Genomic DNA, 115,343 nt, shown 5'->3' on the forward strand with positions numbered 1-115,343 from the left:
AGCAAAGAGGATGCAGGATAATCGAAGATTGACCCCGCACCCTCCGTTGGTTATTTACTGAGCAGCTTCTCGGCTTTCGCCTGAGCGTCCTTCAACCCGTCTTCGACCGACTTGCTTCCGAAATTAATCTCGACGAGCGATTCGAGAACCGCATCGTTCACGGAGCCAAGCTTCGGCGTGTCCGGCATGTACTTGACGTCCTTCATGACACCCGCGTATCCCGAGCGGTACGGCATCGCCTTATAATCCGCCGATTCCAGTACGGACGGTTCAGAAGGAACGTGACCTGCCTTCGCCCACATTGCGCCGTTGTCGGTAAGCCACTTGGCGAATTTAACCGCGGCGAGCTCTTTGTCGTGGTTGTCTTGCTTCGGCACGAAGATCGTATGCGAGTCGCCCCAAGCGGCCGGCTGACTGAACAATTGCGGGAACGGAACGGCTGCGAAGTCAAGCGAAGCTTCCGATTCGAAGTTGCCCGTTGCCCAGACGCCGGTGAACGTAACGGCGGCTTTCGAGGTCTTGAAGATATCGTAGCTGTTGTCGCCGATGTCAGGCAGAGCAAGACCATCGTCGATCCAGGACTTGATGAGAGCCATCGCCTTTTGCCCTTCCGGCGTGTTGATCGTCGCTTTACCGTCGTTGATATAGGTTCCGCCTTGTTGAGCGACGAGCGCGTACCAGATCCAGAACGTGAAGATGTTGTTGCTGCCGATAATCAACGGCGACACGTCGGACGGAAGCGTTCCCTTCAGCGTCTTCAGCATCTGCGTGAAGCCCTCTGCTCCCGGCTCCATCTTGATCGTGCCGTCATCGTTAAGCAGTCCCGCGTCCTTCAGGTATTTCTTGTTGTAATACATGACAACGGCGTGAGTATCCAGCGGCACGGCAACGTGCTGGCCGTCGCGAATAACCGAGTTCTGTTGGTTCTCTCCGTACGCGGACCAATCCAGGCCCGCTTCCTTGGCAAGCTCGTCAAGCGGCTCTACCATGCCGGTCGGAATCAGCTCGGCCAGGTGGGACACGTGCGTAACAGCCACGTCCGGAGCGGACTTCGCCGCGAGCGAGGCGACGAGCTTCGGATAATAGTTGTCCCAGTTGTTGTTCATGAAGTTCACTTTGATCTCGCTCTGGGACTCGTTGAACTTCTTGACCATTGCCTCCATGTATTCCCCATCCGAACCGCTGAACGGAACCCAGTAATTGAGCTCGATCGCTTTGCCGCCTGTCGACGTGTCTTTGGATGCGGAGGCTTCTCCCCCGGATTGTGAAGCGTTTTCATTTTTGGGCTGCGCATTGTTCCCGTTCGAGCAACCTGCCAGAACCAAGCTTGAAACGAGCGCAAGACTCAACAGCCGGAAAGACGTTTTCTTCATGCTTTTGCTTCCCCCTAAAGTGATGAGTTTGATGATTACATGATTTATATTACATCTATTTATGTTTTATATCAATATATTTTGTAATAAAAAAATGAGTTCATAACAATATTTATGGTTATAACCTGCCTAGGGATGAAAAAAAAAGAAAAACAGGGGCGTTTTTCTTTTTTTCAGAACCTATTTTCTTGTAAGAATGCCGTTCCGCTACGCGCTCCGATCACGTTGTCACCCATTGCTGTATCTCAGGTTAAGGTTGATGCCCTGCCTGTAATTGCCGAAGTTCTGGCCGAACAAATTCAAGCCGCCCGCGTTGACCGCGTCGTCCTTCACTCCGATTCGGAGAGAAATAAACGGCTTGTCGTTCAGATTCAGATCGGCGATGGACACTTCGGAGATCTTCACGCCATCCAGGAAAGTTCCGTTGGCGTTCGATTTCCACTGCTTCAGAAGCCCGTATTGGGTAAAATTCGTACTCCACCATTCCGGCGTATTGAACCCTCGGGTGCCTCCGAAATCGCCCGGGGAGGTCCACATGCCGATATCGACGCCGTTCACCCATAGCGTAATATCCGACGGCCAGTCCAGCTTGTAATAAGGAGCCTCCGAGCAGATCTCCGCGCTGAATTCGATCTCCGTTGCCCGCGCCCCGTAAGGGATCCGGTTGGGGAATCGATATTCCACGTAACCTTTCCGGAAGTACAGCAATTGCGCTTCCCTGCGGCCCGGCTCGTAGAAGGAACGCGGGTCGTCCTGCATGCCGATATAATCGAGGTCTCCGACCAGGCCGCAGCTCGGTTCCGCTTGGCAATCGACGTATTCGCCGATAGGCATCTCGATCGCGATCAGGTTCTTGTCCTTGACCTCCTCTTCCGTAGACAGATCTATGACAATTCGATCGTAATTCTTGGAATTGATCTTCTGCGTTCCCCTTCCGGGAACCAATTCCGTGATGATCAAATTTACGTCTTCCAGCTTCTTTACGTTAACCGCCGTCGTGGAGAACGGCAGCCCGAGCTTCTCGGATAGTTCGTTTACGTTATGCGGGCCCGTACTGAGGATCTTCAAAATATTCATGCGGTGTTCGTTGCCGATTACTTTGCTGATCTCGACCGCTTCGTCCATCGTCAGCTGCAAAACTTTAATGGTGAACACCTCCGGTTTTATTACAACTTTTTATGTACTATTACTATAACGCAATCTATCTACCTTGTCATCCCGCGGCGGAGGAAGCTAAGTTTTCGTCAAATTCTAGCGTTTTTCTATTTACTTCCACTATCTACCTTTGGATAATGGACGGAGACTTATTCTTTATCTCGTTCGAGAGGGTGGCTTTGATGGCAAGCATCAAAAGAATGGCGGCATGCTTAGCGATTCTGTCCATATTCATTAGCAGTACTTCGTATGCGGAAACCGTTCCCGCGGTCAATGAAGACGGTTGGGACACCTTCTACCGGCTTCAGCCTGCCGATATGAGCGGCAACCCCGCCAGCCGGCTGTTTCAATGGGCGATCAGCGCCAATATTATCGAAGGCTATCCTGACGGAACGGTAAAGCCGGACCAACCCGTTACGGAAGCGGAGTTTCTGAAGATGCTCTATCGGGGATTCGGAATCGCTATCCCTACGCAGATCTACCCTCCGGGCTATCAGGCGACCGAGGATTGGTCGGACGCCCCTTACCGAATGGCAAAGCTGTTTAATCACCCCGCGCTTGGCCTTTCGAATTCTAAGCTGAGGACAACCCCTATTACGCGGCAGCATGCGGCCGAGATCATCAGCGCAGCGCAAGGCGTTCATTATACCGGCGATAAGGCGGTCGCCTACATCGTCGGCAATCGCATGGCAATCGGCAGTCCGCTAACAACGGATGATTTTCACCCGAATGAGACATTCACAAGAACCGAAGCGGTTCAATGGATTCGTCATCTTACTATCCGTGGCATGATGGAGATCAAGAGTCGTCCCGCAGAACCTTCGGATACCAGCCTTCTTCCGAAATTGCCTCTTGCGGCCGCCGAGGAGGTATCGTTTTTCAGCGCAGTGCCCCTGACGGCTAGTGACTTCGATTTGGTCGGGCCTTCCTCTTCTCCCAAAGTAGAGTTCGGGGCACCAAAGAGTGCCATCGATCAACGGTTTCTAGCGACCGATGAACTCGATGTATTCGACATGAATGATTATGGTCTATTCGCTGCCCATTTCAACGATGACGGACGGCTCGATAGCTGGCGCGTCGAACAAGTAATAGAAGATCCGACAGAGCCGACGACGGCTGGGCCTTTGTTAGGAACGAACAAGGGGATAGTTCCAGGGGACAGTACCTTATTCGACATCTTCCAGCAATACGGAACCTATGGGTACATTGGGAATGGCATCGTTAATTACTTATACGAGAGGACGAACGATGGTTCCTACCGCCCTCTCCCCTCCATCTCATACTTTTCACAGCTGGAGAACCCCGAAGAGGTATACTTGTTATCATTCATTGTTGATAAGAAGACTCTAAAAGTAACCTTTATCCTGGCTGCCGGGGCTCCGTATGCTTATTCTGGAGGCTTGTAAGAAAAGCGGGTCAGGGGGGTCGAATGACCATCCCACTTTGAGGCGATGACCATGGATCAAAGACGAGCTTCGCGGCAAGAGAATCCTTATTCCCGAGAATCCAGTCTCGAACTTCCTGTTCAACGACACGAGGTCCGGGCTGATCTGGCTGGTTATCCGGCTGTATCTGGGATATGCATGGCTTGACGCAGGCTGGCATAAGCTTACGAACGAGAACTGGGTCGGAAGCCATGCGGGAAGGGGAGCGTGGGATGAAAGCCGTTATCTGTACCAAGTACGGACCGCCGGAGGTTCTTCAACTAAGGGAAATACCGAAGCCTGCGCCGAAGAAAGACGAGGTCTGCATTCGAATTTGCGCTACGGCCGTAACGGCAAGCGATATCGTCATTCGAAGCTCTCGCCTGCCGCTTCGATTCTGGCTGCCTATGCGCCTGGCTCTTGGCCTAACCAAGCCGCGAAAGCCCGTCATCGGCATGGTGCTGGCCGGAGTCGTCGAGTCCATCGGGCAAGGCATCACGCGTTTTCAAGTCGGGGATCCGGTCTATGGGGTTACCGGATTCGGGCTTGGCGCCTATGCCGAGTACACCTGCATGAAGGAGACGGACTCGATGTATGGATGCCTGGCGCATAAGCCGAGGCAGATCGGGTATGAAGAAGCGACGGCAGCCGCCTATGGCGGGCTGCTCGCGCTTCAGCGCATAGAAGAGGGCAACCTCCAGCCCGGGCACAAGGTGGTCATCTACGGGGCGTCGGGAACGAGCGGCACGATTGCCGTGCAGCTGGCCAAAGCTCGCGGCGCCGAAGTTACCGCGATATGCAGCACGCGTCACCTGGCCTTCGTTGAATCGCTTGGAGCCGACCGGGTAATCGACTATATGGATGAGAATGCCTCTCCTACGGCCGAACGGTATGATCTCATGCTGGATACGGCCGGAAAGGCCAAATCCTCGAAATTGAAAGAGGCCTGCCGGAAGGCGCTCCGCGGTAACGGCAAATTCATCTCCATCGATGACGGTAAGCTGGAGCTGAGCTCCCGCCGCCTGAACGCCATCGCTGAGCTCATCGATGCGGGCAAGATCAAACCGATCGTCGACCGCGTCTATCCGCTCGAACGCATCGCGGAGGCGCATGCTTACGTGGAGTCGGGACATAAGCGCGGAGGAGTGGCCGTGACGATCGAGATGGGATCATGACGCCGCCGAGATAGTCCGGTTACCTAGCATGTGATAGCAAAGGGTTGTGATAGACTGCTTCCAGCAGCTGTCACAACCCTTTTTTTAACCCTATCTAATTAACTCCAAAGCACGTATTGAAAGTATTTTTCTGGAATTACGCAACCGGAATCGTACTTGAAACATCTTACATAGGGGAAGGAGGAAGCTTTCTGGATATCGTTATGGGCTTGAGAGAGAAAGACGAAGCTGCGCTTCGAGCGTTAATGGAGCGGTACGGCAACCAATTAATGCGTACGGCTTACCTGCTGGTCAAAGATAAACAGGCTGCGGAAGAAGCCGTCATGGATACGTTCATCCAAGCTTACCGCAAGATCGGCCAACTCCGGGATCCCGACCGTCTTGAGAGCTGGCTCCTGCGAATCGTCGTGAACCGATGCCGGATGAGAATGCGGACCTGGAGCTGGAGCCGAATACTGCCTTTTCCTCGAGTAGAGCAATGGATCGTGGAGGAAGAGCCGGGGCCGGAGGAACTCTTGATCGACGCATGGCGCAACGAGAAGCTAAGCGAGGCGCTGCTGAAGCTTGATTACAACTATCGCGAGGCCCTCGTTCTTTACTATTACAACGGACTAACCGTGGCCGAGATCGCGGAACAAACAAGCAGCAACGAGAACACGGTGAAAGCCAGGCTCAAGAGAGGCAGAGCGAAGTTAAAACGGATGCTGGAGAAACAGGAGGATGGGAATGAGACCGGAGCAAGAATTTATTAGAAAAAAGCTGGATGAGGAGCTCGGCGACCTGCATTTTCTCAAGAGCGCGGAAGTGCTGGAGCGGACCCATCCCCGTTCCTGGCGGGCGAAGCTGCGGGCGATATGGAATTACGAGCTCGAACTGCCGCTTATTCCGATAAGCGCCAGCTTGGCCGTGCTGTTGGCGATCCTATTCGTCGTTCCGTTTAAAGGGGATGTGTACAAGGGAGAACGGAGAGGCGATTCTCCGCATGCCGATAGACAGCTCGTGGAAGCAGGAGGCAATACCTACTGGAAGGACGATTACGAGAAGGCGGTGGAGGACGTTGAGATTAAAGATCAAAGTTAAGCACCTCTTCGCGATTGCCGTCGCCTTGTGCGCGTCCGTCCTTTTTCTTCAGGCATTCGTCATGCCCAGAATCGAGATTGCGATGGCCAAGAAGCATTTCGAGCAAGGGACGCCAGACGGCAAAGAGGAACTGATTCGGGTTCTGGACGCTTCGTCCGGGAACGATAAATGGGCGCTCATCCGGGATTACATGATCGAGAACGGCTCGGACTTGAGCTTGATAAGATTCGACGTCATCGCGGGAGACGGTACGTACCAATCGTCCACTACAACATCGTTTCCGAATGCGCCCCGCTGGACCGGAGAAGAGAAAATCAAGTACTTGGAGGCTTATATCGAAGGCGGTCCGATCGATGGCTATTACGTTAGAGCGGCGAAGCAGCTGGCCTACGAATATGTTACCCGAAGCCGGACCGAGGACGCGGTCCGCGTGTTGGAGCGGACGGAACAGAAGCTTCCGGGCCATGTCGAGGACCAGGGAAGAGAGCTAAAACTGGCCCGCGCGAGAATCTATGCCGATGCCGGCCAATTAGACGCGGCGGAACGCCTGCTGACGGAATTGAGCGGAACGCCGCAGCCGAGAAACACATATCTCAACGGCAATATCGCGGCGCTCCAAGCCCGGATTACGGCTCAGCGCCAGGAGTCGGCTTCAAGCGTATCCGGAGCCGTTACGAGAAGCGACGGCACGCCCATGGCGGGCATCGGGGTGTACTTGCGAAGCAGCCGGGATGTCTACCATAGCCTGATCGAAAGCGAGCCTTACCAGACACTGACCGATTCGGAAGGGAAGTTTGCGTTCAAAGGCGTCGCTCCCGGAAGCTACGCGCTCTACATCGGCCTGAACTTCGAGCAGATCGACGGTTGGACGCTGCCGGCAAGCCATGACGAGGAGTGGATCGACCTTCGGGGAGGAGAGCATCTGACCCGGAACATGACCTTGCAGAGGCTGATCCAATTGCGTTCCCCCGTGGACCAGCAGGTCATTACCGGCAAGACGGTCACATTCGAGTGGGAGCCGGTCGAAGGAGCCGCTTATTACACCTTAAACGGGACTTTTCCCATCGAGAACGGAACCGTGGGGCACACCATCAAGGATCATATCCGGAGCCATTCCATCGAACTGCCCATCGAGACGCTCTACAGCGTTGTAAGCGGCTATTCGTATAAGAAATTCGGCGACAAGCAAATTCCGGATCCCTCCAACCTGCTCGGATACGCCGATCCGTCCAGCCGGTTCTCCTGGAGCGTGGAAGCCCGCGATGCCGACGGGAAATTATTGACGCGGAGCGACGGTTACCGGCTCAACGAGCAGACGATGGGTCCTCTTCCTTTCTTCTACTTGAAGGAGCACACGCTTACCGAACCCGACCGGCTGCTGCTGGAAGGCCGCACGGATGAAGCCTTGCAAGAGTACAAAGCGAATTATGAACGAAACGGGCAAGACTCCCATAGTCTTCGGATGATCGTCAAACTTCTGGAGATTAGCGCCTTTATCGATAAGAGGCCGCTGGACGCGGCTTCCTTGCCATACCTCGTGAAGCTGGCGAACACCGATCCGACGGGAAACGCGTTGCCTTCCTTGATCAGCTACTATGGAAGCATCGGAGAGTGGGCCCAAGCCGACCGATACTACGGCATGCTGAACGAAGCCCGGCAAGGAAAAGTGGAGAGTTACCCTCAGGCCCAATACGGCAGGCTGCTGCTGAAGCAAGGAAGAGTTCGCGAGGGCGAGGAGCAGCTTCGGCAAGCGCAGGCGAACGATCCCTCGAATCGATTTATCGGCGATTATATCGCAAGCGTCATTTATTTGTCCGCGGCCTTGGATAAGGCCGAAGAGCTCGCGCTTTTGTATCCGGAACGCTCTTATTATGATTCGAGCAACCCGGATTGGAGCAAGCTTGTTCGCGGTTTGAAGGAAGAAAGCGAGGATTCGAATGACAAGACCTACTTTGATGCGCTTAAAGAAGCGCTGCTAGTGTGCTTCAGCGAAGATAAGAAGCGAATAGAGGACTGGATGTCGGAGGCGAAATTCCCGGCTATGAAGGCATTCATCTCGGCCGTGTCCGATGTGGATTGAGCCTTGCCTCTTACCCTTCGAGAGTTTCCGATTCTTCCTATCCCGAACCGGAGCCCCTTCCCTATAATGAACTCAATTCCTGTTGGAAGGATTAAATCATAATCCGGGAGGCGTTCATATGGGTAAGAAGCTTGTGGTATTAGGCTGCGGGAATGTCGGCAGCGACGTGGCCCGGTATTTGGCTGCGGAGGGCGCGGCAGAAGAGATCTTGGTAGCGGATTATAACTTGGATGCAGCCGAGGCGCTTGCCAAGGAGATCGGCGCGAAGGCGGTTAAGTTCAATGCAACGGATCCCGAGAGCGTGCGGGAGACGATCAGCGGCGCCGATGTCGTGTTCAACGGCGTAGGCCCTTTCCACCGCTTCGCTCTGCCGATTATCGAGCAAGCGATTGCCGCAGGGGTCCATTACGTGGATATCAATGACGATTTCGACGTCGCCATGGCGCTGGTGAGCACGGATAAGTACGATCAAGCGGCCAAGGAGGCGGGAGTCACCGTCTTATTCGGAGCAGGGTCTACTCCGGGTCTTACCAACATCCTGGCAAGATGGGGAGCGGACCAGTTGGATAAGGCGGAGGCTGTTCATGTCTCCTGGGGATGCTCGTTTGCTCCCGCCATGTCATCGGCTGTCATCGATCATTTGTTCCACTGCCTGACCGGTGACGTTCCCCAGTTTATCGATGGCAAGCATGTCGATATTCCGGCTTGGAGCGGAGAGCGGATCATCGAGCTTCAGCCTCCGTTCGGAACCTATACGTATTCCTTCTCCGGGCACGCGGAATCCGTTACGCTGCCGAAGTATCTGCCGGGCTTGCGCCATGCGACCACTAGGTCCACCTTCTTCCAGGAGGAAGGCAACGAGCTCTATAAGAAGCTCATTGCGCTTGGCTTGGCCGATACCGAGGTCATTCCGAAGCTCGGCATCTCGCCGCGCACCTTCCTGGCGCATTACATGAGCACGCCGGCAGCCGCCGAGGCATTGGCCGTCGATTACGGCACGGACACGCTCGGAGCGGTGTTCCGCGTAGACGTCGAAGGCGAGCTCAACGGCTGCCGAACTCAAATCATCTATGAGATTCATATTGTGGATTTCGGCAAGGATCCCACTTCGACGTGCGCAGCCAACGCCGTTCTGGATATTCTGTCGGGCAAGGTCACGCAGGCGGGAGTCTATGCGCCGGAGGCCATTATCGACCCAGAGCCATTCGTTACGAAGGTCATGAGCAAGCTCGGGGCAAATCTGCATCGCAAAATGGTTCAGCTCGACACCATTAAAGCTTAATCACGGACGAGAGTCCTCTTAGGAGAAAAGGTTGGTTTCGGAGTCGCCGCCGGCGAGGAAGAAAACCAGCCTTTTTGGCATTCTCGCCCCTTTTTCCAGCCTCTTAGCCCCTTAGCTCTGTGTTATTGGTGAGATTAACTAACATGAGAACTCCGTATTTACGGGGGTGTTCCGAATTATCCTATTTCCAACCTCAAAAAGTCCTTATAATACGTAAATAAATATGACATAATTGACAAACGGGGAGAGAATAGCCATGGAGTCCTTAAAAAGAACGTTGAGCTTCCGGGATCTGATCGTGTTCGGCCTCATTGCAATGAATCCGATGGCAAGCTTGTCGATGTACGGTTTATCGGCTTTCCGATCGGAGGGCAATCCCATCCTGTCGTATATTATCGCCTTTGTAGCGGTGCTGTTCACGGCGATGTCGTTCGGCAAGATGGCGGGTCTGTTCCCTTCTTCGGGCTCCAGCTACACCTTCGCGTCCAAAGGGATCCATCCGACAGCCGGCTTCTATGCGGGGTGGACGATGCTTCTGGACTATGTGCTGATTCCGGGAGGATGCTTGCTGGGCGCTTCTCTTTACCTGCATGTCCTCATTCCGGCCGTGCCGTTATGGGCCTGGATTCTTCTCGTGAACGTAATCGTGCTGCTGGCCAATTACTTCGGAGTGCAGGTAGCAGCGAAGTTCAATACGATCATGACGGTTTATCTGCTGTTCGCTATCGCCGCTTTCTTGGGGGCCGCAATCTATTACATCGTCACGAATGAAGCGTTAATCTTGTTCGACACGAAGGCCGTTTACAATTCGGATACCTTCGGCGTCGCCCCCGTCATTAGCGGAGCCGCACTGGCGATCATGTGTTATTTCGGATTTGACGCGATGACGACATTGTCCGAGGAGACTAACACGCCCCCTAAGAAAATCGGCAAAGCCATTCTGATCGCCATTTCGCTTCTGACCGTTCTGTTCCTTGCGACGACCTACGTATCCTCTCTCGTCATTCCGGATTATACCTCGATCTCGGATCCCGAGACGGCCATCTCCGATGTCATTCTGACCGTAGGCGGCCAAGCGCTGCAGCTGATCATTTTGGTCGGCATGATCGTATCGTACGTCGGCCTCTCCGTCGCGGTTCAATCGTCCGCAAGCCGTCTTCTGTATGCCAAAGGCAGAGACAACATTCTTCCCCGCAAGTTCTTCGGCTATCTCCATCCGAAGACCAAAACGCCTACCCGCTCGATTCTGCTGTTAAGCTTGACGTCGATTCTGCTGCCGCTATCGTCCAACTTGCTGCTGTTGACGGAATTGTCTTCCTTCGGCGGTCTGTGCGGTTTCGTCCTGGTCAATCTGGCGGTAATCGTACATGCGGTCAAGAGCAAGCAGCGCTCGGGCTGGCTTCGCCATTATCTGTTGCCCAGCTTGGGATTCATCGTTACGTTGTACATCTTGTTCGGATTGAGCGATCTCGCGAAAATCGTAGGGTTCGGCTGGATTATCGTCGGAACGGTTGTCTACTTGGCTTCGAGAAAATTTGGCGGCGTTCGGGAGCATCATCCCATGGAGCCTGCGGCTCTTGCCGATTGAACGGTCTGCAGGGACTAAAAGGACATCATTAAGTCAACGGTGGGGGAATGTCTATGAATTCACGCGGCAATAAGAGTTTATATAAACCCCGTCAGCCCGATTTCGAGCAGAAATATTGTACCCAAAGCTATGTCGTAGGCGAGGACGACCTCTTGTACGGCAAAATATTGGAGATCTATCAGTATAAGGCCGACAAGCTCGAAGATACGGTGACCGTGCTGCCGGACGGCTGCTTCGAGATGGTGTTCTATTTCTTCGCCGATCATATCGAGTCGCATCTGGTCATCGGTCAATCCGAGATCGAGTATGTCCCTATAAAGGAGTGCATGTCCGGGTTCGGCATACGCTTTATCCCGGGATGGTTGGGGCACGTGCATAACGCGCCCTTAACCAGAACGGTCGATATCAGGGAGAATCTCAAATATATCAGCTGTTCGGAAGTCTTTAAGGATTTCGATCGGTTCTATCGCGAGATCGTGTCGACCGGATCGTTCGAGAGAAGGATTGAGGCTTGCAGAAGTTATTTTGGAACAACGGAGAGGCTGGAGGATAGCCCTTCCGAACTGGCAAGGCAAGCCTGTTTGTACTTGATGAATCGGAACGGCAACTCCAGCGTCGGCGAGCTGGAACGTTATCTCGGCTATAGCTCCCGATACATTCGGAAGATCTTCGACGAATACGTTGGATTCTCGCCGAAGACCTTAAATGAAATCATCCGGTTCCAGTACTCTTTCTACCATTACTATACGAATCCCGGCAGATCGTTAAGCGATCTGGCGTGCGAGTTCGGATACTACGATCTCTCCCATATGAATCGGTCGTATCTGAAGCTGGCTAAGCAGCTGCCCAAGCATTTATACCGGAAGGTGTTCTTAGAAAGAACCGTTTAGGTCCGGCAACTGCGGATCACGTCTAGCGCGGAAGACGCCGTTGCGATTGCCGATAGGCCTTCGTCGTCATGCCCTCCCACTGTCATTACGCCAATGGCTGTCGAGATCATCTCGACAGCCTTCTTTCTTTTTATGAGGCAGTCGAAGACTAGGACGCCGATGGTGGTCGCCTTCACTGTGGATTCGCCTAACGACTCGGGCTTGCCTGTTCGTTATCTGGATCGAATTCTGCTAATTAGCCAATGAACGAATGACTGTTTTTTACTATTGCTTTTCATACCGAAATCACATATGATTGCCTCATTATTGATAACCGTTATCATTCTTCGTTGGAGTGAAATCCTATGACTTTGCTGGAAACCTCGTATGGGGCTAAGGTTACCGTGGTGAATGTAGACATGGTTCATGATCTGGTAAGACGGCGTCTTGCCGATCTTGGCGTTTCGAGAGGCTCGGTTATCTCGCTGCGCAAAACCATGCCCTTCGGAGGTCCATGTACGATAGAAATAAAGGGGCAATGGATTGCGATTCGCCGCAAGGATGCAGGCCGGATCGTGGTGGAAGCCGTATGCTGACGGTTGCGTTAGCCGGGAATCCCAATACCGGCAAGACCTCGCTCTTTAATATGTTGACCGATTCCTACGAATATGTAGGCAATTGGGCCGGCGTTACGATCGAGAAAAAGGTTGGCGTTCTGAGCAATAAAAGAGGACAGCTGGTCGACCTTCCCGGCATCTACTCCCTCAGTCCGTTGTCGCGGGACGAAGCGGTGACGACGCTTTACCTATTAGAAGAAACGCCTTCCTTGCTGTTGAACGTCATCGACGCTTCTCAGATGGAGAGAAACCTCCACTTAACGATTCAACTGCTGGAATACGGTAGACCGGTCGTCTTGGCGCTAAACATGGTAGACGTGGCCAAGAATCGCGGACTCGACATCGATGCCCGGCAGTTGTCGCAGCAGATCGGCATTCCGGTTCTGCCTGTCATTGCCCGCTCGGGGCAGGGGTGCGATGCGCTAATGCAATCCGCGGTAGATCGCGGCGGCAGCGAGTCGGAATTCAGCCCTCGTCGGTTCGATTATGGACCGGTGCTCGAGCAGGCCATCTCCAAGTTGGAAGCGAAGCTTCCCGCGGAGCTGGAGCCCAAACGATGGCTTGCGCTGCAATTGCTCGAAGGCAATATTCCGGTGCTTCAGAAGCTGCGCCAGCATGTCGATCCCCTGTGGCTGCAAGCCTTCTACGATGAGACGGAAGCTCTTGTCCGAGAGCATTCCGGCGGGAAAAGGCTGTCCGAGTACATTCGAGACAAACGTATCGCTCTCATCGATAGCTGGCTGCAGAACTCCGTTCGGGAGACCAAGTCTTCTAGCGTTACCCTGTCGGAGCGCATCGATGCGATTGTCATGAACAGATTCCTCGGCATCCCGGTATTTCTGGCTTTCATGTATTTTACATTCAAGCTTACCTTCGATTGGTTCGGAACGCCGGTATCCGACAAGCTGGACGCGCTGCTCAATGGAGCTATCCGAGACGGCGTGGAGTCTTTGTTGAATAGCGCCGGTGCCGTACCTTTCATCAAGGACGTCATTCTGGACGGAATCATCGCAGGAGTTGGCGGCGTTCTCGTCTTCGTTCCGCAGATCTTTATGCTGTTCCTCCTTATCTCGTTTATCGAGGATTCGGGGTATATGGCGCGTATCGCGACCGTTATGGACCGATTGCTGGAAGGCGTCGGGCTGAACGGCAAAGCCTTTATCCCGATGATCATCGGCTTCGGCTGCAACGTTCCGGGCATTATGGCCGCGCGAACGATCGAACAGCCCAAAGAGCGGCTTCTTACCATTCTGCTGACGCCATTGATGTCCTGTTCGGCCCGATTATCCGTCTACAGCCTATTCGTAGGAACATTCTTTAAATCGCATCAAGCGCTAATCGTACTTTCCCTCTATATTCTTGGCGTCGTGGTTGCGCTTCTTCTGGCGAAGCTCTTCTCCTACACTCTGGCCAAAGAAGAAGAATCGATGTTTATCGTCGAGATGCCGCCCTACCGGGTGCCGCAATGGCGGACGCTTATTCGCAGCACTTGGGAGAAGGGCAAAGGATTCGTGCGCAAAGCGGGGACGTTCATATTCGGAGGTTCCGTCATCATCTGGCTGCTCGGCCACTCCGGAACCCAGGGCTGGGACGTTCCTATGAACGAAAGCTTCCTTCAGGCGATCGGTTCCTTGCTGGCTCACTTGATGGAGCCTCTGGGCTTCGGCAACTGGCAGGCGGGCTCGGCGCTCCTTACGGGATTCCTAGCCAAAGAAGTGGTCGTGTCGACGATGGGGATTATATACGCCGCGCCGACCGACGCAGGTCTTGAAGGGGCGATCACGCAATTCTTCACCCCGCTTCAGGCTTACAGCTTCATGGTATTCATTCTCTTGTACGTGCCTTGTCTCGCAACGGTCGGCGTGATTCGCAACGAGACGAGATCCGCCAAGTGGACTTGGTTCTCTATCGGATATGCATTGATTGTCGCTTATATCCTATCGTTCCTTATTTACCGCGGGGGACTTCTGCTAGGCTTCCATTGACATCCGATAGGGGGAGTATCCATGATCTTCAGCATTATTGTCGGCATTGCTATCTTCGGTTATGCCGGTTGGACCTTATCTCGTTATTATCGCAAGACGCGGCAGGGCAAATGCGCCGCTTGCTCCCTTCAACCCTCATGCCAATCGGCCTGCTCCGATATGACGGGGCAACAGGCGCATAAGTAAAAGAAAAAGGCTGGAAGGCTCGGTTAACCGGGCCCTTCCAGCCTTCTTCGTTACTGCAGGGAGATCTCGAATTTAGAGCCGGCGTCTCCGACGAAGACAACGGAGCCGTTAGCGGGAAGTTCAACCTTGTTCTGGTCGCCGCTGATTACACTAAAGTAGACGCATAATCCCTGCTCGTTGTAGACGGCGAAGGAGCCGTTAACTGGCGTCTTCACCTTTACGGTCTTGCCCGCATCCTTGTCGCTTACCGTATACCATTTGGCATAACCGCTCGATGGGATCGTAGCCGCCGACTTCTTGGCGACGTACAGGGGCTTCAAGAAGTCCTCGCCGACAAAGATGCTTCCTGCCGCATCCAAGTATTCGATCCCATCCTGAGTATAGAAGGTATAATTGACGATATCCCTGCCGGAGAGCCCCGGAACCTGCACTCCGGAGGCAGCCGTATTCGAGCCCGTGATCGACTTATCCAATACATACCCGGGCAATTGCTTGGACAGGCTCAACTGCAAAGTCGGTCCCAGCAGGTAAGCCAGCGAGGTATCCTTCTCATTAAGCGCATAGTACTTCTTGCCGTCGCGCAGCTTCCAAGCCGCTGCGGTCTCTGCCGGCAGATCTCGGGGCTGGAGCTTCTCCGCGGAATACAGAGACAAAGCCGTCTGCCCCAGACCCGGCAGCGAAGCGTACTGGCGCGTCCACAAGTAGGTGCGGCCGTTCTCCTCCGTCACGAAGCTGATCTTCGTCTTCCCGTCCGCGCTCAGGAACGTACCGTCCGCCGAGTACTCGTATTTCTCGGCCGGATAATCCGGCGCTTGCTCCGTAGACAAGGACAGTTCTCCGAGTTTGCTAATCTCGACCTTCATCGTTTGGTTGCTTGCCCCATAGATTCCCGCATATTGCAGCACGGACTCCGGCATATCCGCCTTGACCGGCTTGCCATACGACTTCTCCGGCTTGAATTCGGCAATCTTCCCTTTCTCCTTCAGCGCATGAAGCAGCATCTCGTTCGCCAGAAGCTGGTCGACCGTGCTCGAGCCTCCGGAAGAGACGACGGCGACCGCCATATCCTGCTCCGGAAGCACGACGAGCGAGGAGTGATACAGAATCGTATCCCCGCCTTTGGTCAGCGCCTGGATGCCGTATTCGCCGAACGGATACAGATCGACGCTGTCCCAGCCCAGGCCGTACCCGATCGAATTGTCCGCTTCGCCGGGCCACAACGGCGTCTTGTACTCCTTCTGCTCCATGGCATCAGCCGATTTGGCGGATAAGATTCCTTCTGCCTGCCCCGTGAACAGTTGCGAGAATCGAACCAAATCTTCCGCAGTGGAATAGATTCCTCCCGTTCCGATGACGTTGCCCGTCTCGTTCGGAAGCTGTCCTTGGTAAGCGGGGTAATAGATCCCCGCCATCCCCGACGCGTTGGGCGAATCCTGCGGAGTCTTCGTATCGGACATTCCAAGCGGTTCCGTCATGTATTTATGAATATAGCCGGTAAAATCCATGCCGCTGACTCTCTCTACCAGAATCTCGGCGAGCGTGAATCCGTCATTGCAATAAACCGAATAAGCGCCCGGGTCGGCCTTCAACGTCTGGTTGGCCAGCTGCTTCAGCAGCGTATCGTGAGCGTAAGAATCGTTGTCTTCGAATAGGAAAGCGTTCGTAAGCGACGAGCCGTTCAGGCCGGAGGAGTGATTGAGCAGCATGCGCGGCGTAATCTTCTTGTAGCGTTCGTCCTTCATCGTGAACTCGGGGATATAGTTCACGACCGGCGCGTCCAGGTCGACCTTCCCCTGATCGACCAGCTGCATGACGGCAGCCGTCGTGAACATCTTGCTGGTCGAGCCGATGCCGTACATCGTATCCGCCGTGAGCGGCTTCTGCCCCTTCTCGTCGTTTATGCCGGAATGGCCGGAGACGACGATCTCCCCATGATCGATAAGAGCGTACTGCACGCTGTACGTGCCGTAGGATTTCGTGAGGAGCTCGGCCTTCTCCGCCGAAGCCTTCCGGGTCTCCTCGTAGGCGGCCGAGCCTCCGTCCGAAGCCGTTGCCATCGCTGCCGTCGGCGCGAGCATCGTCAGAGCAAGCGTCGCCGCCGGAATCCATAATCTTGTTCTCATTGGAACCTCCTTGGCATTATGGGCATTCTATTCATTCCTTAATAGAATACGTAATGCTATGGAAGCGGTCTCCTATTTTCATCTTTCTTTAGGGAATATTTAGGCTTCCTGAGAACTGCGAATAAAAAAAAACGGCCCGCCGTGGACCGGTTCTACTCTTCCCCGCTACACTCGTCACGCCCGATTCAGGCGCTCGAGCAATTCCGCGTCTAGCTTTATAGAAAGCGCTCCGAGATTCTCCTCCAGTTGCGCCAGATCGCTAACCGCGACCAAGGGAAGAACCCTCGGTACGTTCTGAAGCATCCAGGCCAGTACAACCTGGTTCGGCGTTGCTCCTATTTCTCTGGCTGCTTGCCTGATGGTCTGCAATCGAACCCATTGCTCCTCGCTACGGTAAGCCTCTGGGATTTCGGCATCTTCTCTTCCATATAATCCACCGAGCAGCGGCGAGAATGCGAGCATGGTAAAATCATCATTTTTTTTACAATACTCGAGCAGGTCATCATCCGCGCTCACCTGAATTCCGAAATCCGCATCGATTCCAGGCCGCAAATACGTATAGCGCTGCTGGATGCAGCTATAGGATGCCAAGCCTCTTGCGGCACTAATCTCTTTAGCCTCAAGGAGCCGAGAGAAGCGATAATTGCTGCACCCCAGCGCCCTTACTTTGCCCTGTTTGATAAGCCGGTCAAAGGCTTCTAGGGTTTCCTCAAGCGGAGTATCGGTATCGTCGATATGCGCGTATAGCAAATCTACATAATCGGTTCCAAGACGAAGCAAGCTTTCATCGACCGCTTTCTCAATCGCTTGACGGCTCAAGCCTTCGATTTGATCGAAGCCGCCGCCCGGAATCGTCGGTTTCGCGCCAACCTTGGTGGCTACAATAAGCTCGCTTCTATTCTTGCTTACTCTCATCCATTCGCCGAGCAGAGACTCGCTCTCGCCGCCGATGCAGCCCTCGTTCCAGAAAGCATAGTTGTTGGCGGTATCCAAGAAGTTCCCTCCGGCTTCCTTATAACGATCCAGCAGCCGGAATGATGTCCTCTTATCCGTCCGGGATCCGAAGTTAAGGCATCCTAATGAAAAATCGCTTACCCGGAGTCCTGTCGCTCCTAATGAATGTCGCTGCATTTTCTACCCCCCTCTTTCTTGATTTTCTCCGTTGACTTCGGCTTCCCAGGAGCGGTAGTAGTCGATCTTGTCCCGAAGCAGGTCCAGAGTCTGCTGAATCGTTTGAGCCTGTTCCAGCAGCATCCGTTCATGATTCTCCAGCAGCGCCCTGCGTTGAGAGATGCCTGCATCGCCTAACCGCATCATCGCGGCGAATTGCTGCATCTGCGCGATCGGCATGCCCGTGTTCCGAAGCCTGGCGAGCAGCACGATCCATTCAAAATCGTTCTTCCGATAAAGCCGATGCCCGTTCTTGGCTCTGGGGATTGGATCCATGAGTCCGATCCGCTCGTAATAACGCAGCGTATGCGCGCTAAGGCCGGTTCTCTCGGCCGCCTGCTGAACGGTCAGCTCTTGCGCTTGGTCTTTCATTGCTCTCCCCTCCCCTACGAATTCATTCTATAAGTTTGAGCGCGCTCTAAGTCAACAAGACGCTCTTACATCGATTGATCCATTCGCGCGCTGCCTCTCCGTTTCATTTTGTTCCAGCCTACCGGGGAACCTCTGACCGCCGCGAAGATCGACTTGAGGATGACGTACGTCATTAGCTGGCGATACACGATCCGTTGCAAGAAGAGCCATAGGAGCGGCTTTGGATTCTCCTTCTCGAGCCGGAACGCGTAATAAGCGACGGATAGATCCAAGAGGAAGAACGCGAGATAGAAGGCCGTCGCGATCCGGGATCCGCCCGAGAACAAGGAGAACACGAACAAGAGATCAATGAGCGGAGACAGCACCGAATACACATACTGGAACAGCCACATGTTGGGCATTCCGATGAACCCGAGCGCCGGATGCTTCGGATTGAACATCGCTCCCCGATGCTTCCATAAGCATTGCAGAGTGCCGTACGTCCACCGGTAACGCTGCTTCGCGAAGCTCTGCACGTCCTCCGGAGCTTCGGTATAGGCAAGGGCCCGTTCCTCATAATGGATCTTGTACCCGCTTCGGAGCAGCGATAACGTCAGGTCGGCGTCTTCGGCCAGCGTGTCTTCGCTGTAGTACCCGGCGTCTTCGACGGCGGATTTGCGCCATGCGCCGATGGCTCCCGGAACGACCGCTATGCAATTCAGCTTGTCGAATGCCCTGCGTTCCAAGTTGAATCCCGTCACATACTCAATATGCTGCCAGATCGTAAGCAGATTGCCCGTGTTGCCGATCTTCACGTTCCCGGATACCGCGGCGACGCGCTCGTCTTGGAAGCGGCAGACCAAACGCGTAATCGAGTCGCTCGCGATCAAAGTATCGGCATCGAAGGCAATCACGATCTCCCCGTTCGCTTGCCGGTATCCGGTATTCACCGCGGAAGCCTTGCCCCCGTTGGGCTTCGTGATCAATCGCACGTCCGAACGCTCTCCGAACCGCTCCAGCACCGCTCTCGCCGTCTCGTCCGTCGAGCCGTCGTCCACGACGATCACTTCGTAATTCGGATAATCGCTTAAGAGAATGGATTCGATCGTGTTGCAGATGACCTTCTGCTCGTTGTAGGCGGCGATCACCACGCTGACCGGCGGGGCGTAATCGGCGTTGACTCTCCCGGAAGACCGATCACGCTTATGCCGCAAGGACAGCCAGAACAGCATCGCCACCCTAAGCATGCCGATCGCGATGGCTGCATAGAAGAGGTCCCTTAAGCCCAGGTTCCATCCCTTAAGCCATTGGAAGACGGCCCGGTCATACTGCAAGAGAGGCAAATCTGCATCGGAGACCGGCGGCATCGTCTCCGCGCGGGTTTTGCCGATCAACGCGCTAAGCGTCGTAAACGAATACCCTTGCCGTTGGAGCTGTTCGATGATTCGCGGCAGCGCCTCGACGGTCTGCGACCGGTCTCCGCCCGCATCATGAAGGAGGATGACGTTGCCTTCGTGCAACCGGGACATGACGCGATCGACGATGGCATCCGTCGACGGCCTCTGCCAATCTTCGGGGTCGATCAGCTCGCCGGCCATCGTGTAGCCCATCTGCTGCGCCCGCAGGATCGGAAGCAGCTCGGACGGCGTCGAAGGTTCTGCGTCCGCCACGTAGGGAGGTCGGAAGAACGTCGCGGAATGGCCCGTTATCTCTTGGATCAGGCGCTGCGTCGCGTTCAATTCCAGACGGGTTCTCGTCGGCGAGATGGCGGCCACGTCGGGATGAGTGAACGTATGGTTGCCCAGCTCGTGGCCTTCCTTATAAATCCGCTTGATCAGTCCGGGATACGCCTCGGCGTTCTCCCCGACGACGAAGAACGAGGCCTTGATCTTGTATTTGTTCAGAATATCGAGAATCTCCGGCGTATAGCGCCCGCTCGGTCCATCGTCGAATGTAAGCGCGACTTGCTTGCTCTTGATCTTACCGTATCGTTCGACCTCGAAGGGCGTAGGAATCGACTCGTAAGTCTCGTTGTCGATATAGCCGTCCTCATCCGTCTCTACCGATCGCTTGCCTTCGTTCGACGTGGATGCAATACGCAGGATTTCCCCCTCTCCGCTGTAATGCACGGGAGAAGGATTATACAGTACCGATAAGTCGCTTGCGGACGGAGATGGCTTGCCCAGCAAGCTCCATATCCCCGGGTCTTCGGACCCCAGACGCCATAACGCCACGCCCCGAAACCCGTTCTCTTGAACGATTTTCAGCTGATTATAGAAGGTCGCGGCATCCAGGAACCAGACGATATGGGAATCCTCGCCGTCTTGGTAACGAATATAGGGATTGTCGCCTTCATCGTCCCAATAGACCGGCAGCTTCGATTGCTCGGCCAGCTCCATGAGATCCCCGAAGGTTAGATTATCCGCCGGCTGCTTGCTGTTCGCGATCCAATCGTACCCGTAGTTGCCCATGCTCACGACCATCTTGCCCGGGGGAATGTCGAGTTGATTAAGCGATTGCTCGAACCAATTGCTGGAGGCGATCGGACCCGGGTCGCCGGTCTCGGAGTGCTCGTCGTACATCATCACGATAAGGCGATCGGCGACTTGCGCCAACGCGCCGTAGTCGAACGCATCATCGTCCGCGGGCACATCCTGGGTCACCTGCAGTCCGTCTGCATGGAACGCCTGGGTAAGCGATTGAACGAATGCCGTAAGCAAGTCTTGGTCGTCCGGCTCGACAGCTTCGAAGTCGAGATTGATGCCGCTCTCGCCGTACTTGGTTACAAGGGCGTGGAGGCTGCGGATAAGCTCCTGCTGCTTCTCGGGCGATTGCAGCAGACGGTGGACGGCTTCCTCGTCCCAATGATCATCCGTATAGTTGCTGATCAACGGCTGAACGGCCAGATTCCGGCGGTCCGCCAGCTTCAGCACGTCTGGGTCGGTCTCGTCGCTGATCGTCAGATCGGAGTTCATATGAAGCCATTCGGGAAGAAGAGTCGTCAGCTCCCTGCTGTATTGAAGCAACGACTGCTTGCTGTTCTCGTCCCAATTCACGTAGAAGCCGTAGACTTCTTGTTTGCCCGGACTCGACGAAGCGCTCAATCGGTCAAGATGATGCCGACGGTATCCCACCTGAAAGGTAGGATGCTTCTGGTCTTCGTCTTTTAACTGCTGGATCAACTCGTTCTCGCTCAATTGCTTCTCCATGGAGCTGTGCGGGGAATGAGGCTGCTTGAGTCCCAGATCCGGCAGCAGCGGAACGGAATCGAGGCTCGCGCAGAAGACGGCCACGATGGCAAGAGCGACTCCAATGGTCAGGACGCCGAGACGGCGGAGGAGAACCCACCTTCTTCCGAACTCGTCCTTGAACACATAATTTTTGCTTTGGACTCTGCGTTTGCGCGGGAGATTAAAGAGAAGCATGAAGAAGGGAAAAGCCAGGGTAGCGAGCAGAAGGCCGCTGATGACGCTGCCGGCCCAATACGATCCGCTCCCCGTCGTCCATAAGGCGGCGTTGCGTATCGTCAAGTCGGGTACGGCGGCCAGATAGGCATCGTGCGCGGCCAACCGATGGCCAAGGGAGAACGTAAGCAAGTGCAGATAGGGAAGGAGGAAAGTTACCGATAGGCCGAGGACAAGAGCCGGCAGGCTCATGCGAAGCATGATCGAGAGCGCCAACAATAGGGCGAACCGAAAGCCGGCGATCGGCAGCATGCCGACGAACAGGCCGATCGAGCCGGCCGTCGCTCCGCGAAGCTTACCAAAGGGGGCGAATAGAGATAAGGCCAATCTGTCCGCAAGCCGGTTTATCATGAGGCACGCCCCTGCATAGATAATAGAAAGGTCTGCGAATTCAATATAGCATATCTTTCCAGCAGGTCTCAAATGGGCATGAATCTATTGATTGACCCATATCCGAAGGGGACCCAAAGATGCCCATCCCGATTGAATAGCCGCCCTTAGATCTGTACCTTGTTCATATCCTACCACCGGGATTCCCGGAAATTCCTGAGAGACGACCTGAGGAATATCCGACCACAATCCAACAAGATCGCCGTTTGAGAAAACATTGGATATCCCTACGACGCCGGCGCCCAAAGCTGCTATAAAACCGCCCACGACACCCTTTTTCTCGCATATGTAGATGTTAACGTCTCGATGTTCCAAGAGACTGGATTTAATCACGTTGCCTGAACCATGGGCGAGAGTCCAATCGGATAAATCGCCGTCTGTTCGAACCTGGCTCCATCCGGGTGGAATGGACTTCAAATCAGCCAAAGGCGCATGATAGATCCATTCGGCTTCGAATAGGATCCCTAATCCAAGACTCGACAAGTCAAGATTAGCAAAGCTATCCTTCACGGATGCCGTTTCCTTGTTACTAAGCATCTCCGCTATCTCTTCTACCGTTGCATTGTTGCTTGATGTAATGATATCGGGGTAATAGGCCGGCGCTTTCGACGTTGTCCGCCACGCACTTCCCGTCGATCTCCCAACAATACCGTGCGTTTCACAGACGATCTCACACCAACGGATATTATTAAATACAGCCGCAGCAACCTTCTCCACGATTGAAGTTCCTCCTATTCTAGAGCACGCTCGATTCGCTTATCCGGCACGAACCAGATCACGGCAACAAGCACGAAGAAGAAGCCGGATAGCCAGTGGCTCACGAATGCGGTCAAGGCAGCGACTAAATAGAGCAACGGAGAGATTTTCCCCTTCCAGTCCTTGCCCATCCCTTGAACAAAAGAGGACTCGTTGGAATGCTGGCTAAGAATCCCGCGTTGAAGCAACCAGTACGAGAAGGCCGCAAGCAGCAGGATAATGCCGTACAGCGCCATTGGCACGGCTGCAAAATGGCTCTCTCCCATCCAAGCCGTCGTGAACGGCACAAGGGAAAGCCAGAACAGAAGAAGCAAGTTGAGCCACATCAAACGCCCGTTCATCGCGCGAACCATATGCAGGAGATGGTGATGATTGTTCCAGTAGATGCCGATGTAGACGAAACTGAATATGTAACTAAGGATCTTAGGGCCAAGCGCGCTTAGCGCGTGCCAGTTATGGTCGTCCGGTACTTTAAACTCCAGAACCATGATCGTAATGATAATCGCCAGTACGCCATCGCTGAAGGCTTCCATCCGGTTTGCTCTCAGAGCGCTTCACCTTTTTCCCGCTTCGCGTTTTTTTATCCTATTATACCATTTCTTTATTATGGTTATTTCATGCTATAATTTCCTCAATTTTCTAATTTGGAGAGGGACTGAGCCATTATGGATCAGAAAATAAGAGAGGCAATAGTCAAGGGAGAAACTTCGCTCGGCATCGAATTCGGATCTACTCGGATCAAAGCCGTCTTGATCGATCGCCAGTTCGAAACCATCGGTTCCAGCAGCTATGAGTGGGAGAATCAGTTGATCGACGGTTATTGGACCTACGATCTCGAAGAGATGGTTAACGGGATGCAAGAAACTTATCGCCAATTGAAGCAGGAGATCGAGAGAAAGTATGGCGTCACCTTGCAGAGAATCGGATCCATCGGATGTTCGGCCATGATGCAGGGCTATATTGCTCTAGACCGCGCAGGTAAGCCGTTGGTTCCATTCCGTACATGGCGCAATGCCACAACGGGTGAAGCCGCGTCGGAGCTGACGGAGAAATTCCGGTATAAAATCCCCCAACGCTGGAGCATCGCCCATTTGTATCAAGCGATTCTGAACGATGAAGAGCATGTCGCTTACATCGATTATATGACGACCTTATCGGGTTACATTCATTGGCTGTTGACGGGCAGCAAGGCTCTTGGCATAGGAGATGCCTCCGGCATGTTCCCGATCGATCCCACTGCGCGGCAATATAACGAAGATATGATAAAGAAGTTTGGCGGTTTAATCGCAGGCAAAGCCTACCCTTGGAGTCTGGAAGATATCTTGCCTAAAGTTCAAGCTGCAGGCGAACAAGCTGGATATCTCACAGAAGCCGGTGCCCGACTGTTGGATCCATCAGGCAGCCTGCAAGCAGGCATTCCGCTTTGTCCTCCGGAAGGCGATGCCGGAACGGGCATGGTCGCAACGAATAGCGTAGAGAAGCGTACCGGCAACATCTCCGTAGGCACGTCGATTTTTGCGATGTTTGTCATGGAGCAAGATTTGTCCGCGGTGTACCCCGAGATTGACATCGTGTCTACGCCTGACGGCAGCCCTGTCGCCATGGTTCTCGCTAATAACTGCTCCAGCGATATCAATGCATGGCTCGGCTTATTCCGCGAATTTTATGAAGCAATGGGGCATAAGCCCGATAGGAACCAGTTATTCAGTATCCTGTTCAACAAAGCGCTGGAAGCAGACGCCGATGGCGGCGGCTTGCTCAGCTACGGCTACTATTCAGGCGAGAATATTACGGGGCTTGCTAAGGGTCGTCCGCTCTTCGTTCGCTCTCCGGAAAGCCGCTTTAATCTGGCTAACTTCATGAGGGTACATCTGTTTACCGCGTTTGCGGCGCTTAGGCTCGGGATGGATATCTTGACACAGAAGGAGCAGGTAACGATTGATCGTATTCTGGCGCATGGCGGCTTGTTCAAGACGCCGCTCGTCGGTCAAAAAATGTGCGCCGCGGCATTGAATGTTCCTGTCTCGGTCCTCTCTACGGCAGGCGAGGGCGGCCCATGGGGGATGGCCATTCTGGCATCCTATATGCTTAATAAGGAGCAGCACGAGGGGTTGGCCGATTATCTCGCCGCCAAAGTGTTCCATGAGGCGCAAGGGCAGGAGGTTTACCCCGAAAGCGCGGATGTGAATGGCTTTGCTTTGTTTATGGAGCGTTATACGGAGGGGCTAGCAATCGAGCAAGCAGCGGTCGATCATCTTGTGGAGAACGGGAAAACAAGAGAGGGCAGCGTGACAATATCCCAAAAGGCGGAATGGTAGTGGAGCAAAGATTATTACGGCCGTTACACGAAGGGCCGTGGTTGCGCACCATTAGGGTGAGCATCACGGCCTTCCATCTGAGCTGAACGAGAAAGTGCTTTAACCCAAGAAAGCGATAGAACGTTTTACCTTTTGGGCGAAGGCAATAGGATTATCGATCGACTCCCAGTGAATATACATAAGACGCGGATTCTTGAACAACCAGTGATTGTGGAGGGCCGTTACCTTGACCCCATTTTTACGAAGGTTCGATACCAATCCATTAATCGACGACCCCCCGCCCAGTTACCTCCCCGTTGTCCATTCGAACATCCGGCTATCCAGTCCTTCTTGAGGCACTCCTTCCCCTTGCCAGAAATATTGCGGATAAAAATGCTCTTCCAGCTCTATAGCAAAAGTCGAATCCCGGATTGGCTTATCCTTATCATTATTCTCGCCTGCTTCTATAAGAAGCACCGAGGTCTTGCTATCCGGGTCGCTTAGCTTTCGATGATAATACGGTCCAGCTTGAGATTAACCGGATTTGCGAGCGTATCCCCAACTGGGCATTTGTTCTCCAGGAATCGCACAAATTGTTCAACCTGATCTCTCGGCGAATCCGTCTTGATTCGGAATGTATACCGAATATCGGAATAGCCAGGACGTACCTCAGACTTATCGAAGAAGCCATCCAGGTCAATATCGCCTTCTACCTCTACGAAGAAGTCCTTAAGGTTCACGCCGAACTTAGGTGCATACACTCTGGCCACGATAGACTGACAGGCCCCCAACGAGGCCAGCAAAGCTTCGACCGGATTCATACCGGTATCGGTGCCGCCCAAGCTCTTAGGCTCGTCGATGACAAACCCAAAGTTCCGGGAGGATACCTTCACTTGAACTCCGTCTTGCAAATGCGCAGATGCTTTAAAGGTTTGGAGACTGGCCATTTTAAAAGCCTCCTTCTGATGGGTTCGTTGATATCCAATGATATAAATCATACTTTTCCGCTATGATTATATTAAATTGAAAGCGAAATACTGTCAACCCTTAAATTGCCAAATTACCATCTCTGGAAACGGAGGATAGGTTCCATTATTCGGAAGCCGAAGTGATCTCGCTCTCGGCCAGCGAGAACCATGTCGTCGACGTGCATAGACCAGGACAATGACCTCCGCCACATAAAAAATACAGAGCGACGGAGGATTCCTCCACGCTCTGTATTTAAGGCCAATATCGCTCCGACTGTCGGATGCCGCGCTTTTTACGCCTGCTGGTTAACCAATACCTTTTCTTCGGAAGGGAGGCTTTCATTCCAAACCTCTTCCACGATTCGGACTACGTTGCCGGAAGGATCGGCAAGGATCGCCTGCATCCGTTCCCGCTCGTCCTCCCGCACCTCCACGACTTGTTCTCCGCCGTCTCTCAACGCCTGCACCATTCCGTTAAAATCATCCACCGCCAACGAAACCCCGTACTGCTCCTCTTGCAGCTCGGCCTCGATTCTCAATCGCTTCCCATCCTTGATCTCGACCAGCATGATCGTCTGACCGGAAGGGAGTCTATGGAATTCATATTGCCCCGGCTTTTCCAGAACAGTTCCGAAGTACTTGATATACCAATCGCTAGACGACTTTAAATCCGCGACCGGGATATAGACGGTGTCGATGCCGTCGGGGGAAGCGTTCTCGAATCCGATAAATCCGCCCCACAGATTTAGCCTATTGCCGTCGGGATCGTAAGCCTTGAAGTTATAGCCGCACTCATCTAGGCATTCACCCGCATCCCACCCGCTTGCCGCGAGTCGATGATGCCTTCCGCGTACGTCGGCCGTCTTGATCGTACAGGGGAACATCTCATACCCTTCCTTGTTATAAAAGTTCATATTCGCATGCCGACTTGTGCGCACCAGCTGAATCCACTGACCTCTACCGACCATGATTCGTGCCTGTTGGTTGTCGGCTCCATGATGCACTTGGGTAAATCCAAGCCTCCCATACCACTCGACAGCCTGTTCGAGCTTGCTTACCGGCAAGCTTAGCATTTCAATACGGACATGCATGGATACTCCCCCTCTATTGGATGTTATTACGTATAATAAACGTCGTTACGCAGCCGAATCTTACAGCTCATTACGATTGTTCCGTGCTAATTCTGAATAAATTGCCGTTAGGGTCGCTTAGTAAGAAAACAATGCGGTTGTCGCGCAGGGAAATTCGTTGAACCCGAATCCCTTCCCCTAAGAGGTCGATATACGCCTGGCGGATCCGCTTCGGGCTGCGCTGCCGGAACGCATGCAGAAGCTGCTCGAACAAGGCGCCCTGTTGGAATCTATCGGATTTTTGTTTGCGGTTGGATGATTCGATCGATTCCTCGGTCGAAGCCCATTTCTCTAATGTTTTTCTCGCTCGATGCAGAGTGACGAGGATCGCATTCTCCGTACCGGCAATGAACCCCGTCACTTCCTTGGCCGTATAATCGAACACATCCATCAAGAGCAGCACCACGACTTGCTTGGCAGGCAGCCGTTCGACCAGAAGCTCCAGCAATTCGCGCGTGTCATACCGCTGCGAATATTCCGGGACATCGCGGGCGTCATCGATCGGCTGTTCCGAGACCCGCTTCTTACGCTGCCTGTCCACCCACAAATGATGAGCGATTCGAAAGATGAACGCATTGGAGATGGCCGTATCCGGATTTTCCCGTTTGAGCCTCACCAGTCGAATCAGGGTCTCCTGGGCCAAATCCTCGGCATCCCATTCCGAACCGGCAATACGCTGGCAATACCGGATCGTTTTCTTGCGAAGCTCGTCCAAATCGTCTTCCGACATCCAACATCGCTGCTTCCCTCAATTAATTCCAAATCTGTATGATAGAATTCGACGATAAAAGATCGGATTCCTCTAACCCTCCGATGCGATCTAGTCGATTTGCTTATTGCGTACCGTGTAGAAGGAAAATGTAGAAAATTGTAGAATATATGGTCGTGTGATACATTTTTAGCCTATACCTATTTGCTAAGGAGACATGCAATGAAAATCCATGGAATCGAGAATATGGATAGAAGCAGCCTTGAACGCGAGTTGCAGCAAGGCGGGAAATTCGTGATCTACACATATTGCTTTTCTATCTTAGTAATGACGTTTAAGCGCGGTTCAAACATCTACTTTATTAGATATAACGAGAGTTCCGTCGCTAAAGGGTTACCGTTCACGCTTCTTAGCGCTGTTCTAGGATGGTGGGGAATTCCGTGGGGACCGATCTATACAATCGGAGCATTGGTAAGCAATCTACGAGGAGGAAAAGATGTCACAAAAGAAGTAGTGGCTTCGTTTGCTGGTGAGGTAGCTTAGTATTTTATAGGCAAGGGCGGGATGACTTGGTCGCATTCAAACTGAACGATCAGGTTACCTATCGCAAAAATCCCCCTTCTACTCTGGATCGGAAGTTCACCTATGTGAGCTGACCCGATCCTTTTTATGTTTGTGGATAAAATTTGGAAAAAATGCAACATTGTCATAAGCCGAATCGTCTATTATGCCGCAAACAAGAAACACAATAGAAATACTTCTGTAATATTATTGTAACATTAATCAATTTTATGGGGGCGTTCCAGATGAGAAGAAGGATGAGCTTGCTGTTCGTACTCTTGCTTGGGGTTCTAGTCGCAGGCTGCAGTGCCAATAACGATAACGAATCATCGGACGATTGGGCTCCGGATGCGCCGTCCGCGGTAGAGTCGAAAGCGGAAGACCCGATAGCAATGGCCCCTCAACCCTCCGTCCCTTCGGATATGTTCTTCCAGGATTACGGGACGAACCCCTATGTTTCTACAGAAGAAGATAAGCTGTCTACGTTCGCGATGGATGTCGATACGGGCTCTTACACCTTGGCCAAAAGCTATATTCAGAACGGGAACCTGCCGCCTCAGGAAGCGATCCGTCTGGAGGAATTCATTAATTACTTCGACTTGAACGATGCGCCCCCTAAGAACGATACGTTCGCCATCCATGTCGACGCCGGCCCCTCTCCGTTCGGAACAGAGGGCACCCAGCTCGTCCGAATTGGAATCAAAGGCAAGGAGATCGGATCGGAGGAACGGAAAAGAGCGAATCTAACGTTCGTTATCGATGTGTCGGGCTCTATGAACCAAGACGACCGGATCGGATTGGTCAAGCGAAGCCTAGCGCTTCTGGTCAATCAGTTGAAGGACGATGATCGGATCGGCATTGTCGTGTACGGCTCGAAGGCCCGTACGGTTCTGGAACCTACTGCGGTCGAAGAGGAGGAGGTTATTCTGAAAGCCATCGATGAGCTTCAGATCGAAGGCTCGACGAATGCGGAAGCAGGACTGCTGTTAGGTTACAAATTGGCCAGCAAAACCTACGACAAAGAAGCGATTAACCGCGTTATCCTGTGCTCCGACGGCGTGGCCAATGTAGGCGAGACCGATTCGGAGGGCATTCTCCGCACGATCGAGGATTACGCCGGACAGAACCTTTACCTCAGCACCTTCGGCTTCGGCATGGACAATTATAACGATGTGCTCATGGAGCAATTGGCGGACAAGGGCAATGGAGCCTACGCCTATATTGACGACATCGATGAAGCGAAGAAGATTTTCCAAGAGCAGTTGACCGGGACTCTGCAAACGATTGCCAAGGACGCCAAGATCCAAGTCGAATTCGACCCCGCGCAAGTCAAGGGCTATCGTCTCCTGGGCTATGAGAACCGGGCAATCGCGGATGAGGATTTCCGCAATAACCACGTCGACGGCGGGGAAGTGGGGGCCGGCCATTCCGTAACCGCGCTATATGAGATTCAATTGAAGGACAACGCCTCCAAGCATTGGGGCACGGTTACGATTCGTTACAAAGACGTGGACAATAACAACAGATCGCGGGAGTCGGAAGCATCGATCGGTCCTTCCGGAGAGCTGTCCGACAAAACCTTGTTTATTGCCGCTGTCGCCGAATTCGCCAAGATCATGAAGGACAGCGAAGGCGTCGGGACGAGCCGGATTCAGAAGGTGCTCCAGATGGCGGAGAAGCATGCCTCCAGCGAGCAGCAAGAAGAGTTCGGCGAATTGATCAAGAGGTTCATGGAGATTAGCAAGAAATAAAATAAGGGTTTGGTGAAATACTCTTTATGGAAAATACGGGAGGTGAACGATAACGTGAGCACGAAAACCAAGAAAGACAAAAACAACCCCAAGAGCAGCCCATCACGATCGAACGATCCGAGCGATCAAGGAAGACCTAATGTGCAGAAATAGTCGTAAACAAACCCGGTCAACTTGACCGGGTTTGTATCTTGGTTGAAGCTAGGATAAGGTTCCGTACAGGTACCGATCCAGGAATGGGTTACGGAACTTTCCTGTCGGATCGCAGCTAACGGAGAGACGTTGAAATTCGAGGCGTTTCTCATAGAGCGACGTTAACCGCTCAGGCGCCATGGTGAACAGCTTGCCCCAGTGCGGGCGCGCCTCATAGGGCTCGAGAGCGGCTTCGATGAGCGGCAGCACACCCTCAACCGCCTCCGAGTTCGGCTTCCATGTAAAATGAATTCCGACGGAATCCCGGTTGTGGCTGGGGCTCATCCATAGCGAATCGGCGGCAATGGTGCGCACCTCCGAAATATAGAGCAGCGGAGCGATATGCTCCCGCAGTTTATAAATCGCCTCTAACGCAGCGTAGGCATGGCTTCGCGGCACAAAGTACTCGCTTTGCAGCTCCTCCCCCGCGCTCGGAGTAAACTCCATTCGAAAATGAGGCAGACGCTCGTGCCAGGGCCCTCTTTTCCCCAGCTGCTCGCTGCACGGCTCCGCGGATATGCCCGGTACGGGATGCAGCGGCACAGCAGCCCTCGTCGCCCCGTAGAAATCTTCCCCGGCGAATGGTTCATCCTCACCGGCAAGACTTTTTAACCACACCTGATTGAAGCGATCGCTTGTCCAATCGGTAAATAAGCTGACGCTATACGCACTCGAGAAAATAACGTCAAAATGGCGTTCCAGCCTGGATAGAGCGAGATTCTCGAACAACCGCTGGCTGATGTCAAAGCTCGGCACGATGTCCAGCGTCAGCTTCGACACGACGCCCAGGGCCCCGAGATGGACGATGGCTCCCTCTGCCTCCGGCTGTTCGCCGCGCGTATAGACGACCGCTTCTCCTCTCGAAGTAACGATCTCAACGGAGCGTACGGCGGTAGCGAGATTGCCGTTCCGGTCTCCCGAGCCATGCGTCCCCGTTGCGCAAGCGCCGGCAACCGTAATGTGGGGAAGAGAGGCCAGATTGTGCAGAGCATAATGGTTCGCATGCAGATAGCCAGCCAATTCTCCGTACCGGATGCCTCCCTCCACCGTAACGGTCCCGCGGGAACGGTCAAGCTCCAATACTTGATTCATCTTCTTCAATGAAACCAAGCTGCCGGGCGTGTCGGCAATGCTGTTGAACGAATGCCGCGAACCAAGCGCTCTGACTTTCTCGCGTTTTGCTACCCATTCCTGGAGCTGCTCCATCCTCTCAGGCTCGAACAGCTCCGCGGCGCTATATCGGTAATTCCCCGCCCAGTTGCGTTCCTCTCCCATTGTCCTCTTCGCTCCATTCTGCGTTGTGCTTTGTGCCGCGGCATCCCGCTCGCCGGGCTCTATAATTCATTTCGCTTACTACTCCCTTACTCCTCTTCCGCCACATTAGGATTTTTACACAACAGTTTTTGTTATTTTATGGTTGACAAACCGACGGGCGGTACGTAAACTAAAAACAACAAGACCGACCGTCGGTCTGTAATTTCAAGCCTGAATTTACAGCCTCGGAGGAAGCTAATTTACCAAAATAAAGAGGAGCGAATACACAATGACTCAACAACAATGGGATTGGATCGGATATGGCGTCTGGGCACTTATTATCTGGATGACGCTGAAGCAATTTATGCAGACGAGGAAGGAGTTTACCGGAAGCGGACGTCGAATTCTGCTCGGGGATTGGCTCTTGCTCGCGCCGCTGCCGTGGATCTTCTACTGCATGGGAAGCCGCGCCACAACCGGGCAAGTGTTATGGATGATCGGTATAGGCGTTGGGTTAGCCATTCCTTACATTTTGACTACCAAATTCCAGATGGTTAATGGGCGCATCTTTTTTAAGACAAACTATCTGTTCTACGCCATTCTGATCGGCTTTCCGTATATCCGTTACTTGATTCGCGATAAGGTGTTCCATGCTTACCCCATTCTTACCGCAGACCACCGCCCGGACATCGAACTGATGCTCGCCATGTACATTGCCGCTCTTGTTCTGTTCACTTTCCTGTGGCGAGCCTATATGTTTATCAGCTACAGACAAATAAAGAAGAAACACGAAGCTTCGCCGGCGGCCTTCCTGCAAGGACCCCAATACGCGCAGCCAGTCGCTGCCAAGGAGAGATCCCAATGAGCAAGCTGAGCAAAAGAACGATCGCCGTACTCGCTGTTCTCAGCGTAACCTTCATCATTTTCGGCTATGCCTTCCTTCAATACGGGATATTCGGCGCCAAGCAGGCCGCGCTCGTCGACTTCAAGCTGAAGAACCCCGATTTTCATTATCGCCCATGGGTTTATATTCTCTACACGCATATCATTACCGGTTGCATAGCGCTTGGCATCGGCTTGTACCAGCTTCTTCGCAGGCCGCAAGGGGCCAAGCGAACGTCTCTGCACAGAATGCTTGGAAAGCTATACGCCTACTCCATCCTTATCAGCGCCATCGTGAACATCTACTTATCGCTCTACGCGAGCGGCGGGTGGTTGGCCAGAACCGCCTTTTTCACGCTTGATTTCCTATGGATTCTTACGACCTTTAAAGCCGTCCAGTTTGCCCGCCGCAAACAGCTCGAATCGCATATCCGATGGATGTACCGCAGCTATGCTTTAACCTTCGCCGGAGTGAGCCTGCGAATCGTATTGCCTCTCTCGATGATGGTCTCGGAATTCGAACCTGCCTACCGGTTCTCGGCATGGTCATGCTGGATGGTCAACTTGATTGTCGCGGAATGGATTGTCTATCGCAGAAGACGCGGCAGCCGAGGAACTCATAATCCCTCTTTGCCCCAACCGACCGTTGGTATACAATGATAGAATAGAAAGGGGAGGTGCTGATGATGACGCCTGATTTGAATCCTCCTAGCTCAAGCTTTCAGCTTATCTTGGATACGGCAGAGCAGCTGATCCGGGAGAAAGGCTGCAACAAAACGACGCTGCAGGATATTATGGATCGATCGGGCCTGTCCAAAGGCGCGATCTACCATTATGTGTCCGGGAAAGACGAGTTGTTCGGTCGCATTCTCATCTCAAAAATGGAGAAAATCAACGAAAACTTCCATACGGCGGTAACCCATGCGGCAAGCGGCGACGCTTCATCCCCGATTCAGATGATCGTCGGCAGAATGATGATCAATACGGACAATGAATCCGTAACGAATAAAATTTTCACCTATCTGCTCAGCCAAAGCGAGAATCCGAAGATCGCCAAGATCCTGACCGAATTGTACGAATACACCCATCAGCTTTCGATTCAATGGATTCAGCGCGGACAGCAGGCGGGAGCCATTCCGTCGCATATTGACGCCGTCAAGCTGTCGACACTGTTTAACATCTTCACCTACGGGCTGCGCACCCATCGCATAATCGTCCAAGACGAAGAGAAGTTCGGCTTCGACGATATTTTTAACGTGATTTTTAAATCGCTGCAATGAGCCGGTTGCGTATCCCCTCCAGTCTCATCGCTACGATTCTGTTCAATGGATTCGCTCCCTACTTGATCTACCTGCTGCTCAAGAACAATACTTCGGGGCTGACTGCCCTTCTGGTTGCAATGAGCGTCCCCCTGGCGGAACAGCTCTATTATTGGATGAGAAATAAAAGGGTGGACAGCTTCGGCCTGCTGATGGTCGGGGCTTTCGTACTCGGGGTCGGGCTTGCACTGGTCGGCGGAGACGAGCGCATGGTGCTGCTCCGCGAATCGTTTGTGACTGTCTCGATCGGCTGCGTGTTCCTGTTCTCGCTGCTGCTCGAAAAGCCTCTGATCTACAGCCTTTCCCTCCGGTTTGTCCCGGCAGCAAACGAGGAATCGCTGAAGGAGAAATGGCAAATCCCCTATTTCCGTAAAATGTGCCGCCTCATCACCGCGATGTGGGCAGCGATGCTGATTAGCGAATCGGCCATTCGCGTCTGGTTGATCTATCAGGTGGATACGGCTGCCTTCCTGCTCTTGTCTAATGTGCTGTTCTATAGCTTTATTGGGGCGGCAATCTTATGCAGCATCCTAATGCGAAGAAGGCTGTTGCGAAGGATACAGGGGTAACCCTCATTTCGCGCATGAAAAAATACAGAGCAACGGGAATCAATCAACCGTGCTCTGTACTCAGATCGCGAATATGCGGCGGTATCTCTTAATGCCCTATCATAACGGGAGCATTGGCTTGATCCGAAGCCGCGTCGTCATCTTTCACGGCTTTAGGCCTCCGAAGCAGAATGGCCAACAAGGCGCCGGCCACTGCGATGCATCCGGCGACGAAGAACGTATCTCCGAAAGCCGAGACGAGCGAGACGGCTGCATCGCCTTTGGTGGCGGCCATATGATCCTCGATTCGCGTACCCATATAACTTGCCAATCCCGCAACCGCGAACGAAACCACGACCTGCTGGGCGGCCGACGTAAGCGGCGTTACCCGGCCGACGAGCCGACGCGGCGCTACTTTCAAGATGTGCGTATTCACCGGCATCATGGACAGTCCCATGCCTGCGCCCATGATCATCGTCGCCGTGATCACGTATCCGGCGCCCGAATCCGCTTGGATCTGCGACATATAGAACAGTCCTGCCGCAACGAGGGCGATCCCGACCGTGGATACGATGCGGGCGCCGAATCTGTCGAACAGCCTACCGCCGATCGGCATGAACAGTCCCGTCATCGCGACTTGCGGCAGGATCATGAACCCGGTTTTTAGCGGCTCGTAATGGAAGACCTGCTGCATGTACATCGGCACGAACAAGAAAGACCCGAACAATCCCATGGTCATTAACCAAGACGCGACGATTCCGATCGTGAAGTCCGCGGACTTGAATACCCGAAGCTCCAGCAATGGTTGTTTATGGAGAAACTCAACGATAATAAACAACACCAACGCGACGATACCAACGATTAGGCTGACGATCGTATTCGTAGAACCCCAATCCTTGCCGCCTTCGCTTACCGCGTAAGATAACGTAGCGAACGCGATCGGCGCAAGCAGCATCCCCCAGAAGTCGAGCGTCGGCACGGTTTTGCGTTCCACTTTCGGCAGGTATTTAAGGCCGACTAGGATCGCGATGATGCCGATAGGCAGATTGATAAGGAAGATCCAGTGCCAGGTCGCGTATTCCAGCAAATAACCGCCCAATACCGGTCCGAGCGCAGGTCCGAGCATCATCGGTATGCCGAGCATTCCCATAACTGCGCCTTGTTTGTTAGGAGGAGCGAGCTTGAAAATAATCGCCATCCCGATCGGCTGCACCATGCCGCCGCCGATCCCCTGAATAACGCGATAGATAATCAGCTGTTCAGGCGTAGCGGCAAACGAACAAAGAATGGAGCCTGCCGTGAACAAAAAAATCGTAATCAGAAAAACCCGCTTGGCGCCGAATCGATCGGTCAGCCAGCCGGCCAATGGAATAACCGCGGACAGCGCCAGCGTATAAGCCGTGATCGACCATTGCATCGTATTGACGGTGGACTTGAAATCGTCCATCAAAGTCGGCAGCGCGATGTTCATTACCGTGCTGTCGAGGATGACCATGATCATGCCGACGACGATCGCCATAAGAGGCCCCATGATCGCTTTCATTGAGAACGGAGCGTCCTCCGCTGTTGCAACTGCATTTGAATGGCTAGACAACTTTTCCCCTCATTTCGCTTAATCTTTTACCACAAAATGGTACTGTTTTTATTGCACGATTGCAATCGTTCTAGAGGATGATTTATCTTCCATAAAACAGGAAAGACGCGCCCTCGCGGACGCCTCCCGATGATTACTTCGATTCTTCGACGTACTTTTTGAAGCTGTTCATTATCGCTTGCCAGCCTGCCTGCTGAAACTCCACGGGGTGGGTGCTTTCGGCGTCGAAAGTCTCGATGACCGTCGTTGCGTTTCCTTGATCAACGAAAGCAATATCGACTTTCCTTCCATCGCCCATGGTGTAGGAAATCGCCTCATGCTGCTTCACGATGTCATAAGTGCCGCCGAAATCAAAGCCCATGCTGCCGTCCTTCGCTTCCATCCTTGTCGTAAACTTGCCGCCGACCCGAAGATCGTTCTCCGCCCTTGGCGAGTGCCAATCCTCCGACGCCTGATTCCACTTGGTGATGTGATTCGGCTCGTTCCAATAGGTCCACACTTTGTCTACGGGAGCTTGAATGACGGCCTGCACGGTTACTTTCGTTTGGTTTGTCGTTTCCATTGTTATCGACACCTCTCCGATTGGTTGAAAATTTCGCTTCTCAACTATATAGACGAAATCCGCTTGCCCTATTCATCGGTGGATTCGTTCCGGAAGCCCCAATCGGGCAAATAATTTCGTATTGATGAAGTTTTGCACATGGAACACTTGCTTATCTTTGACCTCAATCACGTGGATGCCCCATGGAACCAAGACGGATGCCTCGCTGCTCGGCACATACTGCGCCAAGGCAGGATAACCGCCATTCACCGTAACAGGCAAGAACTTCGACCCCACGCAATGCCAACGCGTAAGCGCAAAGAACTTGGACAAATCTTCTTGACCGCGTATCCACATGGCGAATGGCGGCATAGACATGCAGCCTTCCTCATGGAACAATGCGACAAGCGCGTTGATATCGAACTGTTCGAACGCTTCCACATAACGAGAGAGTAGATCGGGATCCGGCCCTTCGCCCATCCTGCTGAATTCGTCGGAACGAAGCTGCGTTCGGTCCAACGTCTCCCTGGCTCTTTGCAACGCGCTGTTCACCGCTGCCGGCGACATCCCTAACGTCTCCGCGATCTGTTTGGATGGCCATTCGAATACATCCTTCAAGATGAGAACCGCCCGTTGGCGCGGAGGCAAGGCTTGCAAGAGCGCAATAAAGCAAAGCTGAAGAGTGTCTTTGCGAACAAGAGCCTCCTCCGGATTGTCTCCGAAGTCGGGAGAAGGCCAAATCCAGGTGGAGTCGGGCAACGTCTCGGTGGGTGCAAGGATGGAGACCGCCGGATCGGATAGATCAACGGGAAGCGTTCGGCGCTTGGCTTGTCTCAATTTGTCCAAGCATAGGTTCGACGCGATTCGGTAGACCCATGTTTTGATCGAAGAATCGTTCCTGAACGAGCTCCAGCTTTGCCATGCCCGAATGAAAGTTTCCTGAACCGTATCGTCCGCATCATCGATAGATCCTAGCATTCGATAACAGAACGACGTTAGCCCCGGCCTAAAGCTCTCTACTATCTCACTATCAAAAGCGGTCTCGTTCATCTTGGCCTCCTGTTAACGATCCTTAAGGTGAAGGAAGAGAAATGGCTATGAGTTGTGTCGGGCTTATTCGCGCATACCGCTTCATAATTTGGAAACCATTGCGACTAATTCCATTTTACCACGTCTAACTATTAAAATATTGCAGATGGAGGCGCCAATCATGAGCGTCAGAAGGCACGGTCGTTTAATCATCGCCGCACTGTTCCTCGCTGGCTGCGAGGCAAGGAACGAAGCCGTCTCCGTCCTATCGTCCGCCTCCCCCGAACCAACGGAGACCACCATCGCTGTGATGCCCCTGCCGACGCCGACGACTGCTCCATCGACACCGGAGCCATCTGCAGCGCCTTTCCCCGCTTCCGCAATTCCTTACGCTCTCGAGGACGTCAAGTCTATCTCATTGAACCGCTTATCCGATGGCGAGCCGATCGCGCATGAGGGTAAACTCGAAGAGCAACTATTATACGATCTCGAGCGGATCCGCACGTCTCAGAACGAAGAAAGCGAATGGACACCCGCGCCCCCATCCGAAGACGACGAAGCCCTCTCAATTCTAATAAAGGCACCTCAGGGGGATTTCTCTTACCAATATCGCTCAGACGACAATCTACTTATAATAGGCGGGAAGTCTAATCACGCGGGCTTCGGCGTCTTGCAAGCCGCACTTCCTATCCTGTCTCCCGATTCCGCCTTCGCGAACTGGTTCCACCTGAAGAACATCGTCCTACAAGACGAGCTGGCAGCCGGCGTGCTGACCATTGATGAGGGGTTCCGCGTCGATTTCGACTTGCTCCTCATCGATGGACTGGACTACGACGGCTGGGAGAAGAAGCTAAGCAAACTGACGCCGCACTTGTCTATCCCCTACTACGACAACGTCACGAACGGCGTCTCGTACGCGACCGCTTATCAAGAAGGCATCCTCCATGCTGATCTGCAGATCGCTTTTTCTTCGCCCGATTACGCGACCGGAGGCGACATCCGCGTCGGCATGGCTAAGAAGCAAGTACAGAATGCCATCGGCAAACCAAATCTCCAAGTGAACAGCCAGTGGAGCTATCTCATCGGGGACTATTTAAAGTTCTATTTACTGTTCGAAGACGACAAGGTCAAATATATGGTTTATCGCATGCCGGTCTAACTTTGCAATATTATTCGTTCCCATCAAAATGATAAATGAGTTGCACAACGCCCGAGGAGAACGTTCTTGTATCAACCATTTTTAAAGCCACCCTCTGTTTTATATCCACAAACAGCGGTTTCCCTTCTCCCAAGACAACAGGGTGAACGGATAATCGGAATTCATCAACAAGTCCTAAATTAATAAAAGTGGTAATAAGACTTGCTCCGCCATACAGCCAGATGTCTTTGCCAGGCTTATTCTTTAATTTATTAACTTCTTCAAGAATATTATCATTTATGAAAACGGCTTTATTATCAGTCCCCTGTCGCGTCCTGGAAAACACATATTTCTCTTTGCTATGAACCAACTCCCAAAATTCTTTTTCAGAATCCGCATGTTGAACTTCCGGAGTGAATTGCCCCCATAAATCGTAGCTTTTTCTTCCATACAGAATGGTATCGATTTGATTTAAAAAATGAGTAAACCCCATCTCGGGGTCCATAATGCACCAGTCAACCTCGCCATTTTTCCCTTCAATAAAACCATCTAAAGTCACCGCTAAATCTAAAATGATTCTTCGTTTCATGATCTGTTGCTCCTCTCGTTCATTTACCATTCATTGTAGACCTCAAATACGTCGCCTTATGTCCTATTAAAGGCAAAACAAGCATTTCTTATACGGAGATTGATTTGTCTTATTAGAAAATCCTATACTTGAACTTATTGACACTTTAGATACGAAGGAGCAAATATCAAAATGATGAGCCAATCGAAAAAAGTAGTCGTAACCGGCGGAAGCGGCATGCTTGGGCGTTGGGTGGTCAAGCATTTCATCGAGCAAGGCTACGAAGTCCTGAACGTCGACACCCGACAACCGGAGGAGCCGTTGTGTTCCACCCTGATCGTTGATCTTCAAGACCTGGGACAGACCTACGGCGCGCTGGCCGGCGCCGACGCTGTCGTGCATTTGGCAGCGATTCCGAGGGCGGGAATGGTGCCGCCCGAAACGACATTCCGCAACAACGTGATGGCGACATACAATGTTCTGGAGGCAGCCGCAGGGCTCGGAATTAAGAAGGCGGTAATCGCCTCCAGTGAATCGTCATACGGAATCTGCTTCGCCGTTCATCCTTTCGGACCGCAATACGTGCCCATGGATGAAGAGCACCCACAGTTGCCTCAGGATAGCTACGGCTTATCCAAGGTCGTTAATGAGCTTACCGCAGACATGTTTCATCGCCGGTCCGGCATGCAGGTCGTGTCGTTACGTCTTGGCAACGTGATACCCCCAGAGTGGTACGAGCAGTTCCCGTCATGGATCCATAAGCCCGAGGAACGCGAACGGATTTTGTGGAGCTATATCGACACCCGCGACGCCGCGGAGGCATGCCGTCTCGCGATCGAAGCAGAAGGTCTCGGCTCCGTTGCGCTTAATCTCGGATCGGATGAGACGAGCATGGACATTCCAAGCCGCGAGCTCATGGCAGCCCGCTATCCGGAAGTGACTGACTTCCGCACGCCTCTCGAAGGACACGAAGCCTTGTTGAACAGCAAGAAAGCGATGCAACTGCTCGGCTGGACACCGAAACACAAGTGGCGCGAGCAACTCGGCAAATAAAAGCTGAAGACAAAAAAGAGATTGCCCCTTCTCGAAATCTTGAGAAGTGGCTATCTCTTTTTGCACACCTGGCCGGAAAAATCAATTGCATAGCATTCGGAATTTTTAGTTACGATATCTTTCACGTTAGTTCTCTTCATAGGGATGAGGGATTCGAAACCCCGATTGCGAGGTTAGACGCTCTTTTACTTCTCGTATTTCCAGAATCGACCTTTGCCTTCGGCAATCCATTCCAGGGCTTCACCTATTCGCTGTTGTCGTGTGGCATCGGTCTTTGCACTTTCAAGCCATACGATGTAGTTCTTGCGGAATGACGGTGATTGGTTCTCAAAAACTTGTTGAGCAGTCGGATTTTTCGATAGTGCTTCTAGGAAATAGGCCGGAGTTTCCACTGGGTTGCTGCCCGGGGCTGCTTTGGCTGTCTTCTCAAGTTTCACGCCTCGGTCATTTAAATCCATCGCTTCTTTGATAAAGCCTGCGAGTTCTTCATCTGATGGCAGCTCAGACATACTCGTGATTCTGCTCATAAAACGCTGGCCTGGCTTTACCTTCTTGCCGCCAGCAAATCGGGGATCGCTCATGAACTCCGATTTTATGAACGTGAGCGAACAGTGGTTTTTAGATGAGGCTAAAACGCACATAAAATCGTTTTTGTAATCAAAATGCGGGTTGCCCCACTTAATTGATTCCACTACATTAGGGCAATTTTTGTGTATCTGCTCTCTAAGATGATTGAGGATTGGTCTGGCAAAATCCTCAGAGTTTTCGATGTACTGTGTAACTTTTGGGTCAGTGCCCTCTAGTGACATTTTATATATTCTCCTTCCGGTATCTCACCGATAGTGTGGCTCTATACCTTGTCCGCTTGGATTACCAAATTTTATAGTTATTATATATGAACCAGATTATTTCTACCATCTTTTAGTGGCTTTTTTGCACCTATTTTGAGAGGAGTGATTCCGCGAAAGACTCTGCGGCTGCTGATAGATAATAGGCCAATCCGGTTTGCTGGCTTTCGAGCATCATAAGATGAAAGTCATCACTTAGGAAAAATCGAGTTTGTGCTGCAAAGTCATTAGTCGTAATTTTATTCCCATGTTCATTCATAAACCCAAGATGGTTTCGAATCAAATTTTCTATTCTCTCATCGTTATGTTTTATGCCTTCTCTTAATGAACTTGCCATGTTATTCATAAATGTCACAGCTTCAACCGCTTGTTCATTTATTTCCTGAACATCCGTCGAGGCTACCTCAAAAGACTCCATCCCATACGTTTCCTTTAAATATTGATTCTGCTCGGCCAGCGCTTTGTTCCACTTTTCCTCGTTTTCAAAACCTTTGAACATCTCCATACTATCCATGGCTTCCCCTTCCTTTGCACATGAAATGGATTTACGCAGTGTTTGAACGATGTTATCCAACCTGTATTTACGGCTAAGAAGCAACTCCTCCTGCTTCGAAAGAATGGATAGCCGGTCTGAATGTTGTTCCATTATTTTCTTGATTTGATCCAAGGGAAAATCTAATTCTTTGTAAAAAAGAATCTCTTGCAACCTTTCCAACTCTTTCGATCCATACAACCGGTATCCGGCTTCGCTAACCTTACTCGGCAAGAGAAGACCGATTTTGTGATAATGATGAAGCGTCTTGATTGTAACATGAGACAGTTCCGATACTTCTTTTACTGTGTACAGCATTGGTTCATTCCTCCCTTCCATACGCAGCTTATAGCCTTCCCTATGAGGAGAGTCAAGTCGAATTTTTTTCTGGAAAAGGTTATTGACCCTCCTCTTACAGTAGGCCTTATGATGATATTCGAATAAATGACGAGGGAGGAAATCATAAATGTCAGGCCCCATCCAACTGCTTCAAAGCAGCTTTATTCGAGCAGTTATAATTTCAACTCTGTTTTCTCAGATGGGCATTTGGATTCGTAATTTTGCTGTTCTCTTGTATGTTATGGAGGTAACAGGCGGGGATTCATTTGCTGTTTCCATGATTTCGGTTGCGGAATATGCGCCAATATTCACTTTCTCTTTCATTGGCGGTGTATTCGCGGATCGATGGCGGCCCAAAAAGACGATGGTATGGTGTGAGGTATTAAGTTCATTATCCGTATTCCTTGTCTTTGCTGTACTGGAAGTCGGAACATGGCAGGTCGTATTTCTCGCAACTTTATGCTCCTCCATTTTATCACAGTTTGCACAGCCTTCAGGCATGAAGCTATTTAAGAATCATGTACGTGATGAAGAAGCACAATCCTGTATGTCTTTACTGCAAACCGTAACATCGGTCTTTATGGTACTTGGACCAATCCTGGGAACATTGGTATATCAGCAATTCGGAATAGAAGTCTCCATATTAACGACTGGCGCTTGCTTTCTACTATCCGCCCTTGCGCTGTTCTTCGTACCGTCTGATCAAAATCCATCCAATTACCGCGAGACCAACAAATCTTCGCTGCTTCGCGAAATGACGGCCGGCATTCGTTTTGTCTTTGCCAATAAGTTGATTTTGCAGCTTACCTTATGCTTCACGTTGGTTGGACTCGGAGTCGGGTTAATATCTCCACTGAACGTCTTCCTCGTTACGGAACAGTTAGATTTGCCTGCAGAGGCACTGCAATGGGTCAGTATACCGTATGGGGTGGGTGAAATTGTTGGAGGAATCGTAACTTTTGCTTTGGCGGCGAAGTTTGCCCCGCAACGTTTCCTCATGATCGGCTTACTCGTCAATGGTTCCGGGATCATCTTAGCAGGGCTGTCTACCGAGATTTGGCTTACAATGACGGCCCAATTCATGATTGCTCTTTTGCAACCAGCCATTTTTGTCGGAAACAGCGCCTTGGTCATGCAGCATACCGATCAAAACTTTATAGGTCGGGTAATGGGAATCCGCACTCCGCTTATGACTGGAGCGATGCTTCTTATGATGGGTCTTGCAGGTGTGTTGAAAAATATGCTTTCTCTTACCGTTGTGTACGAATTTGCCGGATGCTGCTTTTTTGCTGGGTTCCTAATTATGATCCCGCTATTCCGAAGCAAAGGTCACAGGGAACGTTCTGCGGCATAATGCGAATCATTCATACAAAGAACGGCGTGCAAACGAGAACACCAAAGAGGACTGCAACAGGTCACTTGCCCACCATCTGTCACAGCCCCCAAGCCTGCGTCCGACGCGGGCTCTCGGTTCTTACTCTTCGCCCGTAGCCACCGGATTCTCCGCATACGAGATCCACTCGCTCCAGCTGTAGAATTGACTTCGAGAGACGTTCAGACTTACATCAAGTCACAACAAATAGTGCCGTCCGAGGTGAGACTGTCGCTCTTGTACCTCTATTTAAAAGTAATCATCAGCTAACTGCTTCTATAACTTCTGAAATGCCTTTCAATTCTACCTAACTGTTCAATAAAAGTCTGCCGCTTTTTGGGGAATAAACTTTGATACATACGTTGCCCCATTAGTGCTTTCAATTGTTCAATTAGGTCAGAAATGATATTTTTCTTCTCTCTTGTTACAAAGGAACACTGAATTCTGATTATTAATGCTTCCAAATGAAGACTGTAAATGGAGTTATTATCTATAGGAAATTTATCAATGAGTTTTACAGTATCCATTGCGCGTTTGGGGTTTTGATCCATAAAGTATCTTGCAGAAAAAATATAAAAGCGGGCTTTTCCTGTTTTCGATAAATTTAATGAATTGCTTGCCAATATCGAGTTACATTTACTAACATATTCTTCACATTGCACTTTATCTTGTTCTTTATCGCTATTAGCTAAATGCCCCAAAGCTTTAGTATAGAGTTCAAAAGTAACATTGGGCAGTACACTTTGATAATTGCTTAAATAATGTTCCGCACGACTTAATGAATTGATGCTAATTAAAAACTCACATACTTTTTTTCGTAATTCTAGGGATAGGTTATTTGAACGGAATAACCAAAGTTTCTTCTCTAGATGATTAAAATACTCATTAAGATCTGACTGTCTAAGATCCCTAGTCACCTTTGTTTTAATCATTTGATTAATAACAAATAAACATTGAACCAAGCGTTTTGCAGCTCTTTCTTGTAAGACTAGCTCCTTGTTTTGTAATACCACCGAACGGACCTTATCAAGAAGTTGAATATCTCTAATAGCTTCAGAAGGTTGAGCTTTGTCATAGTAATAAACCAGATTTTCCAAATTGCAGTCACTGATAAAAGCTTTGTATAAATAGCTTACATCTGCCGTTTGATTGTATTTCGCCTTTAGCAATCTAGCTATAAGCTGCCCTACCGATAACGCTTCATCAAATTGTATATCCACTATAACCGATCTAATACTTTTAAGAATGATGAACCATTCAGATTTTTTTAGATCAAACACAGTAAAAATATTTTTATTTTCAGCATAATTTCCGTTTAAATATTCAATAAATAACTGGTTAACAAAATATTTGTCAGAACCAATAATTGGCTGTAAAAAACCGATATTCACATAATTAGCAGGTCTTAAATTATGCAACCCTAATCTTTCAAACTTAATCTCCTCAATTAAGAATGAAAAGAGCTCCTCGCTAACTTCATCAATCTTGGCTTCATCACACAAATAGCACAGTGCGGATAAAAAAATTTGTGACTCCTTTGGCATACTTTCAATTGTATTTTCAAAACAAAACTCAAGAAAAGTATCTTGGTTATCATGCAACTCACGAGCTTCCGCAGAATATTTCGAGTCATATTCAACTCTTAAGTCCATTAAGCTCTTTCTAGTTGATCTAAATGTATTACAAAAAGAAATAATCAGCCCAGGATTACCTTGAGTATATTTTTGTACCCATTCCCAATCATCATGTGAAATGTTTTTAAGCTTCTCCTCCGATCCTAACATATACATATAGACCAATTCCTTGGTTCTATTAAGATCGAACTCAAATAATGGAAACTTTTGTTCCCTATCCCCGAGTCCATAACGACTTGTTATTATTAATCTTGATGGATTTGTGTATTTTCGCAAAAATAAATCAGCAACTTTTGTAAACTCAGCTAAGTTGCTTTTTACAATTTCAGTTTCTAAATTATCTAGAACTAACAGAGACTTGTGAGAAAACATATTTTCCCACACCTTAGTCTCAACTTCGTCTAAGCCTAGCTCAGTCGAGTCAATTTCCATGTATTGAGCTAGTGTATAAATCAGATCCCTATGGTTGGAAATGACTTTCTCCAATTTCTTTATTTGACCATTGTTAAAGACCGTGTTTTTAAAACTCATAAAATAGATTCTATCGAATGGTCTATTAGGTGCGTACAAAAGATCTTCTATAAGTTGTAGAACTAGTGCTGTCTTTCCTACTCCTCCATGACGTATGATGGAAACGGGTGTGGGGATGTCAATCGCTTTTTTTAAATTTAGCAATTCTTGTCCGCGACCAATCAGTGAATTAAAGTTTTTACCTAAAGGATATTCGACAAAAAGTAATGGTACAGAATAATCGTTTATTTCATCGTTTATGAAGCGATTCCATAGACTTAAAAAATCATGATCATCAAGTAACAGAATAAGCTTGTCGATTAACTTTGTCATTTCGTCGAATTGTTCGGCAGAAATTATTCTTGAGTGCATAATATTATTTCTACGTTTTACTAATGACGATATATCGATTCTATCTACTGTATTATTCTTAAATTCTTTAAAATCTTTGGACTTAATTAGATCATAAAGTTGTCCAATATGAAGAAACTGAAGCAACTCATTATATTTTAGTGGCAATATAATTCCATTGTTTTCGGCATTTTTTTCAGCATCTTTGCGAATATGTGTAGGCAATTTTGATTCGGATAAATATTTTACTATGTAGTCTCTCAATAAATTTTCGATGTAGAATAATACCTTATATCCATCAATATTTGTATTATACATTTTTCGTTCGCCCCCCACATTTACTCAATATACATCTATTACGACATTTATCGACACAACCCTTCCTATTTTGAGAAAAAAAGGGGCATTTTAGTTAGATGTTGTTCTTTAATATCAGAAATTGATAAAAGTCTAGTTCGTTCTAAACTCTATTTGTTTTTTCTTGTTGATTTTCTGTTGATCATATATCAGTAAACACTTTGGTTGTTGACTTCAGCTTATGGTCTGTAAAAATACATCGCTATGGTGGGTATTTCGACTCTTACTTTGTATACTTAGGCCGTGGGGATGTTAACTAGAGTTCAATTTTATCTTTTTTTGATAGTGACTCCAAAATCCTTGTTGGCTTCTTGTTGACCTCGGTGCATAAAAAATACACCGCCAGGGCTCTAAACGCGCATGGCGATATATTCATAGAAAGAGTACTACTAGCGACTAGCCATCTTCTCGTTCCTCTTCGTTCCCTGTAGAGATTAGATTCTCGCTATACGAAATCCAATCACTCCAGCTGTCGGATTTACTTTAGGTTCCCTTTTAGCCTCCATGAAGATAGCTTAGATTATTGTCTCTTTGTGAAATGATAGCTCCAACGAAGCCACAAGTATTTCTTTCAAACTCGGTTTGCGTACATCTAAAAAATTCACTCGTTTCCACCAAAAGGGATTTACCGCTTTTTGTCGAAATAAAGTATTTATAGCACGTGTTTTATTTCCAATATTAATAGGGTGGGCTTATGGCAAAAGTATTTATTTCGTATACTCAATATGATATAGAACTAGCGCGTCTCATTAAAGACAGTCTTGAAAATTTAGGTAATAGAGTTTACTTTTCAAATGATGAAATGGTTCTGGGAACAAATATAGCTGATGAAATCATAAATCAAATCAAAGATTCCGATTTTGTATTGCCTATTCTCACTGAAAGCTCCATTAACTCGGAATGGGTAATATATGAAATGTCAACTGCGATCGGCTATTATCAAGAACGAGCAAAGCCCAAAGTAATACCCATTGTTTTTGATAACGTTAGAGTCCCAGAATCAATTAAATCATTTTTGCATATTCGTGCATCAAGAAACGAGAATTTCATTCCGCATAAATTAATTCCTACCATACAAAATATCCTAGGTAGAGAACATGCAAAGACAGACATTAAAAGAGAAGAAAAAGAAGAAGTCAGAAAAAATTCAGCAAAATATATAGCTGATTCCATGGCTAGGCTAAAAAGGGCTGATAGAAACAATAAAATTTTATCTTTTCTCTGTTATGGATTTTCAATTGGTATCTTAATCGCAAGTTTTTTTTATTTAATCAATAAAGGACCGCAATACGTAAACAATAAAACTGAATTAATTAGTCAACTAAGTTCAATTGTATTTGGAGTTATTTTATTCTCTTTATTACTTGCAATCACAAGGTATTTATTTCTTATGGGTAAATCCTTTATGGTTGAATCTCTCAGAAATTCAAATAGAATACATGCAATATCATTTGGAGAATTTTATTTAAATGCCTTTGAGGATAAAATTGAATGGGCAGAAGTAAAAGAAGCTTTTCAACAGTGGAATATAGATACCGGTTCTTCTTTTATGAATCAAAGTTCCAGTGACTTCGACCCTGAATTATTAAAGAACCTTTCTACTTTATTAAGCTCAATTAAAAAATAAATTTTCATTGGAATTCAAGGTTTGTCATGGAGAGTTAAATTATATTAAGGTACATCCAAAACATGCTAACATTTTAGTTGTGAAACTCTGTTGATCTTGTGTTGATTGCTTGCATTGCTGCTCGAGCTGTTGACTTATTTGCTTGGATCCAATTATAGGGGCCGGGTTTGCAACACCGTTGTGGTGTTGCATTCCGTCCCTTTGTCTGTCTATACAACGTTTTGTTGGAAGTACGAGCGAGTGTTTGATTTACCCGTTCTGTAAGTATTTTCAGAATCCAATTGTTGACTCCGTGTTGACTTCGAGGAATAAAAAATACATCGCCGGGGCCAGTGTGCCACGCGACGATGTATTCAGCATTCGTAACTACCACATGCCCTTCGGTTTCTCCTCGTCCCCGATGGCTATCGGGTTGTCTTGCCAACTAATCCAATCACTCCAACTTCCCGCATAAAGCTTCACGTTCTCGAAGCCCGCTTCACTCAACGCGAGCACGTTCGGAGTCGCGGTGACGCCGGAGCCGCAGTAGACGATGAGCTCCTTGTCGCGCGGAAGGTCGGCGTAGTGCTCGGCGAGCGCAGCCTCATCCTTAAACCGGCCTTGCTCATCCAGCGCACCCTTCCAGAACTTATTCCGAGCGCCGGGAATGTGTCCAGCTTTCTTATCCAGAGGCTCGACCTCGCCGCGGTAGCGAGGAGCTTCGCGAGAGTCGATCAGCACGCGGTCCTCGCTGCCGAGCGACTCGCGAACCTCGTCCATCTCGACCAGCATGTTGTGCTGCACGGTCGCCAGGAACGTTGCCGGAATGAGCACCTTCTGGTCGGCGTTCACCGGGAAGCCCTCGCGCACCCAAGCGCTGAAGCCTTCATCCATGACGAACACGTTCTCATGCCCCAGATAGCGCAGCAGCCACCACAGGCGGGACGCCATGGCGCCGCCTTGGTCGTCGTAGCAGACGACGCGGGAATCGTTGCCGATGCCGACGCGGCTTAGGCGGCCGGCAAGCTCGGCGGCGTCCGGAAGCGGATGGCGGCCGCCATGTCCGTCCTCTTCGACGGGAGCGGACAAGTCCCGCTCCAAGTCCAGATAGACCGCGCCGGGAATATGGGACTCCTCGTAAGCGTTGCGGCCGGCATCCGGCTGGCCCATCACGAAGCGGCAATCCACGATGACCAGGTCCGATTCGTATAGGCGGGCGAGCAGCCATTTTCTAGACACGATATGTTTCATTGGAATCCATCCTCTCTATAGATATCACTTAAATAGCGGAATGCGCGGGAGAATCCGCGCGCTTCTTGCTTCGGGCGAGCGCGACCGCCGCCAGGACGATCAGGATCATGCCGGCCGAGAACGCGAAGAAAATCCATCGCGTCGTCGGAACGTCATATTGATCCAAGGCCCAGCCGATCAGCTTCGGCAGCAGGGCGCCGCCGAGCAGGCCGCAGGCGATCAGAAGGCTGGTCACCGTCTGTTCGCTCACGCCCGGAATAGAACGATTCGTGAAGACGAGCGCGATGGCGAACAAGCCCGACATCGCAAGGCCGGCAATGAAGGTGAAGACGAACATCGCCGATACGCCGCCGGTGAGCGCCATGAACAGGAAGCACGCGGCCCCGATCGAACAGCCGTAGAACAGATACATCGCCCCGCTGATGCGGTCCGCGATGTGCCCCGCGACGATGCGCCCGATCGTCATCGCGACCCAGAAGGCGCTGATGGACATGGCCGCGGTCGCGTCGGATATGCCGTTCTCCTGAACGAGCATCGACGGCAGGTAGTGCACGAAGCTCATCTCCAGGCCAACGTAAACGAAGAAGTACAACGCGCACACCGCCAGCAGAATGCGGAAGCGTCCCGCCAAGCGGAAGGCCGGCTTCGCGGATCCCCGAGCCGTTCCCGCGCTCTCTTCGACCATGCGATCCTTCGCGCTGCCTCTATCTCCAAGCAATTCGGTCGGCCAGAAGGCCGCCCACAGGACCAAAGTCGCCGCGGCTAGCAAGCCGACGAGCCCGAACGCGAGCTTCCACTGCCCCGCCTCGATCAGCGCCGCGCCCGCGAACGGGATGATCAGCGCCCCCAAGCCGAAGCAAGTCTCTAGACGGCTCATCGCGACATTCGCTTTGTCTCCCGTCGAAGTAATGATGAGCGCGCCGATCATCGCTTCGATAATGCCGAACCCAAGTCCCGTGAGCGGTGCCACGATCAGCATCACGGACCACGCCGGCTCCGCCATGAAGATGAATTCCATGATGGCCATGAGCAAGAACGCGGCTAGCAGGACGCTTTTTCTCCCTAGCCTCTTAATTAAGAATGGCGCAATCAGCGTGCCGACCAGTCCTCCGAGGAACTGATTCATCACGAGCTGACCGCCATCGCTGTATTGCACTCCGTATGCATGGATCATCGGCTCCAGAACGGCTCCGATCGCGAGCTCGCCCAATCCGATCGTCAGATACGCCATGCATCCCAAGAAAATAATCCGAGACATCCCGCCGCAGAACCCCTTCCCTCTCAGCCCAATCCCACTCTAGTCATGCAACTTAGAGTATACCATGATCTGCCGCATTCAAGACGAGAAGATGCGCTTCTTGCCGATACGGGTGGACATGAGGGCCGCGATCAAGCAGACGAATCCAGCCAAGACGAAGGCGGTGGAATAAGTGCCGAGCCAATCCCGGATCGCTCCCGCTCCATAAGCCGCCGTCGAAGCCCCGAGCTGGTGAGCCACGACGACCCAGCCGAAGATCATGCCGGAGCGCTCCTTGCCGAACTCCTGCGCGGCCAGCTTGACGGTCGGAGGAACGGTGGCGATCCAATCAAGCCCGTAGAAAATGCTGAAAATAAGAAGCTGCTGAGGTCCGGTGTGGAGAGCATAGGGCAGGAACAGCAGGGACAAGCCGCGCAGGCCGTAGTACCAGGCGAGCAGCCAACGGCTGTCGAAGCGGTCGGAGAGCCAGCCCGACAGCGTCGTTCCGGCGAGATCGAACAAGCCCATCAGGGCGAGCAGGCTCGCCGCGGTCACCTCGGGAATCCCGACATCGCCGCAGGCCGGGATGAGGTGCGTGCCGATCAGGCCGTTCGTCGAGAAGCCGCAGAAGAAGAAGGTTCCCGCCAGCAGCCAGAAAGCCCTGCTTCTCAGAGCGGAACGAAGGGCCAGCAGCGGCGCGAGGAAAATGTTTCCCGTGAACGGGACCGGCTGCACGATTTCGTCCGATCCGTAGGGAGCGGCTCCGATGTCGAAGGGATGGTTGCGCATGAAGAAGACGACGAGCAGCAGCAGGATCGCGAGTGCGCCTACGGCGGTATACACCGCGTACTTCCATCCGGCGTCTACCGTGATTCTCGCCAGCAGCGGCAGGAACAACAGCTGTCCGGTCGCCGCGCTGGCGGTCAGGATGCCGACGACGAGCCCCTTTCTTTTGACGAACCACTTATTCGACACGGTTACGCCCAGCACGTTCGCCATGAAGCCGGTCGCGATGCCGGCGATGAGCCCCCAGAGAAGCTCGAATTGCCACAGCGCGTTCATCAGAGGAGTAACCGCAAGCCCAGCAGCCAACCCCGATATCGTAAAAATCAGGACGCGCCGAATGCCGTACTTCTCCAGAAAAGCAGCCGAGAACGGGCCGACCAAGCCGTAGAGGAAGATCCCGAGGGAGACGACGCTCGAGATCCCGCTGCGGCTCCAGCCGAAGTCCTTCTCGAACGACAGCATGAAGATGCTCGGCATGGATCGGACGCCGGCGGAGATCAGCAGCGTGACGAAGGTGATGGCGACGACGACCCAACCGTAATGGAATCGAGGCTGGGTCCGAGGAGACCGTTCGGATTGAGGAAGGCTGTTCATAACTCCACTCCTAATTTTCTATTTTGTTTGTACAGCCAAAATACAACGCAGGAGAAAGCCCGCCTTCAGCCCTTCTCCAACTCCCCGCTGGTAAATACCAGCTGCTTCGAGAGCTCCGTCGCGAACGCCTTGCCCAGAATCCCGTCGTAACGGGAGTGCAGGTCTCTGGACGCCTGCTTGATCGTCTCCACCATGCCCTCTCCCTTGGCCGTCGGATACACCAGCACCGTCTTGCCCTGAACCTTCCGCTCCACGAGCTTACGGATCTCCAGCTTATCGACGAAGCGAGTCAGCGTAGACGGCGCGACCGACAGCTTCTCCGCCAGCTCCTTCTGGGTAATGCCCGGAGTGCCGACCACCAGCCGAATCAAGTAGCCGTACATGGGGCTCAGTCCCGTCGGGGCGAAGGCGTCTTCGGCCATCTTCGTGATCGCGCGGCCCAGCCGATTGGCCGTGAAGAACAGGCACTCGTGCAGAAAATGATCGTCCGCTTCTTTCATGCTCCGGCCTTCTTTCTATTTTGTATGTACAACGAATATATGGTTATGACTTCCAATTGTCAATAGGTTTTTTCTTGATCCTGTCCAGGCTCGCATAGGGCCTGCATAGAGCTCGTATAGGGCTTGCATCGGTATCCTTGGTTCCGCCGTCTGTGTTATCTTGTTAGTATTGAGTTCGCCTGTCATGGCAAGCAAAGGAGGAGAACCGATGAGCAGACCAGCAGCCATCATCCCGGAATTCCACTTCAGCGCGATGACGGAGGAAGATGGCGCGGACATTGCCGAATGGCGCTACCCTCCGCCGTACGACCTGTATCGTTGGCCCTCTTGGGAGCAGATGGTCGCGCAAGGCAAGGAATTCGGCGATCCCCACATCCGCGCCAAGCAATATACGTCGATTCGCGACGAACGCGGGCGGCTGATCGGTTACGCGCAGTTTTTCCCGATGGTGGGGGTTGTCCGGTTAGGACTCGGGCTTCATCCCGACTGCTGCGACCGCGGCTGGGGAACGGCCTTCACCCAGGCGATCGTGCGCGAAGCCGCGAGAAGGTCCCCGAATTCGGAGATCGACCTGGAAGTCGAGACTTGGAACAAGAGGGCGATCCGTACTTATAAGAGATCGGGCTTCGTCATCACCGACAAATACAAGCGTCAGGCCTTCCACAAGACCGTGACGATCTATTGCATGACCCTGCGGAAAGACAAGATTCAATAGAATGGAGTTATGGCAAAATGAAAGCTCTCGTACTGGCCGAGAAGCCGAGCGTAGCGAAGGAGATCGCTCGGGTGCTCGGGTGCACACAACAGAATAGGAGTTACATCGAAGGACCGAACCATGTCGTGACCTGGGCGCTGGGCCACCTCGTCACGCTGTCCGAGCCGGAGGATTACGATCCGAAGTACCGGACCTGGAACCTGGAGGAACTGCCGATTCTTCCCGAACGGATGAAGCTCAAGGTCATGAAGGAGACGTCCGGCCAGTTCCGCGCCGTCGCGCAGCTGTGCAAGCGCAACGATCTCGATGAGCTCATCATCGCGACCGACGCCGGACGGGAAGGAGAGCTGGTGGCGCGCTGGATCATGGAGCTCGTGAACTGGCGCAAGCCGTTCAAGCGGCTGTGGATCTCGTCCCAGACCGACCAGGCGATCCGCGAAGGCTTCCGTAACCTGAAGCCGGGCAAGCAGTACGATTCTCTCTACCGATCCGCGGTATGCCGCGCGGAGGCGGACTGGCTGATCGGCCTGAACGTCACGCGCGCGCTGACGACGAAGTACGACTCTCAGCTGGCGGCCGGGCGCGTGCAGACGCCGACGCTGTCGATCCTGATCGATCGCGAGAAGGAGATCCGCGAGTTCCAGCCGAAGCCGTACTGGACCGTAACGGCCGACTTCGGCTCCTTCCAAGCGATGTGGCGCGAGAAGGACGGCCATGACGGACGGGTATGGGAGGAGGCGCAGGCACAGGCGGTCGCGCAGCGGGTGAGCGGCGGAATCGCCAAGGTGTCGAAGCTGCAGACGACCGAGAAGAGCGAGCCGTTCCCGCAGGCGTACGACCTGACCGAGCTGCAGCGGGACGCGAACAAGCGGCTCGGCTTCTCGGCGAAGACGACGTCGAGCGTCTTGCAGAAGCTGTACGAGCAGCACAAGCTGGTCACGTACCCGCGCACCGATTCCCGCTATATCTCCAGCGATATCGTGCCTACTCTGAAGGGCCGGCTGGACAGCATCGCGATCGGCCCTTATGCCCCGCTGGCCCGAAAACTGCTGCGAGGAACGCTTCCCGTGTCGAAGCGCTTCGTCGACGACGGCAAAGTAAGCGACCACCATGCGATCATTCCGACGGAGCAGTACGTCAACCTGTCGGCGCTGTCGAACGACGAGCGGCGCCTGTACGATCTGATCGTCCGCCGCTTCATCGCGCTGTTCTATCCGCCTTACCGGTATGACGAGACGTCGGTCGTTCTGTCGGTCGGAAGCGATCATTTCTATGCCAAGGGGCGGATCGAGAAGGACGCCGGCTGGAAGGAAGTGTACGCCTCCTCCGGAACGCCGGGAAGCTCAAGCCAGGACGACTGGAACGACGAAGAGGAAGGCGCGGAGCGTAGCGATGCTCAGCCTTCCCAGCGTCTGCCGGAGCTGGCCGCGGGCCAGCCGCTTCCGTTGAAGGCCTGCCGCTCCCGGGAGCTGCGGACGCAGCCTCCCGGACGCTATACGGAAGCCGCCCTGCTCTCTCGGATGGAGAAGCACGGGCTGGGCACTCCCGCGACCCGCGCGGACATTATCGAGAAGCTGGTCTCGACCGACACGATCGCCCGCAATCAGAACCGTCTGTCCCCCACGGGCAAAGGCACTCAGCTCTATGAGCTTGTGGTGGACGATCTTCGCAGCCCCGAGATGACGGCGGAATGGGAATCCGAGCTGGAGCGAATCGCCAAGGGCAACGGCAATCCGCAAGCGTTCATGGCCGGAATCCGGGAACGGGCGAAGCTGTGGGTCGACGAGATCAAGCGCGAGACGCGGGAATACAAGCCGCACAACCTGACGGCTTATCGCTGCCCGGAATGCGGCAAGCCTCTTAAGGAGGTCAAGAGCAAGCGAGGCACGACGCTCGTGTGCTCCGACCGCGAATGCGATTACCGCCGCTCCGCCGAGCCCGCGCTCACGAATCACCGCTGTCCGCAATGCCACAAGAAGATGGAGATTCGCGACGGCAAGGCGGGCAAGTTCTTCCAATGCAAGGCATGCAACGTCATCGAGATGGTCGGCGACAAGCCGCGCGGACGCGCGAGCAAGCACGAGCAGCGCAAGCTGATCGAGAAGTTCAGCGACAGCGGCGCGCCGTCCGGCAACAGCCTTGGCGATGCTCTTCTGGCGGCCATGAAGAAGAAGGACGAATAGCGCATGAATAAAAGCCTAGAATTCTAACGGAACTGAGCGACCTTATTCCTCCCCAAAAAGCGGATATCATCATTTAACGGAACTCAGCGACGTTATTTTTGGGGTTTGAAGCGTAATCGACTGATTTTAACAAAATAAGGGCTGTACGTTCCGTTAGATTTTCAAATGACCGTTTTTGCGGGCAATAAGGGCTTACAGTTCCGTTAGAGCTGCGGGAGAGGCTGATAATCAGTCCGCGAATCAAATAGGGATGCCTTCCAAGCCGAATGACTTGGAGACATCCCTTTTTATTTTGGCGCCGCAGGGGTACGACCGAGAATCAATCGAACAAATCTCCGAACATGTCCATGACGCTGCGCTTCTTTTTGTGCTTATTATTGTAGTGGCCTTGATTGTCGTAAGATCCGTGGTTGTTGTAGGAGCTTTGGTTATTATGCGAGCCTTGGTTGTTGTAGCCGTTGGAATCGTACCTGCGCTCCTGGCCGACCGGCCGCGGCGGCTTATCCTGGTAATACCAGTCGTTGTACTCCTCGCGGACCTCGCGAACCTCGCTCATCAGCTTATCGAGCTCTCCTCGATCCAGCCAGACTCCCTTGCAGCTTGGGCAGATATCGATGAGAACGCCGTTCTTCTCGACCTCTCTCATTCGGCTGTCGTTGCATACCGGGCAATTCACTCGTTAGGAACCCTCCTTTGGATCGTAGTGTTCCTATCTACGCCTGGAATCATTTACGGTTTCAGAAGATCGTAAGCCCGGGCGAACTCCTCCTTCGACATCCCAAGCCCCGTCTAGGCTCGCAAGCATGGGCGTGTCATTTTTGCGAAAATGGGGTCTTCTCTCTAAATCTTTCGGCTAAACATGACGATAACTCTAATAACGTGTCGGTTGCGAGTGACAAACCAGCCACGCTACATAATCACTGGACAAGCTGGGGTGTACGAATGAAGAACTCAACGATAATCGGGCTTATTCTGGGGTTTTTTGCTCTGATTGTGGGGATGATCCTGAAGGGCGCCCCGATAACGTCTCTTATCTCCAACCCTGCGGCGTATGTTATCATCCTGATCGGAACCGCCGCATCGGTCGTTATGGCCTTCCCGAGCCGCGACCTGGCCAAGCTGCCTAAGCTGTTCAAGATCATCTTCAAGGAACAGAAGCTGATCTCGAAGCAAGAAGTCATCACGATGTTCATGGAATGGGCTTCGATTACCCGCCGCGAAGGCCTGCTCGCCCTGGAAGCACGGGTGGACGAGATCGAGGATCAATTCCTCAAGAACGGCATGCGGATGATCATCGACGGCAACGACCAAGACTTCGTGCGGGACGTGCTCCTCGAGGACATCTCCGCGACCGAGGACCGGCATAAGTCGGGCGCGCAGATCTTCTCCCAAGCCGGCATGTATGCCCCTACGCTGGGCGTACTCGGCGCCGTTATCGGCCTGATCGCCGCTCTCGGCAACCTGGATGAGATGGAGAAGCTTGCCCACGCCGTTGCCGGCGCCTTCGTTGCGACGGTTCTCGGTATCTTCACCGGTTACGTCCTCTGGCATCCGATGGCCAACAAGCTGAAGCGCCTCTCCAAGAGAGAAGTGGAGTTGCGCCTGATGATGGTCGAAGGCCTGCTCTCCATTCAATCCGGCGTCTCCACGACGGCGATCCAGCAGAAGCTGTCCGTCTTCTTGACCCCGACGGAGCGCCAACGCTTGGCCGAGAAGGAGGAAGCGTCTCGTGAGCAGAAGGAATCGGCATGAGGAGCATGAAGAACACGCGGATGAATCCTGGCTGCTGCCTTATTCGGACTTAATGACGCTTCTGCTCGCCCTGTTCATCGTTCTGTACGCGGCGAGCTCGGTCAACACCTCGAAGCTCGAGGAACTGAGCAAGGCGTTCAACAACGCGTTCTCATCCGGCATCAGCATTCTGGACAAGAGCGCGATGATCGAAGCGGACGACGAGGCGAGCAAGAGCCAGAAGCAGCGCCACGAGGAGCTCGGCATCCGCACCCAGCAGGAGAAGCTGAAGGCGCAGGAGCAGCAGGATCTGGAGCACCTGAAGAAGGAGCTCGACCAGTACATCAAGAAGAACGGGCTGGTCACGCAGCTGCAGACGCAGCTCAATCAGTCCCAACTAATGATCACGATCCGCGACAACGCCCTGTTCGCCTCGGGCAGCGCGGACGTCAAGCCTGCCGCGGAGAAGCTCGCCGTCGCGATCGGCCTGATGCTGCAGAAGTATCCGGATTACGAGGTATTGGTCTCCGGCCATACGGACAATCAGCCGATCAATACGTACGAGTTCAAGAACAACTGGGAGCTCAGCTCGCAGCGCGCGCTTAACTTCATGGAAGTGCTGCTCCAGAACAAATCGTTCGATCCGAAGAAATTCAGCTTCATCGGCTACGGCGAATACCGCCCCGTGGACTCGAACGCCACGGATGCCGGACGCGCGAAGAACCGCCGCGTCGAAGTGTCGATTCTGCGGAAGTATACGGATACCTCGGCGGAGAACACGGTGCTTAGCGCCATCTCCAGCGAAGCGAATGCTCCGGCAACGACCGCGACTTCCAATTAATCGAACGCAAGAGCAAGTTGAAGGGCTGCCGATCGGCAGCCCTTCTTGTTATTATGGCTCTGTAATTGCTCTTGCTCATGCTCTTGTTCTTGCTCTTGCTCTTGCTCATGCTTTTGCGACTCCATGCGTGCGTGATGTCCGGCTGCCCGATTCCTTCCGATTACGTACTCCGTTTAGCGAGCCGCTGAATCTCGTCGTTCGCTACCCGGCGAACCGGCGAAGGGGTCAACGCCTTCCCCTGCGCATGAGCTAGCCCTTGGCTTGAGCCGTTCGCGACGGCTACCATGGCGGCGGCGACATCGTCGCCTCTCACCGCTCGATACTTCCGCAGCGGCCCGGAGAGGACGGGAGCCAGAGCCGGCATGACGACGGCGGCGATTTTCTCTACAAGCCGGAACTCCTGACGTTCGCCCATCAGAAGCGAAGGCTGGAAGATGGCGAGCTCCGGCAGGCCGAGCGCGGCGAGATCCCTCTCCAATTCGCCTTTGACGCGGCTGTAGAACACCTTCGATTCGGCGGAGGAGCCGATCGCCGTAACGAGAAGAACCCGCTCGGCTCCAAGCTTCTTCGCCAGCCTTCCGAAGGCCAACGGATAATCGTAATCGACGCGGCGGAAGGCTTGCTGCGAGCCCGCTACCCGAATGGTCGTTCCCAGAGCGCAGAACCAATCCTCCGGCGCCTCTCCTTCCCGCGCCAGCTTCTCCAGCTCTTCGATCGTTCCCGTCTCCGCCATCCGTTCGAAGTCGAGGACAAGCGTTCTAAGCTTGGGATGCTTCGAGCCGGTCTCTCTTCTGGCAAGCGAGATGACCTGGCGGTACCGGTCATCGTCGAGCAATCGCCGAACGAGATGGGCGCCCACCAATCCGGTCGAGCCTATTACAACCGCGGTCTTGCCTGTTTGCCTGGATTCGGCCATCGGTCTCCTGTCCTCCTGCTATTTCGGTTCGACGGCCTCGAGCTCTTGCGCAGCCTGCGGCAAAGCCTTTAGCTTTCAAACCTCTCGGCCTGCTCAGGACTCTGCCTTAAAGGTCTCTCTGCTCTCAAGTTTCCAGACCTTCAAGTTTCCCGACCTTCAAGTTTCTAGACCTTCAAGTTCCTCGACCTTCAAGTCTCTAGTCCTTCGAGCCCCTCAGCCTTCGCCATTCGCGACTGCGGCCGTCTTCTTCCTATCTCGTTCCATACGTTCCTTGCGAATTCCTGCCCACAGCGATAGATTCCTCCAGATCGCCGCGATATCCTGCCCGTAATGCCAAGCGGAGGACGACCACATGCCGCCGAGCTCCTCCCAGAAGCGCGCCTTCCCGCGCCAGCCAAGCTCCTCCAGCATCAGCAGGCGCTCTTCCGAACGCCCGAACTCCTTCGTTCGCCTAGCCGGCAGGTCCGCTTCCGTCGAGAAGCCGTACAGGAGCCGGATATGCTCCTCGACGAATCGATCGGTCCATAGCTCGTCTCTTCCCGCCACTCCCCATAAGTCCGGCAGCCGGTTGGCCGAGAGCGGGACGATTCGCCGGGAAGACAGCATTCGGGTCTCGTAGAGGGCTTGGCAGAAGGCGACATCCCCCCGAATGCCGTAATCTCTTCCGAACGCCAAGTACGCTTCCGCGCTCCCCGCTCCGATCCGAAGCTGCCGTCTCTCCGCGTACCGTTCCAGCTCCTCGGCGCTCACCTTCGCCTCGCCCGCAATCGGCGTCTTGCCGGACGGATCGCCCCCATCCTCGGTCCGATAGCGCCGTTCTTCCCAAGCAAGCATGCTTGTCCCCCCACTCGGCTGAGTCTGTTCTTCTCATTCTATTCGGAGGGAGTCCCTTACTTGCACTTCGGTCCTTCTCTGTTACAATTTATACAACAACGCGCGGATACCCACATATTCACGGTACGCACATCCCGTCATCCCCATAGGGGTGTGGATAACCGAATAGGCTTCAAGCCTTGTCCTGTCTGGGTTCTGGCAGGTTATTCCCTAGCGAGTCCACAATTTACCCACAGATAATAACATGGTGTGCACAATTATGTGGACAACGAAGAGGTTATCCACAAAATTGTGCACACCATGTTAACAACGAATACACGTTCGCGGTAAAACAGAAAGGAGCCAGAACGAATGATAGATCTTCAGCTCGAAGATGAGAAGTGGATGCAAGAAGCGATTAAGCAAGCAAGAATGGCAGAGGAGATCGGGGAGGTGCCCATCGGCGCGGTAATCGTTCGGAACGGCGAGATCGTCGGCTCCGGCTACAATGTCCGGGAGACGACGCATGATCCGACCGCCCACGCCGAGATGGTGGCCATACGCCAAGCGAGCGAGTCGCTCGGCGCATGGCGCCTGTTGGGCTGTACCTTATATGTAACGCTTGAACCTTGCCCGATGTGCGCGGGCGCTATTCTCCAGTCCCGCGTGGAGAGAATCGTGTACGGGACCGCCGATCCGAAGGCTGGGTGCGTCGGCACGCTGATGGATCTTCTGCGCGACAACCGCTTTAACCATATGACGGAGTGGACTTCAGGAGTGCTTCAGGAACAATGCGCCATGCTCTTGACCGATTTCTTCCGGCGGCTTCGCGTCCGCAAATAAAACGATTGCATTCATAGGTTGTCTGCTTCTTCTTTGTTCCATGCGCCTTCTCTGGAGTTGAACAATCAATCGGTCAGCTTCTTCGCTTACTGCGACAATTTCCGGGTCGGTCAGATTACCCAGGTGGTTCGCCATGTCATAAAGCCTATTCTGCAGCATCTTCAGGCGATGGATGAGAAGTGAATTATCCATTGGGGCTTCTGGCCGCTCCTTTCGTATTAGAAGATTCGTCACACAGCGATAGCATCCGTGATCTAGACTCATTATATGATATATTTACGGCCTTTGATGTAGAACCGTGTCGAGCCAATCATTTTAATTTCTCTCAATTTCCGACAATTTTGGTGCGAGGGAACTATTACCGCGGAATTAATAAATGCCGCTAATACGATAGTAAAGGAGTGTATGCGATGACCGCACGTTTGCTGCTTGTCGAAGATGACGAATCCTTGCACCGAGGCATCGAATTTACGCTCCGCCAGGAAGGCTACGAGGTGGTCGGCGTGCGGCGGATCGCGGAAGCCGAGGCCGCGGTCAAGAACGCAAGATTCGACCTGCTTGTCCTCGACGTCCAGCTGCCCGACGGGAACGGCTTCGACTTCTGCAGCAGGCTGAGACAAGAATCCGACACCCCCGTGGTCTTCTTGACGGCAAGCGACAGCGAGCTGGATATCGTCCGCGGCCTGGACCTGGGCGGCGACGACTATATCACCAAGCCGTTCCGGCTGCGCGAATTCCTGTCCCGCATCCAGGCGGTGCTTCGGCGCCATCACATGGGCACGGGCCGAAGCACGCAGAGCGAGACGGCGTCGATTCCGTCCGGGGATCTGATGCTGTACCCTCAGGAGATGCGGGTGACCAAGCAAGGCCGCGAAATCTCCCTTAGCATGACCGAGTTCCGCCTGCTGTCGCTGCTCATGAATCACCCGCGGGCCGTCCTGTCCAAGGAGCAGATTCTTCAGCAGCTCTGGCAGGAGGGCAGCGATTATATGGACGATAACACGATTGCGGTGAACGTCAGGCGCCTGCGCGAGAAGATCGAGGATAAGCCCAACGATCCGCAGAAAATAATAACGGTACGGGGGGCAGGCTACCGGTGGAACGGCTAAACGAGTCGAGACGAAGCTTCGGACAGGTGTGGCGCAATCCCGGGATCCGCCGGTTGGCCGTCGTCTGTCTGGTCTCGGCGCTCTTGCTCATGCTGTTTGCTTGGGCCTTCAGCCGCTATCAGGGAGAGCGCTTGAAGCGAGAATGGCTCGCCCGGGACGAACAGCTGATCGGTACGATCGCCGCCGGCCACCCCGAGATCGCTTCGGAGCTGCCCCGGCTGTTCGCGGACAATTCCTCCGGGGACTCCGCCATTCGGGAACGAGGCCGGGAGCTGGCGGCTCGTTACGGCTTGACGAGGTCGGTCGACCCCGCCGTCCTTCCGATCGTCGAGAGCTATCGAACGAATCTCTGGGCGACGCTGTCCATTGCGCTAGGTCTATTCGTCCTTCTATCCGCCGCGCTGCTGCTTCGGGTTTACGATCGCCCTTACCGCCATATTCGCCGGCTGGCCATCTCCTTGGAGAATTCGGTGAAGCAGAATGCGCCGATGGACAAGCCCCTCTACGAAGACGGAGAGCTGGGCTTGCTCTCCCACGCCGTTCAAGAGCTGTCCCTTCGTCTGCAGGAGACCATCGCCCAGCTTCACAAGGAGAAGTCGCTGCTTAAGGATACCGTGGCGGATATCTCCCATCAGCTCAAGACTCCGCTCGCCTCGCTCACGATCTACGTCGAGCTTCTGCAGGATCCCCGAACGAGCCAGAAGGACGCCCGCGAATTCCTCGATACCTGCCGGCGCGAGCTGGACCGGATGGAATGGCTCATCCTGACGCTGCTGAAGATCGCCCGGCTGGAAGCGGAAGCGCTGGAGCTCGCTCCCGTCAAGGCTTCCCTCTCCCATACGATCGAGACGGCGCTCGATCCGCTCCGGAGCATGGCGGAACAACGCATGGTCGAGCTCGTCGTGAACGCCCAGGAAGAGCTGACGCTCCTTCACGACCCCCGATGGCTGTCGGAGGCGTTCACGAATCTGGTCAAGAACGCGATCGAGCACAGCCCCGAGGGCGGACAGGTCTCCATCCGGATCGAGCGCACCCCGTTGTTCGCCCATATCTCGGTGAAGGATCAAGGAGAGGGAATCGACGAACGGCACCTTCCCCATATTTTCAAGAAGTTCTACCAGTCCTCGCCCGCCGGAAGCGGCGTCGGTCTCGGCCTTCCGCTGGCGAAGTCGATCATCGAGAAGCACGAGGGGCTGATCTCCGCATCCAGCAGGCCGAAGGAAGGTACCTCCTTCACCGTAACGCTTCCTCTCCACCGTTCCGGCTCCGCAGGACCTTCCCTTACAAATCTGTAAGCTGCCGCCTCCTGCCCTGTAAGGTTGAGGATCTATACTTGGCTTATACCATGATACAGGGAAAGGATGAACGGTCGATGAACATCATCGAAGCAGATAGACTAGTCAAGACTTACGGGAAGGACAGCACCAAGGTAGAAGCCTTGAGAGAGGTCAGCTTCAGCGTCTCCCAAGGGGAATTCGCCGCGATCGTAGGCTCCAGCGGCTCGGGCAAGAGCACTCTGCTCCACATGCTGGGAGGACTCGATCACCCCACCTCGGGAACGGTGCGTATCGACGGAGAAGACCTCTACGCGCTGAAGGAACGGGAACGCGCCGTTTTCCGCCGCCGAAAGATCGGGTTTATTTTCCAATCGTTTAATTTGATTCCCGTCCTGAGCGTCGAAGAGAACATCCAGCTGCCGCTGCTCCTCGATCATCGCCAGCCGGACAAGGAATACATTCGCGACCTGATCCATACGCTCGGCTTGGACGAACGGCGCAAGCATCTGCCTTCGGAGCTGTCCGGCGGTCAACAGCAGCGCGTCGCCATCGGACGCGCCCTCGCTTATCGCCCGGCCATCGTGCTCGCCGACGAGCCGACCGGGAATCTGGACAGCGCCAACAGCCGCGAGGTCATGGAGCTTCTGAAGCTCGCCGTGCGGCAGTACCACCAGACGGTCATCGTCATCTCCCACGACATGAACATCGCCGCCGAAGCGGACCGCGTGCTGCGCATGCAGGACGGCAAGCTCGTCAGCGACACCCGAGGGGGCGACCGGGCATGAAGGGCTATGGCGCACTCGCCGGGCGCTACCTGAAGCAGCAGCGCAAGCGTTCGATTCTGACGATTATCGGCATCATTCTATCGGTCGCTCTGATCAGCGCCATCGGCACGATGGGCCAGAGCATGAAGGATAATTTATATGAGCAAGCCGTCTACGATTACGGCTCTTACCACTTCGCTTATAATAAGGTGGACAGCGGGCTCTACGACGAACTGACGAAGAACGTTCTCGTCGACAAGGTCGGCGTCATGAAGGAGAGCTCGAAGACGCAGCTCCCGGATTCGATAAAACTGACGCTTAACGAAGCAAATTCGGATGTGTTCCCTCTGACTCCCCTGCACCTGTCTGCCGGGCAGTGGCCAGCGTCTTCCGACGAAATTCTTGTGGAGGAATGGGTTCTGCCCTACCTTCCGGGAACGCCTAAGCTGGGAGAGTCGACAACGCTGAAGGGACCGGATGCACAACCGCACGAGTACCGCATCTCCGGCACGTTGAAGAATTCCCGGAACAGCCAATTGAACTTCGAGACTGCGGCCTACACGCTGCAGAACGATGTCGGATCTTCGACAGGCGATCTCAGGCTCTTCGTTACCCTGAAGTCCGGCGTGGATATCAGCAATCATCTCGATTCGTTCCAGAAGCTGAATCCGGAAGGCTTTAATTCAAACGGCATCGTGCTGTCTTATATGGGAGAGTCGCCGGACGATAACATCAACAAAGTGATGCTGATCATCTTCGGCACTCTGATCGGGCTGGTCGTACTGTCGACAGCCGCGGTTATCTATAACATCTTCCATATCTCCGTTCTGGAGAGAATCCGCCAGTTCGGGCTGCTCCGGACGCTCGGCGCGACGCCTTCGCAGATTCGCGGCCTCGTGTTCCGGGAAGCGACGACGCTGGCGGCAATCGGCATCCCTCTTGGCCTTCTGTGCGGCTGGGGCGTGCTCTGGCTGGTCATCAAGCTGATGGTCGAGGCCGGGTTCCAGATTCTGGCGATGGAGGAGTTCCATCTAACCTGGCATGCGTGGATTCTGGCAGGCAGCGCGGCCGTCGGCCTGGTCTCCGTCTATCTCGCTGCTTGGCTGCCCGCCCGCAAGGCGGCATCCGTATCGCCGGTCGACGCGGTTCGCGGCGCGGGGAGCATCGTGCGGGAGACGTACCGCCGCTTCCGGCTTCCGTCTCCGCTGCAAGCCTTCGGCGTAGGCGGCAACATGGCCGCCAAGAACATCCGCCGGAACCGAAGCAAGTTCCGGATCACGAGCTTCTCGGTCATCATTAGCGTCACTCTGTTTATCGTGTTCCATTATTTCACGCAAGAGATGTTCACCATGACATCCAGCTCGAACGACGAGGATCGGATCGCTTTCTCGGTCACGAGAATGTCTCAGCCGGATATGGATAACGCGAAGCCTGCCGACTTCCTGACGGAAGATCAGATCAAGAAGATCGAGAACATCGCCGGGGTGCGGGGAGTTTACGGCAGATATGATACCCCAGGCTTCTATGCCTGGGTTCCCCCGAAGAAAGTCAGCTCGGAATTCCTGCGAATCTCCGGGATTCAATACCTGGAGACGACCCGGGACGGGGTCACTTACGACATGATCTACTCTTCCCTGTCGAAGTACGACGATGCCCGCCTGAGAGAAGCAGCCAATTATCTCGTTGACGGCACGGCGGATCCGGAGAAGCTGAAGGCGATGAACGGGGTTCTGCTCGTTCAGGCGGTCAAGCCTCAAGATCCCAATACGGGCAAAAGAACGCTGCTGGATATGACCGACTACAAAGTCGGAGATAAGCTGCTTGTCGACATGAGCGGCAATCCGGACGGGAACGTTGCTTCGGCCGAGACGCGGGAAGTCACGATCGGCGGCATTCTGTCCCAGTCTCCCTTCGGCTCCATGTACCAGGAAACGAGCTATCGGGTGATGGCGCCCGATACCGTATTCGACGAATTGGCCGGCTTGACCGACAAGAACAATCCGATAAGTTCGACACGGAACGGCATCGACGTCGCGATGAAGGACGGAGCGGACAGCGGTCCCGTCCGCGAAGCGCTGGAGCAGCTGGTGAACAGCACTCCGGGGTCCTATCTGGTCGATACGGCTGCGGAGCAGAAGGAACAGCGCCAGTTCAACCTTCAGATGATGATCTTTATCTACGGCTTCTTGACCGTCATCGGGGTGATCGGAAGCTTGAATATCATTAACACGATTCAGACGAACCTGCTTCTGCGCAGGCGCGAATTCGGCTTGCTTCAAGCCGTCGGAATGACGATGGGACAGTTGAAAAGGATGGCGACGCTGGAGGGAGTCTGGTTCGGATTGCTCGGAAGCATCTGGGGGCTCATTCTCGGTATCGGCTTCAGCTACTTCCTGTTCATCGAGCTCACGAACGTGCAAGGAATGCCGTTCCGCTTCCCGTGGTCCGGCTCGCTGATCGCATGCGGGGCAGCCTTCGCCGTCGGCCTGTTCGCCGTGCAGGGTCCGCTGCGCCGCGTTGCCAAGACCAACCTGATCGATTCGCTTCGCGAAGAGAATTAAGAATAAGCCTAAGCCGAATCCGAATTACTCGATTCGGCCGGGCGCCGGGCCGCAGGAGTCTCTCGAGATCCATTCCGTAGGCAGCACGACCCGCTTCGGCAGCTCGGAAATCGAATCCGTCTCCTCGGCAATAAGCCGGTCGAGAAGCATGACCGCCTCGTAGCCCATCCGCGGCATATCCTGCCGAATGGTCGTCAGCGCGGGCCGCACGCTTCTCGCCGCTTCGATGTCGTCGAAGCCGACGACGGACACGTCCTCCGGGATGGAGAGGCCTCTCTCCTCGGCGGCCTCCATGGCGCCGAAGGCGCTCATATCGGAGCAGCAGACGACCGCGGTCGGACGCTCCTCCAGAGAGAGGAGCCGATGCATCGCTTCGTAGCCGCTCTCGCGAGTGAAGTCTTCCCCCGCCCGGTATTCGGAACGTTCGCTCAGGCCGTTCTCCAAGAGGCCCTGACGGAAGCCCTGCTTCCGCAGCTTCTCGACATACGAATCCGCAAGTCCCGCGATATAAGCGATCCGCCGATGGCCCAAGGCATGCAGATGCCGGACGGCCTCGCGGGTCGCTTGCGCGTTATCGGAGGTTACCATGCCGATTCGGCTTGCTTGAATGTCAAGGTCGATGAACACCGCGGGAAGATCGGAATCGATCAGCTCGACGAAGTCCCTGTCCGTATCCTGGAACCCGAACACGAGCACGCCTTCCACGTTGCGGGTCCGACAATGGCGAACCAGGCTGTACTCCGGGTTGATGTGGGCTTGGGACAGATAGATAAGGTCATAGCCCTTCTCCTGCAGAGCCCGGTCGATCCCGCCGAGCAGGCTTCCGAAGAAGGGGTGCGTCAGGCCCGTCGTCAGAGAGACGCCCAGCGTCATCGACCGCTGGCCGACAAGCGCCCGCGCCGCCGCGTTCGGCTCATACCGCAGCTCGTTCGCGATCCGCAGCACCTTCGCTCTCGTCGCGTCGCTGACCGAAGAATATCCGTTAAGCGCCTTGGATACGGTGGAGACCGATACCCCCGCAGCCTTGGCTATATCTCGTATATTAGCCGACATGTTCGTACCGACCGCCATTCCGCCGCTGGATTCCAGCGTCTCTATTTGATACTAAAATACCCTTAATAGCGCGGCTTGGCAATCGCCGCCTGAATATCCGGCCCTTGGCGCGGGAAACTACAACCGAATACACCTAACAAGGAGGACTGTATATGGCCCTCGTGCCTTACGAACCGTTCCGCCGTCTGGATTCCTTCCGCCGGGAATGGGACCGGTTCTTCTCCGACGAGCAATCCCTGACCAAGCACGGCACCCTTCTCGGACTCGGGCATATGACGATCGACGTTCACGAGACCGACGCCGAGGTCGTCGCGACCTGCGACATTCCAGGCCTGGAGAAGAAGGAAGACGTCGATATCGAGGTCGAGAACAATCTCTTAACGATTAGCGGCATGGTCAACCGCAAACAGGAAGTGAAGGAAGACCGCATGCATCGGCAGGAACGCTTCTACGGCCGGTTCCACCGTTCGATCTCGCTGCCCTCCAACGTCACTTCCGAGGGGATTCAAGCGAGCTACAGGAACGGAGTGCTGGAGGTTCGCATGCCGAAGCAGAAAGGCGACTCCAGGAAACGAATCGACGTCCAGTTCCATTAGAGGCGAAGCCTAACGAACGCCGCGATCTCGAGCCGGCGACGGCTCCGATTCGCGGCGTTTGGCGTTTTGTTTCGCTTATTCGATCGCGACGGTGATGAATCCGGAGATCAATGTGAAAATGATAAGAAAGACTTCACCTCCTCACCTCTTTGACTCCTCGACTTTTCGACTCATCCCCTCCGCGCCTTTTCGACTCTGCGCCTCTTCGCTGCTCTAACGGAACCCACAGCTCTTATTTGCCCGATAAACTCGCAATTCGAAATTTAACGGAACTCAGCGCCCTTATTTCGCCCCAAACGGCCGATTTTTCCCCGTTTTCTCGAAAATAACGTCTCCTGGTTCCGTTAGAGTTTAACAACCTGTTTTTGAGCTGAAATAACGTCTCTCCGTTCCGTTAGCTCCTGTTGGAATGGAAAGCAGTGGGGCCGCTCGAATCTAGGAGGCAAGGCCTCTCCCATTTTCACAATCCGATTGCCTATCAAACTTATGAACCTTTCAGATTGGTTTAATCTCCGCTTTAGGATCGGACTCCATAATAAAGCCATCGCAAGCAAGGAGGAGGATCCGAATGAACGAGAACAACATGGAAAAAGTCGATATAGAGAGCTCCAAGGAGCCGGTCACCGTCTATCGCTATGATTCTTCCAACAATATCGCTAGAATGCAATCTTCCTACGAGGAACAGCTGAACGCCATGGAGCCGCCTAGCTCTGCCGGAAGCGGCGATGGCGGGAACGGAGGAAACGGGAAGCGCGGCAATCGGCCGGATCGCCCGAAAGGACCTTCGGCGAAGTCGATGGTCGCATCCTTCCTAGTCGGGGCGCTGGTCGTAGGCGGACTCAGCTTCATGTCCGACAAGCTCAACCTATTCAGCGGAGGCACGGCCGCCTCCGTCGAATCGTCGGCCTCGGGAGGCCATTCCTATTCCGACGTTGCCGGATTGACGACGGCCTCGGTCGCCGCCAACGTCGACGAGAAGATCTCTTCGGTGTTCGACGAGGCGAATCCCGCGGTCGTCGAGATCGAGAATTACGGGATCGAGAGCCAGTCGACGAGCTCGCAGCTCTTTGGAGGCTTCGGAGGCTTCGGTGAGCGGATGGATGATCCGAGGCAGCAATCCCAGCAACAGCAGAACCAAGACCCCGTATTGATGGGGACGGGGACCGGCTTCTTCTTCAACGAGGATGGCTATATCCTGACGAACGAGCACGTGATTGCGGACGCGACGGAGCTGAAGGTCAAGGTTCCCGGCTATGACGAGCCGCTCGACGCGACGGTGGTGAACTCCGACGCGGATCTCGACCTGGCGGTCCTGAAAGTGACAAGCCCGGACGGCAAGAAGTTCCCGGCGCTGAAGATCGGCGATTCCGACCAAGCGAATATCGGTGACTGGGTCGTCGCCATCGGCAATCCCTACGGCTTGGATCACACCATGACCGTCGGCGTGCTCAGCGCCAAGGAGCGGCCGATCACGATTACGGGAGAGGACGGAACGGAGCATAAATACGAGCATCTGCTGCAGACGGACGCTTCGATCAACCCCGGCAACTCCGGCGGGCCTCTGCTGAACACGCGGGGAGAAGTCATCGGGGTCAACACGGCCGTCAACGCGGAGGCGCAGGGCATCGGCTTCGCCATTCCGGCTTCTACCATCCAAGATGCGCTGACCGAGCTGATGGCCGGAACGTCGGCGAAGAGCCTTTAAGCAACAATCCGAAGCACGAAAGGCGAACGGCCCTCGGCTATCCGAATTGGGATAACCGAGGGCTTTTTCATGACGAATAGACAGTTCCTCCTTGGGTCGTCCCCCGACTTTTTGTGCAGTTCCTCCAACTTATCCGAGTACCGGCGGCTATAAAAATTTCTCCCTTGTCAACGTCTCCGTCATCTGCTTATAATAGACACAAAGTTTAATCGCTTTAACTTTTGAACTCAAAAGATTGCGATTTATTTTTTACACCGAAAGTTAAAGCGTTTTAACTTTAGAGGACAGAGGGGGATTGCGATTGAGGGCAACGAGGGAAGGGCGCCGCGAAGGGCGATGGTTCTACTTCTTTATCTCGCCTTGGCTGATCGGGTTTATCGTGTTCGCATTGTTTCCGGTACTCGCTTCCTTGTATTACAGCTTCACGGAATACGACATCATCCATGCGCCGGAATTTATCGGACTTGGCAATTACCGCGAGCTGTTCCAGGACGAATTGTTCTGGACCTCCATCAAGGTCACGCTTAAGTACACGTTTATCAGCGTTCCGCTGACGCTCGCTCTCTCTTTGTTCTTCGCCATCCTCATCAACATGAAGGTTCCTCTCCGCGGCTTTATCCGGACGGCGATGTATTTTCCCAGCATGATCTCCGGGGTGTCGATGGCGCTGCTCTGGTTCTGGGTGTTCAATCCGCAAGCCGGCCTGTTCAACTACGTGCTTAGCTGGTTCGGAGTCGACACGATCAACTGGTTCCTCGACGAGAAGTACGCGATGTGGGCGCTGATCATCATGTCGTTCTGGGGAGTAGGCGGCGGCATGCTGATCTTCCTCGCGGGGCTGCAGGGAGTGCCGGAATCGCTGCTCGAGGCCGCGAAGCTGGACGGTTCGGGACGGGTGCGGACGTTCTTCAGGATCACGCTGCCGCTCATCTCTCCGGTCTTTCTTTTCCAGCTCATCATCGGGATGATCGATTCCTTCCAGGTGTTCACCCAGGCCTACACGATCACGCAGGGCGGGCCGAACTACTCTACTTGGTTCTACGTGTACAACATCTACATTAACGCGTTCAAGAACTTCCGGTACGGCTACGCGTCCGCGATGTCCTGGATTCTGCTGATCGGCGTCCTGGCCATTACGTTCCTCATTATGAAAATGTCGAACCGCTACGTGCACTACGAAGGAGGGAGCAGCAGATGAGCGATCTATCCCTGGCGACGGGCGAGCCGCCCAAGCGCCGCAGGAGGAAAGCGGACATGGCCCAGATCATCGGCTTTCTGATTCTGCTGGCGGTGACGGCGGCGATGATCATGCCCCTGTGGTTCATGCTCTCGACGTCGCTGAAGTCGACGAAGGAGATGCTCGCCTACCCGCCCTCCTTCATTCCGAACCGCTTCGAATGGGGCAACTTCAAGGAGCTGTTCGCGAACTCCGAGCTGAAGTTCGGACAGCAGTACTGGAACAGCCTCATCGTCGCGGGATTGACCGTCGTCGGCACGGTGCTGTCTTCCTCGTTCGTCGCTTTCGGCTTCGCCCGCTACCGGGCGCGCCTGTCGCCTTTCTTGTTCATGCTGCTGCTCAGCACGCTCATGCTTCCTTACCCGGCGATTATGATCCCGCAATTCCTGCTTTTCACCAAGCTGGGTCTCCACGACTCGCTGCTGCCGCTGATTCTACCGAACTTCTTCGCTTCGGCGTATATGGTCTTCCTGTTGAAGCAGTTCTTCTCCAGCCTTCCGAACGAGGTGTACGACGCCGGCCGCATCGACGGCTGCCGCGAGCTGCGCTTGTTCTGGAACCTGACTCTTCCGCTGTCGGGCCCCGTGCTCGCGACGGTCGCCATCTTCAGCTTCATCTGGAGCTGGAACGACCTGCTCGCTCCGGTGCTGTATCTCGATTCGCAGGAGAACTTCACGCTGCCGATCGGGATGGCGGCCATGCTTAGCTCCAAGTTCCGAATTGCGCCTTGGAACCTGATGATGGCGGCTTCCCTTCTGTCCGTACTGCCGATCGTCGCGCTCTTCGCGGTCGCCCAGCGGCGGTTCGTCCAAGGCATCGTGCTGACCGGCATCAAGTAAGTCTTCTTATAAGCTTGTCGTTATCACCACTACCATAAGGGGGAGAAACATGAGCAAGAAGCTGGGAAAATTGGCGTTGGCATCGACGGCGGCGATCGCGCTTGTCGCGACGGGGTGTTCCAAGGATAACAAGGAAGGCGCGGGGGAGACGGTAACGATCACGCATTACACGATCGATTCGCCGGACCGCACCTTCGTGGAGAAGCTCGTGCCGGAGTTCGAGAAGGCCCACCCGAACATCAAGGTCAAGATCACGAAGGCGCCGTATGAGCAGTTCGACTCCAAGCTCCAGTCGTCGATCGCGGCGAAGAACGCGCCGGACGTTACGTCCCATTGGGGCTATGGCGGGTTCATGGAATATTATAACAAAGGGATGCTGATGGACCTGACGCCTTACCTCGGGGACTTCAAGGCTTCGGATTACAACATCCCGGAAGACGTTATGAACATCTATAAGGTCGACGGCAAGACGTACGGCATTCCGCTGAACAGCTACGTCACCGTCATGCTCTATAACAAGGATATGTTCGACAAGGCAGGCCTTCCGTATCCGCCGACCGACTACGAGGACAAGAGCTGGACGTTCGACAAGATGGTCGAGTACGCGAGGAAAATGACCGTCGATTCGAAGAACCTGGCGGAAGCGCAATACGGGGTCGACTTCGGCTTCGGCGAGCGCGACCAGCGCCCGCAGTACTTCGGCGCCAACGTCTACTCGGACGATACGTGGACGAACGGCGGCAAGCCGTCCAAGGTCAACTTGAACGAGCCGGCGGTCATCGATGCCTACAAGAAGATCTACGGCCTTATCTGGGATGAGAAGGTGTCCCCGACCCCGGCGTTCTCCAAGTCGGTCTCCGGGCAATTCGGCGATCCGTTCCTGTCCGGCAAGATCGGCATGTCCGTCGTCGGTTCCTGGAGCCTCGCCGCCGCCAGCGACTTCAGCTTCAACGTCGGCGTGGCGGCGGTGCCGCAGGGCCCGAACCCTAACGTGAGAAGCGTGCTCTACGTCGATCCGCTGTTCGTGCTGAAGGATTCCAAGCATCCGAAGGAAGCGCTCGAGTGGATCAAGTTCCTGATCGCGACGGAGATCCAGGAGAAGTCGATCGAGCTGAGCGGCGGCAACCCGCCGGTCAACCAAGCGGCCGCGGAGAAGTATTACAGCAACTTCGAAGGCATCGCTCCGGAGCAGCTGAAGCAGGTGTTCGAAGGCGCTTATAAGTACGGCTTCGAGTCTTACAACCACTTGATCTCCAACTATTCTCAGATCAACGAGCTGTTCATCAACGAGCTCGCCAGCGTCGAGAACGGAGACAAGAAGGTCGAGGAAGTGCTCCCGGGAATCCAGGAGAAGCTTACGAAGCTGTTGGAGCGCGTGAATAAAGAATAAGAGATCGGCAGCCCGATGGAGTTAAACCGCTTAAACTTTCTCATGATCTTTCCTCTCAACTGTGTTACTTTAAAGATAAGAAGAACTGATCATCGGGAGTGTCTTAGCATGAAAGTAAGCATCTTCGACGTCGCCAAGAAGTCGGGCTTGTCCGTCGTCACCGTATCCAGGGTATTGAACAATTCCAGCTCCGTTCGTCCTTCGAACCGGGAGAAAGTGCTGCAGGCGATGCGCGAGCTCAATTATCATCCGAACGCCTCCGCCCGCAGCCTTGCCCGAGGCAAGACCGGCATCATCGGCCTGACGCTGACGACGCTGCACGACTCGTTCCTCGACGCGGTCGTCAAGGAAGCGAACGACAGGCTGGCCGAGCACGGCTACTTCCTCGCGCTCTCGATCTCGAACCGTTACAGCGACGCCTTCCATCGCTCGCTGTTCCAGGAAGACCGCGTGGACGGCATTCTCCTGCTGTCCCCGATCGACGAGAGCGAGTACGTCATGGAATTGAAGCAGAAGAAGATCCCGTTCGTCTTGATCGATAACTCCCAGAAGAACCCGTCGGTGTCGTCCGTCGTCGTGGACAACTTCAAGGGCGGCTATGAGGCGACGAAGCATCTGATCGACCTCGGCCATAAGGAAATCTCCCACATCGGCGGCTCCGAGGGCTTCCTCAGCACGAAGGAGCGCGAGCGCGGCTTCCTGTTCGCCATGGAGGAGGCGGGCCTGACGCCGTTCTCGGTCGAACGGGGAAGCTTCGAGATCTCGACCGGTTACCGGATCGCGATGGATTGGATCGCTTCCGGCCGGATGCCGTCCGCGGTGTTCGCCGCGGACGATTATATCGCGCTCGGCATCCTGGACGCCTGCAAGAACGCGGGCGTCCGCGTGCCGAACGAGCTGTCGGTCGTCGGCTTCGACGACCAGTACCTCGCTTCGGAATTCCGTCCGACGCTAACCACGGTTCGCCAGCCGGCCGACAAGATCGCCGCGGAAGCGGTCGAGCTGCTGCTCGGCGTCATGGCCGAGCCGGCGAAGCGCAGCGCGACGGTCCAGATCGAGCCGGAGCTGATCGTTCGGGAATCGACCGCAAGGAAAATACATGAGGGTTAACTAGCAGGAGTGAAGCCTTTGAACTATTACATGGGCGTCGACGGCGGAGGCAGCAAGACGTACGCGCTGATCGTCGACGAGACAGGCAAGGTCGTCGGCAAAGGCCATAGCGGCAACGGCAACCACCAAACGGGCTACGACGTCGCCAAGCGCAACATCCGCGAGTCCGTCGAGATGGCTCTCGGGCAATCGGGCCTGACGAAGGAGCAGATCGAATTCGCGTACTTCGGCCTGGCCGGAGCGGATCGGGAGACCGATTACCGCATCCTGCGGCCGATGATCGCGGAGCTGGGCCTCCCCCGCCATGCGATCAACTGCGACACGATGATCGCGATGCGAGCGGGTACGGACCGCCCGTACGGAGTCGTTCTGATCTGCGGAACCGGCACCAATGGCGCGGGCGTCAACCCCGCAGGGGCATTCCTGCAGGTCGGCGGGTTCTCTTACCAATACGGAGACTTCGGCGGAGGAGGAGCGCTGAACGTCGAGGCGTTCCGTTCGGTCATCCGGGCATGGGACGGCCGGGAGCGACCGACGGCGCTGACGGAGCTTGTCCTGAAGGAACTGGGCTATGGCGATGTCGAGACGATGTTCCACGACTATCTGGATCGCGACAAGATTCCGCCGGTCCGCCTCGTGCCGCTGCTCTTCGAAGCCGCCGAGCAAGGCGACGGCGTCGCGATCGAGATTCTGAAGCGCCAGGGAGCGGAGCTCGGCATCTCCGCCAGAGCGATCATCAAGCGGCTCGGCATGGAGAAGGAGGAGTTCGACGTCGTGCTCGCGGGCAGCATTCTCGTGCGCGGCAAAGGCGATTACGTGCTCTCCCCGATCGAGCAGGCGGTGAAGGCCGTCGCGCCGAATGCGCGGCTCGCCAAGCTCGAAGTCGAGCCGGTCGTCGGCGCCGTCTGGCTGGCGGTCGAGGCTTCCGGGGTCGAGCTGCCGCAGGCGGTCTACGACGGGCTGCGCGGCGTATCGGATTACGTGCTTGCATAGGCAAGACGATAGAGATGGCTTACAAGGAGATGGACACCCATGGCACAAGACACGAAACAAGACGCGGCATCAGGCAAGAAGTTAAAGATCGCGGTAATCGGCGGCGGCTCGTCCTATACGCCGGAGATCGTAGAAGGCTTCATCAAGCGCTACGACGAGCTTCCCATCGGCGAACTGTGGCTCGTCGACATCGAGCAGGGCAAGCATAAGCTCGATATCGTCGGAGAGCTCGCGAAACGCATGGTCGCGAAGTCGGGCCTGCCGATCAAGGTCCAATTGACCCTTGATCGCCGCGCGGCGATCAAGGACGCGGACTTCGTCTCGACGCAGCTGCGCGTCGGCCTGCTCGAAGCCCGCAAGTGGGATGAGCACATCCCGAACCTGCACGGCGTCATCGGCCAAGAGACGACCGGACCCGGGGGCATGATGAAGGCCCTCCGCACGATTCCCGTGCTGCTCGACATCTGCAAGGACATCGAGGAGCTGGCTCCGAATGCTTGGCTGCTCAACTTCACCAACCCGGCGGGCATGGTCACCGAAGCGATCTCTCGCTACTCCAGCGTCAAGAGCATCGGCCTCTGCAACGCCCCGATCGGGCTGCACAAGTGGCTCATGGGCAAGTATGAGGTCGAAGCCAAGCGGATTTACACCGAGTTCGTCGGCTTGAACCATCTGCACTGGGTCACGCGAATCGAGATCGACGGCGCCGACAAGCTGCCGGAGCTGCTCGACAAGAGCGAGGAGTATTCGGGCAAGAACGTCCCTCCGACCGAATGGGATCCGGAGTTCCTGCGCACGCTGGGCGGCTATCCGTCCTACTACCTGAAGTACTTCTACATGCCGGACGTCATGCTCGACGAGCAGCTGACGTCCCTGCAGAACAACGGCACCCGAGCGGAGGTCGTGAAGCGCGTCGAAGACGAGCTGTTCGAGCTGTACAAGGATCCGAATCTCGAAGAGAAGCCGAAGCAGCTGGAGCAGCGAGGCGGCGCGTACTATTCCGAGGCGGCGGTCAACCTGATGGTGTCGCTGCACAACGACCGCCGCGACATCCAGACGCTGAACGTCCGGAACGGACGGGTGCTCGACTTCCTGCCCGAGGACGCCGCGATCGAGGTCAACTGCGTCGTGACCGGCCAAGGCCCGCTTCCGCTTCCGGTCACGAAGGTGCCGGAGAACGCGAAGGGCCTCATCGCCGCCGTCAAGACGTACGAGCGACTGACGATCGAAGCCGCGATCACCGGCGACCGTGGCATCGCGCTGCAAGCCATGGCGGCGCATCCGCTCGTGCCGTCCGTCAGCGTCGCCAGACTGCTGCTGGACGAGATGCTGGAGAAGAACCGGCCTTATCTTCCTCGGTTCTTTAAGTAAAGGAATTGCCGGAACCGCCAAAAAACCTTGCCGACGAATGAGATCGGCAAGGTTTTTCTCGATACGGTATCTATGCTGCTATTCCTTGACCGCCCCCGCGCTAAGGCCGGACTCGACCTTCTCTTGGAACAGCAGGTACACGACGATCGTCGGGACGATCGTGATGATGATGCCGGCGAACATCGGCCCCATCCGGGCGGAACCGTGTTCCCCTATGAACGACATGAGAGCGACGGAAATATTGAACATGCTGTCCTTGGTGACCAGCAGGACGTTCCAGATCAGGTCGTTGTAGATGTCGAAGAAGGCCAGGATGCCGGCGGTCGAGACGGCGGGCATCGTCAGCGGCAGCAGAATGCGGAACAGCAGTCTTGCGGGCGAACAGCCGTCGATCATCGCCGATTCGTCCAGCTCCCTGCTAATCCCCTTCATGAAGCCGGTGACCAGGAAGATCGTGAACGGCAGCTGGAACACCCCGTACAGCACGATCATGACGAAGAAGTTGTTGAAGCCGTGAACGGTGCCGATCATCCGGGAGATCGGGATAATGAGCGAGAATACCGGAATCATGAGGCCGGTCGTGAAGTAGAGATAGAAGCCTTCCCGGAAGCGGAAGCGGAGCCGCGACAGGACGAAGGCCGCCATGATGCCGAGCAGCAGCGCGAGAGCCGTGCCCGCGGTCGCGTAGAACGCCGAATTCAGCACGGCCCACCCGATCTTGCCTTCGCTGAACGCCTCATGGTAGTTGGACCACAGCCACTGCGTCGGAAGCGCGAACGGCTTATCGTTATAAATCTCGACGTTGTCCTTGAGAGAAGCTTGAACGGTGAACAAGAGCGGGTAAAGGAACATGACCGAGCCCATGATGGCGAGCAGGTAGGTTGCCGGCAGGAACATTCGGTTTTTGATAGTCATAGATTGTCGCCTCCCATGGACGTCAGGCTCGGCTCGCCTTCCCGTTCATCAGTTTGTTCAGAATGACCGTGGCCGCGAAGCCGGCAACGATAATGAAAGTGCCGATGCTGTTGCCCATGCCGAAATTGTTGTATTTGAACGATTGATTGTACAGCATCGTCGTCGGCACGTCGGTCGCGCCGTTCGGGCCTCCCCCCGTCATGACGTAGATCTGCGAGAAGACTCGGAGCGACTGCGTGACCGCAAGCACCGAGAACACCTTGAACGTCTCCTTCATGAGAGGGACCGTGATGTAGTACACCCGCTTCCAGCCGACGGCGCCTTCCATGGCCGCCGCTTCGTAGAGGTCGTCCGGGATGGCGACGATGCCGCTGGCGAAGATGATCATGTTGAGGCCGAAGTAGATCCAGGCGTTCACGACGACGACGACGTAAATCGCGATCGACGGCTCGCCGAGCCATTCGTGCTGCCACGACGACAGCCCGACCATGCCGAGCAGCGTGTTGACGAGACCCCCGTCGCCCTTGAGCAGGAACTGCCACATGAGGCCGACGGACGTCAGCGGCAGGATCGACGGAAGGAAGTACGCGACTTTGAAGAAGCGCTTGCCCCGCGTCTTGCTCGTGATGAGCAGCGCCATGGCGAAAGCGACGGGCAGGATGAGCACGAACGAGGCGACGATGAAGACGCCGACGTTGCGGAGAGCATGATAGAATTCTTCGCTTCGGAACATCTCGGCGTAATTGTCGAGTCCCACATAGCTCATCGGGACGTTGTGGATGCCGTTCCAGCTGAAGAAGGATTGGTAAGCGGTCTGAACGACGGGGATGATGAACGCGATCGTGTACAGAAGGAAGACCGGGAGCAGGAAGATCGCGATCGTTCCGTAAATTTTACGGCCGTACATGGATGGGTCGCCTCCTAGCGTGCCTAGGGATTGTGAAGCGCGAACAGCCGCCCTCGCATCGGCTCGGCGAAAGCGAGGCACCCTGCGGGACGGCTGCGGCACTGCGGTTGCTCGATCTCCAACCGGATGGAACGATTACTTGCGGTTGGAATCGAGGAAGCTCTGGATGTTGTCGGCGGTCTTCTTAGGAGTGTTGCCCGCGAACAAGCCTTGGATCTCGTTGCGCACCTTGTCCTGCAGCTGCGCGATCGGGTCGTAGGCGTACAGCTCGAGCTTGAAGCCCGTGGACGTCTTCAGCGCTTCCATGTAGGCTTGGGTGACCGGGTCGACCTTGCTGGAGTCGACCTCCATGTTGACCGGATAGACGCCGCCCTTGGTCTGCTCCAGATAGTATTGGAAGGCCTCGGCCGAAGTCAGGTACTTCAGCAGCTTAACCGCCGCGTCAAGCTTGGCGCCCTTCAGTTCCTTGGAGAGGGAGTAGCCGCCGGCGCCGCCGAACCAGGTGCCCGCGTTGTCCGGCGAATCCGAGAAGCTCGGGAACGGGATAACCCCGACCTTGTCCGCGATCTCGGATGCCGCGAGCGTGCTGATTCCCCACGAGCCTTCGTACAGCATGGCGCTCTTGCCGCTCAGGAAGTTGGAAGTGATCGTGTTGTTGTCGGTCGTGACGATGTTGTCGCCCAGGATGCCGGCGTCCTGCCAATCCTTCATGAGCTGGAGCAGGGACACCATATCGGCGTCGTTCCACTTGGCGGAGCCGTCGACGAGCGCGTCGGTCTTCGCTTGGCCGAATTTCTTCAGGGACAGGTTGGTCAGCAGGTGGCCGCCGCGGAAGTTCTCCTTGTCCGCGATGGCCATCGGGGTGACGCCGATCTCCTTGAACTTGGCCGCCACGGCTTGCATGTCGTCGATCGTCTTCGGGGGCTCCATGCCGATCTTCCCGAAGAGCTCCTTGTTGTAGAAGATCGCGATGCTGTAGAACTCGGAAGGCACGCCGTAGGTGCCGGGCAGGTCTTTATATTGCCAGGTGTCGAGAAGCGGAAGAAAGTCGCCGGCCCACTTGGTGTCTTCGTCCAAGTAGGGCTGAAGGTTCAGCGCGCTGTTCTTCGCGTAATCGCGGAACGCCTCGCCGCCGTAGTTGGTCCACAAGTCAGGCAGCTGGCCGGTGGCCATGCTCGTCTTGAGCTTCTGGTTGAAGGCGTTCTCGTCGCTCATCGATTCGTCCTTGATCGTTACGTTCGGGTTCTCCTCTTGGAACTTCTTGATCAGGTCTCCGAAAGCGACGGCGCTCGGGCTCGTGCCGGAAGAGCGGGTCAAGATCGTCAACGTCACCTTCTCGGCCTTCGAGCCGGTATCGGCGGAAGCCGAAGCGGAAGCATTGGCAGCGCTTGCAGAATGGCTTGCGTCTTTGCCGTTATTGCCATCATTGCCGCAAGCGGTCAGGGCGCCGGATAAGAGCAGTGCGGAAGCCGCCAGCGAGACGGCCTTCTTCGTGTGTGTCATCTTGATCATTACCTCCCCAGGAAGCTTGATAGGCGCGGCGGGCATCTCCCGTCCGTTAGGGACATTATAAGAAAAGGAGGCCTTCGGGCTGAATGGAGGAATTTGACCGCATCTCGATTATTTTTACCTGCCGCCCGGATCAGGGAGTGCGGATGGCGAAGTGAGACGGCGGAACGCCGAATTGCTTCTTGAAGAGCTTGCTGAAGTAGAGCGCGTCCGCATAGCCGACCGCTTCGGATACATACGTCAGATTGCGCACGCCGCTATCAAGCATCTCCTTGGCGCGGGTCATGCGGCATAAAGTCACGTATTCAACCACGGAATAGCCCGTCTCTTGCTTGAAGACGCGGCTTAGGTAGCTTGGGTTGACCGCGATCGTTCCCGCGATGCCGTTCAGGTCGAGCTCGGGATCGGCGAACTCCCGGTCGATGTGGTTCTTGGCCTTCTCGACTAGCAGGGACGTCGGCCTCCGCCGAACGCTGGCTACCCGTTCGAGAACGCTCTCGGCCCGGCTCTGGAGCCACTCTCGGATCGTCTCAAACCGCGCCAAGCGGTCGACCAGAGCGGCAGGCTGCAACGACGCGGGCAGGATCCCGTCCGCGTCGCAGCGGTTCTCCGCCGCATGCAGGCGCAGCGCGGCGGCGATCTCGCCGATCAGGATGAAGAGCTGCTCCATCGAGGCGTCGGTTCGCCGGCAATCCGCGAGCCATTCGTCGATCGCGTTCGCGACGGTCTTCCCGTTGCCGAGGCGAAGCAGGATCAGAAGCCGTTCGCGGACGGCCATCCAATCGGCGGTTTGCGGCCGCGCGCTCAGCCCGCCGTGACGCAGAAGCCGGCCTTCGCCGCGCAGCGTCCGGTAGGATAAGGCTTCGGCCGCCTCGCGGGCCGCGGCGGAAGCGCGATCCGGGTCCTCGAACGGCTCGCTCATGCCGATGGTCACGGAACCGCGACCGGCTTCGCGCGAGACGGCGAGACGCTCTTCGCAGAGGCGCGCCAACGCGTCCTCGTCCCCTCCGCCGCTCTCCAAGGCCGCGACGACGATTCGCTTGCCTCCCGCGGCTTCCTCAACTTCTTCCGAAGACGGCCAGGCAGCCGCCAACGCGCTCAGCAGCTCGTCGACTTCCCGGCAGCGGGCGGACAGCTGCGGTTCGGAAGCCCGCCCTTGATCGTCTGCCCGCCGTTGATCGCCCACTCGCCCTTGATCTTCCTCCCGCTCCAGCGAGTCCTCGCCCTCCGACCCGGCATCGGCGGAAACGGCTAGCACGGCATAGCGGCCAAGGGCCGGCAGCCGGGGGCAGAACTTCGCGAACGATTCGGCGTCCCAGAGAACGGAGCCTTCGAGCCATTGCCGGATCCAGCGTTCCCGCATGATGGCATAGCTCTCTTGAAGCTGCCACATCGCTTGGCGTTGAATGGCCCGGCTGTCGGCTTCCGCCTGCAATTCGGCGGCGAGCTTGGCCAGCAGCGGCTTGAAGCCGTTCATGTCGATCGGCTTGAGCAGGTAATCACGCGCGCCCGCCCGCAGCGCCGCTTGGGCGTAATCGAACGTGCCGTACCCCGTCAGGAACACCATTTTCATCCCCGGATACCGCTCTCCCGCAATACGCGCGAACTCCAGGCCGTCGATGATCGGCATGTTAATGTCGATAACGGCCAGATCGATCTCCATCTCCTCCAAGAGGGCAAGCCCGTCCTCGCCGTTCTCCGCTTCCCCCGCGATGCGGAAGCCGTACGACGCCCAGTCGACGCCTCGCTTCAGCCTCTCCCGCACGAGATATTCGTCGTCGATCAACAGAACCGGTCTCATTCGGTCAACCTCCCCGCCTGCCGCGTCGGCAGCGTAATCGTCACCCGCGTGCCCTCGCCCGGAACGCTGCGAATCTCGACCCCGTACTCCTGGCCGAAATACAGCTTGATCCGTTCGTCCGTGCTCTTGAGGCCGAAGCTCTTGGCGTCCGGTCCGTTCCGCGCCGAGAAGATCGATTGGATCGTCTCGGGCGGCATGCCCATGCCGTTGTCTTCGACCGCGATGATCATTCGTTCCTGCTCGATACGGCCGGTCAGCTCGATCCTTCCTTTGCCTCGCTTGTTCTTCAGTCCGTGATAGATCGAATTCTCGACGATCGGCTGCAGCAGCAGCTTCAGCGTGCGATACTGGAGCATCGAGGGATCGACATCGAAGCGGTATTCGAGCTTATCGGCGTAGCGGACCTTCAGAATGTCGAGATAACGCTGCGTCATCAGCAGCTCTTCCTCCATCGCGATGATCGGGCTTCCCTTGCTCAGCACCCCGCGATAGAATCCGGCCAACTGGTTGACCAGGTCGATAATGTCGTCGTTGCGCCCGAGCTCGGCCAGTCCGCAGATGCTCTCGAGCGTGTTGTAGAGGAAGTGCGGGTTGATCTGCGCTTGAATGGCGGCGAGCTCGAGCTCCTTGCGCCGCTTCTCCTCTTCGACCGAACGCAGCATCAGCGACTTGGTTCGGCTCACCATCCGGTTGAACTCCACCGCAAGCTGTCCGATCTCGTCGCGGGAATGCAGGTTAAGCGTGACGTCGAGATCTCCCCTCTGCACCTTTTTGACCGTCTCCCGGATGACCTTGAGCGGCCTCATGGCATACTTGGACAGCATGGGGGTCAGCGCCAGCGCGAACAGCACGAAGCAGAAGCCGAGCGCCGTGAATCGGGCCGTCAGCACGCTCTTGTCCTTCGTGATCTCCTCGATCGGAACGATGCCGACGATCGTCCAATTCATGCGTTCGTACGGACGGGAGACCGCGAGATACCGCTTGCCGTTCATGAGGAACGTCTTCCCTTCCTGACGCTGCGAGATGATCGAATAATAGGGCTGGTCGCGAATCGACGTGTTCAGATAATTCGAATCCGGATGCGAGATGATCTCGCCGTCCGGGCCGACGATGAACAGCTGGCCGGTATCCCCGAGACGCACGTTCGCGTATTGCCGGCTGATCGACGGTTCGTCGATGGATAACTGCAAAATGCCGAGCTGGGCGCCCGACATCTGGGAATTGAAACGTTGGAAAAGAGAGACCACCTTCGCCTGCCGGTAGTCCCGATAATAGTTGCTGGGCTTCGTTCCGTCCCAGGCGATGCCGTAGGCGGAGCCCTTGAATCGGTCGAAGTAAGGGAGACTGACGTCGGTAATGCCGTCGATGCCGCCCGAGTCGTAAATCCGGTGGTTCATGTCGTAGAGGATAATGGCGTTGACGAAGGATTTGCCGTCGGCCAGGCTGCTGAGCGCGTTCTGGACGGTAATGTAGCGCTGGTAATCCGAGTAGGAATCGGTGCCCGCGGAGGCGGCGATCAGCGTCTGCTGGATCGTCTGGTTCTGGATCGCGATCTTGGCGTAGTTCTCCGCGTTATCGAACATGAGGTTGAGCTGCTCCGAGACGAGCACCAGGTTCTGCTGCGTGCTGTCGATCGTCTTGTCGATGAAGATCGAAGAGGAGATCCGATAATTGCTGATGGCCAGGGCAATGATGATCAGCGAGAGGGCGGCCGCGAAGAAAAGCATGATCCGCTGGTGGATCGAGAGCCGTCTTGGTTGCGTCGGAGCGCTGGATGCCGTCTTGTTCATCGGGTAATCCCCCTCGCTGTCGTCATTGCGGTTAAATTAAACGGTAATCGAGCACGACCATCTGATGGTTATGAAGCCGTCCGATCGCGTAGTCGATCGTCTCCCCATCCGCGCTATAGGGCAGATCCGTTCCCTCCGGCGCCAGATACACGCGGGTGACTTGCTTGCCGGGCAGGCGGAGCTTCACTCGGATGTCGGCTAGAGCGACGAGATCCTCGATGACCTCGACGCCGTCTCCTCGGCGCACTGGGGAGGCGTACAAGCTGTGCTGGACGAGTCGGCTCTCTCCCGCTTGGTCCTGCAGCGTCACGATGCCTTGGGCGGGCAGATCGGTCGAGAGCGTGGGATCCGGGAGCAGCAAGCGCAGCGCCTCGGCCACGGCTTCCTTCACGGGAAGCGAGCCCTTCGTGGCATAGTCGTCGAAGACGTCCCACGCGAAGTAGATGCCATGGCTTCCGCGGGTGATGCCGGGCCCTCCGGAGGTCTGCATGCTCGGCGTATGCTGATGGGAACAGAACGAATACACGTCGCGGTTAAAATAAGGGTCTTCGCGGCGGCCAAGCTCTTCGCCGCCTTCCGCCAGCTCGATTCGGCGACCGTTCGAATAGACGACGAAGGAGGCTTCGCCGAGCGACGGAAGAGGGAACGAAGGACGAAGATAGTCCGGCCGGTATGGATTCGCTCCCGCGTCGCGGGCGCCGAGGTCCAGAACGAACGCCGTCTCTTCTCTATTCAATCCGGAGCGTCCGGTAGCCAAGATCCGGCCTCCGCCGGCGAGGAAGGCCGACAGCTTGGCTTCGAGCGACGCGTCTATCGTAATGGCGTCCGGCAGAATAAGCACTTTGTAGCGGTTAAAATCGGACTCGAGGTCGATCACGTCGAACAAAATGTGGCTCTCCAGCAGGATGCGAACCGCTCCCGCGTCCGACTTGCCGGTGAACATCGCGCTGCCGTTGCTGCCGCCGATGGCGGCTTCGACGGAGAGCAAGCCGACGTCCGCGACGGACGTCACTCCGGAGCACCAAGCTTCCTTGCGCTCGACTTCGGCGTATGCCGCGCCGATCAGGCGATAGGTCGCCGGGTCCATCAAGCCTTCGGGATGAAGCTGATCGCCGATCGAGCAGCGCGCGCCGTTCGCGAGACTGAGCGCCGTTTCGTACCGTAGAGCGTTCGGATGCTTGTAGCCGCCGAATTCGCCCCAGAACGTGTGGAACTTGCCGGTCATCCCGAGGAAGTCGTAGCCCAGCTGCTGCACGTATCGGGCGGACATCGGGAAGTGGTCGTAGCCCCAGCCTCCGGTTGGAAGCGATTCCAATTCCAAGTGCGTATTCATGGCCGCCAGGTCGCGCCGCCCTTGCGTAATGTGTCCGGCATTATGGAAGATCGGCATGCCGGGCTTGATCGCGTGAACGGCCGCTTCCACCCGGCGCGTATAATTCGCGTAGATACGCTCCCCGAGCTCGATCACGACGGCCTTGTCGCGCGGGTCCTTGCCTTCGCTGAGCAATTGGTTGACGCATGTATGGCAATAACATTGGCGCACGCCGACGATGTCGAGGAAGACGCCGTCGCCGTCGTATTTGGAGACCGCCTCTTCGATCTGGGCGATCATGATGTCGAGATACGGCGTGTTCAGGCAGAACTGGTGGAAGCCCGCGGTCATGAAGCCCTTCGCCCAGTTCGTCTGGTCGTTCTCGTCCCGCATGAGCCACTGCGGATACTGGCGGGCAAGGCGTTCGTCCAAACCGACGGACAAGTAGATCGGAGCCTTCACGCCGATCTCGTGCGCGGCCTCGATCTGAGCGCCGAGCAGGTCGAACGACAGATGCGGATGGATCGGGGTCGTCTCCGACGGGTAATACCCCCAACCGTGATGGCACTTGGCGAACACCGTGATCGAATCGACATGGCCGGTCCGCAGCATGTCCTGGAATTGCGACTTGGAGAAATGGGATCCAATGTTTCTAATCTTTTCCGATGTGTGGAAATCCAAATGAACTTGTCTGAAGCGCATAAAGAATGCTCTCCTCCCTGATCATAGCTGTATTTCATGCAAGTCTCAACGGTTTTATTGTATGCTAGGGAAGATAGAGTGTATTTAAATGCGATTCCGTAATTTATACGAAATTCCGGTTCTAAAGGGGTTGGAGATGATGGAGAAAACAGCGGAATCCTTCAGAAAATTAACCGATACGTCGGTCTTCATTCGAGCGGCGCACGCGTACACCTATCGGGGAAGGCCCGAGGAGGAGACGCGCGTCGGGTTCGCCTACGCTCTCCATCTGTTCCTGCACGGCGAAGGGGAGATGGTCATCGGCGGACGCACTTACCCGGTCGGCAAAGGCTCGCTCGTCTTCATTCGGCCGGGAGAGGTTCACGCCTTCCACTACAAGCCGGGCCATCCGCTCGAAGCTTACAATATCTATTTCGACCTATGGGGTCGGCCGGAGCCGGAGAAGTCGCTGTATCACTTGGCGTTCCGGACCGACCGGGTCCATCCGTCGCTGCTCACGCGCATCGAGCCGTGCCCTGATCTTGAACGGCTGCCGACGCATTTCTCCGTGCAGCCGAGCTCGCCGCTGAACGAATGGTTCATCCAGATCTGCCGGATCCACGAGGGATCGGACGAATATGCCGAACGGCTGACCGCCAACCTGCTGCAATCTTGGCTGCTATACGCGCACGGGCAGCTAAGCTCCGGAGCGCCGACGGATAAGCGGTTGAAGCCGATCCTCGAGAGAATGGAGAAGGATCCGGAGCGTTACGTGCCTTACGACGAGCTGTGCCAGGCTTGCGGGCTTGAGAAGACGCAGTTTTACATGCTCTTCCGGTCCGTCACGGGGATGTCTCCCAAAGCCTACCAATTGAAAATGAAGATGAGAAAAGCCGCGGCGCTGCTGCTCGAGAGCGACGAATCCGTCACGGGGATCTCAGAGATGCTCGGCTACGAAACCGTCCATTACTTCTCGAAGCAATTCGCCGATAGCTACGGCATTCCTCCTTCCCGTTACCGAAGCCAGAGCCGGGGCCTCCTGTAGAATGCAGAAAAGCCCACGGACCTAAAGGTCCATGGGCTGCTCGTTCACTTGTCTTAAGCTTTCACGTACTTGCTCGGGTCGATGCTCTCGCGGCGCTTGTACGACCGAAGGGCTGCCGCCAAGACGATCAGCATGAGGACCGTCACGACCGCGCTCCCTTCCGCGCCGAAGTCTCCGCCCGACAGATAGGTGCTGCCGTGCGGGGAGATCGTCATGATCGTCTTGATGTCCTCGCCGGAAACGGCGAAACCGTACACATTCCCCTGAAGGAAGTTCCATGAGAAGTGGAAGCCGATGGGGAGCCACAGCCCGTTCGTCTTCTCTCGTGCGATAGCGAAGATGAGACCGATCAGGAAGATGTTAATCAATGGAAAAGGAGTCGACAGGATATCGGGGTTCGCGAGGTGCATGAGGGCGAAGAAGAGCGAGGAGAACAGAATGGCCGGGTTCGCGCCGTACCGGTTCTTGATCAGCCCTTGCACATAGCCTCGGCATAACATCTCTTCGCCGAAGGCGACCAGGATGAACGCGCCAAAGCTCAACGCCACTCCCGTAACCGTATCCGCATCGAGATGAGCGGACTCGATCTCCAGCCCTCCGAACAGCCAGATCCCCGCGAAGCTAATCGAGATCGTTAGAATGCCTAGCCCCAGGCCAAGCAAGGCGTTCGACGCGGTTCGCGTCCGCTTCCGATTAAGCCCCAGACTCCAGCCTTTTTTCCTATCGAAAAGATAGAACATCAGCAGAGCCGCTCCCATTACGCTGAGGGAGGATACCAGCATCTGAGCGTTCGAGTCTTCCGTATCGATCGCTTGAAGCAATATCGTTCCGATACTGGCTAGCACGATCATAATAACCAGGGAAAGCAGGATCTTGCCGATAACCGCGAATCTCTCTTTCATAGAAATCCTCCGAATAAGTAATAGTGCCTTCTACGCCCATTTGTTTAGTTTCCACAAATTTGCAGACCAACTAATCTTAGCACAACTGTTTCCATTTTCAATCGAGAATGACTTAATTTGAACAAAATGGAGCGGCGGTCAGAAAACGAAAGCAACCGGCATCGCATGGGATGTCGGCTTTATAGGCTATCGTTATTTTGCATTGGCAGGTAAATTAAGGATTTTTGTCGAATAATGGATAAGCATAGCTCACTTGTTACCATTTCATTAAATGGGATAACTCTTCATGGAAGGAAGGATTTCGTTGACATCGAGAAGTTGGAAGGTTGGATTGGCGTTCTTAATCGTATGGGCGCTGCTGTTGCCTAGACTCGGACAAGCCGAGGCGGCAACGCCGCAGAGTATGGGACTCGAGGCTCGAATGGTTCTCGATTTAACGGACGGCAAGAATAATAGTCTGCCGAATAGCCAAGTTGGCGGGTTGGCGAGCAACGGAGAGATTTACTTGTACGTCAGCTACTATGGGGTTCTCTATTCTTCTGAGGATGGATTCAATTGGAAGAGCGTAAGGATGACCGGACCAAGCTATAAATATTTCACTGACATAGCGAGGGGTCTTATTTGGGATGGCCAACAATTCGTATTGCTGCTTGGCAATCGAGTTCTATCGTCCAAGGACGGGATCGATTGGCAGAATCTAACGCCCGCTCATCCTAACCCATCCAAGGAATACATGTTCGAGGATATCGTCTACGCGAATGGGCAGTACGTTATTCTGGCTCAAGATCGAAACAAAAACGTATCCGGATTCTACGTAAGAGGAGATAACACGATTTTTGTCGGCAGTAAGCTCACCGAGTTGAAGAAAGCGACGAAACGCAATTTCGTCATGTCGATGAACGGAGAACGTCCTCTCGACCATGTAACCTGGAACGGCAAGATGTATTTGGCCGGAGGGAACGGCAATGCCTACTCTTACGACGGGAAAACATGGTACGGCGGAGGCGCTGGGTTTTACGAGTATAATCTCGCATGGGATGGGTCGCGGTTCTGGCGGGCGGATAGAGACCGCATTGACTCCATCGATGCGAAAGGAATGACTTCCAAAAGCGCTTATCAACTGCCTACTAGCAGCCAAAGCAGTCTCGGACTGACGAGCATAGGCTTCAACGGCCGCAGTTATCTCGCTACCGGTAAATCGAAGAACGGGACGAATATCGTCTATTCCAAGGACGGTGCGAAGTGGAGTCAAATTCAGATAGGCAAGGAAACATCCGATATCCACTCGATCTTACCGACTCCTTATGGCTTTTTGCTTGCAGGAGACCGAATTTGGTATGTCAGCGACGCCAAGATGAACAGCCCCAGCGCTTGGGCCGCACCGGAGCTGCAAAAAGCCCGGTCACTCGAGCTGGTACCTAACGCACTGAACGGTTTCTATCAATCGACCGTCACCCGGCAAGACTTCAGCATGTTGACGGTTAAGCTATATGAAGCGCTATCGGGAAGATGGGCGGAGTTCCCCGCGAAAAATCCGTTCACGGATACGGTGAATTCCTATGTGCTCAAAGCGAGCAAGCTTGGTCTCGTCAAAGGGCAAGAAGGGACGAAGTTCAAGCCAGCCAGTGCCATGACAAGACAAGATATGGCGTGGGTTCTATATCGGACGCTTCAAGCGGCGGGTCTTGATCTCTCGTCGGCCAACAGCGAGTGGAAAGCCGATTACGCGGATATCGGTAAAATCGAGCCTGCTGCCGTTGAAGCGATGCGCTATATGATTCAGGAGGGCATCCTAGACGTACGGTCATCGAATCGTTTGGATCCGACGGGCACGGCGACAAGAGAAGAAGCGATTGCCATGGCGGTCCGAATGGTGGAGCGTTTCAAGGATAAGATCGAGACCTATAAAGGACCCGGGTCCATCAGTCAAACGTTGTTCGTCCCGCAGGGAGCCGGCTCCAAAAGCGAAGTAGAAGTGGTCCAACGGGCCGTCAACTTCGATGGCCGATTCATATGGTCAGGCGAAGCCATTAAGCTGAACGGCACGAACGCGGTGCCGCTAGCAGAGGTCGTCGAGCCGTTAGGCTTGCTTGCGAAATGGGATAGCATCCAACATCGGCTGCTCCTCTCGAAAGCGGCTTCCGAGCCCGACTTCGCCGCCCAGCCGGATACCGGAATAAGCCATACCGCCGTTGTTGCCGCGCAGCCCAAGAAAGCAACCGTCGATTGGTACGACATGGCTTATAATGATTCGAATGATAAGAAATCAGTAATCATGTACAACGACAAGCTTTATGTGAACTTGGATTGGCTAGCGCAAATGTTCGGATGGAAATACGACGAGTCGCAGAGCCTTTACAAGACTCCGTCGCTTGATTACGATGAGCTTCGAACTCCGGGAATAAATACGACTTATCTCTATATGGATAATAACGAGTTGCAATCCTCCGGATTTATCCCGACGACTAAAGTCGGCGATCGCTACATCATTCGCAGAGACGGCGATTGGAACGGGGAGGCCAAGCTGATCGGCAATGCCCCCTCGATCTTCACCCTAACGCCGATCCCGTCAGGCTGGATGCTTACGGCAGTAAAGCCGGGTTTCTGCGAGATTTGGATTAAGGGCCAGGAAGATGATTTCACAACGTTCCTCAGCGTCGAATAAATAGCATGGTCTAAAGTATTCTGCTAGTACATCCTGATAACTAATTGTAAACTACCTCCGGACTGGTTAAGAGAGTTAGCCTATCCGGAGGATATTGTATTTATGGAAGGAATGGTGTTATGAAGAGCAAAGCTATTCTTATTATTTTAGTGATATTCCTTGCAATATCGGCTTTTTATAACATCAAATTCATGAGATACATGAAGGAAGAGGATCGGAAAGAACATGTTGCTTTTAATTTAACCTTATCCGGACTCCAACATATTCAACAGGGCTTAAAACAATTAGAGGAATGCTACGATACAGGAAATTATAGTGAACTTGGCGTAAAAGTGAGCGTTGTGGTTGAAAATTTATATGCCGTCGATCAACTGCTTAGCGACACGTTCTATCTGGTAAGTCCGCATAAATTCAGCCTATCCCCCTTTCTTAACTTCAAACAAATCGGTTCCGCAATGAACGGAAGACTGAAAGACCAAGGCTATCAAGGCAGTTTTGCCGAAGACGGAGTGCTATCCGAACCTGAAATCAAATTCATTCGTCAACTTGACCAAGACCTTGAGATATCGATATCTTCACTCGTTGGAGAAGATAAATTAAACATAAACCCTGAGCTTACGATCGGAGAGTATAAAAAATCATTAAACGAATTTGCCGAAAAGTGGTATTTCGGACGTGCTTCATCCGAGTTTTCCCCCTATGACTATATAAAAGCAAAGTAAGCTGGTCATTACAGGCCATCCCAAAAGTCTTGGGTGCTTACTGCTTTCCTTTGGTTGTCCCGAAGACAGCAGAAGATCACCCTCAGCTACAAGCGTCTTCCGCCAACAAATTTCGCAACAACAAAAAGAACCGCACTCCGGTGCGGTTCTCGAACATTCATGATGAAAGCTGGCGCGCCCGATACGATTCGAACGTACGACCTGCAGTTTAGGAAACTGTCGCTCTATCCTGCTGAGCTACGGGCGCGCAACGGATATCATTATAACAAAAAAAGCCGCAAACGAAAAGTCGGCTCTGCGAAGCGGAATCCGGCCCGAATCCTATGGTATGATCGAAGGAACAAGATTAGGGGGACGATACGGAATGAAGAAGAACCGATTAGGCAAGTCGGAGCTGCTCGTCAGCGAGATCGGGCTCGGATGCATGTCGCTGGGAACCGAGGAGGGAAAAGCGGCGGCGATCATTCACGAGGCGCTGGAGCGCGGCGTCACCTTGCTGGATACGGCCGATCTGTACGACGCCGGGCTCAACGAGGAGCTTGTCGGCAAGGCGATCAAGGGACGGCGCGGCGATGTCGTGCTCGCCACGAAGGTAGGCAATCGCCGGATTCCCGGCCAGGACGGCTGGGCCTGGGACCCTTCCAAGGAATACATCCTGTCCGCAGTCAAGGATAGCCTGCGCCGGCTCGGCACCGACTACATCGACCTGTACCAGCTACACGGCGGCACGATAGACGATCCGATCGGCGAGACGATCGAAGCGTTCGAACAGCTGAAGAGGGAAGGCGTCATTCGCGAATACGGGATCTCCTCGATCCGCCCCAATGTCATTCGCGAATATGTCTCCCGCTCCTCCATCGTTAGCGTCATGAATCCCTATAGCATCGTGGATCGGCGCGCGGAGGAAGCCGTGCTCCCGCTGCTGGAGGAACGCGGGATCGGCGTGATCGCGAGAGGCCCGCTGGCGAGCGGAGCGCTGGCCGCCAACCGAACGCCGGTCCGCGGCGTTCTCGACTACGAGCTAAGCGAGCTCGAGGAGCTGCGCAAGCAGTTAACGCAGCTCGAGACCGACGGGCGCAGCCTGACGCAGCTCGCCCTGCGCTATTCTCTCGCCCATCCGGCGGTAGCGGCGATCATTCCCGGCGCCAGCTCGCGCGAGCAGCTCCTGCAGAACCTGTCGGCGGCCGAAGTGCGGGAACTGACGCCCGAGGAGCTCCGGACGATCCGCGGCGTGAGCAAGGCCAATCAATACGCGCTGCATCGATAATTTATCCACCCAAATCCATTTCCATAATTGGAATTGAGGCCTCGATCTTTCGAGGCCTTTTTTCTTAGCAGATCCCCTGCTTTTAGCCTGTTTTATCTACAAAATTTGAGCTAAAATGTGGAAATGGTCTATTAAAACCATTTACAAATCTATCGATACAGGAGATTGTTAAATAAACGCATTGTACGTTATTGACACCGCATCCTAAACCACTTAAAGGGCGATGATAAAGTGATTCAATTGAGCAAGGAACGACAGAAGCAAGTGGACTACATCGGCATTACCCAAGAGGACCTGCGCTTGCTTCACAGCAAGGAAGCGGAATTCGGCACGATCGTCGACCGATTGGTCGATGAGCTCTACGTTCAGATCGGCGGGCAGTCCGAGCTGCTCGCGATTATCCAGAAGCACAGCACCATCGACCGGCTGAAGGAGACCCAGAAGTGGTACTTCCTGTCGATGGCGTCCGGCATCCTGGACGAGGAGTACATCCGGAAGCGTCTCCACGTCGGCCGGGTTCATTCCCGGATCGGGCTGACAACGAACTGGTACTTGGGGACCTACGTGCTGTACCTGGAGTTGGCCTCCGCACACTTGTCGCAGGTGGTCCCGGACCATTGGCAGCCGATCGTCAATTCCTTGACGAAGATGTTCAACTTCGATGCCCAATTGGTCTTGGAAGCCTATGAAGAGGATGAGAAGGGGAAAATCCAGCAGCTGCTCGACAAGCAGAGAGAGATGCATCTGGGCGTGGGAGCCGCGGTTCAGGAGCTTTCTTCGATGATGGCGGAATTGTCGAATAGCAGCCAGAAGGTCGCCGACAATGCGGACCTGACGTCGGAGAGCCAGCGTCAGGCTCACGAAGGCATGCTCGGCATGGCGAACGAGGTCGCTTCGATCGGCGAGCTGGGAGGGATGATTCGCTACGTGGCGGACCAGACCCATATCCTGGGGCTGAACGCCGCGATCGAGGCCGCAAGAGCCGGAGAGCAAGGCAGAGGCTTCGAGGTCGTCGCGAACGAGGTGCGGAAGCTCGCGAGCCAGTCCAAGGAATCGCTGGTCGCCATCGAGAGCAAGCTGAAGCAGATCAACAAGCTGCTTGCCGGCGTCAAGGAGCAATCGGAGCGCGTGACGGCGTACTCCTCGCAGCAAGCGCTCGGCTCTCAAGAGCTGCTCGGCTTCGTTCAGATGATCGAGAAAGTGACGGGCGAGCTGGAGAGGCTTCAACAATAGCTTTGTTCGGATAACCGTGCCGGTAGGGCGCGGTTTATTTTTTTGCTCAAACTAGGCCCGTTCATCGTCCGTTAACCGGTTGTTCATCCTGCTCTGCTATAACGAGGTTGTAAGATAAACCCAATGGTCAAAGGTGGAAAAAAAATGAGCGTATCCGGAATTGGCAACACGAGCTCGGTATGGCAATTGTACAATCGAGCCGCTTCCTCCTCCAAGGCCTCGGACGAAGCGAACAGCAGCAGCACCAGCAGGACTCAGGACTCTTATGAGTTCAGCGAAGAAGCCCTAAACCGGCTGAAGGAGGCTTCCGAGCAGTCGTCGGACAGCAGCAGCGAATCGAGCCAGAAGGTCGGCCATACTCCGCCTCCGCCGCCTCCTCCCCCTTCCGAACTATCCACGGAGGACAAGCGTTCGATCCTGTCGGAGCTGCAAAGCCAGTTGACCGATGACGACTCGGATTCCGATGACAGCACAGAGACGGACGATAACGACAGCACGGTATCTTCCTTGATCGCAAGCCTATCCTCTACCGATCTGACCACCTTGTCCGATGATGAGATCGACTCCCTGTTCGATAAAGCCGCCGAGTCGCTCAAGCCTTCCGATCCTGAGAGGGCTCCGAAGGGGCCGCCGCCTGGACCGCCTCCCGCTCGAGCCTCTGACGATGAAAACGAGGATGACGAGGACGAGCTGACGACGGAGATCCAGGGTTTCCTGGAATCGCTCCGAAACCGCCTCTCCGAGGATTCGAATAGCTGATCTGGAACGAACAAGCCCGCGAATACGCTTCGCGGGCTTGTCGTTCTATTCGGTTAGTCTTCCGGCAACGGCTTGCGGCCGCGGAAGCCGTCCTCCCAGCTATGGTAATGGGCGACGCGCTCCTCGCCTTCCTTCCAGCACAGGAGCACCTCCCGGCCCCCCATCTCCGCGGGAAAATCGATGAGACCGGGATTAATCATTTTCAGATACACCCCATGCCGCTTGAAGTTCTCCACGAGAAGATCGATCTCCAGGCTCATAAAGTCGAGACGGCTCTCCTCTTCGAAGTACTTTGCGCCGCTGCCTCCCTTCGCCGAGATCAGATCCGCCGAGGCCTTCAGCTTCTGCAGATCCATGTATCGCGCTTCATATTCGCTTAGAATGCCTTTCAGCTGAAGCAGATTGCTTCGGAGCTCGGGCAACAATGCATTCGCTTCTTCAGGCGTGAACTGTCTGGTCATCTGGCATCCACTCCTCCCCCTAAGTGTACTAGAAGACGAAGCCGAATTCCATTTCCCGGCGGATAAATAGTTCTTTAGGCGAAGTATAAATCCTTAGACTGGAGGAAGTCTAATCCAAGCAAAGGAGGTGTACCCGTGGCCAACTCGCAGAACCAACCGACCAAAGCGGAAGTTCAAACGACGGAGCTCAACCGCATGCCCGTTCCCGGCGAAGAGGATACGGACTTCTCCGCTGAAGAAGCGGCTGAAGCATTCGAACAGAACGCTTCTTCGGTGCAGAAGCAACAGCAATAGCCGTAATCCGGAAGCCCGCGCCTTCTCAAGAGGCCGGGTTTCTTCCGTTCCAATCGAATGCCAGCGACGGATTGAATTGGATGGTCGAACGTGGAGCAAACCCTCTTTATTTATATGAAGTCGTATGCTATACTATTAATCGTTCACTTCGAACAACGACATTTCGAGACGTGGCTCAGCTTGGTAGAGCGCTTGCTTCGGGAGCAAGAGGTCGCAGGTTCAAATCCTGTCGTCTCGACCATCCAAATCAACGATTCGCAGCCTTGGGGCTGCGATTTTTTTATTTGATTTCGGGCATAGTGCAGTAATCTAATATACCTTCCGACCTTAGGGGCACCAACGCCAATAGGCAATCTGCATGAGCGAGCAGATTGCCTATTCGTGAATCCATTTTAGAATCGATAGGGGCTGAAGGCCGAAGCCGTAAGGGTGAAGCCGATATGGTTTGCCGGAGCGGGACGATAAGCGTTATCGGCTGATATCGCAGCGAATCGAGCTGCGAAACAACCAGGCTTGTGGTTCCATACTTTCTCTCGCTCCTCTTTCTCAGCGATTCGGCAAAGCGTCCCCATCTATGAATGCGATGGAGACGCCTTCCCGCTTAATCAATTCACTTTAAAATCGTTGTACAAGGATATCGTTCCGGACGAGGTCGTCCCGCCCGACACGAATAGATTAATTGCCTTCACTGTACCGGACGAAACCTTGATGGCATAGCCGGTGCTGTCCATTCCGTCCGCACCGGTGTTGTAAATATCGGTCATGCCGGATAGGACTTTTACGGTGACATTGGCTCCGTAGGTGAAGTTGTGCAGCAGATGCTCGTTAGAGGCTCCGTCTATCGTAATCCATTCCAGCGATGGACGGGTTTGCGGAGTGATGACTTTGGCGAATACCCGGCTCTCTGTAAGCCAACTCGGAATCTCATAGCCGGTGCGAGTCACCGCATTCCCGTTCTGCAGCGTATTCTCGATCCAGCCCTCCGTGCTCGCTCCAACGACGATCCCCCTCCGGAACGCCGTAGCCACAAGGTTGCTGACGTAATGATTGTTGTTGGCATACGTCTTCAGATCGATTCCATTGTACGCATTGGTAAAGCTGATATTGCGAACATAGACATCGCTGCCGTTGCCGCGGATCGTATAAGGGTACGCGTAAATATTCGAAGCTGGATTGTTCTCCGGGTAGAACACCCGGAAGCCTGTGGCTCCGGCTCCATTGCCGCTCAGCGTAATAAAGGCCGTAGCCGTCTCCGGAGCGGACGTTGCTTTGCCTTCGTAAGCCATCAAAACTGTTCCTCCGCTGCGCGTATCCGAATCCCGATGCAGGATCGGCGAGCTGCCGCGCAGCTCGACTCCTGCGGGAACGGTCAAGTGACCGTTAACCCGATACCAGCCGGCGGGCAGATATACGACCCCTCCGCCTGCCGTCCCCGCAGCGTTCAGAGCGCTTTGAATCGCCGAGGTAGCATCGACAGTCGGCAGGACGGTGCCCACCGACGTGTACGCGGCATTGTAAGGAGATTGGGTTACATCATACAGCACCGCCTGAGTCGGCTTCCTGGTGTTGAGAGCATTAAAGGAAGCGGAGGTGGGGCTGCCCGGATTGGTAATCGTGATGTTGCTGCCGCTTGTCGATCCGGTCACCGTACTGTCGGTAATCTTGATCGGATAGGTCGTCTGATTGCGAACCGAATATACGCTTCCTTGCAGCACACTGCGCGAGAACGACAGTCCTAGTCCGTCCGGATTCAGCTGTACGACATCGACCGCAATATCGCAATTGAGAAGGTTCGCCCACGCCAGCTCGATGCTAGGCGTCACCCGCTGTCCCGTGACCAGCTTGATGCCCGTTTGATAGTCCGAAGCGGTGATTTGGAACATCTGGTCGAATTCCAGATCGCCGAAGATAAAAGCGGTCCCGTTCGCCCTTGTCCACGTATCCAGGCTGGACTTCGCGGGCGCATTGTAGGCGGTACCTGCATTGGCCCAATAGCTGTTATTGAGCTTCACCCATTGCGTATACCCAACCTCGGCTCCGTTATATAGCTCCAGTCCTGTCTTGAGCACGGTTCCTTTCACGTTCACGATGCTTGTCGTTTCGTGAGTTTGGCTTCCCGCTGCCGTAGAATCGCTGGCCGCATGATCGGACGGGGTAAGGCTGGCGGCTATGCCCCGATAAGAATTCAGCATCGTAACGTTCTTGATGGTCGAAGCCATGTAATTCTCTTCACCGATCCAGGCGCGTCCGGGAACCTCGAACGTATAGGGATAGGAAACCGGGCTGGACGCACTCTGATTCGGATAATAGACCGTCAGGCCGACAACCCCTGCGCTGCCGCCTATTCGGAACAAGCCCGGAGTAAGGCTGGTGCTGCTCGGCACATACGCTGCGATAACTGTGCCATAGCCGGTGCCCGACGTATCGGGATCGCGCCAATCTCCGCGTACGGTACAATTGGCTTTGACCTCTATGCTTCCGCTGATTCGGTAGGTTCCCGCCGGCAGCCATACGGTGCCTCCTCCATCGACATAACAGTCGTTAATGGCCCGTTGGATGCTGCTCGTCGAGTCCGTCGCTCCTGTCGCATCCGCCCCATAATCGGTAACATCGTAGTCCGCCACGATAATGTCTTCCGTCGCATAGGTCGTGGACACAATCTTGGAATTGCGGTTCCCGGACGGGACTGCCGCCGCTTCGACCAGTTGAATGTCGTCCACATAACCGTGGAACAGCCCTGTATTGCCTCCCTGATCGTACGCGATCAGGATCCGCTCGATGGTTTTGCCGGCTGCGTAATCCCCTATTCGGGAATACACCTCATTCCAGGTGTTGAGCGTCAGCTTGCCCCCGGCCCCTTGCCGGCTCGGATGGACTCGTACGCCCCATTGATCGACGGCGCCCGAGTCGCGGAGCGTCGTGCCGTCGCTGAATTCGAAGTCGATGGCAACGTAGGTGGCGTTCAGCGTTTCGGGATAAATCCAATAGGACAGGCGAGTATCTCGGGTGACCTTAATAGAGACGTCGAATACTTGATTATAAGAATTAGAGACCGTCGCACTCAGATCGTTGCCGGAATACATCAACGCCCGGGTGCCGGTACGGTAAATCTCGTTCTCGCGGGGAGCAGACTCCATTCCGGTCAGGGAACAGCAGTAGCCCCCGATATTCTGGCTGTGTGCAACCGTATCCAGCCAGGTGGGCTGTACATCTCCAGTTTCGAGTCCGGTCGAGAACTTCAGCCGGTTGATCTGCAGATCGTCGATATACCCGCTGAACGTCCCTGTCGAAGCGGCGCGATCATAGACGAGATCGATTCGATCAATCGTCTTCCCGTTGGCCACTGAGCCGATAGTGGAGCGAACCTCGTTCCATTGATTGGCGATTAGTTTTCCCCCGGCCCCTTGTCCCGAAGGGCTCAAGGCATTGCCATATTGGTCGGTCGCGCCAGTATTGCGCAGACGCGTGCCGTCCGTAAACAACAGGTCGATGGAGGTATAAGCTCCGTTGCCGTTCAGCGGATAAATCCAGTACGAGAGCTGCAGATCGGCCGTCACAAACGTATTGACGTCGTTTAGCTTAAATACAGCATACGAGGAAGAGGTGCTGGTATCGTTGCCCGCATAATACAGAGAAGAGTCGCCCGAACGAGCCTTCTCTCCTGCAACCGGATGAGCCTGCGGAGAACTGACCCCGCTGCTTCCGTCCACCGTATTCGTCCAGGTTGGCAGGTTAGCGTTCTCGAAGTCTGTTCCGAACAGCTGCTGGGTCGTGCTGATTGAGAGGTCATCCACGAAGCCGCGGAATACCCCCGTTCTTCCCCCTTGATCGTAAGCGATTAGAATTTGATCGATCACTTTGCCCGAGAGCGCCTCTCCAATTCGTGCGCTCACCTGGTTCCACTTGCCGATCTCAAGCTTGCCCCCTGCGCCTTGCTGGGCGGGATGCAGCTGTATTCCGTTGGAATCCAGAACGCCGGAGTCGCGAAGCGTTGTGCCATCCGTGAACAAGAGGTCAATGGCTACATAGGTGCTGTTAAGATTGGACGGGTATATATAATAGCTAAGCTTCGTATCCGCGAACACGGGGATGTTGACGTCGTAGATTTTATTGTAGGAATTGGACACCGAACTGCTTAGGTCATTCCCCGAATACATCAGGGCCCGGCTGCCCAGATGCGCGGTTTCATCTCGAACGGAGGATTCCATGCTTGTTAATGAACAGCAGTAGCCGCCGATGCCTTCGCTGTAAGCAACGGTGTCGTTCCACGTAGGCTGCGCATCCTTGGTTTCGAAGCCGGTGTAGAACTGATTGGTCGAAGCGTCAGCCTTCTGAAGCGGAAGAAGGCCTCCATATCCGGTAAGCAGCATGCTGATGACGAGGAAAATTGAAGGCGCTTTCAAAATAAAACGATTCCTATTTGTCCCTCTCTTCATTACAATCCCTCTCTTCATTAAGTTAGTTGAGAATGTAGAAAAGTATCCGACAAGATGGGGCCGAAGATTGCCTCTTTCTTGTCGGATACGCTTGCGTTTCTTTTATTTCTTGGAAGCTACGAAGGCATCCACTTGCTTCTGCAGCTCGGCGACTACCTTGTCAACGCCCGCCTTCTGCTGCTTGGCGATATATTCGTCTACGCTGGCTTCCGGATTCTTCGGAATACCAGCCTCGATCTGCACGCCCAGCTCGGAGTGAACCTGATCGCGCTGCACCAGCTCGTTCTTGATTGATTCGGTATTGAAGGTAAAGCCGTCCAGCGGGTTATTGATGTTATTCGGCTCGCTGGCGAACTCCGCTTCCTTCACCCAGAAGTCCTGGCCGTACGTTTCCGTCGGTCTCATGAATTGCGGCTTCCAGAATGCCCATTGGCCGCCCCATTCCATGTAGTTGCTTGTCGTGGAATCCATGCCGTCCGGGTACTTCGCCATTCCGTCTTCCAGAACATAGGTCTTCCCTTCGATACCGTATTGTACAAGATCATACAGGGTCTGGTCGGTCTCCAGCATGTCCAGGAACCTCAGCACCCGATCCGCATGCTTCGAATTTGCGTTGATCGCTGCAACGTTGGCGAGCGCCGTACGATTGACATGCTTCTTGTCCGGATAGAGCAGCGATCCGCTGGACGTAAAGGTTGGGTCGCTGAAGGTTTCCGTCGCATACGTCCATTCATGGCTGGAATTGGCGAACAGGATCTTCCCGTTGCGATACTTCGTTGCGGCATCTTCCTTGTCGACCAGCACATCCTTATTGATGATTCCTTCCTTGTACAGCTTGCCCGCATATACGGCCAGGTCACGGTAGGTTTGCAGCTGCTCGATCGGTTTAACCTGATAAGTGGAATCGTTCAGATCGATGACGAACTGGTTGGCCCCCATTGGGGAGAGATCAAGCAATTCGTCGCGAGTGCGGAAGATTTCCATCAGTGCCGATCCCGCCGGGAAACCGATCTTCTGATCGGGAGCGGCCTCCTGCAGTTTATGAGCGAAATCGTACATGTCCTCCACGGTCTGAATCGAATTGTCGGCAGGCTGAATATTCGCGGCGGTGGCTACGTCCGAACGCCACTTGACGTATGGACGCTGGTTCATCTTCATCGTCCAAGGCAATGCGACGATGTTGCCGTTCACGGTTGCCGCTGCAAGAGTTCCTTGCTCTTGATACACCTTATAAAGGTTAGGAGCGTACTTAGGCAAGAGATCGTTCAGCGTCATATAGGCTCCCTTGGCCGACATCTGACGGTAGGCAAGCCAGTCGCCATCGAAGTTGAGGTCCCAATCGTCCCCGGATGAGGACATGACCAGCAGCTTCTCGGCATAAGGATCGCCGAACGGGATCGTATTGATGACGAAGTTAACATTCAGTCCCTTGGATTTGACGTAATCGCTGACGGCCTTCCACACTTCGTCGGTGGCGGATTTCTTATCGCCTCCGAAGTAGAAGCGAAGCGTCACTTCCTCTTCCGTTGTTGTTGCCGCTGCGGCTGAGGCCGACGAACCGGAAGCCGGCGCCTTAGGAGAGCTGTCAGCCGCTTGATTCCCGTTGTTGGAACAGGCAGCCAGCCCGAAGGAGGTCAATAGCGTTAAGGATAACATGGCATTGCGAATGCGAACAGGCTTCAACAAGAATACCCCTCTTCTTGGAATGATTTTATATACCAAACGGCGATTGCGGCCAGAGGCGCAACCCCAGCTTAGTCAGCCCTTGACGGCCCCAACGACCAGGCCCTTGACGAAATATCGCTGTACGAACGGATATAGGAAGATGATAGGGCCGATGGTAACGACCGTGACGGCCATCTTGACTCCCTCCGTCGGCAGCGTCGCCGCAACGCGCTGCATCTCTGCGGCGTTGCCCGAGTTTTTCAGAAAGTCCACGTTGCTTACGATTGTCCGCAGCATAAGTTGAAGCGGCTGCAGGCTCTGGTTGTCTATGAACATCAAACCCAGGTACCAATCGTTCCAATAATTCAAGGCAATGAATAGCCCGACCGTCGCCAGCACCGGCGTGGCAAGAGGCGCGATGATCTTGAACATGATTCGCAATTCTCCCGCTCCATCGATCTTGGCCGATTCGAATAATTCTTCCGGAAGCGATTGCAGAAAGTTGCGGATCAGGAAGAGATTGAATCCCTGTGCGAGAGCGGGCAGGATAAGCGCCCACACGCTGTCCTTCAAGTGTAAGTAGTTCACGCATACGATGTACCAAGGAACAAGCCCGCCGTTGAACATCAACGTAAGCAAGGCATATATCGATAAGGTATTCCGGTATTTAAGCGTCCGCCTGGCCATGGCATATCCGCCCATATAGTTGACTACCAAGGCCAGGAAGGTTCCGGCAACCGTTACGAATATACTGATCTTGTATCCGTTGATCACGCGGTCAGCCGCGAGAAAAAGAATGCGGTAAGCATCCAGATTCGGATGCAGGGGGTATAGACCATAGCCGTGTTGAGAGATATCCGCCTCGGTGCTAAGCGATCCGCTCAGCACCATCAGGAAGGGAATCAAGCAGAAGATCGAGTAAATCGACAACACTCCGATCATGACGACCTGCACCCAGTCTGCCTTAAAGTTGCGCTTCACGTATTGCATAAGCTCCTCCTATTCCGAGATCAAAACAGTGCGGAATCCTTGTCCAGCCTGCGGGCGATCAGATTGCTGCCCAGCACCAGGACGAAAGCAATCGTGGATTGCAGGAACCCGGCCGCCGCGGACATGCCCACATCGCCGTTGAGGCGCAGTCCCCTGTAAACGAATGTATCGACGACATCGGTAGTCGAATATAGCGTTGCGGCGCTGCCGACAACCGAATAGAACATTCCGAAGTCCGCGTTCATAATCCGTCCGACCGCCAGTAGCGTCAATATGATAACCGTCGGCCGCAGCAACGGGAGACTGATGTACCACATCTGCTGCCATCGAGTCGCTCCGTCTATGGAGGCCGCCTCGTAATAGGAGGAATCGATACCCGTTAGCGCCGCCAGATAAATCACGCTGCCGTAGCCCGTAACCTTCCATCTCATGATCAGAGCAAGAATGGCCGGCCATAGCCCTGGAGAGTTATAGAAATCGATCGGCTCGTGACCGAACAACTTAATGATGGAATTGACGACCCCGACATCCGTGAGCAGGTTATAGGTGAATACTCCAACGACGATCCAGGAGATGAAGTAGGGCAGGAAGGTGATGGATTGCGCAACCTTCTTGAAATACTTGCCGCGAATCTCGTTAAGCAGCAGCGCAAGTCCAATCTCGAACAGCAAACCGGTAGCGATAAACAGGAGATTCAGCAGTACCGTATTGCGAATGGCGCGAAAGGCGTAATCCGAGTTGACCAGATACTCGAAGTTGCTCAGGAGCGGCTTGGCCCACTCGCTTCCGAACAAGCCATCTGAGAACTGATAATTTTTGAAAGCGACGACAATGCCGGCCATCGGCAAGTAATTGAACAGCAGCAGCAACAGAAACACAGGCAAGAACATCATATAGACCGACCAGTTTCTCGACATCTCGCCTAAGAAGCCTCGCCTCTTAATGGTTCGAGGCCCCCCTCCCGTTGCTTCCGTCCCTTTGATGTTATTCAATGCGGGAGCCCTCCTCCTTACGGTAAAATTCGCTATTTCCTCTCTTGCTTCAAGCTTATCAGAGGGGGGCAAGACGTTCTATAAGGCGATCCTAAACTTTCTGGGGGGATATTAGCCTATAAAAATACGACGCCGGATATCTAAGCTACAAAGCTTGATACCTGGCGTCGTATTGGAATCCAGAGGCGTCAGGAGTGTAGGGGACCCTCCTCTTCGCCGGCTGAGGCTATAACCGGATGTCGCAGGGTAATGATCGTGCCTTCTCCGGGCTTGCTCGTAATAGAGAGCCGGTATTGCTCGCCGAAGGATAACTGCAATCTCTTGTTGACGTTGCGCACGCCGACCCCGCGCAGCTTCCTGGATGAAGCGGGATCACCCTCCAGGCAACGTACAATCTGATCCTCAGACATACCAACTCCGTTATCGCTGATCGTCAATACCAGATCGTCCGACTCCCGGATGACGGACAGAACGATCTTGCCCTTGCCCGGGTTGTTGCGTACTCCGTGATGGATGGCATTCTCTACAAGCGGCTGCAGCAGCAATCTCAGGAAGGGAAGCCTAAGCAGAGCTTCATCAACCACAACCACCGTTCGCAGCGGTTCCCCGAGCCGCATCTGTTCAATGGCAATATAGGCGTTGACCTGCTCCATCTCCCGGCCCAAGGTCGTAATTTCGCTGCCGCCATTCAAGCTGAGCCGCAGGAGATTGCCTAGGTTGGCCACCATCTCGCTGATGTCCGTCTGATGATGAGCCTCGGCCCTCCAACGGACGGCCTCCAGTGTATTGTATAGGAAGTGGGGATTTATCTGATGGCTAAGCACTTGAAACTCCAGTTCATTCTTTACCCGCTCCGACCGGGATGCTTCTTCGATCAGCTCATCGATTCTCGTCACCATGCTGCCATAACCGCGATACAGCCATCCGATCTCGTCCTTCCGTTTGACGTAGCGCGGCTGCGCCCGAGCGGAGTCAACCTCGAGCTTGCGCATGGATTGAACGAGCCGAGCAACCGGGTTCATGAACGAGAGCGTCAGGTAACAGACGACCCCCAAGCTGCCGAGAGCGTATACAACCAGAAAGACGACAAACAAGCGATTAACGCCTTCCAGCGAGCCGGTAAGCGAAGAGAGCGGTGTCGTACTAATAATCATCCATGATTCCTGAGATAAATTGGCGTACGTCACCAGATGCTCAGACCCGTTTAAAGTTTTATTTTCCGAACCGCTCCCCTCTCGTCCGGCGATCTCCGCCAGTTCCTCCCCTTCAAGCATGCCGCCGCGGCTCTCGTAGCCCTTGGAGTCGAACAGCACCTCGCCCGCTTTATTAACTAGGTAGATCCTATTGTCGGCCACTCGAGAAGAGGGGGATAAGAACCGCCTAAGCTGGTCGTCGGATAAATCCGTCTCGACAATTCCCCTGGAAATGCGGTCATGCAGCCCCGTGAATCGATTGAACTTGGCCAGGAGCGGCACCGAATTCTGATTGTCCCCCGGTCGCAGCAGCTGCCATGTTGGCGTAACGGACCCGGCCGCCCGCTGGAACCATTCGGTTTCCCCCGGAGATTGCGCGTACTCTAACGCATCGATATACATCGGGTACGATTCGGGCTGAATGGGGAAGATTCGAACACGGAAGGCATCGACATTGACTCGCTTGCCATATGTGAAATTAAGCATCTCCAATACGAAGTCGCTCTCATCCATCTTCCCGCCCTCTCCGAGCAGCCTCTGAATCGTCTCGTTGCCAATGACCTCGTTGATCTGATCCTTCAGATTCTGCAAGTATTGATCCATGTTGCTTGCCGACTGCTCGGCATAGTCCAACGAGAACATCGCATTCGCCTGGATAATGCCCTCGACGGACCGGCTATGGGAATAGAACGCGAAGAACGCGAACGGGATAATCGTGATTAGGAAGAAGACGACAATCATCTTGGTACGGAAGGATAACGTTCGGCCAAGGGAAGAATTACTCATCGTCGACTCCCTTCAACTGGCGGAAATCCATTGGAGAGAGCCCTGTGTACTTGCGAAATATTTTGGCAAAATGAACCGGATCGCGGTAACCAACCTCTTGAGAGATATGATACACGCGGTATTTGACGTCCCCAAGCATCTCCTTGGCCTTCTCTATCCTTATATCCGTGAGATGCTCCAGGAACGTCCGGTTCATCTCCTTCTTGAACAGCTTACTCAACCACACAGGCGTTACATGAACCTCCGACGCGACAGTTGTTAGGCTTAAATTACAATTAAAGCGCTTACGCATGTAAGCATCCGCTTCCTTGAGAATTTGATTCTGAGAACCCGTCTGCTCCTTAACCTCCCGGGACAGCTGAAGCAGCAGCGCCTCCGTTTTGCTTTGAAGCGACTCCAGCGTATTGTAGCGCTCCAACTGCTCCCACAGCAGAATAGGGTTTCTCAGCCAATCCTCGCCTTTCCAGCCTAGGCCTCTTGCCTTCTGGAACAGGTCCATCAGCCACCCGAACAAGCCTTGCTGCACATCGCTTATCGGGCCTTTCTTCCAGATCAGTACCAGCAGATCGAAACGGCTCAGCGCTTCCTTCAGCTCCTGCTCCGATCCATAGCGGATCACATCCATCATGGCTGCGCTATCCTGCAGGGCAATCTCCGGCAATTCCGCCTCTGCTTCAAGCTCGTGGTCCTGCAGCAGCCTGTTGCCGCCATAAACCGCCTTCTGCTCCAGCAGCGCAAGGGCTTCTCTATATAGCTGGGGCAATAGGGGCAGAAGCCCGATCCCCGGACTGATCGCTATGCTGATATTGACTTTTACGTATAAGTTGACTCGTTTAATAGATTCCAAGGCTAAAGCGGCCACGCGTTCCCGATCCTCGTCGCCCCCGCATTCTCCGATCAGCACCCAACGATCGTTGGCGCTGGGATAGAGCACGAAACGGCCAGGGAACATCTCTTCCCACGTCTGTTGGACCACATTGCCAATCCCAAACAGAATCAGACGCTTCTCAAGCTCGGGGGTGCCCCGTTGCTCGGCAACGATATTCAGATCGTCGACCTCGAATACAAGAAGAGCCATCGAATCTTTATTAAGCCACGACAGCTCCAACGCGGCAAGACGGCTGGAGAAGCTGATCTCCTTGAACGACTGGTACGGCGATTCTATCAATTCCGTCAAGGTCTCCGCCCTTGATCTAGGCAGAGCAAGCCGCAATTCTCCCTTCAGTCTCTGCTGGAGCTCCATATCGTTCCACTCGACCCGAATCTGATCCAGAGTTCTTCGGATAACCTTGAGCAGCTCGGCCGTCTGAATCGGCTTGAGAAGGTAATCGGCCGCTCCCAGCAGCAGCGCCTCTCGGACGAGGTCGAAATCGTCGTACCCGCTGATGACTATCGTTCTAATGAACAGTCCCTTCTCCCGGGCCTGGCGAATGAGCTCCAACCCTGACATTCGATTCATCTTAATATCGGTGATGACCAGATCCGGCTTTTCCTTCTCGACGATCGCCAGGCCTTCGTCGCCGTCGGCGGCCGTATACAGGGCGGTCAAGCCTAGATTCTCGCGAGATAATCTGGCTGCGAGCCCTTCTCTAATTTCGATTTCATCGTCCACGATCAGTATGCTGTACATGTCGTCTCACCCTTTTGGACATAGAATCCTATCGAAAAAGAAATCCAAACGTGCACAGGCCGGCAGGAGCCGCCCTCGATCGTTTGGATTCTTAATGGAAGGAACTGCGAACGTTCCTGTATTCGCCGCGACGCGACGGGCTGTTACCGGCGCGACATCGAATAAGGCAGCTCGTCATCCCCGTAAGCCGCTTGCTCTGCCTGATCCGTCATTTCGAACGACAGCTCGCCTCCGTTAACCAGCTGCTCGTGCAGAACGAACAGCTTGGAGTGCCGTTGTCCATTCCAGCTTACGCTCTTCACGTAAGGCCGATCGGCCTTGTTGTTCTCTGCCAGGAAGGATAGCCGCTGTCCATTCTCCAGAGTGACAACCGCCTTCTTAAGCAACGGGCTGCCGAGCACATATTCGGGCACGCCCGGGCAGAGTGGATAAATTCCCAATGCGCCCCATACATACCACGCTCCCATGCTACCATTGTCTTCATCGCCTGGCAACCCGTCCGGTCTATACGAGAACAGCTCCTGCAGGGTCCGTCTCACCCAATATTGCGTCTTATGCGGAGCTCCGAGAGCGGCATAAATATAAGGGATATGGAAGCTAGGCTGATTGCTGATCGCGAACTGGCCGAAGTCGATCGCCGCCATCTCGGACATCTCGTGAATCTCATGCTCGTATCGGCCCACTTGGAACAGAGGAGGAGTACGGAACAATTCGTCAAGGCGTTCGACAAATGCCTCCCTTCCTCCCATCAGGTCGGCGAGACCCAACAGGTCGTGGTAGACCGCCCAGCTGCATTGCCATGCGCTTCCCTCGCAGAAGACGCCGCCCCACTCGAACGGATCGAACGATTCCAGCCAAGCTCCAGCCCGACTTTTGCCCCGCATAAACCCGCTCTTCCGATCGAACAACAGCTTGTAATTGGACGCTCTTCGCGATAGTACATCGGCTTCTTCCTGGTTGCCAAGCCCGCTTGCCAGCCTGGAGATACAGAAATCTCCGTAGACGTAATCCAGGGTATTATTCACACTCTCATGGTATTCATCTGCAGGGAGGTAGCCCAGTTGTCGATACTCCGACAGCCCGATCCTTCCCATCCCCGGCTCAACGGCGGCCTGCTCGGCATGCTTGAGCAACCCTTCCAGCGCCCCATGGCTATCGAACGAGACTCCCTTAACATAACCGTCGGCGAAGACCGCATCGATCAGAGTGCCAGGCATTTGGCTGCGTTCGCCGGGAGACAGCCACTTAGGCAGCCAGCCGCTGCTTCGATAAACTCCTACCCAGGAATCGAGCATCTCCCCTAATTCCGAAGGGCATAGTAGCGCCATGAGCGGCATCGAAGTCCGGAAGACGTCCCAGAAGCCTATGTCGCTATACAGTGGCCCCTTGCGAATGGCGGAATCATAAGGACTTCGGTGTTGAATAGAACCGTCGAATGTCGGCTCGTGCAGCGTATGAGGGAACAGAAAGGTTCGATAGAAGCAGGTATAGAACGTTCTTAACGTCTCCTCGTTCTCATCCTCGACCTGAATTCGGGAGAGCCGCTCGTTCCACTCGTCAGCCGCTTCGCTCCGCACGGTATCGAAGTCTCTATCCCCAATCTCCTCCTTCAGGTGCAGGAAGGCATGGTCAAGATCGAGGAAGGACGTCGCCATTCGGATATTGACGAAGCCATGGTCCGGAATGTCGAGTTCTACTCTAGTCGTGACCGCCTCGCCTTCAACCTCGGCACTGCCCGTAGAATCAGCGCTAATCGGACAATCGAACTCGATCGTGAAGTGCATGGCATATCCTTCTGCCGCCCCAGCGGTGTTGCCTGCGGTCCACCCCGTAACGGCCCGCTTGGCTGGATCGATCTTGATAGACCCGCTGCCCTTAAGCAGATTCAGCAGAATGCGTCCAGGACCCCCGCCCTCAAAGGCAAGCCTGAGCGCAGCTCCGCGTTTCGTCGGCGTCATCTCCAATTGAATGCGATACCGTTGAAGGGCAATCGAGAAGTAGTCCGGATGGACCTCCATCTTCTCCGGACGAAACGAGGAGGTCGCCTTGGAAGGATGGAGCTGTGCCGGACCGCTCTGGGGCATCAGTGTCAGGCAGGCATAATCCCCGATCCAGGGGCTGGGCTGGTGGGTGAGCCGAAGACCGTAGAAGTGCCGATCGTTCGGATGGAAAAACCAGCGGTCGGGGCTGTCGTTCGTCTGAGGGCTCCAGGCATTCATGCCGAATGGCCGCGAGATGAGCGGAAGCGTGTTGCCGTTGGAGAAGTGAAAGACGGAATCCGTTCCTTGAAGGGGATGAACGTATGGAATATATGACATCGGTGAATGACCTCTCTCTTTGGCTATTCTCGTTCTCGTTTGGACTTCAAACACAGAGTCACGATTTCGTAGGGCTGAACGTCAACCGCAAGGCCCCCGTCTCTTGAAGCCTCGACTGGAACCAAAGTCTCCTCGAGAATGTTGGAGCGATGCCAGACGGCATTGCCGGGACTGCTCAGTCGGAGCTCGGAAGAAGCATCCGTCATATTGAACCAGCGCATGACAAGCGCACCGTCCTCCTGCCTTGCCTTAACGGCGGTCAGGGCAGCAGAGACCGATTGCCAGGACACCAGGGAGTCTCCCGATTGCAGTGGCCCCGGATGAACCCCCGTTTGTACAGCTGTCCACGGAACCTGACTCTGATAGGCAAGCTGGAACGAACGCTCCCGATCGCTGCCGCCGGCATGAGGAATGACGACATATTCGCAGTTGTGTTCTCCAAGGCATTGGGCCTCCGGCGTCGGGAACACGCCCCAGTCGCCAAGCTCGCCTACCGCGCGCAGCAGCGTGATAGCCACCGTGTTGCTCTCATCACGGAGCACCTCGTATTCATTAAGCCCCCGGTTGGCAATCGTGAGGCCGCCTTGCCCATCTCCAATCTCGACGAATGCCTGTTGATGCTGGCAATTGCTCGGGTTGGTCCATTCGGCAGCCGGCTTGTTCGGCCGAACGGCCACTTCGAAGACGGAATCCACTCGGTGCAGGTCGGTGTCAATTCCGCTTGGCAAAAGCACACGGAGACGGTGATCGGCAGCTTGATTATCGAAGGAGGTGCGCACGGCCACCCCCTGCGCTTCCGCATCGAGTGTGAGCGTGGTGCGAATAACCAACGGCACCTCGTCTTGGCGGCGCTGCGCCTGCCGTTCCGTAATCGGCGTCAACGAACGGATCTCCTCGAGCAGCCTTTCGTCGGCGCCCGCAGGTATGCTCCACGCATGCACGATTTCGACGACGGTTCGCCGATCGGAACGCTCAAGGCTCGTTATCGTTGCGGTAACTCCGCGAGTCGTACGCGGCTCCTCCCCTTCGGGCTGACGGAAGGTGTACTCGGAGCCGATATCCCCTACGTCCTCATAGACTCCGAGATGCGGATAGATGCGGCCGCTAAGCTTGTCCGTCAATGTCCAGCTTCCGTCGGAATGAACGAGGATATGAATCCGATCGTTCTCGAGCGTCGGATGGGGCGCAATTGCCTCCGCAGCTTTGACATTGGGAGCGGCTTCCTCTTGATCGATTACCCTCTGCTGCGGAACGAACGCGAAGAGGGCGGCCCCAAGCCGAGGAATATCGCTGACCTGCAGAGCAATCCGTAGCCTCCTAGCATAATAAGGAACCCGAAAGCGATCGCCGGGCAAATCATAATTGAATTGGAAGCCCCAATCAATCACGCTTGCGGACACAGCGTCGCCCCGATCGTTAAGGACAACCCCTTCCAGGCTTGGCAGCCCTCGCAGCTCCGCTGCCAGCTCCTTGACGAGCGCATAGTCGACCTCTCTGCGGTCCGTCTCCAGTTCGATCTCTACCGTCCCGCTTCTCTCCCAGCCGCTCGTATTGAATACCGTGAATGGAATAGCTCCGTTGAATTTGGCGAACACCGAGGTGTCGAAGAGGGCGGCAAGCTCCCGCGACGCCGATTCAGCTATCGCCTGAGCCACCTGTCGCGACTGGTCGAACCGCATCATCATCTCGCGGTGCACCTCGTCGACGCTGCACCCGCAGATGCTGTCATGCGGATGGTTCTGCATTAATTTGCGCCACGCATATTCCAGCTGCGCATGAGGATAAGCCGAGCCATATTGGGCAGCCCACGAGGCGAGCGGCTCCGCCACTTTCTCCAGCAGCGTCTGGCCCAGCTGATTCGCCTGCTTGATATAGTTGCGGGCGGATGCCGTATTAACAAGCGTGCCCCAACCGTCTGTGCGTTGACTACGAAGCTCTCCCTCCACGGTTGCCAGGTTGTCGGGAATCTCTTCCCTGACGGCTTCGATATAGTCGACGAAGTTGGCATGGATAAACTCCGTGTCCGGGCACACCTCTCGAGCCGTCGCCAGGGCATCGGCCAGATCGGCCTGCACGGGCTGGTGGTCGCAGCCGTTCATAAAGAGCAGATGACGGGTGGATGCGTATTGTCCAGCCTTGGCTAGCCTGTCTTGCCAGTAGCGGCGGGCTTCTTCAGGATCGGTCGGAATCTCCATCCCGTTATGATACCAGTTGGCGAAGAGGATTCCGAGGACCGAGCTGCCGTCCGGCGATCTCCACCACATCTCGGAATAAGGCGATTCGAAGCTCGCTCCGTCGACAACCTGATTGTTGGCACCGGTCGGCTTGACTCCCCTTCCGAACACCGCCGTCCGAATGCCCGCTTGAGTAAGCAGTTGGGGAGCCTGCCCCATATTGCCGAAGGAGTCGGGAAAATAACCGATTCGAGTCACAGAGCCGAACTTGGCGGCATCCCGGTGTCCGATCATCAGATTGCGAACGTTGGCTTCCCCGCTGGTCAGGAATTCATCTTGAAGAACATACCACGGACCGATAATGAGCTTGCCCGCTTGCACGAGCTGGCGGATTCTCTCCTCCTGCTCCGGTCGAATGGCCAGGTAGTCCTCCAATATAATCGTCTGGCCGTCCAGGTGAAAGCTTTCAAAGCCTTCGTTGCGCTCCAACAATTCGATTAATTGATCCATCAGGCCCGTCAACTTTAACCGGTGCAGTTCAAACGGCATATACCATTCCCGATCCCAATGCGAATGAGATATGACATGGGCTTTATACGGTTTCAAACGATCCACTCCCGTAGCATAGTAGAAAATCAATTATATGACATATCATAATTTATGAATTTAAAGAAATCAATCTATTTATGTAATAACAAAAAGAAGAACTGGCGGCATCAGCCTCTCCAGTTCCTCATTCTTAATAGATTGCTTTATTCGTGCGGTCGATCGGAGGACTTCCGAACGATGAGCTCCGTCGGAAGGGTAACCTTTTTCGTCTCCCTGAATGGGTTCTCCTCGCCGCATAACCGCAGTACCATCGCCGCTGCCTCTCTCCCTTGAAGTGTAAACTTCTGTTCTATCGTCGTCAGCGATACGTCCAGCATCCCGGCGAAGGACAAATTGTCGAAGCCGACAATGGATAGCTCATGAGGAACCTTGACCCCCATCTCTTGAGCCGCCTTTAACATGTACATCGCCGACTTGTCGTTTATGGCAATGGCCGCCGTCACCTTCTCCTTGCGATTAAGCACCCGTTCCAACCGCTCCATAGCGAGCTTCAATTGTCCGTCAGGAGAGTCGTCATACTCGGCTGCCGACTCTTCCTCGTCTTCAATAAGCCATTCGCTCCGGGGCATGATGCCTGCGTCGATAAGAGACTTGCAATAGCCCCGATAACGCTCCATGACCGACACCGCTTCTTTCAGCCGAGCACAGACAAAAGCGATCCTGCTATGCCCCAGTTGAAGCAGATGCTGCGTTATTAATTGGCCGCCCTGGAAATTATTAGACACCACGCAGGGAACATCCAACCCTTCAATCGTTCGGTCGATTAATACGAACGGGAACTTATGAATCATCAGACTGCCGAAGATCTCGATATTCTGGTCACTGGCGCAAGGATATACGATAGCGCCGCTTATGTTGTCCTCCAAAAACTTAAGGAGAACCTCGCGCTCCCGCTTCAGGCTGTATCCCGTATTGTGGTAGGTAACGTAGTAACCCTGACTGGCGCAGAATTGCTCGACGCCTTGCAGGATGTCCAGTCCGTACTCCTCCCCGAATGGCAACACCACGGCAATGATCGGCAGCCTCTCCTTGACCGGTACTTCAACGGTTATGGCTCCACCGTTAACATAATCTTCACGGATAAAGCTGCCCTTTCTCTTGATTCGGACAAGCATTCCCCGATATTCAAGATCTTTCAGCGCCCGGATGACCGTAATCCTGCTGACTCCGAATTGTTCGGCGATCTCCTGTTCGGTGGGAATTCGATCTCCCGGCTTGAGCTTCCCCTCGTCAGCAAGTGCCGTGAAGTGATCAATTATGTTCTGATATAGTTTCGGCTTGCTCTCCACTTCGTTCCTCCCCCTGTGTGTTGTTTATCGACGACACCGCTTTGGTCTATGGATATAGAATAACAATAAAACGACCAATTAGGAAATTATTCTTAATATGATATGTCATAATGTGATACAATGAATAATGTTTCATCCTCAACCGTTTGAATATTATCATCATTGCTTCTATTTTTGCATGAGAGGCGTGTATCCCAGTTGAACGATTCGGAACCACTCCCGTTGCGCGAACGAGATGTTCGGGCATGGCTCTTCGATTTGGACGGTACGCTCTATTATGGCGGAGAAGCGGCTCCCGGGGCTAAGGCATTGCTCGATTACCTCAGAGTCTCCGGTAAACCAGCAACGTTCGTCACGAACAATTCTCGCCATTCATCCGCCGACATTATGAAGAGGCTGGACGGCATGGGGTTGTCTGTTCCCCGCGACAGCATTATAACGGCAACGGAATATACGGGGCGTTACTTGCTGGAACGGTATGGCCGGCTTCAACTCTGCGTTTGCGGAAGCAAACCGTTCGAGGAGGCGCACCTTAAAGCCGGACACGCCGTATGCCCGCTGGAAGAAGAGGCAGACATCGATGCCGTCGTCGTCGGATTGGACGATGCTTTCACGTACCGGAAGCTGGAGAGAATTGTTCAAGCGGTCTGCAACGGGGCGCGTCTCATTGCCGCCAATGCCGACCTTCGGCATCCCGGCACAGGCGGAAGGGTCGTCCCGGAGACAGGGGCGCTTGTAGCGGCAATCGAGCAAGCCTCAGGGAGGAAAGCGGAATATGTCGGCAAGCCTAATCCTTATCTATTCCGCTGCGCCCTGGAGGCATGCGCAGTATCGCCTGAATACGCCGTGATGGTGGGGGATAATTACGATACTGATATTCTTGGAGGCAAACAGGCCGGTTTGAATACGGTTTGGCTGAGCGGCCTCTCCGCTCCTCTGGAGGAATCGGACGCCGTCTTGGCCATGCAGCGCCCATTAGCCGATCTAATTGTTCCGAATCTAATCGAACTCTATTGCCAAATGGGAGGAAATCCTCATGAACGTTGAACACCTGCCTACTGCCAGCGCCACGCAGGCTATTATCCAAGTCGAAGGTTTGCAAGCACCCGTCACCTTGCTGCATATCACGGACAGTCATATGAACTCGACGGACGAGAGCGATGGGTTTCCAGTTCTTGAGCAATCCTGGAAGGAATACACCTTTGACACGCTCGTTACCCGTTCCCACTTCGATCAGGCGCTCGCCTACGCGAATGGCCTGGCGGTTGACGGCGTTGTGCTGACAGGCGATATCATCAATGGCGCGACCCGCAGCAATCTGGACTATCTGGAAAGCCGGCTGAAGACGCTGCGCGCACCTTACTTGTATACGCCCGGCAACCACGACTGGGAGTATCCGGGCGAGCGTTGGGGGGAAGCAACCCGACTTGCCCAATACCCCAAGTTCGAGCGGATTACTGCAGGAAACCCCGCTTGCCAAGCTATTGAAGTAGGCGGCATCTTGCTGCTGGCCCTAGACAACAGCACTTATCAGATATCCAAGGCCCAGTTGGCATTCGCCGAGCTACAACTATCGAGAGGAATGCCGACTCTGCTCTTCATGCACATCCCGATCAGCATCCCTTCGTTGCATGAGCCTGTGGTAGAGCACTGGGGATCTCCTATTATGATGGCATCGGAGGGCTGGGACCCGATCCGAATGAAAGAATGGATGGTCGAGCCCCCATCTGCTTCGACCATGGCGATGTATCGGATGTTGTGGGATAATCCGTATCGCAATCTGATCGGCTTGTTCTGCGGTCATATCCACTTCTCTCGACGCGACATGTTCGGACATTCCTGCCAATATGTGACGGAAGCCGGGTTCACGGGGGGCTACCGCGTCATTCGCCTACTTCCTCGGCGTTCCTAATAGATTTGCTTTCTATCTTTCGCATGAACCCCCGTAATCCCGTTCCTTGACCCGACTTCGTCGGTACGGGCGTGTTGCCCGACGTCGTTCAATCAAGCCATATTCATAGCCGCCTCCCGTACCCACTTGCCGCGCCCATCGAGTCTTTGCATAATGAAAAGGGATACAACCGAGGATCCTACGATCCGGTGCGTCCCTTCCTCTATTCTATTCGTCGAAGTGAACGACGTAAAGCTGCATCGCCGTATTGTAATACCCTTCGCTGTACTCGACCAAGTTCCCCATATCGTCATAAGAAAAACGCAGCATTCGGAGCACCTGGGCTTCCTTGTCCAGAGTCAACAGCTCTTCAAATCGCGGAGGGGCCGAAGAGACGGAGAATTCGTCGCGGAAGTTCGCGAGCTCGATGTCGTTCTCTTTGATGAATCTGTACAATGATTGTTCCTGAAGCGCGGAAAGATCAACCTCGACCAGCATAGCGGGCAAGTAGTGCGTGTAGTAAATGTACGGCGCGCCGTTC

94 protein-coding genes, 2 tRNA genes and 2 pseudogenes (1 of these 98 only partly in view) are annotated in these 115,343 nt (G+C 54.3%); 49 read left to right on the plus strand and 49 right to left on the minus strand.

Annotation, left to right across the window (positions count from 1 at the left end):
* Positions 1-50: 50 nt before the first annotated feature.
* Both ELR57_RS09855 and ELR57_RS09860 read right to left on the minus strand, forming a co-directional pair.
* Entirely contained in the window at positions 51-1,373 is a 1,323-nt protein-coding gene (locus ELR57_RS09855) for an ABC transporter substrate-binding protein (protein ID WP_126958890.1), read from the minus strand.
* Positions 1,374-1,601: 228 nt separating this feature from the next.
* Positions 1,602-2,510, minus strand: a complete 909-nt coding sequence (locus ELR57_RS09860) for an ArsR/SmtB family transcription factor (protein ID WP_370452237.1) — start codon at positions 2,508-2,510, stop codon at positions 1,602-1,604.
* A 200-nt stretch (positions 2,511-2,710) separates the two neighbouring features.
* Between ELR57_RS09860 and ELR57_RS09865 the strand changes: the two genes are divergently transcribed.
* The 11 genes from ELR57_RS09865 (at position 2,711) to ELR57_RS09915 (ending at position 14,814) form a co-directional block, all read left to right on the plus strand.
* Positions 2,711-3,934, plus strand: a complete 1,224-nt coding sequence (locus ELR57_RS09865; RefSeq protein ID WP_158629980.1) for an S-layer homology domain-containing protein — start codon at positions 2,711-2,713, stop codon at positions 3,932-3,934.
* A 251-nt stretch (positions 3,935-4,185) separates the two neighbouring features.
* On the plus strand, positions 4,186-5,127 hold the full coding sequence (locus tag ELR57_RS09875; protein ID WP_126958892.1) for an NAD(P)-dependent alcohol dehydrogenase: 942 nt from the start codon (positions 4,186-4,188) through the stop codon (positions 5,125-5,127).
* A gap of 203 nt (positions 5,128-5,330) precedes the next feature.
* Positions 5,331-5,879, plus strand: a complete 549-nt coding sequence (locus ELR57_RS09880; protein ID WP_126958893.1) for a sigma-70 family RNA polymerase sigma factor — start codon at positions 5,331-5,333, stop codon at positions 5,877-5,879.
* Positions 5,854-6,207, plus strand: a complete 354-nt coding sequence (locus ELR57_RS27845) for a hypothetical protein (protein ID WP_158629981.1) — start codon at positions 5,854-5,856, stop codon at positions 6,205-6,207. The genes ELR57_RS09880 and ELR57_RS27845 overlap by 26 nt, the downstream gene beginning before the upstream one ends.
* Positions 6,185-8,287, plus strand: coding sequence for a carboxypeptidase regulatory-like domain-containing protein (locus tag ELR57_RS09885; protein ID WP_158629982.1), 2,103 nt, complete (start codon positions 6,185-6,187; stop codon positions 8,285-8,287). The genes ELR57_RS27845 and ELR57_RS09885 overlap by 23 nt, the downstream gene beginning before the upstream one ends.
* A gap of 82 nt (positions 8,288-8,369) precedes the next feature.
* Positions 8,370-9,569, plus strand: a complete 1,200-nt coding sequence (locus ELR57_RS09890) for a saccharopine dehydrogenase family protein (protein ID WP_370452238.1) — start codon at positions 8,370-8,372, stop codon at positions 9,567-9,569.
* Between the two features lie 256 nt (positions 9,570-9,825).
* Positions 9,826-11,157, plus strand: a complete 1,332-nt coding sequence (locus ELR57_RS09895) for an APC family permease (RefSeq protein ID WP_126958896.1) — start codon at positions 9,826-9,828, stop codon at positions 11,155-11,157.
* A 53-nt stretch (positions 11,158-11,210) separates the two neighbouring features.
* On the plus strand, positions 11,211-12,047 hold the full coding sequence (locus ELR57_RS09900) for an AraC family transcriptional regulator (RefSeq protein WP_158629983.1): 837 nt from the start codon (positions 11,211-11,213) through the stop codon (positions 12,045-12,047).
* A gap of 344 nt (positions 12,048-12,391) precedes the next feature.
* Complete coding sequence (locus ELR57_RS09905; RefSeq protein ID WP_126958898.1) at positions 12,392-12,622, plus strand: FeoA family protein; 231 nt, start codon at positions 12,392-12,394, stop codon at positions 12,620-12,622.
* Complete coding sequence (feoB, locus tag ELR57_RS09910; RefSeq protein WP_126958899.1) at positions 12,616-14,628, plus strand: ferrous iron transport protein B; 2,013 nt, start codon at positions 12,616-12,618, stop codon at positions 14,626-14,628. The genes ELR57_RS09905 and feoB overlap by 7 nt, the downstream gene beginning before the upstream one ends.
* A gap of 21 nt (positions 14,629-14,649) precedes the next feature.
* Entirely contained in the window at positions 14,650-14,814 is a 165-nt protein-coding gene (locus ELR57_RS09915) for a FeoB-associated Cys-rich membrane protein (protein ID WP_126958900.1), read from the plus strand.
* A 50-nt stretch (positions 14,815-14,864) separates the two neighbouring features.
* Here ELR57_RS09915 and ELR57_RS09920 read toward each other — a convergent pair whose 3' ends face one another.
* The 6 genes from ELR57_RS09920 to ELR57_RS09945 all read right to left on the minus strand — a co-directional run bounded on the left by ELR57_RS09920 (position 14,865) and on the right by ELR57_RS09945 (position 23,616).
* Positions 14,865-16,937 carry a serine hydrolase domain-containing protein gene (locus ELR57_RS09920; RefSeq protein WP_126958901.1) on the minus strand — a complete coding sequence of 691 codons (2,073 nt, stop codon included), beginning with the start codon at positions 16,935-16,937 and terminating at the stop codon, positions 14,865-14,867.
* A gap of 174 nt (positions 16,938-17,111) precedes the next feature.
* Positions 17,112-18,068 (minus strand): aldo/keto reductase, encoded by a 957-nt coding sequence (locus ELR57_RS09925; RefSeq protein WP_126958902.1) that lies wholly within the window; start codon positions 18,066-18,068, stop codon positions 17,112-17,114.
* Positions 18,069-18,071: 3 nt separating this feature from the next.
* Positions 18,072-18,479 carry a MerR family transcriptional regulator gene (locus ELR57_RS09930; RefSeq protein ID WP_126958903.1) on the minus strand — a complete coding sequence of 136 codons (408 nt, stop codon included), beginning with the start codon at positions 18,477-18,479 and terminating at the stop codon, positions 18,072-18,074.
* Positions 18,480-18,544: 65 nt separating this feature from the next.
* Positions 18,545-22,273 (minus strand): DUF2062 domain-containing protein, encoded by a 3,729-nt coding sequence (locus ELR57_RS09935; protein ID WP_238162471.1) that lies wholly within the window; start codon positions 22,271-22,273, stop codon positions 18,545-18,547.
* 84 nt (positions 22,274-22,357) lie between these two features.
* The gene (locus ELR57_RS09940; RefSeq protein WP_126958904.1) at positions 22,358-23,029 is read right to left on the minus strand and encodes a hypothetical protein; all 672 of its coding nucleotides are present in this window, start codon (positions 23,027-23,029) and stop codon (positions 22,358-22,360) included.
* Between the two features lie 14 nt (positions 23,030-23,043).
* On the minus strand, positions 23,044-23,616 hold the full coding sequence (locus ELR57_RS09945) for a TMEM175 family protein (RefSeq protein ID WP_126958905.1): 573 nt from the start codon (positions 23,614-23,616) through the stop codon (positions 23,044-23,046).
* Positions 23,617-23,733: 117 nt separating this feature from the next.
* On the opposite strand from ELR57_RS09945, the gene ELR57_RS09950 reads away from it, so the two are divergent.
* Positions 23,734-25,386 carry a xylulokinase gene (locus ELR57_RS09950; RefSeq protein WP_126958906.1) on the plus strand — a complete coding sequence of 551 codons (1,653 nt, stop codon included), beginning with the start codon at positions 23,734-23,736 and terminating at the stop codon, positions 25,384-25,386.
* Positions 25,387-25,485: 99 nt separating this feature from the next.
* Here ELR57_RS09950 and ELR57_RS09955 read toward each other — a convergent pair.
* The 5 genes and pseudogenes from ELR57_RS09955 to ELR57_RS09975 all read right to left on the minus strand — a co-directional run.
* Positions 25,486-25,650, minus strand: a pseudogene (locus ELR57_RS09955) (DUF1259 domain-containing protein); the annotation flags it as partial.
* Positions 25,651-25,674: 24 nt separating this feature from the next.
* Positions 25,675-25,869: pseudogene (locus ELR57_RS28285) on the minus strand (GMC family oxidoreductase); the annotation flags it as partial.
* On the minus strand, positions 25,866-26,312 hold the full coding sequence (locus ELR57_RS09965) for an OsmC family protein (protein WP_126958907.1): 447 nt from the start codon (positions 26,310-26,312) through the stop codon (positions 25,866-25,868). The gene ELR57_RS09965 and the pseudogene ELR57_RS28285, both read right to left, overlap by 4 nt.
* 314 nt (positions 26,313-26,626) lie before the next feature.
* Entirely contained in the window at positions 26,627-27,424 is a 798-nt protein-coding gene (locus ELR57_RS09970) for a VOC family protein (RefSeq protein ID WP_126958908.1), read from the minus strand.
* A gap of 70 nt (positions 27,425-27,494) precedes the next feature.
* Complete coding sequence (locus ELR57_RS09975; RefSeq protein WP_126958909.1) at positions 27,495-28,193, minus strand: RNA polymerase sigma factor; 699 nt, start codon at positions 28,191-28,193, stop codon at positions 27,495-27,497.
* A gap of 201 nt (positions 28,194-28,394) precedes the next feature.
* Between ELR57_RS09975 and ELR57_RS09980 the strand changes: the two genes are divergently transcribed.
* Positions 28,395-28,715, plus strand: coding sequence for a hypothetical protein (locus ELR57_RS09980; RefSeq protein WP_126958910.1), 321 nt, complete (start codon positions 28,395-28,397; stop codon positions 28,713-28,715).
* Between the two features lie 263 nt (positions 28,716-28,978).
* Positions 28,979-30,484, plus strand: coding sequence for a vWA domain-containing protein (locus ELR57_RS09985; RefSeq protein WP_126958911.1), 1,506 nt, complete (start codon positions 28,979-28,981; stop codon positions 30,482-30,484).
* Between the two features lie 201 nt (positions 30,485-30,685).
* Here ELR57_RS09985 and ELR57_RS09990 read toward each other — a convergent pair whose 3' ends face one another.
* Positions 30,686-31,951, minus strand: coding sequence for an FAD-binding protein (locus tag ELR57_RS09990; protein ID WP_126958912.1), 1,266 nt, complete (start codon positions 31,949-31,951; stop codon positions 30,686-30,688).
* Positions 31,952-32,219: 268 nt separating this feature from the next.
* Here ELR57_RS09990 and ELR57_RS09995 point away from each other — a divergent pair, with 268 nt between their 5' ends.
* From ELR57_RS09995 to ELR57_RS10010, 4 genes are read left to right on the plus strand one after another with little or no spacing between them, the layout of a single operon-like run.
* A complete protein-coding gene (locus tag ELR57_RS09995; protein ID WP_126958913.1) occupies positions 32,220-32,795 on the plus strand; it encodes a CcdC protein domain-containing protein in 576 nt (191 codons plus the stop codon).
* The gene (locus ELR57_RS10000) at positions 32,792-33,472 is read left to right on the plus strand and encodes a DUF2306 domain-containing protein (RefSeq protein ID WP_126958914.1); all 681 of its coding nucleotides are present in this window, start codon (positions 32,792-32,794) and stop codon (positions 33,470-33,472) included. Before ELR57_RS09995 ends, ELR57_RS10000 begins: the two co-directional genes overlap by 4 nt.
* 26 nt (positions 33,473-33,498) lie before the next feature.
* Positions 33,499-34,092: a TetR/AcrR family transcriptional regulator gene (locus tag ELR57_RS10005; RefSeq protein WP_158629984.1), complete on the plus strand. Its 594-nt coding sequence runs from the start codon at positions 33,499-33,501 to the stop codon at positions 34,090-34,092.
* Positions 34,089-34,700, plus strand: coding sequence for a VC0807 family protein (locus ELR57_RS10010; protein ID WP_305038234.1), 612 nt, complete (start codon positions 34,089-34,091; stop codon positions 34,698-34,700). Before ELR57_RS10005 ends, ELR57_RS10010 begins: the two co-directional genes overlap by 4 nt.
* Before the next feature lie 88 nt (positions 34,701-34,788).
* On the opposite strand, the gene ELR57_RS10015 is transcribed toward ELR57_RS10010, so the two are convergent.
* From ELR57_RS10015 to ELR57_RS10025, 3 genes are all read right to left on the minus strand, one after another.
* Entirely contained in the window at positions 34,789-36,222 is a 1,434-nt protein-coding gene (locus ELR57_RS10015) for a DHA2 family efflux MFS transporter permease subunit (RefSeq protein ID WP_126958917.1), read from the minus strand.
* A 184-nt stretch (positions 36,223-36,406) separates the two neighbouring features.
* Positions 36,407-36,835: an SRPBCC family protein gene (locus ELR57_RS10020; protein ID WP_126958918.1), complete on the minus strand. Its 429-nt coding sequence runs from the start codon at positions 36,833-36,835 to the stop codon at positions 36,407-36,409.
* Between the two features lie 72 nt (positions 36,836-36,907).
* Positions 36,908-37,864, minus strand: a complete 957-nt coding sequence (locus ELR57_RS10025) for a sigma-70 family RNA polymerase sigma factor (protein WP_126958919.1) — start codon at positions 37,862-37,864, stop codon at positions 36,908-36,910.
* Positions 37,865-38,024: 160 nt separating this feature from the next.
* Here ELR57_RS10025 and ELR57_RS10030 point away from each other — a divergent pair, with 160 nt between their 5' ends.
* Positions 38,025-39,002: a hypothetical protein gene (locus ELR57_RS10030; protein WP_126958920.1), complete on the plus strand. Its 978-nt coding sequence runs from the start codon at positions 38,025-38,027 to the stop codon at positions 39,000-39,002.
* Between the two features lie 10 nt (positions 39,003-39,012).
* Here ELR57_RS10030 and ELR57_RS10035 read toward each other — a convergent pair whose 3' ends face one another.
* The gene (locus tag ELR57_RS10035; protein ID WP_126958921.1) at positions 39,013-39,570 is read right to left on the minus strand and encodes a dihydrofolate reductase family protein; all 558 of its coding nucleotides are present in this window, start codon (positions 39,568-39,570) and stop codon (positions 39,013-39,015) included.
* A gap of 174 nt (positions 39,571-39,744) precedes the next feature.
* On the opposite strand from ELR57_RS10035, the gene ELR57_RS10040 reads away from it, so the two are divergent.
* Complete coding sequence (locus tag ELR57_RS10040) at positions 39,745-40,602, plus strand: NAD-dependent epimerase/dehydratase family protein (RefSeq protein WP_126958922.1); 858 nt, start codon at positions 39,745-39,747, stop codon at positions 40,600-40,602.
* A 185-nt stretch (positions 40,603-40,787) separates the two neighbouring features.
* Here ELR57_RS10040 and ELR57_RS10045 read toward each other — a convergent pair whose 3' ends face one another.
* Positions 40,788-41,411, minus strand: coding sequence for a YdeI/OmpD-associated family protein (locus tag ELR57_RS10045; protein ID WP_126958923.1), 624 nt, complete (start codon positions 41,409-41,411; stop codon positions 40,788-40,790).
* A 130-nt stretch (positions 41,412-41,541) separates the two neighbouring features.
* A complete protein-coding gene (locus ELR57_RS10050) occupies positions 41,542-42,300 on the minus strand; it encodes a MerR family transcriptional regulator (protein WP_126958924.1) in 759 nt (252 codons plus the stop codon).
* A 148-nt stretch (positions 42,301-42,448) separates the two neighbouring features.
* Between ELR57_RS10050 and ELR57_RS10055 the strand changes: the two genes are divergently transcribed.
* The gene (locus ELR57_RS10055) at positions 42,449-43,675 is read left to right on the plus strand and encodes an MFS transporter (RefSeq protein ID WP_126958925.1); all 1,227 of its coding nucleotides are present in this window, start codon (positions 42,449-42,451) and stop codon (positions 43,673-43,675) included.
* Positions 43,676-43,959: 284 nt separating this feature from the next.
* On the opposite strand, the gene ELR57_RS10060 is transcribed toward ELR57_RS10055, so the two are convergent.
* Positions 43,960-46,506 (minus strand): NACHT domain-containing protein, encoded by a 2,547-nt coding sequence (locus ELR57_RS10060; RefSeq protein ID WP_126958926.1) that lies wholly within the window; start codon positions 46,504-46,506, stop codon positions 43,960-43,962.
* 733 nt (positions 46,507-47,239) lie between these two features.
* Between ELR57_RS10060 and ELR57_RS10065 the strand changes: the two genes are divergently transcribed.
* A complete protein-coding gene (locus tag ELR57_RS10065) occupies positions 47,240-48,172 on the plus strand; it encodes a toll/interleukin-1 receptor domain-containing protein (RefSeq protein ID WP_126958927.1) in 933 nt (310 codons plus the stop codon).
* Between the two features lie 366 nt (positions 48,173-48,538).
* Here the strand turns inward: ELR57_RS10065 and ELR57_RS10070 are convergent, their stop codons facing one another.
* From ELR57_RS10070 to ELR57_RS10085, 4 genes are all read right to left on the minus strand, one after another.
* Positions 48,539-49,402, minus strand: a complete 864-nt coding sequence (locus ELR57_RS10070; RefSeq protein ID WP_126958928.1) for a sulfurtransferase — start codon at positions 49,400-49,402, stop codon at positions 48,539-48,541.
* Positions 49,403-49,430: 28 nt separating this feature from the next.
* Positions 49,431-50,660: an MFS transporter gene (locus ELR57_RS10075; RefSeq protein WP_238162472.1), complete on the minus strand. Its 1,230-nt coding sequence runs from the start codon at positions 50,658-50,660 to the stop codon at positions 49,431-49,433.
* A 78-nt stretch (positions 50,661-50,738) separates the two neighbouring features.
* Entirely contained in the window at positions 50,739-52,019 is a 1,281-nt protein-coding gene (locus tag ELR57_RS10080; RefSeq protein WP_126958929.1) for an MFS transporter, read from the minus strand.
* Positions 52,020-52,084: 65 nt separating this feature from the next.
* Positions 52,085-52,519, minus strand: coding sequence for a MarR family winged helix-turn-helix transcriptional regulator (locus ELR57_RS10085; protein WP_126958930.1), 435 nt, complete (start codon positions 52,517-52,519; stop codon positions 52,085-52,087).
* A gap of 208 nt (positions 52,520-52,727) precedes the next feature.
* On the opposite strand from ELR57_RS10085, the gene ELR57_RS10090 reads away from it, so the two are divergent.
* Together ELR57_RS10090 and ELR57_RS10095 are read left to right on the plus strand one after the other, a co-directional pair.
* Positions 52,728-53,234 (plus strand): GNAT family N-acetyltransferase, encoded by a 507-nt coding sequence (locus ELR57_RS10090; RefSeq protein ID WP_238162473.1) that lies wholly within the window; start codon positions 52,728-52,730, stop codon positions 53,232-53,234.
* A gap of 17 nt (positions 53,235-53,251) precedes the next feature.
* Entirely contained in the window at positions 53,252-55,417 is a 2,166-nt protein-coding gene (locus ELR57_RS10095; RefSeq protein ID WP_126958932.1) for a DNA topoisomerase III, read from the plus strand.
* A gap of 319 nt (positions 55,418-55,736) precedes the next feature.
* Here ELR57_RS10095 and ELR57_RS10100 read toward each other — a convergent pair whose 3' ends face one another.
* On the minus strand, positions 55,737-56,093 hold the full coding sequence (locus ELR57_RS10100) for a TFIIB-type zinc ribbon-containing protein (protein WP_126958933.1): 357 nt from the start codon (positions 56,091-56,093) through the stop codon (positions 55,737-55,739).
* Between the two features lie 266 nt (positions 56,094-56,359).
* Between ELR57_RS10100 and motA the strand changes: the two genes are divergently transcribed.
* Positions 56,360-57,169, plus strand: a complete 810-nt coding sequence (gene motA / locus ELR57_RS10105; protein WP_126958934.1) for a flagellar motor stator protein MotA — start codon at positions 56,360-56,362, stop codon at positions 57,167-57,169.
* The gene (locus tag ELR57_RS10110; protein WP_126958935.1) at positions 57,147-57,989 is read left to right on the plus strand and encodes a flagellar motor protein MotB; all 843 of its coding nucleotides are present in this window, start codon (positions 57,147-57,149) and stop codon (positions 57,987-57,989) included. The genes motA and ELR57_RS10110 overlap by 23 nt, the downstream gene beginning before the upstream one ends.
* A 160-nt stretch (positions 57,990-58,149) precedes the next feature.
* Here the strand turns inward: ELR57_RS10110 and ELR57_RS10115 are convergent, their stop codons facing one another.
* Together ELR57_RS10115 and ELR57_RS10120 are read right to left on the minus strand one after the other, a co-directional pair.
* A complete protein-coding gene (locus tag ELR57_RS10115) occupies positions 58,150-58,905 on the minus strand; it encodes an NAD-dependent epimerase/dehydratase family protein (protein WP_126958936.1) in 756 nt (251 codons plus the stop codon).
* Positions 58,906-59,118: 213 nt separating this feature from the next.
* Complete coding sequence (locus tag ELR57_RS10120) at positions 59,119-59,739, minus strand: hypothetical protein (RefSeq protein WP_126958937.1); 621 nt, start codon at positions 59,737-59,739, stop codon at positions 59,119-59,121.
* A 351-nt stretch (positions 59,740-60,090) separates the two neighbouring features.
* Between ELR57_RS10120 and tadA the strand changes: the two genes are divergently transcribed.
* Positions 60,091-60,561 (plus strand): tRNA adenosine(34) deaminase TadA, encoded by a 471-nt coding sequence (tadA, locus tag ELR57_RS10125; RefSeq protein WP_126958938.1) that lies wholly within the window; start codon positions 60,091-60,093, stop codon positions 60,559-60,561.
* On the opposite strand, the gene ELR57_RS28595 is transcribed toward tadA, so the two are convergent.
* Positions 60,490-60,825 (minus strand): Spo0E family sporulation regulatory protein-aspartic acid phosphatase, encoded by a 336-nt coding sequence (locus ELR57_RS28595; protein ID WP_370452240.1) that lies wholly within the window; start codon positions 60,823-60,825, stop codon positions 60,490-60,492. The genes tadA and ELR57_RS28595 overlap by 72 nt on opposite strands.
* Positions 60,826-60,971: 146 nt before the next feature.
* Here ELR57_RS28595 and ELR57_RS10135 point away from each other — a divergent pair, with 146 nt between their 5' ends.
* From ELR57_RS10135 to ELR57_RS10150, 4 genes are all read left to right on the plus strand, one after another.
* Positions 60,972-61,670, plus strand: a complete 699-nt coding sequence (locus ELR57_RS10135; RefSeq protein WP_126958940.1) for a response regulator transcription factor — start codon at positions 60,972-60,974, stop codon at positions 61,668-61,670.
* A complete protein-coding gene (locus ELR57_RS10140) occupies positions 61,658-62,965 on the plus strand; it encodes a sensor histidine kinase (RefSeq protein WP_126958941.1) in 1,308 nt (435 codons plus the stop codon). The genes ELR57_RS10135 and ELR57_RS10140 overlap by 13 nt, the downstream gene beginning before the upstream one ends.
* A gap of 77 nt (positions 62,966-63,042) precedes the next feature.
* Positions 63,043-63,732 carry an ABC transporter ATP-binding protein gene (locus tag ELR57_RS10145; RefSeq protein ID WP_126958942.1) on the plus strand — a complete coding sequence of 230 codons (690 nt, stop codon included), beginning with the start codon at positions 63,043-63,045 and terminating at the stop codon, positions 63,730-63,732.
* A complete protein-coding gene (locus ELR57_RS10150; RefSeq protein ID WP_126958943.1) occupies positions 63,729-66,272 on the plus strand; it encodes an ABC transporter permease in 2,544 nt (847 codons plus the stop codon). The genes ELR57_RS10145 and ELR57_RS10150 overlap by 4 nt, the downstream gene beginning before the upstream one ends.
* 24 nt (positions 66,273-66,296) lie before the next feature.
* On the opposite strand, the gene ELR57_RS10155 is transcribed toward ELR57_RS10150, so the two are convergent.
* The gene (locus tag ELR57_RS10155; protein ID WP_158629985.1) at positions 66,297-67,325 is read right to left on the minus strand and encodes a LacI family DNA-binding transcriptional regulator; all 1,029 of its coding nucleotides are present in this window, start codon (positions 67,323-67,325) and stop codon (positions 66,297-66,299) included.
* Between the two features lie 152 nt (positions 67,326-67,477).
* Here ELR57_RS10155 and ELR57_RS10160 point away from each other — a divergent pair, with 152 nt between their 5' ends.
* From ELR57_RS10160 to ELR57_RS10195, 8 genes are all read left to right on the plus strand, one after another.
* The gene (locus ELR57_RS10160; protein WP_126958945.1) at positions 67,478-67,921 is read left to right on the plus strand and encodes an Hsp20/alpha crystallin family protein; all 444 of its coding nucleotides are present in this window, start codon (positions 67,478-67,480) and stop codon (positions 67,919-67,921) included.
* A 568-nt stretch (positions 67,922-68,489) separates the two neighbouring features.
* Positions 68,490-69,626 (plus strand): S1C family serine protease, encoded by a 1,137-nt coding sequence (locus tag ELR57_RS10165; protein ID WP_126958946.1) that lies wholly within the window; start codon positions 68,490-68,492, stop codon positions 69,624-69,626.
* A gap of 301 nt (positions 69,627-69,927) precedes the next feature.
* Entirely contained in the window at positions 69,928-70,824 is an 897-nt protein-coding gene (locus tag ELR57_RS10170; protein ID WP_126958947.1) for a carbohydrate ABC transporter permease, read from the plus strand.
* Positions 70,821-71,702, plus strand: a complete 882-nt coding sequence (locus ELR57_RS10175; protein WP_126958948.1) for a carbohydrate ABC transporter permease — start codon at positions 70,821-70,823, stop codon at positions 71,700-71,702. Before ELR57_RS10170 ends, ELR57_RS10175 begins: the two co-directional genes overlap by 4 nt.
* 49 nt (positions 71,703-71,751) lie before the next feature.
* Positions 71,752-73,092 (plus strand): ABC transporter substrate-binding protein, encoded by a 1,341-nt coding sequence (locus tag ELR57_RS10180; protein ID WP_126958949.1) that lies wholly within the window; start codon positions 71,752-71,754, stop codon positions 73,090-73,092.
* A gap of 108 nt (positions 73,093-73,200) precedes the next feature.
* Complete coding sequence (locus tag ELR57_RS10185; RefSeq protein ID WP_126958950.1) at positions 73,201-74,202, plus strand: LacI family DNA-binding transcriptional regulator; 1,002 nt, start codon at positions 73,201-73,203, stop codon at positions 74,200-74,202.
* 18 nt (positions 74,203-74,220) lie between these two features.
* A complete protein-coding gene (locus ELR57_RS10190; protein WP_126958951.1) occupies positions 74,221-75,195 on the plus strand; it encodes an N-acetylglucosamine kinase in 975 nt (324 codons plus the stop codon).
* Between the two features lie 39 nt (positions 75,196-75,234).
* A complete protein-coding gene (locus ELR57_RS10195; protein ID WP_126958952.1) occupies positions 75,235-76,566 on the plus strand; it encodes a 6-phospho-beta-glucosidase in 1,332 nt (443 codons plus the stop codon).
* Between the two features lie 78 nt (positions 76,567-76,644).
* Here ELR57_RS10195 and ELR57_RS10200 read toward each other — a convergent pair whose 3' ends face one another.
* From ELR57_RS10200 to ELR57_RS10225, 6 genes are all read right to left on the minus strand, one after another.
* A complete protein-coding gene (locus ELR57_RS10200) occupies positions 76,645-77,481 on the minus strand; it encodes a carbohydrate ABC transporter permease (RefSeq protein WP_126958953.1) in 837 nt (278 codons plus the stop codon).
* A 22-nt stretch (positions 77,482-77,503) separates the two neighbouring features.
* Complete coding sequence (locus ELR57_RS10205) at positions 77,504-78,388, minus strand: carbohydrate ABC transporter permease (RefSeq protein WP_126958954.1); 885 nt, start codon at positions 78,386-78,388, stop codon at positions 77,504-77,506.
* Between the two features lie 135 nt (positions 78,389-78,523).
* Entirely contained in the window at positions 78,524-79,891 is a 1,368-nt protein-coding gene (locus ELR57_RS10210) for an ABC transporter substrate-binding protein (RefSeq protein WP_126958955.1), read from the minus strand.
* Between the two features lie 139 nt (positions 79,892-80,030).
* Positions 80,031-81,698, minus strand: a complete 1,668-nt coding sequence (locus ELR57_RS10215; RefSeq protein ID WP_126958956.1) for a response regulator — start codon at positions 81,696-81,698, stop codon at positions 80,031-80,033.
* Positions 81,695-83,488, minus strand: coding sequence for a sensor histidine kinase (locus ELR57_RS10220; RefSeq protein ID WP_126958957.1), 1,794 nt, complete (start codon positions 83,486-83,488; stop codon positions 81,695-81,697). The genes ELR57_RS10215 and ELR57_RS10220 overlap by 4 nt, the downstream gene beginning before the upstream one ends.
* A 31-nt stretch (positions 83,489-83,519) precedes the next feature.
* Positions 83,520-85,502 (minus strand): alpha-amylase family protein, encoded by a 1,983-nt coding sequence (locus ELR57_RS10225; RefSeq protein ID WP_126958958.1) that lies wholly within the window; start codon positions 85,500-85,502, stop codon positions 83,520-83,522.
* 139 nt (positions 85,503-85,641) lie between these two features.
* Between ELR57_RS10225 and ELR57_RS10230 the strand changes: the two genes are divergently transcribed.
* Positions 85,642-86,526, plus strand: a complete 885-nt coding sequence (locus ELR57_RS10230; protein ID WP_158629986.1) for a helix-turn-helix transcriptional regulator — start codon at positions 85,642-85,644, stop codon at positions 86,524-86,526.
* Positions 86,527-86,579: 53 nt separating this feature from the next.
* Here ELR57_RS10230 and ELR57_RS10235 read toward each other — a convergent pair whose 3' ends face one another.
* The gene (locus tag ELR57_RS10235) at positions 86,580-87,428 is read right to left on the minus strand and encodes a CPBP family intramembrane glutamic endopeptidase (protein ID WP_126958960.1); all 849 of its coding nucleotides are present in this window, start codon (positions 87,426-87,428) and stop codon (positions 86,580-86,582) included.
* A 304-nt stretch (positions 87,429-87,732) separates the two neighbouring features.
* On the opposite strand from ELR57_RS10235, the gene ELR57_RS10240 reads away from it, so the two are divergent.
* Positions 87,733-90,093 (plus strand): S-layer homology domain-containing protein, encoded by a 2,361-nt coding sequence (locus ELR57_RS10240; protein ID WP_158629987.1) that lies wholly within the window; start codon positions 87,733-87,735, stop codon positions 90,091-90,093.
* Positions 90,094-90,212: 119 nt separating this feature from the next.
* Complete coding sequence (locus tag ELR57_RS10245; protein ID WP_126958962.1) at positions 90,213-90,815, plus strand: hypothetical protein; 603 nt, start codon at positions 90,213-90,215, stop codon at positions 90,813-90,815.
* A gap of 170 nt (positions 90,816-90,985) precedes the next feature.
* On the opposite strand, the gene ELR57_RS10250 is transcribed toward ELR57_RS10245, so the two are convergent.
* Positions 90,986-91,062, minus strand: a tRNA-Arg gene (locus tag ELR57_RS10250).
* 117 nt (positions 91,063-91,179) lie between these two features.
* Here ELR57_RS10250 and ELR57_RS10255 point away from each other — a divergent pair.
* The 3 genes from ELR57_RS10255 to ELR57_RS10265 all read left to right on the plus strand — a co-directional run bounded on the left by ELR57_RS10255 (position 91,180) and on the right by ELR57_RS10265 (position 94,074).
* Complete coding sequence (locus tag ELR57_RS10255) at positions 91,180-92,082, plus strand: aldo/keto reductase (RefSeq protein WP_126958963.1); 903 nt, start codon at positions 91,180-91,182, stop codon at positions 92,080-92,082.
* A gap of 231 nt (positions 92,083-92,313) precedes the next feature.
* Positions 92,314-93,315 (plus strand): globin-coupled sensor protein, encoded by a 1,002-nt coding sequence (locus tag ELR57_RS10260; protein ID WP_126958964.1) that lies wholly within the window; start codon positions 92,314-92,316, stop codon positions 93,313-93,315.
* 144 nt (positions 93,316-93,459) lie between these two features.
* Positions 93,460-94,074, plus strand: a complete 615-nt coding sequence (locus ELR57_RS10265; RefSeq protein ID WP_126958965.1) for a hypothetical protein — start codon at positions 93,460-93,462, stop codon at positions 94,072-94,074.
* Positions 94,075-94,127: 53 nt separating this feature from the next.
* On the opposite strand, the gene ELR57_RS10270 is transcribed toward ELR57_RS10265, so the two are convergent.
* On the minus strand, positions 94,128-94,535 hold the full coding sequence (locus ELR57_RS10270) for a DUF2203 domain-containing protein (RefSeq protein WP_126958966.1): 408 nt from the start codon (positions 94,533-94,535) through the stop codon (positions 94,128-94,130).
* 135 nt (positions 94,536-94,670) lie between these two features.
* Between ELR57_RS10270 and ELR57_RS28095 the strand changes: the two genes are divergently transcribed.
* Both ELR57_RS28095 and ELR57_RS10275 read left to right on the plus strand, forming a co-directional pair.
* Positions 94,671-94,829: a hypothetical protein gene (locus ELR57_RS28095; RefSeq protein ID WP_192896558.1), complete on the plus strand. Its 159-nt coding sequence runs from the start codon at positions 94,671-94,673 to the stop codon at positions 94,827-94,829.
* Between the two features lie 164 nt (positions 94,830-94,993).
* Positions 94,994-95,070: transfer RNA gene (locus tag ELR57_RS10275), tRNA-Pro, on the plus strand.
* Between the two features lie 364 nt (positions 95,071-95,434).
* Here ELR57_RS10275 and ELR57_RS10280 read toward each other — a convergent pair.
* The 9 genes from ELR57_RS10280 to ELR57_RS10320 form a co-directional block, all read right to left on the minus strand.
* Positions 95,435-99,232 (minus strand): glycosyl hydrolase family 28-related protein, encoded by a 3,798-nt coding sequence (locus tag ELR57_RS10280; protein WP_158629988.1) that lies wholly within the window; start codon positions 99,230-99,232, stop codon positions 95,435-95,437.
* A gap of 135 nt (positions 99,233-99,367) precedes the next feature.
* The gene (locus tag ELR57_RS10285) at positions 99,368-100,951 is read right to left on the minus strand and encodes a DUF3502 domain-containing protein (protein WP_238162474.1); all 1,584 of its coding nucleotides are present in this window, start codon (positions 100,949-100,951) and stop codon (positions 99,368-99,370) included.
* A gap of 72 nt (positions 100,952-101,023) precedes the next feature.
* Positions 101,024-101,920 (minus strand): carbohydrate ABC transporter permease, encoded by an 897-nt coding sequence (locus tag ELR57_RS10290; protein WP_126958968.1) that lies wholly within the window; start codon positions 101,918-101,920, stop codon positions 101,024-101,026.
* 20 nt (positions 101,921-101,940) lie between these two features.
* On the minus strand, positions 101,941-102,912 hold the full coding sequence (locus ELR57_RS10295) for an ABC transporter permease (RefSeq protein ID WP_370452242.1): 972 nt from the start codon (positions 102,910-102,912) through the stop codon (positions 101,941-101,943).
* A gap of 188 nt (positions 102,913-103,100) precedes the next feature.
* Positions 103,101-104,891, minus strand: coding sequence for a cache domain-containing sensor histidine kinase (locus ELR57_RS10300; RefSeq protein ID WP_126958969.1), 1,791 nt, complete (start codon positions 104,889-104,891; stop codon positions 103,101-103,103).
* Positions 104,884-106,521, minus strand: coding sequence for a response regulator transcription factor (locus tag ELR57_RS10305; protein WP_126958970.1), 1,638 nt, complete (start codon positions 106,519-106,521; stop codon positions 104,884-104,886). The genes ELR57_RS10300 and ELR57_RS10305 overlap by 8 nt, the downstream gene beginning before the upstream one ends.
* 143 nt (positions 106,522-106,664) lie before the next feature.
* Positions 106,665-108,839, minus strand: coding sequence for a GH92 family glycosyl hydrolase (locus ELR57_RS10310; protein ID WP_126958971.1), 2,175 nt, complete (start codon positions 108,837-108,839; stop codon positions 106,665-106,667).
* A gap of 23 nt (positions 108,840-108,862) precedes the next feature.
* On the minus strand, positions 108,863-111,628 hold the full coding sequence (locus ELR57_RS10315; RefSeq protein WP_126958972.1) for an alpha-mannosidase: 2,766 nt from the start codon (positions 111,626-111,628) through the stop codon (positions 108,863-108,865).
* Positions 111,629-111,765: 137 nt separating this feature from the next.
* Complete coding sequence (locus ELR57_RS10320; RefSeq protein WP_126958973.1) at positions 111,766-112,911, minus strand: LacI family DNA-binding transcriptional regulator; 1,146 nt, start codon at positions 112,909-112,911, stop codon at positions 111,766-111,768.
* A 222-nt stretch (positions 112,912-113,133) separates the two neighbouring features.
* Between ELR57_RS10320 and ELR57_RS10325 the strand changes: the two genes are divergently transcribed.
* Together ELR57_RS10325 and ELR57_RS10330 are read left to right on the plus strand one after the other, a co-directional pair.
* Entirely contained in the window at positions 113,134-113,958 is an 825-nt protein-coding gene (locus ELR57_RS10325) for an HAD-IIA family hydrolase (protein WP_158629989.1), read from the plus strand.
* Positions 113,948-114,823 carry a metallophosphoesterase family protein gene (locus ELR57_RS10330; protein WP_126958975.1) on the plus strand — a complete coding sequence of 292 codons (876 nt, stop codon included), beginning with the start codon at positions 113,948-113,950 and terminating at the stop codon, positions 114,821-114,823. The genes ELR57_RS10325 and ELR57_RS10330 overlap by 11 nt, the downstream gene beginning before the upstream one ends.
* Positions 114,824-115,030: 207 nt before the next feature.
* On the opposite strand, the gene ELR57_RS27850 is transcribed toward ELR57_RS10330, so the two are convergent.
* Positions 115,031-115,343: the 3' portion of a UTRA domain-containing protein gene (locus tag ELR57_RS27850; protein ID WP_238162480.1), read on the minus strand. Its footprint extends 20 nt past the window's final position; only the last 313 of its 333 coding nucleotides appear in the window; its start codon lies off the right edge, out of view; its stop codon occupies positions 115,031-115,033.

The organism is Cohnella sp. AR92, assembly GCF_003990975.1.
Classification (GTDB): Bacteria; Bacillota; Bacilli; order Paenibacillales; family Paenibacillaceae; genus Cohnella.

Bases quoted from the DNA above. Each gene is read 5' to 3' on its own strand.
- ELR57_RS10015 (WP_126958917.1), bottom strand. From the start codon at position 36,222: ATGAAAGCGATCATGGGGCCTCTTATGGCGATCGTCGTCGGCATGATC.
- ELR57_RS10270 (WP_126958966.1), bottom strand. From the start codon at position 94,535: ATGACCAGACAGTTCACGCCTGAAGAAGCGAATGCATTGTTGCCCGAG.
- ELR57_RS10035 (WP_126958921.1), bottom strand. From the start codon at position 39,570: ATGAAACGAAGAATCATTTTAGATTTAGCGGTGACTTTAGATGGTTTT.
- ELR57_RS10085 (WP_126958930.1), bottom strand. From the start codon at position 52,519: ATGAAAGAAGCGGACGATCATTTTCTGCACGAGTGCCTGTTCTTCACG.
- ELR57_RS10120 (WP_126958937.1), bottom strand. From the start codon at position 59,739: ATGCTTGCTTGGGAAGAACGGCGCTATCGGACCGAGGATGGGGGCGAT.
- ELR57_RS09990 (WP_126958912.1), bottom strand. From the start codon at position 31,951: ATGGGAGAGGAACGCAACTGGGCGGGGAATTACCGATATAGCGCCGCG.
- ELR57_RS10135 (WP_126958940.1), top strand. From the start codon at position 60,972: ATGACCGCACGTTTGCTGCTTGTCGAAGATGACGAATCCTTGCACCGA.
- ELR57_RS09875 (WP_126958892.1), top strand. From the start codon at position 4,186: ATGAAAGCCGTTATCTGTACCAAGTACGGACCGCCGGAGGTTCTTCAA.
- ELR57_RS09985 (WP_126958911.1), top strand. From the start codon at position 28,979: ATGAGAAGAAGGATGAGCTTGCTGTTCGTACTCTTGCTTGGGGTTCTA.
- ELR57_RS10045 (WP_126958923.1), bottom strand. From the start codon at position 41,411: ATGTCACTAGAGGGCACTGACCCAAAAGTTACACAGTACATCGAAAAC.
- ELR57_RS09865 (WP_158629980.1), top strand. From the start codon at position 2,711: ATGGCAAGCATCAAAAGAATGGCGGCATGCTTAGCGATTCTGTCCATA.
- ELR57_RS10000 (WP_126958914.1), top strand. From the start codon at position 32,792: ATGAGCAAGCTGAGCAAAAGAACGATCGCCGTACTCGCTGTTCTCAGC.
- ELR57_RS10165 (WP_126958946.1), top strand. From the start codon at position 68,490: ATGAACGAGAACAACATGGAAAAAGTCGATATAGAGAGCTCCAAGGAG.
- ELR57_RS09930 (WP_126958903.1), bottom strand. From the start codon at position 18,479: ATGAAAGACCAAGCGCAAGAGCTGACCGTTCAGCAGGCGGCCGAGAGA.
- ELR57_RS10210 (WP_126958955.1), bottom strand. From the start codon at position 79,891: ATGACACACACGAAGAAGGCCGTCTCGCTGGCGGCTTCCGCACTGCTC.
- ELR57_RS10255 (WP_126958963.1), top strand. From the start codon at position 91,180: ATGAAGAAGAACCGATTAGGCAAGTCGGAGCTGCTCGTCAGCGAGATC.
- ELR57_RS09920 (WP_126958901.1), bottom strand. From the start codon at position 16,937: ATGAGAACAAGATTATGGATTCCGGCGGCGACGCTTGCTCTGACGATG.
- ELR57_RS10010 (WP_305038234.1), top strand. From the start codon at position 34,089: ATGAGCCGGTTGCGTATCCCCTCCAGTCTCATCGCTACGATTCTGTTC.
- ELR57_RS10220 (WP_126958957.1), bottom strand. From the start codon at position 83,488: ATGAACAAGACGGCATCCAGCGCTCCGACGCAACCAAGACGGCTCTCG.
- ELR57_RS10070 (WP_126958928.1), bottom strand. From the start codon at position 49,402: ATGAAACATATCGTGTCTAGAAAATGGCTGCTCGCCCGCCTATACGAA.
- ELR57_RS10075 (WP_238162472.1), bottom strand. From the start codon at position 50,660: ATGTCTCGGATTATTTTCTTGGGATGCATGGCGTATCTGACGATCGGA.
- ELR57_RS10300 (WP_126958969.1), bottom strand. From the start codon at position 104,891: ATGAGTAATTCTTCCCTTGGCCGAACGTTATCCTTCCGTACCAAGATG.
- ELR57_RS10080 (WP_126958929.1), bottom strand. From the start codon at position 52,019: ATGAACAGCCTTCCTCAATCCGAACGGTCTCCTCGGACCCAGCCTCGA.
- ELR57_RS10115 (WP_126958936.1), bottom strand. From the start codon at position 58,905: ATGGCCGAATCCAGGCAAACAGGCAAGACCGCGGTTGTAATAGGCTCG.
- tadA (WP_126958938.1), top strand. From the start codon at position 60,091: ATGATAGATCTTCAGCTCGAAGATGAGAAGTGGATGCAAGAAGCGATT.
- feoB (WP_126958899.1), top strand. From the start codon at position 12,616: ATGCTGACGGTTGCGTTAGCCGGGAATCCCAATACCGGCAAGACCTCG.
- ELR57_RS10305 (WP_126958970.1), bottom strand. From the start codon at position 106,521: ATGTACAGCATACTGATCGTGGACGATGAAATCGAAATTAGAGAAGGG.
- ELR57_RS09950 (WP_126958906.1), top strand. From the start codon at position 23,734: ATGGATCAGAAAATAAGAGAGGCAATAGTCAAGGGAGAAACTTCGCTC.
- ELR57_RS10030 (WP_126958920.1), top strand. From the start codon at position 38,025: ATGAGCGTCAGAAGGCACGGTCGTTTAATCATCGCCGCACTGTTCCTC.
- ELR57_RS09895 (WP_126958896.1), top strand. From the start codon at position 9,826: ATGGAGTCCTTAAAAAGAACGTTGAGCTTCCGGGATCTGATCGTGTTC.
- ELR57_RS10230 (WP_158629986.1), top strand. From the start codon at position 85,642: ATGGAGAAAACAGCGGAATCCTTCAGAAAATTAACCGATACGTCGGTC.
- ELR57_RS09900 (WP_158629983.1), top strand. From the start codon at position 11,211: ATGAATTCACGCGGCAATAAGAGTTTATATAAACCCCGTCAGCCCGAT.
- ELR57_RS10060 (WP_126958926.1), bottom strand. From the start codon at position 46,506: ATGTATAATACAAATATTGATGGATATAAGGTATTATTCTACATCGAA.
- ELR57_RS10025 (WP_126958919.1), bottom strand. From the start codon at position 37,864: ATGAACGAGACCGCTTTTGATAGTGAGATAGTAGAGAGCTTTAGGCCG.
- ELR57_RS09995 (WP_126958913.1), top strand. From the start codon at position 32,220: ATGACTCAACAACAATGGGATTGGATCGGATATGGCGTCTGGGCACTT.
- ELR57_RS10310 (WP_126958971.1), bottom strand. From the start codon at position 108,839: ATGTCATATATTCCATACGTTCATCCCCTTCAAGGAACGGATTCCGTC.
- ELR57_RS10180 (WP_126958949.1), top strand. From the start codon at position 71,752: ATGAGCAAGAAGCTGGGAAAATTGGCGTTGGCATCGACGGCGGCGATC.
- ELR57_RS10245 (WP_126958962.1), top strand. From the start codon at position 90,213: ATGAAGAGCAAAGCTATTCTTATTATTTTAGTGATATTCCTTGCAATA.
- ELR57_RS28595 (WP_370452240.1), bottom strand. From the start codon at position 60,825: ATGAGTCTAGATCACGGATGCTATCGCTGTGTGACGAATCTTCTAATA.
- ELR57_RS09915 (WP_126958900.1), top strand. From the start codon at position 14,650: ATGATCTTCAGCATTATTGTCGGCATTGCTATCTTCGGTTATGCCGGT.
- ELR57_RS10160 (WP_126958945.1), top strand. From the start codon at position 67,478: ATGGCCCTCGTGCCTTACGAACCGTTCCGCCGTCTGGATTCCTTCCGC.
- ELR57_RS10195 (WP_126958952.1), top strand. From the start codon at position 75,235: ATGGCACAAGACACGAAACAAGACGCGGCATCAGGCAAGAAGTTAAAG.
- ELR57_RS09925 (WP_126958902.1), bottom strand. From the start codon at position 18,068: ATGCAGCGACATTCATTAGGAGCGACAGGACTCCGGGTAAGCGATTTT.
- ELR57_RS09975 (WP_126958909.1), bottom strand. From the start codon at position 28,193: ATGTCGGAAGACGATTTGGACGAGCTTCGCAAGAAAACGATCCGGTAT.
- ELR57_RS09855 (WP_126958890.1), bottom strand. From the start codon at position 1,373: ATGAAGAAAACGTCTTTCCGGCTGTTGAGTCTTGCGCTCGTTTCAAGC.
- motA (WP_126958934.1), top strand. From the start codon at position 56,360: ATGAAGAACTCAACGATAATCGGGCTTATTCTGGGGTTTTTTGCTCTG.
- ELR57_RS09965 (WP_126958907.1), bottom strand. From the start codon at position 26,312: ATGGCCAGTCTCCAAACCTTTAAAGCATCTGCGCATTTGCAAGACGGA.
- ELR57_RS10150 (WP_126958943.1), top strand. From the start codon at position 63,729: ATGAAGGGCTATGGCGCACTCGCCGGGCGCTACCTGAAGCAGCAGCGC.
- ELR57_RS10155 (WP_158629985.1), bottom strand. From the start codon at position 67,325: ATGTCGGCTAATATACGAGATATAGCCAAGGCTGCGGGGGTATCGGTC.
- ELR57_RS10200 (WP_126958953.1), bottom strand. From the start codon at position 77,481: ATGACTATCAAAAACCGAATGTTCCTGCCGGCAACCTACCTGCTCGCC.
- ELR57_RS10205 (WP_126958954.1), bottom strand. From the start codon at position 78,388: ATGTACGGCCGTAAAATTTACGGAACGATCGCGATCTTCCTGCTCCCG.
- ELR57_RS10090 (WP_238162473.1), top strand. From the start codon at position 52,728: ATGAGCAGACCAGCAGCCATCATCCCGGAATTCCACTTCAGCGCGATG.
- ELR57_RS09905 (WP_126958898.1), top strand. From the start codon at position 12,392: ATGACTTTGCTGGAAACCTCGTATGGGGCTAAGGTTACCGTGGTGAAT.
- ELR57_RS27845 (WP_158629981.1), top strand. From the start codon at position 5,854: ATGAGACCGGAGCAAGAATTTATTAGAAAAAAGCTGGATGAGGAGCTC.
- ELR57_RS09970 (WP_126958908.1), bottom strand. From the start codon at position 27,424: ATGCATGTCCGTATTGAAATGCTAAGCTTGCCGGTAAGCAAGCTCGAA.
- ELR57_RS10290 (WP_126958968.1), bottom strand. From the start codon at position 101,920: ATGCAATACGTGAAGCGCAACTTTAAGGCAGACTGGGTGCAGGTCGTC.
- ELR57_RS10050 (WP_126958924.1), bottom strand. From the start codon at position 42,300: ATGCTGTACACAGTAAAAGAAGTATCGGAACTGTCTCATGTTACAATC.
- ELR57_RS10185 (WP_126958950.1), top strand. From the start codon at position 73,201: ATGAAAGTAAGCATCTTCGACGTCGCCAAGAAGTCGGGCTTGTCCGTC.
- ELR57_RS10265 (WP_126958965.1), top strand. From the start codon at position 93,460: ATGAGCGTATCCGGAATTGGCAACACGAGCTCGGTATGGCAATTGTAC.
- ELR57_RS10330 (WP_126958975.1), top strand. From the start codon at position 113,948: ATGAACGTTGAACACCTGCCTACTGCCAGCGCCACGCAGGCTATTATC.
- ELR57_RS10225 (WP_126958958.1), bottom strand. From the start codon at position 85,502: ATGCGCTTCAGACAAGTTCATTTGGATTTCCACACATCGGAAAAGATT.
- ELR57_RS10235 (WP_126958960.1), bottom strand. From the start codon at position 87,428: ATGAAAGAGAGATTCGCGGTTATCGGCAAGATCCTGCTTTCCCTGGTT.
- ELR57_RS10095 (WP_126958932.1), top strand. From the start codon at position 53,252: ATGAAAGCTCTCGTACTGGCCGAGAAGCCGAGCGTAGCGAAGGAGATC.
- ELR57_RS09980 (WP_126958910.1), top strand. From the start codon at position 28,395: ATGAAAATCCATGGAATCGAGAATATGGATAGAAGCAGCCTTGAACGC.
- ELR57_RS10175 (WP_126958948.1), top strand. From the start codon at position 70,821: ATGAGCGATCTATCCCTGGCGACGGGCGAGCCGCCCAAGCGCCGCAGG.
- ELR57_RS10065 (WP_126958927.1), top strand. From the start codon at position 47,240: ATGGCAAAAGTATTTATTTCGTATACTCAATATGATATAGAACTAGCG.
- ELR57_RS10055 (WP_126958925.1), top strand. From the start codon at position 42,449: ATGTCAGGCCCCATCCAACTGCTTCAAAGCAGCTTTATTCGAGCAGTT.
- ELR57_RS10020 (WP_126958918.1), bottom strand. From the start codon at position 36,835: ATGGAAACGACAAACCAAACGAAAGTAACCGTGCAGGCCGTCATTCAA.
- ELR57_RS10145 (WP_126958942.1), top strand. From the start codon at position 63,043: ATGAACATCATCGAAGCAGATAGACTAGTCAAGACTTACGGGAAGGAC.
- ELR57_RS09880 (WP_126958893.1), top strand. From the start codon at position 5,331: ATGGGCTTGAGAGAGAAAGACGAAGCTGCGCTTCGAGCGTTAATGGAG.
- ELR57_RS09935 (WP_238162471.1), bottom strand. From the start codon at position 22,273: ATGATAAACCGGCTTGCGGACAGATTGGCCTTATCTCTATTCGCCCCC.
- ELR57_RS10005 (WP_158629984.1), top strand. From the start codon at position 33,499: ATGACGCCTGATTTGAATCCTCCTAGCTCAAGCTTTCAGCTTATCTTG.
- ELR57_RS10215 (WP_126958956.1), bottom strand. From the start codon at position 81,698: ATGAGACCGGTTCTGTTGATCGACGACGAATATCTCGTGCGGGAGAGG.
- ELR57_RS10040 (WP_126958922.1), top strand. From the start codon at position 39,745: ATGAGCCAATCGAAAAAAGTAGTCGTAACCGGCGGAAGCGGCATGCTT.